Source organism: Halobacillus salinarum (assembly GCF_022919095.1).
Classification (GTDB): Bacteria; Bacillota; Bacilli; order Bacillales; family Halobacillaceae; genus Halobacillus_B; species Halobacillus_B salinarum.
The window spans coordinates 1,092,996-1,208,338 of sequence record NZ_CP095073.1 but is presented as its reverse complement, the minus strand read 5'-3'; the positions used below and the strand labels follow the sequence as shown (position 1 = coordinate 1,208,338).

Sequence of the window (115,343 nt, the reverse complement as noted above, 5' to 3'; positions counted from 1 at the left end):
AAAAAGCATTCGTATCCGCTGAGCATTATGTTGAATAAAGAAGGCAGCCGCTTTGTCGATGAAGGTGCGGATTTTCGTAACTATACGTACGCGAAGTACGGGCGGGAAATCTTAAAGCAGCCTGGACATGCCGCTTATCAAATCTATGACGAACAAGTCCGGCCGATGCTGCGGAAGGAATACAACCTTGAAGAAGCTACCTTTTACAAAGCCGATACGCTGGAGGAGCTCGTCGATCAGCTGCCTGTGAATAAGGAAGCCTTCTTACAAACGATCCACGAATACAACGCTGCCGTTCAAGAAGGTTATTACAATCCTACGGTTAAAGACGGGAAAGGAACGACAGGTCTAACACCTCCGAAATCAAACTGGGCGCTGAAAATTGAACAAGGACCGTTTTACGCGTTCCCTGTTACCTGCGGCATTACTTTTGCCTTTGGCGGTCTGCACGTCAACCGAAAGGGTGAAGTGCTGAACCAGTCCGCAGAACCGATTTCCGGATTGTTTGCAGCCGGCGAAATGATCGGCGGGATCTTTTATGGGAACTACCCGGGAGGCTCAGGCTTAATGTCCGGTGCTGTCTTTGGAAAAACTGCCGGATCATCCGCAACCCGATACGTCAGGAACCAACAATCAAGCAACATATCCTCTTAATCTATTAAAAAGCCACTGCTTCTAAGTGGCTTTTCTCATTGGGAGTCCTGTTTATGAAACTACTCGTCCTTGTGTTGTATTTATTTTTCTTTCTGCCGATCTTTCATTGGGATGTGAAAGTGCAGGCGCTCGGTGCCCTGTTGATCATTCAGATTCTCTGGATCGGCCGCGTCTTTCCGCTCGCCTACAGCTCACTTTTGTTCATCCTGATGTTGTCGTTTCACTTTTTTTCTTATGAAGAAACGCTCCAGTATTTGAGCTCGGAAATCGTCTGGCTGCTGTTTTCTACCTTTATTATTTCCCACGCGTTTATCGAAACCGGCCTTGCCAGCCGCCTTTCCTTGCAGCTGTTAAAAATCTCGCGCGGATCCGGTCGAGCGCTCGTTTTGATTTCCTTTATCCTCATGCTCATACTTGCCATTCTCATTCCGTCTAATATCGGCAAGGGAAATCTCGTTTCCTCCGTGCTTGACCGGCTGCTGAAAAGCCTGAAGCAGATCGATCCGGTAAAAAATCTCGGAGCTGCCCTGTTCATCGGCATCAGCTATTCTGCCGGCATCTCAGGTGCCTTCGTTGCGACCGGTGCCAGCTCTACAATCTACACGTTTGGACTTTTTACTGACATTACTGACGGACTCAGCTACTTGAGCTGGCTGTATTATTTTGTACCGCCTATCCTTCTGTACATTGTGCTCGTTTGGATCGTATTTTTATATACGTTCCCTCCAGAGAACATTAACCGCCAGCACCTGCTTGAATTCATCAACGAGCGGCTTGGCGAACTCGGCCGTTTAAGCAGAAAAGAGAAAAAAGTCATGATCATCATGGGACTCACGCTCGTCCTCTGGGCGACACAAGTTCTCCATGGCTATTCGATTCCGCTCGTTGGACTCCTAGGTGCCGCCTTAACGGTCCTCCCAGGTATTGGGGTCTGGAACTGGGACGAGGCAAAAAAATCGATCAACTGGGACATGATGCTGTTTTTCGCAAGCACGTTAATGGTCTCCGGGATGCTGATCAAGACCGGCACCATCAACTGGCTCGCCGATATGCTTATTCATTCCCTTGCCTCTCAGTCAGGCATCGTCGTGCTGCTCGCTCTCGTTTTGTGTACGGCTCTCATCCGGCTTATCTTTGTCAATATTCTCGGCTTCCTGACGATCATGATTCCACTAGCAATTAATATTGGTGAAAACTTAGCCGGCTTCTCGCCGCTCGTCGTTGCAATGGCCGTTTTCCTTGCCGGTATACCAGGATTTTTCTTAATTACGCAGTCTCCTGTCCATTTGATCAGCTACTCTTACGGTTATTTCACCGACCGCGAGCTGATGCGCGCCGGGCTGCCTTCTTCACTGCTCTGGCTGATAGTGATCGCGATATCGGCGTTGTTTTACTGGCCGCTTTTGTAACTAAGAAAAGGATAGATACAATCCAGTCTGCTGAAATACTACTTATTGTTTTTAGACGCCGGGTTGAGGCGGTTTTTCAAAATCGAAGCCCCGCACCTCTCCCGGCGTCTGATTCATTCTTTACACATAAAAAAGATCGGGCGCACTATGGCCCGATCCTATCAGTTCAGCGTTCTACGCGAGTGGTCAATTTTCCTATTCCTTCTATCTCCACTTCCACCACATCCCCAGGGCTGAGCGGACCGACCCCGGAAGGCGTACCGGTATAAATGACATCCCCTGGATACAGCGTCATGACCTCGGTCACTTTTACGAGAAGCTGCTTAATATCGTGAATTAAGTCGTTGGTGTTCGACTCCTGCTTCACCACACCATTTAAGCTCAGCTTAATCGGAGCCTCATCGGCATTTAGTTCCGTTTCTATCACAGGACCGAGCGGTTTAAAGCCGGCAAACGATTTGGCTCTCGTAAACTGGCCATCTTTTTTCTGCAGGTGGCGGTCGGACACATCGTTTCCGCACGTGTAGCCAAACACGTATTCCAGAGCATTTTCCCGGGTGAGATTTTTGGCTTCTTTTCCAATGACAAGAACAAGCTCTGCTTCGTAGTCGATCCGGTGGTCAAGCGACGGCAGCGTGATTCGTTCGCTTGCTCCAATGACTGCACTAGGTGAGGCCATAAACATCATCGGTTCTTCGGGAATCTCTTTGCCCGTTTCTTTCGCGTGTGCTTCGTAGTTCAAACCAATCGCAATCACCTGCTTCGGCTCTGTAGGAGGAAGAATATCGACTTCGTCAATGCCGCAGGTGATCGGCAGCTTTTCCACCTCATACTCTATGTAATCATTATCCACCTCAGTAATCGTATCGCCTTCCAATATGCCATAACAAATTTTCTCATCCTTATAAAAACGAATATATTTCATCGTATCGCTCCTTTCATTTTACTAGATAATGTTTTCCAAATAGGGATCCCATAAAGAACCTGTAAAATGCACGTACACAACGGCTTCTTCCCAGGAACCAACTTTGTACTGCTCCGGCAGTTCTTCAGGCAGCTGATCTTCCCCCTTCAAAAGCGGGATGATGTAAGGGTTCATCCGGTCTGCTTTGTTAATCGCGATCGTAATCTCTTCTTCCCTTCCCGCTTCTTTAATGAGGAATAAAGCCGCATTAAAGGACCACCACGCCCCATCTTCCGGGTAATTGTCTAATAAGACTACTGCACCTGACAGGTCCTCTTCTTGAATATACAAAGGAAACAATACTCGGCGCACGCCTTGGTCGTCATTCTCGTTGTACTCCAAAATTTCTTCATACGTAGAAATAGCCTTATCCGCACGACCCGTGTTCACGTAATACTCAGCGAGAGCTTCCTCGGCTCTTAAAAACGGCCGGGCGTCCATGTTCCGCCACGCTTCTCCCTCCAAGGAACCAGGTTCTAATGATTTCAGACCTGCGTTCACTGCTTTTAGTAAATAATGCTCCTCCATATCCCCAGCCCACCGAGCTTTCAGCGTCAAAGCGTCTACATTGGTTCCATCTAGCTCTAGAGCTTCTTCAACAAGCTTTTGCTGTTTGGATTCCGTTTCCGCCTGAAATGCGTCATAAACCTTGATTTGAGCTTTTTCTTCATTACTTGAAGGGATAAACGCTTCATGCTGCTGCTTGCTGATAAATTGATTGAGTTCTTCAATCGTTGCAAAATCCTTACTGGAGGCTTTTCGATGCATCTCGTAAGTGGCTCTCTCTAACTCCACGTGCTGACTCGGTTTTACCCAAAAATAGGCCTGGGGTACCCTCATCTCATTCTCATTTTCCTCCCCGGCGAGCTCAAAGAGATAATCCTCCAGCTGCTCAAGACGTTTAGAAATGCTGTTTGAATTCACCCCGTATTTTTCCGCCAGCTGCTTTTGGGTAATGTCTGACTCCATCCCAAAAAAAGAAGTGCCGAGCAGCATGTACTCAAGTGCTCCCGCGAAGACTTCCGGTTTTCTAATAACCGGCGCCTGCCCCTCACAAAATTTAATCCACAGCCTTTTTAATTCATTAAAACCTTCACGCTGTTGAATCGTCGAATGGACGTTTCTATTCAACAACTTCACAACTTCCAGTTCATTGGGACGGCCGTGCCAGCTTGCTTCAGGAGGCAGGTCGTTGTTGCCGTACATCCATTGCTCCATATAGGTTACAAAATGTTCCGTAAAGAACTGCTGCAAAGACGAGGACGGGTTCGATTTCTCATAATCCCTTTCCACCCTGGTCTTAAGCTGCTCATAAGCAGGTTGATCGTTCGGAAGCGCCATCGGCATAAAATGATAAACATTGCCCCATTTTAATACGATCCCCACAAAATATGGCGCGTCTTCCAAAGTATCAAGCGGAATAAAATCCCGATCGACGAAAAAAGTGTCACCGGTAAAGGTATCCTTGACTGTCACTTCCTGTTCAGAATCGACGCTTTCTAAAGTAAACAAGCCTGCCCTCGCTTCTTTCCAGGCTTCCAGCGATTCAAGCGTGGCAGGACGGAGGACTGATTTTTTTGCCTTGCCGATAAACTCCTCCATAGGAGTTACTCCGTCTCTGTTCTTTGTAAAGAGACCTTGATAAACGAGCTTTACAGCCACTTCCAATTCCTCATCCTGTGAATTTGGAATTTCAACAGGCAGGAACTGCGGGTATTTCTCAGTCAAGTAATCTTGAAATTTATGAAACTGCTGATCGAGCTCTTCTTCTACTCGTGCCGTAGGAAATGCCACGACTTTATTATTGCCGCAGCACTGCTTGTACTTTTTGCCGCTCCCGCAGGGACATGGATCATTTCTTCCGATCTTTGCCACAAACAAGCTCCTCTCCAATGGATAGTTTCATTATATTAGAGGTACGCCAGGGTTCAAACCTTTAGGAAACTTTCCCTCCATTATACATGAAACTCCGCTGAAGTATTAAAAGAAGTAAACGGATACATTCTATGTTAGGATAATGGTAACCATCTGGAAGACCACTTCCATTAAGGAGAATGACCCTATGTCCAATCAAGCGTTATCGACATTGAAAGGCGGCTGGCTTCTTCTCCGCGCCATTGCCGTCATCTCATCAAGTGTGGCCACCATCGTCTCCACCCTGCTTCCACTGTTTCTGTATTTCCCTATCTCACACCTTCCGCTGACCGCACTATTTTTTCTATTAATTGCAGGCGCGTTTTTAATTCATGGTGTCCTCACGCATATTTTAAATGACTACGTCGACGACAAATCTGGAACGGACGCCAACAGTCCGGCCATCCTATCAGGAGGAAGCCGGGTGATCCAATCAGGTTTTATTACTTCAGAAGGCCTGTGGAAAATTGGCAAAGTGCTGATGATCATCTTAAGCCTGGTGGTTGTTTTGCTGGTTATTCTAAACTCCTATCGCCTGGCGATTTTACTTGCCATTGGTTTATGGGGGGCCATTTCCTACTCGCTGCCGCCATTTCAATTCAGCTACAAGCCTTTTATCGGTGAATGGCTGTGCACATTTCCATCCGTCTTATTTCTCGGCCTTGCCGGGGCATGGCTATCACTTGGTCATATGCCGGAATGGGTGCTGCAAAATGCCGTCATCAACGCCCTCTTCTGTATCGCCTGGGTCATGGTGCATCACATTCCCGATTTAAGAGCCGATCAGAACGCCACTCCGAAAAAAAAGACCAGTGTTGTCTGGTCAGTGGAAAAGTTCGGACTCGCCGCAAGCAGACTCCCTGCTTTACTGTACTTTGGATTAACCGCTCTATGTATCTTTTGGCTCGGCTTTGACCGGATTTGGGCAGGATTGGGAGTGATCCTCATGGCCGCTGCTTCAATCGTCCTTATCTTACAAATGGATATAGAAAATCATGAGCAGGTTTCTTCCTATGAAAAGGTCATTCTCATTTTTGCGATGATTAATGCGGTATGGCTGGGGCTGTTTATATAAGTTTTCTAAAAGTTTATTGTTGAAAATGTATTTGGAGAACGAATGGAATGGAATAGATTTAGAAGTTATAGAGGAGTAAGCTATGAATAAATTTTTGTCTAGGAATATACACGGGGTGTTAATTGTCTTTGTAGTCATAAATATGAGTTTGCTCTTTGTTAAAACTACGTACACCATCCAAGACTTTATTGCTATAGGCTTTGGAATTATAGGGTTGTCAGGCACTGCCTATCTAGCCGTTTCTATAGAAGTACAGAAGAGAAGGAAAAATGGGACAAAGGAACAAAGAAAATAAAGCTTATATTAAAGCTAAGTATCGAAAAAGAAAATGCTATAGGATTGAAAATCGGTAGTATGTCTTATATGATTACTTCCTTTCTTATAATTACCATAATTATTCCACCAATTATTAAAAGTTTCATAGGAAAATAGGTCCTCCAATGTTAAACTTATGAAGGTGTTTAATAAAGAACAGGAGGAATTGGATGAAGAAAGTTATTATTTCAGCAATGGCCCTGCTGCTCATCTTATCTTTAGTACCATTACATAACGTAAGTGCTTCACCAAAATTTGAGCGCATTGCCGGTACCAACCGACTTGAAACCGCGATTGAAGTCTCAAAACGAGGCTGGCCCGACGGTCTCGATAATGAAGACCAATCTGTCATTTTAGCAAGAGCCGACAACCCGGCGGATGCGTTATCCGCCGCAAGCCTCGCCGGTGTGAAAGACGCACCGATCTTATTGACAGAAACAGAGGAGATTGATTCCATCGTATTAAAGGAAATCAACCGCCTCGGCGCCAAGAAAGTCTATGTGCTCGGCGGGACAGGTGCGATTTCTGCTCAGGTCACGGCCACTCTTGAGACAGAAGATTTAGAGGTCCAACGAATTAACGGCTCCAGCCGTTTTGAAACCGCTGCTGCGATCAACGATTTTGCCGGGACCTCAAAAAATACAACAGCGATTGTCGCAAACGGTTATACGACAGCCGATGCCCTGACGGCTTCTGGTCTTGCAGCAGTCAAAGGCGTGCCGATTTACTTAAGCCGCAAAGACTCTCTGCCCGAGTCCCTGCCTGATACGATAGAGAAAGTATATATCTATGGCGGGACTGGCGTCGTCAGTAAGGATGTAGAAGAATCTCTGAAAGAAAAAGGCATCCACGTTCACCGTACAGCAGGCAAGAACCGTTATGAAACAAACTTCACAGCCCTTCGATCTCAGGATTTTCAGCCGGACCACTTAATTGTTGTACGAGGAACCTCAACCAGTAAAACAAAAGAAGACTATCCAGATGCTGTCGTCGCTTCAGGATTAGCTCACCGCTTCAATGCCAAGGTTGTGTTAGTCCACCCTACTATTGTCGAAGAGGAACCGCAATCTTATCTTGAAGATTTTGACTTAGATGTGTTTGTCCTCGGTGGCATCGGTGCGGTTTCCAACGGTGTTGTCTCTGAATATCAGCAGTTCGCAGGCACAAATCCTGGACAGGGTCTGGCTTCTGAACCTTACAGCAGCAACCAGGTGAATATGACTGACTACCCAATGAACGACTCCGCTTCAAAAGTTGAAGGATTATACGGTCAAACATTAGGGCTGCAAGTGATTCCTACTCCTGATAACAATTTCATGGTCTTTGAAGGAGACTTCCTCCAAGCTTATGATGATGAGTATCAAACATTTATCATGAACAATGATTTCACTTATGACGACATTGCCATTCAAGCAATGAAAAAGCTCGGACTGGAATTGAGCGAAACAGAGATACAAAAAGGAATGAATAAAGTAAGAGGTCCGTTGAACGAATATTCAATTGACAATACAACCTTTTATAATCAACCAGATTATTATAGCCAGAGTACACAGATTTTTGTCGAATTTGACTCGACCGTCTCTCCTTATGGAAAAACGCTTTCTGAACTGAAAAATACCGTGGATTTTAGTAGGTAAAACAACTTCCAGCTTGATGTCCTCAAGCTGGAAGTCTTTTTTATGAATTGCCGATTATACATAGAAGTGGTAAGGTGAAAGTATACGTTAGGAGGCTGAATGATGCCAACTTCAACCATTACTTTAAAAGAAAAGAATGACACCCGTTCTGTAAAAGTACGACGAATGACGGTATACCAGCAAAGCCGGATAGTTGAAACAATAGATGACACGAACGAAATCTTTTACGTATTTTTTCATCAGGACAAGTACTTAAACTACGTTCCTGCCAAAAAAGTTACGAAACACTCCCATGCAGCAAAAGCATTCAAACAAGGAGTCGTTCTTTACCCGCCTCATCCTCTGATCGAAACAGTCATTTCCGAACAGCCTCACTACAAAAAGCAAAGTTTTAACGACTTGTTTAAGAAACTTCAGAAGCAGCATTCTCTCCAAGAAACCGCACTGATTGCAAGCTATTTCGAATCCTTTATAAAAAAAGCAAACTTGATTCAATTCATAAAAAACCTCTACTACGAGGAGCGCCGTGACGGCAAACTGCTGTCCTGCTACCGCATCCTGCATGTATTGAAAGATATGGCTCCGGAAAACAGCCTGGTAGATACTTTTTCAAGCGACTTGCAGTTCACCCGTTATGATGAGCTTTATAAAAACGAAGATCAAGCCACGCTTGCCAAAGATCCGATCTATGTTGAAAAGCATTTGTACTTGGAGAAAGACCACGATGAATCATTCCAGAAACTTTCCGCATTTTATAACGACCGTTCCCGGTGGATCGATTTAGTTGTCCTTTACACTGCACGCATTGCGCATGCCAAAAAACCTGAGGACTTCGCTTCTTTCCACATCCTCATCGGCGAACATTTTGATGAACCGGGCAAACTAGCTATATTAGAAGATTTATACAAGCGGCTTCCTGATTTTGCCCCTCTGCAGCAGCAGCTGTTGACCAGCTATTTAAATGATGGAAAAGTAGAAGCCGTCCTCACCTTGATTACACAACATTCCATTAAACTTGCACCACCTCAGTCACAGCAGCTGTTTACACTCGTAAAACAAAATAAAATCAGCACAGAGATGACCCCCGAAGCACTGCAAAATCTAGTGCTCACGATTTTTGAAGCCAAAGACGACCAAGCCGAAGACATTCTGCACCAAAGTCTTAACTCCCTGCTCAGTGAGCATGACATTACCTACATTCAGGAATGGGCCGCACCGTTTAAAGAAATTCCGAAAGCTAAACCGCTCCTTAAGAAAATTGATGAAATGCACCGGATCACTGAAGACCCGAACGAACAGCGCCGGCTCGGTGAACTCTATCACTTTTTCCACCAGCCCAAGCAGGCAATTGAATGCATGAGCTGGGATATGGAGCTTCGTACCGATGACCCTGAGCCCGTGCAATGGCTCGCCAAACTCTACCACGAGCTCGGAATGGATGATGAACATAAGGCCTACCAGCAGCTTTATATCGATATGGTCAAACGTGCATAAGAAGAAAGATTTCAGTCCTGTTCGGCTGGAATCTTTTTGGTTTAGTAGAAATGCTGGCTTTGGTATTACTTTCATTTACTTGTGTGATTGAAATCTTACGTTCAGCGCTAAAATTCTTAGATAGAGTGTAAGAATGTAAATAAATCGATGCATTCACCGTTATGCATAACTATTAAAGGAGGAAATCAGTATGAAAATCATTGTAAACAGCATCTTCGTGGAAGATCAGGATAAGGCATTGGAATTTTACTCAGAAACGCTTGGCTTTAAAGTGAAGCAAGACGTCCCTGTCGGTGAATTCAGATGGCTGACGCTTGTTTCTCCCCATGATCAAGAAGGGCCGGAGCTATTGCTTGAGCCCAATAACCACCCGGCCGCAAAAGATTACCAAAAGAAAATATTTGATGATGGGATTCCAGCCACGATGTTTGGCGTGGAAGATGTCCATAAAGAGTACAAGCAATTAAAAGAACGCGGCGTAAAGTTTATGATGGAGCCGACAGAAATGGGCGAAGTGACCGTTGCTGTTTTTGATGATACGTGCGGCAATTTTATTCAGATTATCCAAAAGTAACTCCGACAGGAAAAGAGATTATTCTATATCTGATGGTGAGTGAAGATCATCTTTGAAAGGATCGACGAAGAGGGATCCGTTACTATTCACAACTGCATAATAAATATCGCCTACCACCAAGTCTCTTTTCCTGCACTCCCCTTCGATCCATTCTTTCGTATAGGGCGGTTGTACGTTTTTATGGACGAGCTTCCCGTTCATAATTAATTCAACAGGCAGGGAAAACGATGAGAAAGGAAGGTTTATGTCTTGATTAGTCGGGTTTTGATACGGACTTTTTTTCCTTATGGCCAGTTCTCCACTCACTTCAAGAATCGCATAATCCACCTCTTCGATGTTAAACAGTCCAAGCTCCCGCAAATGCTGATTGAGGTCATCGAGCGAAAACTTGATTTTTTTCATATTTTGATCAAGAAGATTTCCTTTTTCAATTAACACGGTGGGACGTCCGGAAAATATTGATCTGATTTTTCTGCTTTTGGCTGATATGGATAAAAACGCATAGTAGAGCACTACTAAAGCAAGGAAAGACAAAAGCATTTCACTAAACTTAAAATGGGTATTAAACCCCATATTAGCAACGAAAGAGCCGATCGTAATCGCAAAAGCGAAGCTGTAATAATTTTTGTGTGCATTGATATGCTTCCCAATGACGGCGGTGACAAGAATTAACAGTATAAAACTGACCATAGAACGCATGATCGAGAGGATGATCTCATTCATTTAACTTCCTCCCTCTTTCAAACGAGTTTATCGTATAGGATGGCCCAAAGAACAGCCGTTTAGTCATGAAGAAGACAAGCCCGGTCAGGCACGAGGAACGATGCTTCTGCTTTTCTTTACATCAAAAAAAAGAGCCCAGCATCTCTGCTAGACTCTTACTTTTTCCGGATAAAACAGGACTTTCACATAGGCGTCCCTCTGATTGATTAAGTGATCAAACGTCTCAGGTCCCTCATCCAGTGACAAGCGGTGGGAGATCATCGGCTTCACATTAATCTGGCCTGTGCCCATGTAGTGAAGTGTCGAATCCCATTCGGTGCCGGGAAAGGGGGCGGATATCGCGTTCCACGAACCAAGGATGCGAAGCTCATTACGCACGATACGCTCGAAGTAGTAACGCTCAATGTTGATATCGGCATAAGGAATGCCCATAAACACCACTTCCCCGCCTTTTTTCGGCAGCGCAAGAATCTGCGCAGACGTGACCGGCGAACCGGCAGATTCAACAGCAAGGTCCACACCAAGACCGTTCGTGTACTCGTGGATCTGCTCGTGGGCGGGAGTATTCAGTGAATTGATTAACACATCTGCGCCGACTTCGCGGGCAACTTCAAGCTTGGAATCGTCGATATCGATCGCATACACTTTTTTCGCCCCAAAGATTTTCGCCCATTGTACGGCCAGCAGACCGATGCTTCCGCAGCCCATGACGGCCACTTCAGCACCTGGCTGGATGCTCGTCCGGTAAAAACCGTGCGCCACGACAGACGAAGGCTCCACGAGCGCGGCTGTATCGTAATCGACATTGACCGGCAGCGGCAGGACGTGCGCCGCCGGAAGCTTGACGTATTCGGCGTACGCACCAGGATGGCGCGCACCGATAACGGTTAAGTTTTCACAGCGGGCAAGCTCCCCTTTTTGACAGGGGTCACACTCGCCGCAGTAAAAGGTCGGACAGCCCGTCACGCGGTCGCCGAGGGTAACGTTGTCCACTTCTGGCCCTACTTCGATCACCTCACCGGCAAATTCGTGGCCGAACGTCATCCCTTCGACATAGGGGCCAAGCTTTTTATAACGGGAGATGTCCGAGCCGCAGATTCCTACGGCTTTCACTTGAATGATGACATCATCCGCTTTTTCGATGACAGGTTCCGGGGATTCCTCAAACCGGATATCCTGTTCATCGTAGAGATTTAAGGATTTCATCGTTCTCCTTCCTTTCTAGGCCTCTGCTTCGTGCTTCTTTTTTCGGCTGAAAAACATCTTCCCTGCTGCGATTGCTATAACAATCGGGTTGAAGATCATTTGGTGTTCAAAATAGAAGTCACCGATTCCCCGCATCGGCCCTAACATAAAATCCAGCAATGCATCGACCATTTTTATCCCTCATTTCTTTCATGAAATATTATTCAACAGGCGTGAGCAGCACCTTAATCGCTTCCCCGCTTTTAATCGCGTTGTAGGCTTCTTCCCACTGGGTAATATCAAATTGATGAGTAACCATGGCTTTGGCGTTCACACTGCCGTTATTCATTAATTCAAGTGAAGGCTCCCAGTCCGCCGGCTTCTGGCTGCGGCTGCCGACGACACGGATTTCCTTCTGAATGATTTTTTCAAGATCGAAGTTCACTTCCGGATTGGCAAAAATGCCGACCTGGCCGTACTGGCCTTTTTTCCGTAGTAGATCGAGCCCCTGCTTGGCAGCCGGAGCAGCCCCGGAGCATTCAAACACAACATCTGCTCCGTAACCGTCTGTCAGGCTGTTGACGAGCTCCTTCAAATCCTGTTTCTGCACGTCAACGGCATGATCGATACCGAGTTCCGCGGCTTTATCAAGGCGGACTTGGTCGTTCGTAAGTCCAGTGATCACAACGGTTGCTCCGCGGCTTTTCGCGACCTGTGCTGTGAACAAGCCGATCGGTCCCGGGCCAATCACGACGACAACATCACCTTCATTGATTTCCGTTTTGGCTACGGCATGATGTGTGCAGGCAAGCGGCTCGGTCATCGCGGCTGACTGAAAATCCACGTTGTCCGGAAGATGATGGACGCTGTCTTTTCTTGCGATTAAATATTTAGCAAAGCCTCCGTCCTGCTGGGTACCGAGTCCTTTTCTATAATTACAAAGGTTGTAGTCGCCGTTTTGACAGTATTCGCATTTCCCGCAAATGTAGAACGTCGTTTCAGATGTGACCCGATCGCCGGGTTGAAATTCAGTAACACCTTCCCCTACTTCAACGATTTCGCCGGAAAATTCATGCCCGAGTGTCACTGGGGCTGCCACTTTGTAATGGCCTTCATACGTGTGAATGTCTGAGCCGCAGATGCCGGCGTATTTCACTTCTATTTTCACCTCGCCCCTGCCAGGAGCAGGGACTTGTTTTTCTTGAATTTCCAAGTTTCCAAAGCCGAGTTCTGTTTTAACGAGTGCTTTCATGGATAACTCCTCCTACATTCAATTAAACAAACTGAAGACGCGATAGATGATCCAGTTAATAATGTTTCCGCCTTGGTCAATACTGGAGATTTGCGCGGATCCTTCCGGCATATCGAAAGCAGCATTTTTCGCCATATCCGTGAAAATAGGGGCAACATCAGTAGCTGCATATAAGGAAATGGCAATCATAATTGTTCCGACTATTACGGAATGGACGATGTTCCCTCGTGCTGCGCCGACGATAAAGGCGACGACAAATGGAATCGTAGCTAAGTCACCAAATGGCAGCAGGGAATTCCCAGGCAGAATAACCGCTAGCACAACCGTGATCGGTACAAGGATCAATGCCGTAGAAATGACGGATGGATGGCCGAGCAATACAGCGGCATCAAGTCCGATATGGATTTCGCGATCACCGAAGCGCTTGGACAACCACTCACGCGCAGATTCAGATACCGGCATTAACCCTTCCATCAGGATTTTGACCATCCGCGGCATCAATACCATAACGGCTGCCATTGACATCCCGATATCAATGACATCACCAACACCGTAACCGGCTAAAATACCAATGGCGGCACCGAGAAACAAGCCAATGAAAATCGATTCACCGAATACGCCGAAGCGCCTTTGGATCGCATCTGGATCGGCATGCCAGTTTTTCACGCCAGGGATTTTTTGCAGCCAGCGGACGAGAAAGATCCCTGGTGCATACGAAATCGTACTACCTGTAGCAATGGAAACGCCTGGCAATTCGTAAAACTCGCTGACCATAGGTGCTGTCCAGTCGGCTACTTTCAAGCAGATAATTTGGAAAATGACAGCGCCGATCAGTCCTTCAACGATGCTGCCGGAGATGGCATAAATCATCGCTGCGATAAACGTGTAGTGCCAGAAATTCCAAATATCCACGTTCATCGTTTTCGTTGTTTTCGTCACAAGCATGATAACGTTTACAACCAGTCCGAGTGGAATAATAAATGCGGCAACAACCGAGGCCCATGCGATCGAGGAAGAAGCTGGCCAGCCAACATCAATGACGTTCAGTTCAACGCCTAACCGGTCCACCATGCCTTGCGCCGCTGGTCCTAAGTTATTTACGAGCAAATCTACGACTAAGAAAATACCGACAAACGCAACACCGATCGTTAAACCGGAGCGGAACGCTTTGCCTGGTTTTTGACCAAATAATAAACCTAATAAGAAAATGGCTACGGGCAGAATGACAGTTGCCCCTAAGTCTAAAAAGCCTTGAATGGCATCAACAAAACCTTGCATGAAAATCTTCCTCCCTCATATTTGCTAACCAGCCCCGGTTTCTCTAGTAAAGAGAAACCGAGATTGCTAGATTACTTCTGAAGCTCTGCGAGAATTTCTTTCTTTGTATCCTCTGTACCGATTCCTGTTAGGAACGAACGAGCGTTGATCACTGGAAACGGGTATTCTTTTTTCGTCATCGCCGTTGTCACAAGCAAATCAGCTGTGTCCACGTAGCTGCCGACTTCGGCAATTTTGATTTGTACTAAATCAAGCTTTAAATTGTTGTCCTTTGCCATATCTTCAATCGCTCCATTAACGACCGTTGACGTTGCAATTCCTGCTCCGCATGCCACTAATACTTGTTTCTTTTTCATAAAAATTCCCCCTTATTTTTTAAGCTCTTCCAAGATTTCCTGCTTCGTATCTTCCGTGCCGATACCGGTTAAGAATGAACGGGCATTCACAACAGGGAACGGGTATTCTTTCTTCGTCATCGCCGTTGTCACAAGCAGGTCTGCTGTGTCTACGTAGCTGTTTACTTCGGCAATCTTGATCTGTTTTAAGTCAACATCGAGCTTGTGTTCCTTCGCCATCTCTTCAATCGCATTGTTCACAACCGTAGACGTTGCAATTCCTGCTCCACATGCTACCAATACTTGTTTCTTTTTCATTAGTAAAACCTCCTTAGATTTCTGAGAAATTCAATTGATCCTCAAGCAGCTGTTTAATGTTTGCTTCGTCGGTCTGCCTGGCCAGGTACTGAAGCGTATCTTCATTTTGAAATACCTGCATCAGCTTTTGCAGCAGCGTCAGCTGGGAGTGCGGCTCATCCATCGCCAGCATAAACACGAGCTTGACAGGCGTTGTTTCTTCGTCATCTCCCATCACCCCAAATTCCACTTCCTTTTTCAGAACGGCCACGCTGATGTTTTTTTGGTTTACGTGTTCTACATCCGTATGGGGGATGGCAACAGATAGCCCTGCAGTCGGTAGACCCGTGGCAAATTCTTTTTCCCTGTCGATGATGGCCTGAACAAAGCTGTCTTTCACCAGGTTTTTGTCTGCCAGGTTCTGGCCCATCGCGGTGAGAACTTCTTCTTTTGTTGAGCCCTCTAAATTCAATAAAATAATAGATTCGTCCAGATAGATATCACTCATGTGCTAAACCTCACGATCTCCTAGTTATTGTCCACGTCTTTATCAGTGGAGTAGTCTTGTATGATCTGGTAGATTTCGTCTACCGTATCCGCATGGATGATCCGGTTGCGGTCGGCTTCTGAGCCGGCAAGCTTCATTAACTGCATCAGAGCGTGAATGTGCTGCTGCTTATCCACCGCAGCGATGACCACGATCAAATGGATGCGGTAATCCTCTGTAAAATCAACACCCTTTTTCAACCGTAACAGGCTCATGCTGACTTCATTCACTCCTTCATCAGGAGCGGCATGCGGAATGGCCATGTTCGGCCCGATCACGATGTACGGATCCTCTTCGGAACGATGGATCATCGCTTCCACATATTCCTGCTCGATCTTCCCGGCTTCGATCAAAGGTCTGGCACACAGCCGAATGGCATCCGCCCAGGAGGCGGCTGAATCCCTAAGCTTAATATGATCCGGGGGTATGAGCTCGTTTAAATGAATGTCTCTCGCTTTCACATTATGAGTGACCGATGCTTCCTCATCACGGTCGATGTAACGCTGCAGCTCTTCGGTTAACGCCTGCTCGTTTTTCACATCCGCATGCGTTTTCACGATATCGAGTAAATGCTGCACGTTGATGTCGTTCGGAATGTAACCGTGAAGCTCCAGCATGACCTGCTTCCTAAGCCGGTATTTCTCCTCTTCGCTTAAAAACGGCTTGGAGATGAACAGCTTTTTGTCCGTTTCCAAATACGTCGGCGAAAAGACGAGGTCGTATTCCAGCTCGTAATCGAGAAACTCCCGTACGGAAAGCGAATCGAGGAACACGAAGCCCGGGAACAGTTCCCGCAGTTCGCTGAACATCAGCCGCGATACCGATACACCTTGAGGGCAGACAACGATGGCTTTTGTTTTCTTATCGATGCTGTCGCCCTGCCTTCGCATCCAACCGCCAATCAACATCGTAATAAACGTCGTTTCGCTTTCCGGAATCCTTTTACCGATGAAGTCCTCAAGCGGCCCGATCGACCGTTTCACGAGATGATGGAGTTCTTTAATTTCCTTATTTAAGGAATCCTGAATATCAATCGTTTCTGTAAGCTGGTACTTAATCCGGTAAAAGGCCGGCTTAATATGCTGCAGCAGCTTATTCACGAGCTGGTCACGGTCCTGTAAGTAAATGCAGGCACTTTTTTCAAACAGTCTCAGCATGTTGTCAATGACCGGCACGAGCTTCTGGGTGGCGTCATCATCGGTTAAGTACTCGGACCAGTAGACATTAGTCGTGAGCAGGTGAAGTGTGAAAAACAGCCGCTCCTGCATCGGAATCTCACCAGTGTCGCGAAAAAGCTCTTCGGTTGCCAAGTATTCCTTCGTATTTGAAAGCTCTTCATATTTGATCGAAAAGAATTGCAGCTCCTTGCCTTGACCAATCCTTCTTAGAATCAAAATGATGATGTACGGCATGGTCGCGAGCTTCTCATCGGTAAACTTCAAATTGAGCTTGTTCTCCACCCGCTCAATCCGGCGGTGAAACTCCTCAATTTCTTCGAGAGAAATGTTCGCAAGCTTCCTAATCCGATTTTCACTTAAATTCATGTGCAGCAGCTGGTACGTCACCGTAATCAACAGCTTGCGGATTTGAAACTCTTTTCCTTCTAATAAATAACCATCGCGGCGTGAATAGCGAATCGTCAATTCATAATCATTCAAAAACGCCTGCGCCTGCTTTAAATCATTCAGTACCGTGTTCTTACTCACATCGAGTTCCACGGTAAAATGGTGCAGCGACAATTCCTCTTTACTGCTCAACAGCAGCATGAGCAGCAGATACACTCTCTGCTCTTCACTGAGTACAGTCACCTCCACAGGCGTGCTTTCATCTTCTCCATTCAGATTCGTAAACACCGACTGGTCAATCAAAAAATGACCTTTCCGCGTCCGCTCAATCACGGGAAGATTTTTTGCCATCAGCCAGTCATTAATCTTAGTGAAGCTGTACCCTAGCTGCCTGCGCGTAATTTCGTATTTATTTTCCAATGTAGTACTCGTAATACTCGGATTGCTCACGAGCTCATCCAGAATATTTTTACTTCTTTCATCAAGAGACACCGTTGCTGCCCCCCTTCACAAATGATTGTAGCACCCATCATAAATGCATTGGTTGCGCTTTCATCCCAAATGTACGAACAGTTATTGTACATCATTATGATTTACATAAATTTAACACAATATGAAAAGCCAGGCATTTGGCCTGGCTTGAGGGGTTTGTTTAATTTACGAAAACCTCCACTCTCTCATATCTGACAGTTTTTTCCCTTCTAAACTCTATAAACAAGCAGGATTTTACACCAAAAATCTCGAAACCTATTAGTAAGTGGATAATTTTGGGATTAATTCTAATCAAAGGAGGAATAGCATGACTCGTTATTTCAAGTTTGTAGCTACCAGGAAGGGTAAGGAAGACTGGATGGTAGACGAATTATTCCAAGGCCGTGCCCGTTACGGCTGGAGCTCACCAGGAAGAGACTTAAGGAAGATTCAGGATACCCCGAAAGATAAGCGGATTCCAGAAGAAAAAGTGACCTGGAAATATTCACAGTTTCTCATTAACCGCCTTCAGGAAGGCGACCGCCTCGTCATTCAGTTAAAGCGGCCGCTGCGGCAGTTTTTGATCGCGGAAGTAACAGGACCTTATACCTCCACCGACACAGAAGAAGACTTCAACCACGTTGTTCCTTGTCAGCTCCTGACCCCGGAATTTGTGGAAGTAGAAGCTGAAGCTGTATCTCAATCCTTGCGCCACCACCTCTCTAAACGCGGCAATTACTACGAAATCTATCCAGAAGAAGCTAAGCAAGAACTGGATTCGATCGTAGACCAGGCTAAAGAACCTTCCTTTATGAAGGCGAACCAGCAGAAGCGCTCCTCACAATTCGAACGAAAAGAATTGGAAGATTCTATTATTACAAGCACGTACGAGACGATCGCGAGGCAGTGGCCGAGCAAATACTTCGAGCAATTCGTTGCTGACCTCATTGGGTCAATCCCTGGTCTCGAAGTGAAAAAGCAAGGCGATTCCCACTTGGGCTGGGATTTAACGATGCGGATCCTGGACCCGCTTACAGAAGAGCCTTTATATGAAGAAATTCCGGTTCAATGTAAAAACTTCAACGGCAAAGTAACAACCACTCTCCCTATTGATGACTTAGAACGCTCGATTGAAAACACCCAATCCCCGATCGCCTATCTATTTATTCTCGGCGAGCTTACCGATGAATTTCATATGAAAATTGAAGAACGCTTAGAAGAGTTAAAAGCTCGGTACAACCGGGATATTAAATGGAATATCATCGAGCAGGACCAGATAGCCAGACTGTATTTGGACTCGTTAAACCGGGAGAGCGTGCCAAGTTTAAATGAATAAACGACCGGCACCCAAATATCTGTGGCAAGAGCATGAACGAGTGGAAGCTGTTTTTGATCCAACGAAAACGTATCGCTATCTTCTCAGCTGTATGTGGGAAAAAGAAGCTGATCCTGTCACTTTTGTTATGTTGAATCCGAGTGTTGCGGACGAAAACTACTGTGACCCTACACTCAAACGCTGCTTAAATTTTGCAAAGTCATGGGGTTACGGATCGATGAAGATTGTGAACCTCTTTGCCTTAGTTTCAACCGAACCAGAAGCACTCTCGTCTCATCAAGACCCCACCGGACCGGAAAATGATGCATATATTATAGAAGCATCACGAAAATCCCCTCTCATTATTTACGCGTGGGGCACAAAATACGGTTCGCTCAACGGGCGTTCTGACCGAGTACAGCACTTGCTGTCGAGCTATCCACATTACTGTATTAAAAAAAGCAGCAATGGCAGGCATCCCTGTCATCCGCTTTTTCTGCCAAAAAAATTACGTCCGGTTCCTTTTTAACCAAGACCAGGAGCGTCCTTTCACGGATGTTCCTGGTCTTTCACCTCCATATCCTAAATTTCTCCACATTTTTTAGTAACAATGCCCAAACCTCCTACATATTTTGATTTAGAAAGTGTTTTTTTACATTGGTCCATACGAAAAGTGTTATATTCCTGACCATTGAAAAACCAAATGACGATGGAGGTAACAAGAAAATGAGTGAATTTCAAAACGATCTTCAGAACTTGGAAGTCGGAGAATTTCAAGCGCAGAATTTAGTCCCAAGTCAGCCTTTTTATGGAAATGATTCTCGGTTAGCGTTTGTCTGTTTTGTATGCTATGGCTGTGTTGGTTGTGCCGGCTGCGCGGGCTGTGCACGCTGTGCCGGATGTGCTGGCTGCGGTGGCTGCGCAGGTCGTTGCGGCGGCTGTGCCGGACGCTGTGGCGGCTGCGGTGGCTGCGCGGGTCGCTGTGGTGGCCCTGGACGCTGCGGCGGTCCAAGATAAGAAGTTAATTTTTCAACAACACATGATGTACCCCCTTTATTCATGGGCTCCTGGAGACTTCTCTTCAGGGGTTCTTCTTTTTTTGACAAAACCTTCGTGGCAGTTACATACAATCGTAGTGGGAGCATGAGCAGATAAGGAGGAATGAAATGACGAATGTACATCCTTCTATGCGCTTGAAGGTAAAAAAAGGTACGTTTTATATGCCTGATTCAAATGGTAGTGTCTATTTCAGGAATAACGCCGGGGCATTTCGGATGGAAGGCAGAACGGTACACCAGTGGGTGGAAAAACTTCTCCCTATGCTCAGTGGAGAGCATTCCGTAGAAGCCTTAACCGACGGACTGTCCCCGCCTTACCGCACTCGGGTCTACGAGATGACGAACGCACTCTACACGAATGGGTTTCTTAGAGATCTCACTCAGGATCAGCCACACGAATTATCCGAAGAGCTTCTCCACACGTATGCGTCTCAAATCGAGTATTTGGAAAGCTTCGGGGATTCCGCGGCTTACCGCTTCCAGGAATACCGGAAGCAGAAAGTGCTTGCTGTTGGCAAAGGGTCGATGGTGACCAATCTCGTTTCAGCTTTGCTGCAATCGGGCCTTCCCCGTTTTCACGTATATGTGACCCACACCGAAGTCACCAATCTCAAACGTCTCAAGGATATTGAGCTTGCCGCACGCACAAAAGACGATAACGTTTCCGTGGAATACTTACAAAAAGAAGAGGTGAACTTCGATCAGCTGGATGGTTTTGATGCCGTTTTTTACGTTACACAGGAAGGCAATGTAGAAGAGCTGCGTCAGCTTCTTCAAACCTGCCGTGCGAAAAAGAAATGGTTTGTTCCGGCTGTGTTTACAGATCATCAGGGCATTGCCGGTCCTATCATTAGTCCAGAGTCAACTAATTGCTGGGAGTCAGCCATGCGAAGTCTGCACGAGGCGGAAGACGGGAAATCTCTTTCCAATTCCCCGACGGCATCGGCTTTACTTACGAATGTAATCGTATTTGAATGGTTTAAACAAAGCACCGGTATCAAAGAAAACCACCAAACGAACCATCTGTATTTGCTTAATCCGGAAACGCTCGAGGGCAAATGGCATCCATATAAAGCTCACCCTCTCAGCTCTGGAAAAATCACTGCAGAACTGATCGACAACGAATGGGAAGAAAAGCCGGATAAAAGCAGCGAAAACTGGTTTTATTATTTCAGCGGACTCACCTCACAGGAGTCAGGCGTTTTCCATCACTGGGAAGAAAGTGCGCTTAGCCAGCTGCCTTTATCCCAATGCGAAGTACAGACGAAGGATATCTCAGCAAATGGGACGCTGCATCCACGGATCATTAAGGCCGGGATGACTCATGAACAAGCAAGACGTGCGGCCGGCTTAGCTGGTATTGAACAATACATGGATCCGTTAAAAAAGGAAATGTTGTCTTCCCTAGAAGCTGGCTCACCTGCCCGTCTCCACCTTGGAGCCGGGGAGACTTATCAGGAAGGCATCAGCCGGGCCATTGATCAGTTACTTGAAGAACATTCTGCACAAGAGCCCGTCACTAAGCTCGAACTGAAAAACGTGGAGGACAGAGAGTGCCGCTATTATCTGAGAGCACTTACGACGATGACAGGGCAGCCTCCTGAACTTGGCCTAAGTGAAAATGCCTATGGATTTCCGGTGATGTGGGTGAAAACGCAAGACGTTTGTGCACACAGTGCCGGATTCAACTGGACCCTTGCCCTTAGAAAAGCGCTCGTTGAATCCTTAATGATCATCCAAAACGGTACAGCTAAAGAAATGAAATCCGTTCAGTTCCATAATAAAATGGCCATTGACATTCCTGCTTGTTTTGAAGATCACAATCTTATCCATTCGGTCCTCAGCCGTCTGGAAGAGTGTTCGGTTCCTATCGACCTTGTCAAAGTGACGGTCGAACCTTTTTCCAGCGATGGGATCATCGCCATTTACGGCGTGCTCGTTCGAGAGGAGGCAGAGGCATGACTTCCATATCCGTTGCAGGAAAAGGACAGTTAGCTGAACACGTCATTCAGCAGCTGTCCCCAAACTATCAGCTGAGAAGACTGGGCCCCTTCGATCAACCTTTGGAAAAAGACACCCTCCTTCTTGTGCTCGAGGATCACTGGAATCCAGCCGCTCATTTAAAAGCAGAAGAAGCGGCCCGTGCTTACGGCGTTCCCTGGCTCCGGGGGTTTGTAAGTTTTGGCGAAGGCGTCATCGGTCCATGGGTGGATCCTAATACTCCGGGCTGCTCCCAATGTGCCGACGCCAGAAAGTTGACCGCAGCGAAGGATCGGAACGACCTTTGGCACATTTATCACGAGCTTCAGCACAGCGGGCAGATGGTTCATGATGAGTGGATCTCTGAAGCAGGCCTTACCCATATGGCTCAGCTCATCACCGCTGAAGTCGAACGTATTCTTAGCGAAAACGCTGATGAAACGATGACGTTGATCAATGTAAAGACGCTGGAAACGACCCGTCACGTTATTCTGCCATATCCCGAGTGCCCTGTCTGCTGTACTGTCCCTGACGATGCCCCAGAAAAAATTGAACTTCAACCCAGCATGAAAATCAGTCCCAACAGCTACCGCTCCAAATCACTTCGTGAACTAAGCAAGAATCTTGAGCACGATTACCTTGATTCCCGCACAGGATTAATGAACAGCAAATTGATCGACTTTGAGACCCCGTTTGCCGATGTCATCGTCAACCTGCCGTTAATGAACGGCGACGAAGGGACAGCCGGCCGGACCACAACTTATGCTGTCAGTGAAATGACCGCCATTTTAGAAGGACTGGAACGATCATGCGGCATCGCACCGAAAGGGAAAGCAACAGTCGTTTATGACTGTTACAACAACTTAAAGTCAGCCCTTCATCCGTTAAAAGTCGGCGTTCATTCAGAAAATCAGTATGCGAAGGAGGATTTTCCTTTTACACCTTTTAGTCCTGACCAAAAAATGCACTGGGTGTGGGGATATTCACTAATCGCCAAAAAAACAATCCTCGTTCCCGAACGGCTCGCATACTACAGCATGGGATGCGGCGATGGGTTTGTATTTGAAACATCCAACGGCTGCGCACTTGGCGGGAGCCTTGAGGAAGCGATTTTTCATGGGATCATGGAAGTACTCGAACGCGATTCCTTTCTCATGACCTGGTATGCTAAGCTTGCCCTGCCGCGGATCGATCCTTATTCGAGCGAAGACAAAGAGCTCACCTTAATGCTCGACCGCATGAAGGAAGAAGGCTACGAGCTCTATTTATACAACGCCTCCATGGACCACAGCGTTCCGTGCCTATTTACGATTGTTAAGAAAACGGATCCGAACGCCGAAGGCATGAATCTCATGTGTGCCGCCGGCGCCTCCTTCGATCCGGTTAGCGCTGTTAAGAGTGCAATTTTTGAAAGCATCGGCATGATTAAGCCGTTGAATAAACAGTTTGAAAAAAATAAAGCCGAATATGCAAGCATGCTGCAGAACGATTGGCTCGTTGAAAAAATGGAGGACCACGGCATGCTTTATGCTCTTCCAGAAGCAGAAGAACGGCTCGACTTTTTATTAGACCAACCCATTCAGCAATCTTTTGCAGAAGCGTTCGAAAAGAAACAAAGCCACGCTGATTTGACGGAGGACTTGAAAAACCTTCTTCAGGAATTCGACCAGTTAAACCTCGACGTCATTGTCGTCGACCAGACGTCAAGTGAAATCAGCCGCAACGGCCTCCACTGTGTGAAGGTGCTTATTCCGGGAATGCTGCCGATGACATTCGGTCATCACCTGCGCCGTTTTACAGGCTTATCACGCGTGCTCACCGTCCCGAAAACACTGGGCTACTTTGAAAAAGATTTGACACCGGAAGAGCTGAATCCCTATCCGCACCCGTTTCCTTAAGGAGGAACGTCATGGATCTTGATTTGTTTTTACACGATTTGCATTTTCACAGCGAGCGGGTCATCCCACCGGACTGGGAAGTCGACTGGGAAGATGCGCCACTGTCTTATAAAATCTATCGCGATTTACCCGAGATCCCTTTAGCTGACGACATTCCATTAACTTTGTCTGAACAAAACTTCGGCCACATGCCGGAACGAAAGCAGCTCAGCTATTTTCTCTGGTATGTCTATGGACTAACTCAATACAGTGAGACGGTGACCTCATCAGACGGCAAGCCTGGAGAAACGTACACGTCCTTCCGCCGGTTCGCTCCCTCCGGAGGCGGGTTGTATCCAAACGAACTGTACCTGTATTTGCAAACCGATGAGCTGCCAAACGGCATTTACCATTATGACAACGCCCATCACCGCCTGCTCCTCCTCCGTGAAGGTACGTTTAATGACTATATAGAAAAAGCGCTCGGAACCCGTGTCGAGCATTCAAGCAGCTTCGCAACAATCATCCTTACAGCGCGTTTTTGGAAAAACTTTTTTAAATACCACAATTTCGCTTACCGGCTGCAAGGGTTGGATGCCGGAGCATTGATAGGGCAGCTGTACGAAATAAGCAAACCGTTTCGTTATGAACCTACCGTCCATTTTCATTTTCTCGACGATGCGTTGAATCATTTACTCGGGCTTAACAGCGATGAAGAAAGCACGTATGCCGTACTCCCTTTACGTGGAGGCAGAGCACCAACACTACCTTCCGATCTCTCTGCTTCCTCCTTAAGTCAAACGATTCCCGCAATCAAAGCGGTAGCCTGCGAACGTTCAAAAAACGTGCTCGATTTCTCTGATCTGGTCGAGATCAACGAGGCAGCCATGCTCCAATCAACGGACGATTTCCGTTCGTTAAATAGGAAGCCTTCAATTGAAGCTGAAAAAAAATGGCTGCTGCCACAAACAAAGAAGCTTGATTACGACTTGGCCAAAGCCTGCCGGAACCGTTATTCACCGGACATGGACTTTGTTTTGAAAAAAGTTGATTCAGCCACGGTTTCCTCATTATTAAAAGAAGCATCCCAAGATTCTGCGCCTCGCCTTTCCATTTACGGCTGCTTTTATCAAGTGGAAGGCTTGCCAGACGGTGCTTATAAATATGACGCCCCCTCCCATGCATTCGTGAAAGTGAAGGAAGGTGATTTTCGGCTGCCGCTCCAGCAAGGCATGACGCTCGATAACGTCAACCTGCACGAAGTCCCCCTCTGCCTTCATATTGCGGGCGACCGCGATCACTACAAAGACGATCTCGGCTACCGCGGTTACCGCATTCAGCACATGGAAGCCGGCATGCTTCTGCAGCGCCTGCTTCTCACAGCAAGCGCCCTTGGCATGAACGGTCACCCGCTGCTCGGGTTTGACGTCCAAACATGCGACCAGATTTATGGTTTGGAATCGAGAGGCGAAACGACACTGATTCAAATTCCGATTGGGTATTACCGTCCGAAAAGCTGGTTAAAAGGAGGTCTGCTTGGGTGAGGTCGATAGGGAGCGGTTTGTTCGATTCATTATGCGTGGTATGCAAATTTGTGCGAAGCGTTTGAAACACTAAGAGTAGTATTGCATTACTATTGCTGGGAGTATAACTTTTTGAGGTGTTTGAATGAAGGATGGATGAAGAGTTTAGCAGACGCTAAACTCTTCTATAGTTGTATCTCTACCTACCTCTCATCTATAATTTCATAGAATCACCCTGAAAAATAGAGTGATACTGGAAGAATGGTACAATAATAAAAAATGCTAGGTGGAGATTCTAATTACATATTTATTATGGAAAGATCAAGCCCCCTTCAACACAGGAAAACCAGATGAATTAGAACCTGTTATCACACCCTACCTATTGGACCGCCGAGACAAACACGGCGCCGTCATCGTCTGTCCAGGAGGAGGATATGCCAGACGTGCTGATCATGAAGGAGCTCCTGTGGCCAAATGGTTAAACAGCATCGGGCTCTCCGCCTTTGTTCTCGATTACAGAGTCTTTCCTTATAACCATCCTATTCCATTACTTGATCTCCAACGTGCCATTAGATATGTACGGTATCATGCTGAGAAATGGAATTTAGATAAACATCAGATTGGTGCCCTTGGATTTTCAGCTGGCGGCCACCTTGTTTCAACAGCCGCTACACAATTTGATCGAGGAGATCCGAACTCCAGCGATGTCATCGAACAGGAAAGCAGCAGACCGGATATGGCCATCTTATGCTATCCTGTCATTTCCTTTGTGGAGCATTATCATGAGGGATCTATGGTGAATTTATTAGGAGAAAATGCAACCGATCAAGATCGGCTCTTACTATCCAACGAAAAGAACGCTTCAACAGCTAACCCGCCAACCTTTCTATGGCATACCGCTGATGACGGCTCGGTTCCGGTGGAAAACAGCCTTTTATTCGCTCAAGCATTAAGTAAACACAGCGTACCCTTTGAAATGCATATTTTCCCTAACGGTCGTCATGGTTTAGGACTTGCCGAAGATCATGACGTGGTCAGTGGATGGACGGATTTATGTGAAAAGTGGTTAATAAACCAAGAATTTATTTCTTCTTAAATTGGCTGAAATCTATTACTATATATCGGCATCTTTGAACAATTTATTTCTTCCTAGAACAATAAAAGAAGAGTCCAGCTAAAATTGGACTCTTCTTTTAGAATATTAGTTAATCAAATGGCCTGCATACCGCCACTAGAATCTTTCCCACAGCTCTTAAACCACCAAATAAATGACCACCGGGATCGTCACAAGACTCAGAACCGTTGTTGCAAGCGTGGCACTCGTAACCGTCTGTGGTTCCGTTTGGAATTGGATCGCGTACATCGTTGTATTGGCAGCAGTCGGGGTGGCAGCCATAATGATCATGATTTGCTTGATTAATGGATCAACGGGCATCCAAATAACTAGCATGGTCGCAATTAGCGGGGCTGCCAAAAGCTTAATGATAAGGATGGTTGAGACTTTCTGTATCTCTAGTTTTTTTACGTGGATATTGGCGAGCTGCATGCCCATCGTAAGCATAATCAATGGAATCGCAGCATCAGCAACCAAATCGATGGCCTCCTTCAGTTCTCCCAGCGGAATGTGCAGGCTATGAAAGAGTACACCTGTTATCGCTCCATAGACCATCGGCATACGGCGGACAGCGCGCATAGCGGCTTTAATTCCGTCGGCGTCGTCACTTCCTTTGGCTGCATAGTAGACGCCTAATGTACTCATCAACAATTGCTGGAGCACCATCAAGACAATGGCTGTCTCCATTCCGGCCGTTCCGAATAAAAACAAAATGAGCGGGGTTCCATAATTGCCGTTGTTCGTAAACGCACAGGAAAGCACAAGCCCGCAACGTTCCTTTTCGCTATACTTGCGGACTTTTGCGATCATGCTGACCATAAGAATAATGATGATACACAGACCGAGCATATAAATCGTTATATATACGTAGGAAAAAGTGATCGATTGCTCATAAAACGTACGAAAAACGAGAAAAGGTACGAGGACGTACAGGGCGAGCTTGGAAAACGTCCCGGTGTCAAAATGGAAGATTTTCTGCACGGTATATCCAGTACCAAGCACAGCAAAGATGGGAATTAATATCGTTATAAATGCCATAATTGTATTCTCCTGCCATTAAAGCGTTAGAAAGAAGGGAACCAGCTAGGTCCCCTTCCTGACATGCTATCGATTAAACACGATGATTTTTTCTTCGGTCATTTCTTCGATGACGTAACGCGGTCCTTCTTTCCCCGTTCCGCTCTTCTTCACGCCGCCATATGGCATGTGGTCCACACGATATCCTGAAGTATCATTAATCATCAATCCGCCGACGTGGATTTCGTCCATGGCCTTCATTGCAAAGGACAAGCTGTTTGTAAATAGTCCTGCCTGCAGTCCGTACTCCGAGTCATTGACGCGGTTGATGACTTCCTCTTCTTTTGTATAGGCATCAACGGCTACAACTGGACCGAACACTTCCTGCCGGCACACTTTCATATCTTGATCAACGTTTGTCAAAATGGTCGGGTGAAAGAACACACCGTCACGTACTCCACCCGTTTCGACGACGGCTCCCTGATCAACGGCTTCCTTAACCCATTGTTCGACGCGTACTGCTTCTTCCTCCGCAATCATCGGTCCCATTTGAGTTGCTTCTTCCTTCGGGTCGCCAAGTTTGATTTGTTCAGCAGCAGCTTTCACTTTTTGTAAAAATTCTGCGTAGATGTCCTTGTGTACGTATACTCTCTGGACAGAAATACATACCTGCCCGGCGTTGTTAAAGCTTTTCTGTGCAACAAGTTCTGCAGCTTTCTCTAAATTGGCATCTCTATGAACAACGGTAGCGGAATTATTTCCAAGCTCTAAAGCGACGTTACGCAGACCTGCTTGTTCACGAATCAACTGCCCGACTTTTGGGCTGCCGGTAAAGGTAAACATTGTGATATCAGGTTGAGCTGTCAGCATTGGCCCGATCACATGTCCTTCTCCTGTTAGAACATTTAGGCGGCCTTTTGGCAGACCGGCTTTTTCAAACAATCGTGCCAGTAATAGAGCTGAGACAGGGGTCTGTTCGGCAGGCTTTAAGATCACACTGTTACCGGCGGCAATAGCCGGACCAATTTTATGACAGACGAGGTTTAACGGTACGTTAAATGGCGTGATTGCAGCAACGATGCCGACTGGATAACGGCGGGTAAAGGAGGTGCGGTTTTCTGAACCGGGGGCTGCTTCCACTGGAATACCTTCTCCGTGAATCCGCTTCGCCTCTTCTGCGGAATTTTCCAACGTTAAAGCGGAGCGTGCTACTTCTCCTTTGGCCTCATTGATCGGCTTGCCGACTTCCTCAGCGATGACATTTGCGAATTCGTCTGTATGTTCTCGTAACAGACGGGCGACGTTAAGCAGGATCTGGTAGCGATCATACATGGAAAATGGAGTTTGAAAGGCAGATTTTGCTGCTTCCACGGCTTGCTTGACGTCCTCTTTCTCGGTGACTGCTGTTTCTGCCATCACCGCTTGCGTATATTTATTAACGACTGGGGCTGTTTCCTGCTTGTCGACCCATTCACCTCCGATAAACAATCCGTATGAATGGGCTGCTGTCATTACATTCATTGTGATGACCTCCTTTAAAGATTATAACGTTACGACCTTTTTATTTACGTAGAAATCAGCGGCACGCCCGGTACTTCCAAATACGTCAATCTTTTCTTTCACTTTTTCCTTCATCACTTGCCCCGCTTCCCCTAATGAATTGGCGAGTACAAAGTCATCCGGATTCTCGTTCATGTAGGCCTGCAGACCTTTCGTATAGGCCTGGCGCAGTTCAGTATCTACATTGATTTTGGCGATGCCAAGCGTAATGGCCTGCCTCACCTGCTCGTCAGGTACGTCTGAGCCGCCATGAAGAACAATCGGACGATTTACTGCTTTTGCAATTTCCTCTAAACGCTCGAAACGGAGCTTCGGTGTTTCCTTATAGATACCATGGGCGGTGCCGATCGATACCGCTAAGTAATCGACATCCGTCGCGTTGACAAAATCAAGCGCTTCATCTGTCGTCGTAATGAGAGCATCCTTTTCATCCACTGTAATGTCATCCTCAGTTCCGCCGATTTTGCCAATTTCGCCTTCGCTGCCGATACCAAGCGCCTTCGCTGCTGCTGCCACGCGTTGTGAAATCGTTGTATTTTCTTCAAACGATAGGGCTGAACCATCAAACATGACCGATTGGAAGCCGAGCTGAATGGCGCGCATCGTTTGAGCAAACTCCCTGCTGTGATCCAAGTGGATGGCCACTGGGATCGAATAATGTTCGGCAAAGCTGTCAACCATTGCTTTCATCGGTTCAAGCCCAAGGGTTTGAATGACTTTCTGTCCAATTTGAATCATAACCGGCGCTTGCTTTTCTTCTGCCGCCTCTAGAATGGCGACAATTGTTTCAGCGTTATGGGCACTGAAGGCACCGACTCCATAGCCATGCTTTCGGGCTTGTTCAAGCATCGTTTTTCCATTTACAAAAGGCATTACAAAATCCTCCTTCTTATCGTTTCAGGTCAATATTATAATGGTACTGATCATTTCGATATTTCGTTTTCGTATATTCAATGGGACGATCATTCACTCCAAAGCTTAAGCGCGTCATCTCAAGCAGCGCTTCGCCAGCCCGGATGCCAAGCGCATCCGCTTCATCAATGGTTGCATTGATAGCAGAGATCTTTTCATTAGCCCGGTTTAAGTACACTTTGTAGTTTTCCAATAGTTCATAATAGCGGGCTTCATCGAGGTCATATTTGATTAGAATGTCACCGATATCTTTTGGCCAGCATGTCCGCTCTAAGGCGACCGGCGTTTCATCGGCTAGACGGATACGTTCTACAAGCAGAATCGGCTCGTCGTCCTTCACTTCAAGCATCGCCTTTTCATGAAACAAGTTGGATTTGAATTCGGCGCGAATCAGTTTACTTCGGGGTGTCTGACCTCTTTCTAATACCTCTTCGGCAAAGCCTTTCAGCTGTGTAAGGTTGCCACTGAGCTTTCTCGGCTTAACAATTGTGCCGCGGCCTTGTTTTTTTTCGACCAATCCTTCCTGAACAAGAATGGACACAGCTTGGCGGATCGTCGTCCGGCTGACATCGAATTCTTTCATTAGTTCTTGCTCTGTCGGGATCAATTGATCTGGTGCCCAGTCACCGTTGTGAATGCGTTCGATAAACAATTCCTTCAGCTGTAAGTAAAGGGCTAAATCTTTATTCGGGTCGATCTTAGTACTCACTATATTCTACTCTCCTTTGCTTAAGCGGAGGGTAGGAAGGATCATCACCTCCTAAAAGCGGGCGCAGCCACTTGAAATAGGACTCCCGTTCTTTAATAAAAGAAGGCGGCAGGCGTCGCTCTCCCTCAGCTATAACCTCGTATAGATTTACAGGTCTTAATTCTATTGTATAATAATCTGCCTGTTTTCGACGAATCGAAACCATACAGCCATTTCTGCCTTCCTCGACCCATCTGCCGCCTTCAACGCCTGCCTGATAGGCTTCTAATGCATCCACCTTGGATACATAAGCAGAAGAAGAGCGCTGATTCATCCCCAGCAGCTCAGCTCTTGCGGTTCCTTTGCATTCCTGACTTAAAAAGTCACGTATCTCTTTAGAAATTCCACCCAGCACCGTCCGTCCGTCTACGCGATTCAGTTCCATTTGCCTGCCCTCTTGCCACTGAACACCTTCACTGACAACTACGAGAGCGTATCCGTACGATTTAATCGCCTTCCTTACCGTCTGAAGGAGTGCTTCTTTATTCAGCTGTTCTTCAGGGACGGCAATAAAGTGCGGCCCTTCTTCGTTAAAGGTGCGATAAGCACCTGCGGCCAGCGCCAGCCATCCGGCATTTCTGCCCATCGTTTCCAGCACGCGGATCTGTTCGAAGTTATTCATCGCATATAAGTCGCGGCTCATATCTTTTGTCGTCCTTGCTACGTAATTAGCGGCACTCGCAAAACCAGGGGCATGATCCGTTGCTCCGATGTCATTATCCACTGTTTTCGGAAGACCGATCACCTGGAGCGGATAGCCGTTTCTTTCCGCCTCTTGCTGAATATGGTAGAGGGCTTCCATTGTCCCGTTGCCTCCGATAAATACAAGAGTATCAATCTGGTGTTTTTTTAAGTTGGCGACCGCTTTTGCAATCGCCGCCTTCTCAAGCGGATATCTGCCGGACTTCAAACAGGCCCCCGGAACGTGCCGGTGGTTCACCACCCAGGTAAGGGAATCGGAGGTCCCTGGAAGAAACCTTTCCTCCACCAGTCCTTGATAGCCGTTTTCTACAAGTACGAGCTTATGATTTTTTCTCGTCTGTTCGATAAACCCTGCAAGTGTGGCATTGATCACCGCTGATGGGCCACCCGCCTGGCCGACTGCCACTTTTCTCATCGGGCGTCCCCCTTTCATTCATTGGTGTACACGACCGTTTCAAGACCGAGCTTTCGCCCGAGTTCGATAAGTTCTTCTGTCACGTCTTCATAAACTAGTGCATAGTGAGGCTCAAAGCCTTCCTCCATTAAACTGTAAAGCGTTTCGTTAATCTCTGTTTCCAGTTCCACTTCAACAGAAGTGCCGTTGAATCGCTGCGGCGTGTCTAATGCGTCACCGCGCATGACCAGCAGCCGGTACCCGTTCGGTGTGTAGCCAACTCGGAAAATGGTAACCTGTCCTGGTTTTAATCCGAATTCCATCGTAAAACCGAGCTTCCTGTTCGGGTGCACGCCTGGTTTAGCTCCTTGCTCTGGATGTGCGAGCGAATAGGCTCCCGCTCCACAGTGCCAGAAAACGACCGAATTACTTGCTTCATTCACATGCACCATATCCCCAAGATAAGGCGCACTTCCACCGCTCAGCTGCTGAAGAATGAACATCGATACCGAGCCATGTATATCCGACTCACAAGCAGATACAATTCCGTCTTCCGTAAACTGCGAAAGGGTAGAGCAGGCTGCCGCTCCCAGTTCGTTGAAAAAATCAGGCCAGCAGCGAATGGCAAGTCCAGAGAAGTTTTCTTCTGCAATCAGGGATTCAACATAAGTTGTAAACTGGGCAAAGCGTTCGACAGTTTCATCGTTCCGATTCAAGCCAATGACCTGTTTTTCGGCACGGTCAATGGCGTGCACCCACTTTTCTTTAGGCAGTTGTTTTGATTCCTTAAAGGCTTTCATCAAATCAACTTCCTTTACCTTGACTCCGAGCTGCTTATGTAACAGCTCTTCATCGGTACCGGAAAAGAAAAATCCAGGTGGATGTTCACCGATGACACCGATTTTCAATTCCTGAAGGTCTTTGATGACCTGCTGAACTTTTAAGTATTTCTTTAAACGACTTCGAATCTGCGCTTCCTCGGGATTCCCGAATAAAAAGGAGTACGGGTGTTTGGCACATGTTAAGACATGGGATGTGCTGTTTCCTCCCGTTAACGAATTCAGCCGAAGCCGCCCATTTATGCTTGGCTCACGGATCGACCAGACAATCACAGGCGCCTGTACCTGTTGAATTAATGTCTCCACGAATTCTCCATCAGCAAAAGTTACGCTCTGGTAAATCGACATCAGCACTTCTTCTGCCTGAACCGTTTTCAAAAAATCCTGTAATTCATCGGGTGAAGTTAAAATGCCTTCAGGCTCAATCACATTTAGTCCTAACTGCCGCAGCATGTCGGAGCTATTCTGCCTTACTTCTTCCCCCGCTTCCAAATCAAACGTTTTTCTCCCTATAGGTACGTACAATACATTCATTTGCTGCCCCTCCCACTATTCATCTTTAAAAGATACCTACCTTTAAACTAAAGGTTATTACATTTACTTTTTATCCGTCAAGAGGTAATCGGTTCGAATCTGGTTAAATAAATCACTATATTTTGACTCCTTCCGGTAAAAGACAGGCGGCTCACCAATCGGGGCATCTACTTCTACCGTTCCTCCGGTAAAAGATGTTCCGCTCCATAAATGGATCCAGTCATCCTCAGGAAGATACACCTTCCATAGGGAAGCTCCCTCTTCGTAAACAGGAGCTGCAAGCATGTCAGAGCCAAGCATATACTGATACTGGATGTCATACGTCTGATCATCCTGTTCATATTCCATAAATAGCGGACGCTGGACGGGAATGCCCTCTGCCGCATTCACTCGGACTAGTTCTTTCAAGTATGGAGCAAGCGCTGCATGCACGTGTGACATCCGGGCAAAACCAGCAAGCGTTTCTTCATCGCCGTCGTATTGAAAACTGTCCTGCGGCCGATTGCCTTCATGGCTTCTCATGACAGGTGTAAACGCGGCAAGCTCAAGCCAGCGTAACAAAAGCTCTTTCGTCCGCTTGTTGCCATGCAAACTTGTATACCCGCCAATGTCGCTGTGATGGAGGCCATTTCCCGACAGTCCAGCAGACAGCGCTGCAGGAATGACAGAGGCAATGCCGTCATCAAGCTCCCAATTAACACTTTGATCCCCGGCCCACAAAAGTCGGCAGTATTTTTGGCTGCCTGTATAGCCGGCGCGCATGAAATAAACGATCTCCTTCTGTTTTCCCGCTTCTTCGACCGCTTCAAAATTCGCTTTTGCCCACAGCATCGGCCAGGCATTGTGCATGAGTTTGGCTGGCTGCTGGTTATAAAGCACCGCATCTGTCGGTAAATATTCGCCGAAGTCCGCCATCCAGCCATCCAATCCAAAGTCGATCGCATTTGTTTTAATCACGTTTTTATACCACGCAAATGCGTCAGGATTTGTGAAATCAACAATCCCGCAGTCAAATTCTCCGAAATCCACATTGTACACCTCATCTGCTTGTTTACGGACAAGATAGTTCTGCTTAAGTGCCTCTTGATAGAGACTGCCATCGACAATGATGTAAGGATTTAAATAACCGAGAAAGTGAATGCCCTGCTGCCTCCATTCCTTCAGCTTCTGGTCAAGATTCGGGTATTCCAGCTCATCCCACTGCCAGTTCCAGTTCAACCTGCGTCCAAATGAAGTGACCCGTTTCCCCTGCCAATCCTGTACCCAGACGGCTCCAAGCTTGATTCCAGCTTCCAGCGCGAGGTCAATCTTTTCCTGGACCTTTTCCGTACCTCCCTGCATTCCAAGCCACATGCCGTCATAAACCCACTCCGGCAGTTCCAGCTGCCGGCCGAGATAAGCGGTCAATTGGGTAACGAGCCCTTTATAGGAATCACTCGTTTCAAAAATAATCGCTTCCGGGATTTCCCAGATATGAAGCTCATGGAATTCGCTATTGCGGAAATCAAAGTCAGCATAAGCCGTCGTCTCAACGTGGCAGAAATACTTCTTAGTCGATAAGTAAGTGGGCTGTGGATAGTTCGTATGGTAATAATCTCCACCTGCCTTATCATGGACATCAGCCTGCCACGTCGTATACGTTGCTTTATTTCTGCCGACACCTGGCTCTGAAGTCCACAGCGGAAAGTGCTTGCCGCGCAAGTTTAAATGGGACATCTGCTGCCCGCAGCCGTACACTCTCTCCTCTTCTTCTGCAGGAATCCTGAGCCAGAAACGATTGTAAATCGACTCTGTTTGAGAAAACTTCATCGTCAAACGCTCTTTCTCATGGGTTAACGTCACACTTACCGACGGCCGATCTTCAGAAGAGCGTCTGAACTCCACTACATAACCGTTGTCCGTTTCTTTGACCATCGCCTCCCTCAGACCGATCCGCTCCACAATATAATCCTCAATGTCAAAGTTGCCCCGGTACATTTCCATTTTATCGATACCGCTGCCTACATAGAGACAGGGAGATTTGGAAGTATGAGCAAGAATTTTTCTTCCTTCTAAATAGATTTCAAAACCTTCGTTTCTTTTTTTCAGCTGCAACCCCTGCGGCTCAGTCATCTGCATGTTTACATTCCTCCCTTGTTACTTATAAACTTTCCGCTTTTTCTAATGATTCCTGCTCTTCTGTTTCATATTTTTTCTTCCAGCGCTTTACAGTAAGCCTCAGCACAAAGCCGGTTACAACCATGAGACCAATAGCAGAAGGCCAGAAATAGCCGGATACAACCGCTTCAGGATAAGCTAAACCGACTGGCGAAAAGACAAGGTAAGCAAATACGATCAGGCTTAAGATCACGACTGCGGTCGACATTCCGTATTTCCATGGGGTCATATCCACCTTCGGATTATATTTAACTGCATAAGGTTCAGGGAGTGGACGGATATAGCCAACCGCAAGCATAATGCCAACCTCAATGACAAATAAGATCGCAGAAATATGAATGAAGTTCATCGTAATGGTCACACCAAAGAGCTGGTCCAATCCCCAGACGAGCATATAATACGTAATGACGTGAAAGATGACGGCAATTTTTGCCCCCAATGGCGGAACATACTTGGAAGTAATCCCGACGAGTACAATTGCGATAATTGGAATGTTAAAGAAGCCGGTAAACTGACGGATAATGTCCCACAATCCGTCCGGTGCTTTTAACAGCATTGGCGAAATAAAGAATGATACGAGCGCCAGAATTGTTCCGAAAAACTTACTCACGCGGATCAATTGTTCATCGCTTGCATCAGGATTAAAACCAGGCTTGTAAATGTCTAACGCAAACATCGTGGCCGCACTGTTCAGTAAAGAGTTAAAACTTGAGAATACGGCACCAAGCAGCACTGCCAGGAAAAGTCCGGAGAAAATGGACGGCATTAAGTTCGTAACGATGGTCGGGTAAGCCAAATCCACCGTTTTTAAATTGGATCCGTATAAATGAAAGGCGATGACTCCCGGTATCATCATTAATAGCGGAACAATCAGCTTGTAAAATCCAGAGAACAGAACCCCTTTCTGCCCTTCTGCCAGGTTCTTTGCCCCTAGTGCGCGCTGGATTACATACTGGTTAGTACCCCAGTAGAACATATTCATGAAGATCATTCCGGTAAAGATGGCAGAAAAAGGGACAGAATCTTCACTGGAGCCGATTGCATTCAGCTTCTCAGCATTATCTGTAGCAAGTGTTTTGAAGCCGTGGAAGAGGTTGCCGTCTCCTAGCGCGATGAGCCCTAGAATCGGAATAAGTAATCCGATTACAAGCAGGCCGACTCCATTTAACGTATCCGATACCGCGACCGCTTTCAGACCGCCAAAAATCGCATAGATGGCGCCAATAATCCCGATCACCCAAATCGTCAGCCAAATGGACGATTGTAAGGAAATGCCGAGCAAACCAGGAACATCGAACAGTTTCAACACCGCCAGCGCCCCGGAATAAAGTACCGAAGGAATCGTGACAAACGCATATCCAAGCATGAATAACACAACGATGTATCTTCTCACCCCGTCATCAAACCGGCTGCTTAAAAATTCCGGCAGGGTAGAAAAGGCACCTCCTAAATACTTCGGCAGTAAAATCAAAGCCATAATGATAATCGCAATTGGCGCCGTTACTTCCCACGCCATATTTGACAAGTTCTCACGATAAGCCTGTCCATTTAAACCAATTAATTGTTCAGCAGAAAGGTTGGTTAATAACAGGCTCCCGGCAATAAATCCCCCTGTCAGTCCGCGGCCGGCAAGAAAATAACCGTCTGAATCATTTACTTGGCCTTTTGACTTCACATACGAGATCCAGCCCACAAGCCCCATAAAGAATACGCAAGTCACTATGGTAAAAATGATGCTATTCATATTTTTCCTCCTCATTAATAAAATGGTGAACCTCGACATTCGGACCTTCTATCCCGATACAGGCTCCATTTGCTACAAACCGATCGTGCTCCTCATGCGCGATAAGCCACTTGTTCCTCATAAATAAAAGCGGATCCTCTCCCTTCTCTTCTTCACTCAGTTCCATATTCGTCCCTTCAGGCAAAATAACCACACACTTGAACCCGGCTGGATGAACTTTACAAGGAGCTAAATGAAGTGTCGTCTGATACATTTCGATAGCAATTCCTTTAGGAATATAAAACGCTTTCAAATCTTGTGTATGAAAACGGTGACCTTTCACTTCGTTAAGATGGCCGACAAGCATCACGAGTTCTGTGATAGCAACATTGATTTCACTTCCCTTATGGTACTCAAGACCCCCGAGCTTAGAATTCTTTCCATTGCAGTAACCTAATTGGACACTCATCCCCCCATAATACTTCCGTTCAACGAAAGATTGTATTGCTCGAGTCTCAAGAATCGGTTCCGAGGGAACGTACACATTCCCTCTTTCAGGAATCTCAAGCTCCTTCATCCCCGCCCGTAATTCATCCAATGGAAAATCATCAAGAACCTTTCCATAGCGAAGAAAAGCTTCCGCTCGCACATCCTCCAGCCTCAAATGCGGATTCATTTCTTTCAATCGTTCAATCATATGTACCTCCTCCCAACAAAAAGGTATCAACCTTTAATAAAACATCACTACCAATTTGTTTTCTATTCTATGTAACCGCCTTCAAAATTGCAAGAGTATTTTTAAAATTTTTAGAATTTTCCACCTGGTGAATTCTAATGAAAATAAACAAAACCCGGCTGTCAGCCAGGCTTTAAGAGGGTTCTATAATTTAAATAATTTATTAACAGCTATCCATAATCTTCTCTGCTTCTCAATAACAATATCAAACATAAAATGTTTATTTGTGTTGACTTATGCTCGAATTCACCTTTATAATTTAACACAAACAAACATTAAGGGTGAAGCCCATGCTGCAAGCAGAACGACGCCATAACATTTTAAAACAACTTCAAACATCAGGAACCGTTTATATCGAGCAATTAGCCACTCAATATAACGTATCCACCATGACCGTCCGCCGGGATCTCGCTGCTCTGGAAGAAGAAGGCAAGCTGATACGGTCCCACGGGGGAGCGGTCCTTCCAGAATCACTGACGCAGGAAGTCCCCTACCAAACGAAGCTTTCCAGCTATACGGCTGAAAAAGAACAAATTGCTAAAAAAGCGGTAGAGCTCATTCCTGATCAAGCAAGAATCTTACTCGATTCAGGTACGACAAACCTTGAAATTGCAAAACTTTTAAAGTCAAGAGATGACCTATTGATCGTCACAAATGATGCGAAAATATCGATTGAGCTTCTTCATTCAGACTGTAAGGTGATTTCAACAGGGGGAGAGCTGCAAAAAGATGTCGGGGCGTTTATCGGCACCCACGTACAGGAATTGTTGCGGCAGATTAAAGTGGACATCGTTTTTATAGGAGCGAATGCTGTCCATTTAACAGAAGGCATCTCTACCCCTACATTAGAAAAATCGTATATTAAAAAACTGATGCTGAAAAATGCCAGTTCCAAATGGATTGTGGCCGACCACAGCAAGTTTAATAAACGATCCTTTGCCCATGTATGTGATTTTGACGAAGTTAATGGCATCATTACCGATGATCAAATCGATGCGCACACAAAAGAACAACTTCACCAAGTAACTAATGTTTACTGATTGAAAGGAGGAATGATACATGGATATTGTGGTTCTTTGTGATGATCTGACAGGAGCGAATGCGACAGGCGTAAAATTGTCCAAACAAGGGTTTAAAACGGCTACCGTGATTCATGGACTTCCATTACCTCAATCCGGATACGATGCACTTTGTTTAGATATAGACAGCCGCTATGCACCAGAGAACCAGGCACGAAACCGTGTGACGGCTGCTCTTAAAGAAAGCACAAAAAACGGACGGGCCGCTATTTACAGCAAAAGAATCGATAGTACTTTAAGAGGAAATATCGGCAGTGAAATGGAAGCGATGCTGGAATTTTTAGGGAAGGAGACTGTAGCGGTTGTCGTCTCTTCTTTTCCCGACTCAGGACGCACAACGATCGGCGGCTTTCTTCTCGTTGACAACATTCCCCTTCAGCAAACCGATGTCGCCCAGGACCCTGTACGTCCGCTTACGACGTCAAAAGTAGAGGAAATCATCCAGTTTCAAACGGAGCTGCCGACTACAACACTGGGCTTGGATGTGGTGCTTGGAGGACGGGAAAAACTAGAACAGCAAATCAATCAAGCGAAACAGCATTCTAAAATTATTTGTATCGATGCCGTCACCGAGGAGCATATCGATTTGATCGCTGAAGTAGTGAAGAATATAGAGACCCCGGTCCTCTCTGTCGATCCGGGACCGTTTACAGCCGCTTATGCCAGCAAAAAATTGAACCAGGCGAAAAGAAGCCACAAATACTTAATCACGATCGGGAGCGTGACCACTCAAACCGGGATGCAGATAGATTATTTCACTCACAAAATGAATGTGAAACCGATTTATGTCACCCCTGCAAACCTCGCAACCTTTACGGACGACTGGGGTAAAGAAGTCAACCGTGTTGTTGAAGAAGCGGAGGATAAACTTCAAGACACCGATATACTTATGATCACCACTTACTCTCCCGGCCAAAAAATGTTAGACCTTTCCTCATTGGCTGCAAAGGAAAATACGACCGAAGACAGCCTTGCGAAGAGAATCACAGATGGTCTAGGTATGATCAGCCGGAGAATTTTAGAAAACAACCGGGAGCTTTTCAAAGGTTGTTACCTGAGCGGAGGCGATGTGACGGCCTCGGTCGGTTCAATTACGCGAGCCCACGGCATTGAATTAAACGACGAAATCATCCCTTTAGCTGCGTTTGGAAGCTTTATCGGCGGTTATTTAGACGGCATGCCTGTCGTCACGAAAGGGGGCATGATTGGTGACAAAAAAGCCCTGCACACGTGTATGAGCTATTTGATTTCATCAACAATAAATACGTAAAAAAGGATGGTTACTATGAAAAAAAACAACAAGCCTGTCATTGCGATACCCACCGGAGACCCTGCCGGAATCGGACCTGAAATTGTCATTAAATCACTGAAGCAGAAAGAAATTTATGAAATCTGTGATCCAGTAGTTATTGGTGATAGAGACGTCTTAGAAACGATTATGGAAGCGATTGACACCCGCCTGGACATCCACGTTATCAAAAAACCAGACGAAGCCCACTACCAACCGGGCACCCTTCATTTAATCGACCTGGATAATGTAGACATCGCGAGCTATGAAATGGGCCAGGTTTCCGGCATGTGCGGGAAGGCTTCCTATGAATATATTAAAAAAGCACACGACTTAATAGAAAACGACGAAGCGGATGCGATCTGCACCCCGCCCATTAACAAGGAGTCCCTTCAAGCGAGTGAAGATGTTCCTTATATCGACCACACCGCGATGTTATCGGCATTCACGAACTCCCATGACCCGATGACGATGTTTGAAGTGAACGATTTACGCATTTTCTTTTTAACGCGGCACGTTTCTTTAAAAGATTCCATCCCGCTCATGACAAAAGAACGCGTGGAGGATTACCTTGTGCGCTGTAAAGAAGCACTGCAGCTGCTAGGCATTGAAAAGCCTAAGCTTGCGCTTGCAGGATTAAACCCTCATTCCGGTGAAGGCGGGCTGTTCGGAAGAGAAGAAATTGATGAATTAACGCCAGGAATAGAGGCAGCCAAAAAGCAAGGTGTAGACGTCAACGGACCGGTTCCCGCTGATTCCGTTTTTCACCAGGCTGCGAACGGAAAATATGATGCGGTTTTATCCCTCTATCACGACCAGGGACATATTGCAGCGAAAATGTATGATTTCGAACGAACCGTATCAGTGACGAACGGACTTCCATACCTCCGCACTTCCGTCGATCACGGCACGGCTTTTGACATTGCCGGAAAAGGACTGGCTAGCCCTGTCAGCATGGTGGAAGCAATTAAAGCAGCGGCGAAGTACACCCCGTTCTTTGAAAAGCAAAAGGCATAAGAAAACGAGCCCCCTTGGTGTTGAAAAGAGTTTAAACCCTGCCACAGATTCCAAACTCGCGACCCAAGGGAGGACTCTGCCTAGTAGTATAAATGAATTTCTCACGTTTATAAAATAGATCATGACTGTAAAGGAGAGGAAGAAGCATGGAAGCACCAGGCGGACAAATTATTTTAGGTTTGGTCATAGGAATTGCCCTGCTGATTTTTTTAGTTATGAAAACAAAGGTACATGCCTTTATCGCATTAATTGCATCTGCTTCTGTTATCGGTCTTATTGCGGGCATGACTCCTCCAAAAGTCGCTGAAGCAATTACCAACGGATTCGGAGGTACACTTGGATCGATTGGGATTGTCATTGGTTTCGGGGTGATGCTCGGCCGCGTTATGGAAGTCGCCGGAGCCTCTGAACGCCTCGCCTACTCCTTTGTAAGGATGTTAGGAAAACGAAGAGAAGACTGGGCGATGGCTTTAACCGGTTATGTCGTTTCCATTCCGATCTTCGTTGATTCGGCCTTCGTTATTTTAACGCCATTAGTGAAAGCGGTTTCAAAGAAAACAAAGCGATCGGTTATCACGCTCGGCGTAGCCTTAGCCATCGGTCTCGTCGTCACCCACTCCTTAGTTCCTCCTACACCAGGGCCGCTCGGAGTCGCTGGTATTTTTGGTGTCAGTGTAGGGGTTATGATTTTGTGGGGACTCCTCATCTCCGTCCCATTGATTATCGTCGGAGTCCTCTATGCCAAATGGATCGGTAAGAAAATTCACCAGCTCCCAGCTGAAGACGGGGAAGGCTGGGTTCGTCCGGAAAAACCCACAGAAACGTATGAAGAATTCGTCGAGCAGCAGGAAAACAAACACCTTCCTTCTTTGGCTCTATCCATCGCACCTATTCTAATCCCTATTTTATTGATTTTTGCTAATACCGTCGTGACGGCTCAGGATTTAACCAGTGGCATATTCGGGTACATCCAGTTCTTTGGTAACCCGGTTATTGCGGTCGGCATCGGTCTTGTCTTTGCTATTTACACGTTAACGAAGCGGCTAAGCCGCACCGATTCTCTTGATCGGATGGAAGAAGGCATTAAATCTGCCGGCATCATCCTGCTCGTTACTGGGGCAGGCGGGGCGCTTGGGAACGTCCTTCGCGAAAGCGGCTCTGGTGATTACGTAGCCCAATCGATCGTGGACATGTCGATTCCACTCGTGCTGCTGCCTTTCTTTGTATCAAGCTTTGTACGACTCGTGCAAGGGAGTGGAACCGTTGCGATGATAACGGCCGCATCAATCACGGCCCCCATTCTTTCTGGAGTTGATGGGGTCTACATGCCGCTCGCAGCCATTGGAGCGACCACCGGATCTCTGCTGTTCTCTTATTTTAACGACAGCTTTTACTGGGTCGTCAACCGTATGCTTGGCATCCGTAACGCCAAGGAACAAATGATGGTATGGTCGATCCCGACAACCTTAGCATGGCTGACTGCGTTTATTTTGTTAGTGATCTTGTCCATTTTCTTTTAAGAAACAAATAACCCTATTCTATGTAGGCGGCATTCTCCTAAATAGGATAGGGTTTTTCTTACGCTTTCGAAGCATTCGATCACGTTGCTAAGATCATTCCTATTTTGACCCCGAGCGGAATGGAAGCCCATGTCATGACAATAGAGATAAATAAGAACCAGGACACACCTTTTTTAGTATAGATGAACAATCCTATTAAAAATCCGACGGCCCATATACCCATAATTACAAAAAACTCAGGCGCGACAAACGTCTTGTCCGTATAGTTCTCTGCAATGGTGCCCTGGGCAAAAAATAACGAAATAAAGCCTGCTATACATCCACTTATAACGGTATTAACGACAAAAGCTACGGACACCTTCCCCAAGATAAAACACCCTTTCTGTACAACCGCATCCTATATTCCTATGCTTTCCTACAGATTGCTTTTCATTCCATCCCTTAAGAAAAAAACGATTTGTTATCAATAGAGTAGCTAACATAAGGAGCTGTACTATCCTCATTCGTATTTTCCAGCCTGAACCCAAGTTTCTCAGCCACTCTTATCGACCCCTGATTTAAGTAATGGATGTCCGCGATTACTTTTGCCAGCCCGACGGTATCAAAAGCGTGGTCTACAATAGTCTTGGCAGCCTCCGTAGCATACCCTTTTCCCCAATAGATTCTTTTCAGTCTCCAGCCAATTTCAACTTCCGGACCAATCCCATCAGCGGGAATCAGCAGGATCCAGCCCATAAACCGTCTACCATGCTCCTTTGATTCAATGGTCCAGTACCCTAATCCATCTGGATAATCCGCTTCCAATCTCTTGATAACAAATCCTTTATGCTTTTCAAGGTTAGGCTTGGGGCCGTGCAGGACCTCCATGATTTCAGGAATATACTTCACTACTTCTGGATCCTGGTCCATCTCCATGCATTGTTCAATGTCTTCCAACGTTCGTTCCCGCAATATTAACCGGTCTGTTTCAAAAGTCTGCAGCATTTCATTCGCTCCTAAGTAAAAATTGGTTCTTAAATTATATGTACCGGCGGTATCTTAAGGAAAGATAATCTTCCCCTTCAACGTTCCCATACGCATCTTTTTCATGCATAAACTGAAATCCTTTTGCCTCATAAAATGGAATGCCTTTATCATTTCCTTTGAGCACAGACACCCACTGTTCCTTAGACCCCTTTTGAAGCTGTATTTCTGTCAGGTAATTTAAGAGTTGAGTGCCTATGCCTTCTCTACGGCGTTTGGGATCTAAATAGAGTACGTAAATTTCACTTTTTTCAGCGTCAACCATGCCGCCGCCAATCGCTCCTGCTACGTTTCCATCATCTAGTGCTGCGAAATAACCATCCCAGCCCTCTGCTTCACTTAATTCCCGGGTGATCCGGTCATGATTATAAAAGATTTGGTTATTTCTTTTTATATTTTCTAAACTCTTAAGACCAGCGATTGCATCCTGTCTCCCCTCTATGCAAACCCTGGCGATGCCTGCCACATGCTCCGGCCTTCCTCTTTTCACTTCAATCATACTTCTCCCTCCATTCTAAATTATGAATTTTATAGGAAGCTCATCAAATCTGAACGCATTAGTTCTAAGCAGATTTACTGATTTCGATTCATACATCCTGATACGATACGTGTATGGTTAATAAAAAGAAAGGGTGTGTAAAGTGGCGAACGAAAAGCTTTTCTCAAAAACGGAAATCAATAACAATACATTCAAGAATCGATATGTCGTGGCACCCATGACCCGGATCAGCGCTGAACAAGACGGCCGGGCTAATGAACGGATGCGGAACTATTATGAGCGGTACGCGAAAGGCGGCTTTAGTGCCATTATATCTGAAGGAATCTATATAGACGACCGCTACAGCCAGGGCTATGCAGATCAGCCTGGTCTTTCCAGCGCTGAACACGTGAACTCCTGGAAACCTGTCGTTGATGCTGTCCATAAACACAGCGTTTTATTCCTGGCGCAGCTTATGCATGCAGGCGGGCAGAGTCAGGCAAATCGATATACAGATGAAACGATCGCGCCCGCTCCTGTGGCACCAAAGGGAGAACAGTTAGGTTTCTATGGCGGCTCCGGACCTTACCAAACTCCTAAAGCGATGACTGATGAGGATATTCAACAAGTAAAAGAAGCCTTCGTTCAAAGCGCCCTCCGTGCAAAAGAAGCTGGATTTGACGGTGTTGAAATTCATGGAGCCAATGGATATTTGCTGGATGAGTTCTTAACCGACTATTTCAACCAAAGACAGGACTCCTATGGCCCTTCACTAACCAATCGTCTGCGTTTCATTAGAGAAACCATCACGGATATCCGAAACGCCGTCGGTCCTGATTTTGTTGTAGGCATCCGCATTTCCCAAATAAAAGTCTCAGATGCTGAACACAAATGGGCGGAAGGAGAGCAAGACGCAGAGACGATCTTTTCCGAGTTAGGAAAAACTGCACTCGACTACATCCATGTAACCGACAAGGATGCAGCAGCTCCCGCTTTTGGAAATCAAAGCAGAACGCTTGCTCAAGCCGCTAAAGATTTCAGCGGCCTCCCGGTTATCGCCAATGGAAAGCTTGGTGATCCTGAAAAAGCAGAGACCCTTTTAAAAGACAATCACGCCGATTTTGTCTCCTTAGGAACAAGCGCCCTGGCTAATCCAGACTTACCAAACAAAGTGTATAACCACCACGAAATCAAACCCTTTGACTTTGAAAACACGTTGCTTCCTAAGGCATACGTCAAAGATCATGAACTTCAGATGGAAATCATTCATGAAGAAAAATTTAATGGATGCTGTAAGTAATAAGAATATGAAGCTCCCGTCTTTACGAGAAGGGAGCTTTATATTTTTATTGTTATGAATTACCTTTGCCTTCCAGCAAAGTGGTATTCATTTCTAAGGTTGATAAGGATTGATTAAAAAAATTCCATAGATGATGACGAATCCGAGCAGGATGAGTGAAAGACACAAACCAAGGACAGCCAGCAAATGTTTCTCCCTTCTTTTAAATAACGCAATGACGCTCACAATAAATGCAATGGGGGAGCCAATGGGTGTAGAAATGAATAAAATGGTACTTTTAGGTATTATGTACATAAGCACGATGACTACAGCTGGAAGTCCAATAGATAAGTAACTCAGCCATGAATAACGTTTATTCGTTTCCCCGCGCCCCCGGTACCAGGCAAGAGCGACAATCAGGACACCGCATATGAAAAGACCTAAAAAAATCAGATTCAAGACTTCCCCTCCACCCATACATCCATTCCATTTCTATCCATTTTCATTTCTTTCATCATAACAAAAAACGAACTATATGAGCACCTCACTAATGATAGGACCAGTCCCCACTAGTTTATTTATTAAATTTTCCAGACATTTGCCATTGTTGACAGCATCAACCTTTTACACTAAAATGACTTATGAGTCATTTTTGACTAAAAAGTCAAAAAGGAGCGGTATGATGTCTGATCGAATGTCTAAAAAATTCAATCAAAGAAATACGCTCATTTTAAACACAGCTGAAGAGTTAATAAAAACTCACGGTTATCATGAAGTAAAAATGAGTGATATCTCCGAAAAACTTGATATAGCGAAAGGCACGCTGTATTCGCACTACCAATCCAAAGAGCAGTTAGTTTTTTCCATTGTTAAACCGAAAATAGACAGCTTTTTAAGTAGTGTAGAAGAAATCACTGAAAGCACACTTTCAGAAAACAAAAAGGTGATCTCGTTTATTAACGAGGGTTTTCTCAGTGATTTTTTCCATTTTGTTTTATCAAGTTTCCCTGATATGGCTGCCATATTCAATGAAGATCATAACTCTGAACTTGCTTTATCTCAGAGAAGAATTATTTCCAACTTTGAACAAGTTATAGAAGCTGGCAAGAGAAATGCAACTTTTCAAACGAAGGCACCCGCGGATTTTTTGTCGCTGCAGCTGATGCAGCTATTTGATCCTCTGATTTATCAAACCTTAGTATCTTCAGGTACGATGAGTGCTCAAAACTTTGTCAACCAGTCCACTGCTTTTTTTATGAGAGCGATTCATAGTAAAGGAGATTTCTAATCATGAATTATTCCGAATTGAGAACGAAAGCATTTGGGGAAGTATTTTCTGAAAGTGAGTACTCTAGTTTACGGGAGCTGTTGATTCAATCGTACTTGTTTCTCGACGAATCAAACCAATCGGAAGCAAAAAGGCTGTTAGAGAACACATTTGGACTAACAGAACGTGAACTAAATGATAGAACCACAGCATTTAGACGACATCGTTCTAATCAAGCTCCCCTTTATTCTACAGTAGAGATTGCAGAAGAATGGGTGGAAAAATCAAATCAACAAGATATCCCCGGCGTGATCGAATTATCTCATTCAGACATGGAAATTCTGGGGCCAAAAGGTTCGATTCGAGGTAGTCATCATTTAGCGGACTGGTTCAAACGGGCAAATCTTCACCTTTATACCATCCAGCGCTTTGCCAAAGGGCAACATATTGTTTTAGAGCAGCAAGGTACTTGGTATGAAGACAGCGGTCAAATTAAAGGAGAGTCCATCGTATTTACGTACATGAAAGTGAGTGATGAGAAGGTCGCTTTCTTAGCTAGATATGACAACAGGAGTGATGCACTTCAGGCCGGTGGTTTAAGTGAGGAAAATCTGATGAAATAAGGAAATGGCTCTTCTATAGAGCCATTTCCTTCTGTGTTAAAAATTATTTGGTTCAATAAAAGTCGGCAGCTTATTAACCAATCTTATCTCACTAGAAGATCTTCGAGTCCTTTAGTCATTTCAAAAGGGCCAGATTCATTATTAGAGGGAATAACAATTTTCAAATGAGAGTCTGGATAAAATGAGGCTCTAAAGCTGACACCTGGATCATATCCCATCACATGATATTTGTATATGTCCTCATTCCTTTGGTTCATCCAAATACCATAGCCATAATAAATTTCTCCCTTTACGTGAACGTGGGGCATGAGCAGCTGGTGCGTAGTCTTTTCATTTAATAGTTTACAAGCAAATAATGACTCCCATAACTTAACCATATCAGGCGCCGTAACAAAAGCACCTCCATCGGAGCCTCCTAGGATGGGAATCGAATAAATATTCGTTCGCCACGTCTTCTTTTCCTGGTTGTCTATGTATCCGATTGCGGTATTTTTCGGGAGCTGATCCAGTCTAAAATACCCTGAATCTGTCATGGTGCATTTATGGAAAACTTCGGACTCTATATATTCTGTAAAACGTCTGCCAGTTTGTGCTTCAATGATAAGGCCCAGGAGGATATAGCCGGCATTGTTATAATGGAACCTCTCACCAGGGTTAAACTTCATTTGGCCGGATTGAAATAACGGCAGAAAATCTTGAAGCGATTGGATTCGGTAAACCGGGTAGTCCTTCCACAAGTCCTCAAAATCACTCATTACTTCTTCATCAAAATAATCAGGTATACCAGATGTATGAGTTAATAGATGGTGGATGGTGATTTCTTTGTCAAAGGCAGGAAATTCTATCGGTAAGCAATCTGCTAATCGCGTATCGAAATGGATGAACCCTCCCTCAACTAACTGGCAGATTCCAATGGCAGTAAACAGTTTACAACCGGAAGCTGTTCCAAAACGAGTGTCCGGAGTATTCGGACGTTCTTCTACTCTATCTGCAAAACCAAAGGCAGAACTAGCTCTTATCTCCTCATCATCCTTCACATACACCACGCCTGAAAAGTCAATCTTATCGCTCATCTTAGTAATAGTTTCGATCAATTCATTATTTTCTCTCACTCTGCTTCCCCCTCTTAAATTTCAGAACGAACTTTCTCTTACCTTTGTCTTCTTTTTCTTCATCACAATACGAAAATAAATGATTGTGATAGCAAAATAGATCACCATTAGAATAGAGATAAATGTAATGGCTTCGATGATCTCTTCCGTAGAATATTCAGCTTTATAGATTAAAAAATACAGCGGCCATGACAGGTAAGCGATAGTGCCCAGCTGATAAAAAAATCTTTCTTCATTCATCAGAACCCTCCCAATCTCATGACATCTCCTTTTTATTACGATTTAGAACTGGGTCCGTTTCAAAACAGCTCCATGTTTTTAACATAGGAAGCGGACTTTTTCTCAAAGAAACTACTCATCAAGCATAAGAGACTCGTAACGATAAGCATGAATAGTGAGCCAACCATAACAGCGAACTTAATAGACAGTACTTGAGCAGCTAATCCAATAGTATTCAGGATTAGACAGGACGGCAGGTAAAGTATAAATGGGGATAGACCATTTACTTACCCATTTTTCAACATCCCCGCAAGCTCTCGAAGCCGGGCCTGATCTATAATATGATAGTGATGCCCCTCTTTTTGCAAATATCCCTTCTCACAAAACTGGGACAACACGTGTAATAGATGACGATAGGACACACCGAGAAAGTCACAGACCGTGACGTGTTTTTCCTTATAAACGTCTTGGTCCGCAGTCTGCATAATGAAATCAGCGAGCCGGTTTTCCAGTGGGAACGAGAGGCTTTGTGAGTACTTCTCTGCCATTTTACTCGCTTTCACGCTTAAAAACTTCGTCAGCTCACGCAAAAATTTTGTATCCTCGAGCAGTTGTTTTTGAAAACGGGTAAGAGGAATGGCGTAGCAGATCGTTTTTGTTAAGGTTTGGATCCCTTTTGTGTAATGCACGTCATTGACGAGCTCCATTTCCCCGATGTATGCATCGGCATTGATAAAATTAATCAGGGAGCTTTTCCCATTTTGATACGTCACATAGATCTTCGCTTTTCCTTCGACCACATAAAACAGGTAGTCGGGGCGCATGCCCTCTTTAATAATCCATTCATCCCGCGCATATTCATGGATTTCCAAAAATTCTTCTACTGGAAACGAAAACAAATGGGAAATCGAGTGCTTCTGTAAATACTGGCGTCTTTTTTCATTTTTCATTTTTTTCATTTTATCCACCCAAACTATGAGATTTCTCATATTATTGTAGGGTTCTTCCTGATATGATGCAATCATTGGAGGAATCGAACATGAATGTACACCGCTGGATGAGCAGACAATTTATCAGTTTTTACTTAACGTGGGGAATTTTTCTCCCTTATTTTACAGGATGGATGATCCATACGAAGGGAATATCCGTGTCAGAGGCAAGCTTAATTATGAGCTTAGGTCTTATCATCCGCGGACTGTCCACCTTATTTGCTTTTCCACAGCTATCGGAGAAATTCAGCAGTAAATTTTTAATCAATGCGATGGCCATCGGTACTTTCATCGCCCTGCTGTTATCCATCCTGGCAAACTCATTTATGAGTCTGCTGATCGTCGTTTTATTTTTACACTTTTTCTACCCAACTTTGATGCCTGCGTTAGATACTGCAGCAGGTGTACTCGTGCAGCATCGACTGCTGCGTGATTATGGAAAAAGCCGTTCGTGGGGGTCAATGGGGTTTGTCGTAGGCGGATTGATGCTGACCTTGTTTACCGGACAATTTGGTGATGAAGCAATCCTTTGGGCTCTGCTTGTCAGCTTATTTATCTTTATCTGCCTCAGCCTCATGCGAGCACCGGGTGTGTTATCCGAGAAGCCTCAGGTCGAAGAAACAAAAAGAGGCGGGATGCTGAAGGTATTTAAGGTGAAGCACTTTGGCATCGTCCTGGTCATCGTCATTTTGCTGCAGGCCGCTCACGCGTCGTATTACAACTATGGCTATATTTATCTGCAGGAAATCGGAGCGCCGACCTATTTGATCGGAGTCATTATTAATATCGCCGTGATCGCAGAAATCATCTTTTTCATGAAGGCAGACACGACGTTTCGCAACTTCTCTCCGGGCTCCCTGCTCATTTTGGCAGCGCTCGGCTCGACGATCCGCTGGATTCTCGTCTTTGCTTTTCCGAACGTCGTCGTATTCTCAATCGCCCAGGTACTGCATGCCTGTTCATTTGCCATGGGGCATTACGCCTTTATGCAGTACTTAATTAAAAATATTGCCCCGGAAGCAATCCCTAAAGCGCAAGGCATTTACGCTGCCCTCGCCTTAAGCTGGAGCACGGCCGTATTTACTATTTTTGGCGGTTTTCTCTATGAGATCGAGCCTGGTTATGCGTTTCTCGGCATGATCGTCTCTACCATTCCATCTATGCTGGTAGCGATCATTTACAGGAAACTGGAGAAGAAAAGTGAAATAGAAGCTGAGATGGCAGGATAAACGAAAAGGATAAAAAAAGAGCCGGCATCAGGTTCTTTTTTTATTGCATTGTTAAGTAAGAGATTCATACTAAGAGGAAATGCTATTCATTAAAACACTCCTCTATATTCAGCATAATATAAGTACCTCTTCTTCACCACTCTAAAATTTCTCAATTGGCTTTGGGTGGCTCTTTCATTTGGGGGATCCGTTAGTTTATAATCTTTATACCTTTTCCCCATTTCTTCTTCATTATTATGAGCTTTTTCATGAACAATCTGTGATGTAATGGCCGCTATGGGATGACCTTCAAAAAACAGGTGCGTCCTAAGAGCGATTCGTGGTGTTAGATGGAGCAGAATATATAATGAACTTACAAACACGATCAAGGAAACTACAGCAGCTAACAGAGTCCGCCTCCTCAAAAAAACACCTCACTTACTAGTAGAAAGCTAACAAAACAAACCAGGAGATATCTATTCATTGAATAATAGCTTCAAGCAGAGAAACCAAATGAAAGCTCTCGATATGTAGGACGGAACGGTTTCCTTAGCACGTTAATGTTAATTTAGTTCTTTTTATCAAACTGGACTCCATTTAATTTTTCCGGAGAATTCACATACCACTCTGCTATGTAGCCACAGTTCGCACAAAATTGCGTTCGGACCGTGGAAAACTGATTTCCTTGATCCCCGGCCACTCCAATGGAATCCTTAATGTTTCCGTATTTCCAATCGCTGTTCTTACATTTAGGACATTTTTGATTAGATGGGCTTGGTTTATAGAGTTTGTATATGCCTTTTATACCTATGTACATCAACAGAAATGCCCCTGATAAAATAGCCAATACAATAAGGACGCCTGCTATATTTTCTAAAACAATCAATTTATTCCCTCCATTGGATGTCTCTTATTTCTCATGTAGTCCCACTTCCAAGGTTCAAGACCTGCAAATACAAATAAAATTAAATAACTGTTACTCCAATGATGATAAATGAAATACCCATAAGGATAACAACACTTTTAATCAGACCGTAGGGGAAACTATTAAACACTTTACATAAAAGCTCCCACTCCATATCTCCCCTGGCTCCAAACGGAATGTCATCCTTGTAGTCATCTTTTTTCTTCAATCTAAATAAAGCAGCGTACACGATCATTGCTCCCCATACAATAAACAGCCCGCCAATAAGAAGTTCCATCATCGAATCCCTCTCCAATTATGTTTCATTGGTTGTACTTATTCTACGTTCCACGTAGAAATAAGTTTCAAATATATCCCAATTTGTTTTTATGAGCTTAGAACCTGCACATAAATGGGTAATAAAAAAAGAAGGCCGCATCATGCGGCCTTCCCAGGCTGTCGAGAAAGGTCTCAGCAGCTTGATTTTTTGTTTCAATCAAGAAAAGCACGACAAAATGAAATGGAAATCGTAACGATTGAAGAACTTGTGTTAGAAAAAAAACTGTATGCGCTGCTTTATTGCTGTTTGCGTGGAAAAGAAAAAGTAAAGGAACAGGCGCTGATGACAGCTGCCTGTCAGAACATGAAAAAGATTGTCCTCCATCTAACTAGGGTGAGATAGGTGAAGGAAGTCTTTTTCTGTCTTTAAAGAATAGCAAGGAGCGAGGTCCCTTCCACTCCTGCGGAAGAACGAGTGAGCCGAGATCGCCGAGCGTGGGTTTCGCGAGGAAGCTCGGGCGCTCGTCCGCGGAAAGGGAAGGGACAATTGCTCCTCGCGGTAAGAAAACTTGTAGAAAACACGAGGTTTTTCTACAAGCTGAGAAGGCCGCATCATGCGGCCTTCCATTCCATCTTAGTGATGAATAACATCCACAAACTTTTCAGCATCTTCTTTCGAGAAATCACCTGCGATTTGTATTGAACCGCTATTGATGACCGTGTGAATGACCGGAGAAGCGATCTCCGTGTCTCCTAAATAAACATGAATCTTTTCATGCAAATGATCCTTAGTCATTTCTTTAGATGTTTTACCCTGTTTAAAATCTGCCGTGATCACGACTTGCTCTTCTTGCTGCTGGACACTGGCTTTTTCAAAGTCCGAAGCCGTAACGAGAACATCTCCGGCCTCGTCTTTAATGGAAACATGACTGTATTCGTTGTCAATCCTTTGCTGACAGCCTATAAGCAGAAACAGCGTACTCATTAAAACAACGATTACCCGCATTCTTTACCTCCCTTCTTTTTGTGGTGGGTGTGCTAGTAATGTTCCCATTTATATCAGTTTTTTAGAAATCAGAAACGAATTTTTATGTGAATTGCAAAGGATAGTATAGTAAAAAGAGACGGTTAGTCTCTTATATGAAAAGCCCTTGTATCCCAGATAGGAGGTAAACATATGTCCAAAAGGGTCAGCCCTCTGTTAATTCTGACATTATCATTAACTCTTACCTCTTGCTCTAGTCATGAAAAAGAAAGTTCCTCCACCTATGAATCTATGAATGAAGCCATAGATGCTTTTATTCATCATTATGGTTATGAAGACGATTCCGTGCTTCATGTAACCGTAAAAAATGATCATTCCTTCTTGTTAACTAAAGAAGGGAAAGCAATCATCAGCCTCGGTAAGATCGAAGAAACTCAGGGTGATTATTACTTTAGAAAGCTCATTCCAAATCTCGCAATTGATTCCCATGCCGTAAAGGAAAAGGCAGGAGAGCTTTCTTCTTCTAAATTCAAAGACAGCAATGATCGAGAGTATGAATTAATGATTGGAGATCAGAATGAATTCCCTTATCATCTGACAAAGGAAATAACCTTTCAAATTCTGAACTCAAAAAAGCAAAGCCAGGTGAAAAATGTGAGCAGGGTCACTCATGAGAGCTGAAAGAAATCAAGTGACTCATGAACTGCCTCCTATAGCAGGCTTGTTCAACCAGTACCCTCGAAAGGCATAAATAAACATAGATTGGAATTTTTTGAAAAGATTATTGGTTTGTAAGGCTGCTATGCTGTCATAGAATAGAATTCCTCAGCATCAGCTGGGCTGAGGAAGACGGGGGAGCGTACTCTTTTTTCTTCTATTCCATTCATCCATGAAGAAGAATAGGACGGCACAAATCGTGGAAAAAATGAAAACTCTAAAGTCCAGACCATCGAACAAACCAAAAATCGCTGTACAAAGTCCAAAGCCAACATAGATCATAGCAGACACCCCTTTACGTGAAGCAGGAAATCTGCTGGAGACGAGCTCTGCAATAATAGAAACCGGTAATCCGTAACAAAAAACGCCGAGGCAAGTCACGAAAAATACGAGAAGAAATTCTACAACATAGGTAAGATCAAACGAATGGATATCTTGCAAAACCGCCACTCCACTAAATCCAATGGAGAAAATAAGGGCCGTATAAAAAGCAGCTTTGGTTTTTCCATGATCGAACATGATTTTTCTTGCTGTAGGGATCAATAATGTAAGGACAAAAACAGAAAGTAACCCTTTACTAAATGGAAGTATAGGGGAAACAACTATCAGGAACACAACCAATGCCACGGTGAACGCAGGAATGATTGAGTTTTTTGTTAGTACCATTTATCTTCAGCTCTTCTCTTAAAAAAATGACAGTATGTTAACTGCGATATATGAACTCATCTGTTTTCAAATGGATGGTCTCCATCAGCATAAATAAAGCAGGTACACTTTATCATGTGAATAAATGGCACCTGCTTCAGACTAAAAAATGAACAGTCTTTTAACCTATGTAAATCTCGGTTGAATCAACATTCAAGGATGCTATGCAGATCAAAGCCTTTACCTTAAATTCCAAATAAATTTTCCCACCAGGACTTGTCATCTCCGACGCAAATCTTATCCTCGTGATTGGCGTTCCATAGGTTACAGCTCAAATCATAACCTGCTTTCCCTGTTTTAAAATCATTTGCAGAGACAGTGGAGGCTGCACTTACACAAAGAAGTCCTGTAAACACTAATGCGGCAATTTTTTTCTTCATCTGTTCTCTCCTTCCTTACCTTGAAACTTCAGTTCTTTATTTTAATCGTATTCCAACGATTAAACAAGGTAAGGTATCCTAATTACACTCAGCACTTTCTTTTAACTTGCCCTATAAATAAGCAGGTCAGGCGATCAAATGGATTACCGACCTGCTTTCAGCTTTTTTTATAGATGAATGGCTGAAGACATTTGCATTGTTTACTATTTTTATGACAAAAAAGAAGCCCCGAATCGTCTCTCCTTGATCTCCTTACTTGCGAACAACAGGAATCCACATTTCTCCATAAACGACGCCGTCCCGCTGCCCCATTTCAACCGTTGTATTAGGGCCGCCAACGTAAGCTACATCCGTTGCTTCTGGTAAGGCTTCGCCAAAAGCCATGCCCGTAAGCTTTACATTCAGTTCATCAGCCGTTTTGTCTTCCCCTTTCACAACAAGGTATTGCCCTTTAGGAAATTGAATCACCCGCGCTTCTTCTGGTGCTTGCGCTTCTGTCATCACACCAGCATAATGCATCATCTTGTTATTTACCGCTTCGTTCACGGCAAAAATGTAGTCATTGGAGGCCAGGGATTGTAAAGTGTCCAATCTGCCATCTTCACTGACTTCCCGCCAGAACTCTTCCTTTTCTTTGTTTATGCCGGCAAAGTCTCTGTAATCGCTCTTAAGCTCAGTGCCTAAACCGACTACAGTAAAGCTGTCTTTTTCTTCAAGCGTATAATTGGCCATTTCTAAAACCTTCCTTCTACTTTTTTCAAATGATTGTCTTTATCATTTGTTAGGTATATCATATCCTTAAACCATGTCAAAAAATGATACTGTTTAGGAGTCGTCATGAAAAAAGTTGAACGAATCAATATCATTATGCGTTATATCAACAACCGGGCGCACTTTACCATTTCTGAAATCATGCAGGAATTTAACATCTCGCGATCGACCGCGATTAGAGATATTAAAGAGATTGAATCCATGGGAATGCCCCTTGTCGCTGAAGTTGGAAGGGACGGCGGTTATTTCGTTATGCCCAACTCTCTCCTCCCTGACGTCCAGTTTACAGACAGCGAGGTTAAAGCTCTTTTTATAGCCTTTATGGCGACAAGAAACCAGCAGCTTCCTTATTTAAAAAGTCGTCAGTCTTTAGCGGAAAAATTACTTGGCCTGATCTCAGAAAACCAGCAGGATGACCTCGTGCTTTTAAATCAAATTTTGCTTTTTACCGGGACCAATCCCCACAACCCTGATCTTCTCGATCTAGCCGATCTCCCCCATCCGATGTTGGAGAAACTCATCCAAATGCTTCTTTCAGACAGCTATTTATGGATAACTATTAAAGAAGAACAGATCATAAAGTCTTATCCCATTTATCTCCTGCACCTTTATAATGAAAAAAGTTTCTGGCTGATTGAAGGGTTTGACTTAAAGGAGGAAAAGAAGCAGGTGATCCCTGTCAACCATCTTGTCGATGTTGAGCCATACCTGGAAAAAAAGCGATTAAATAAAAGCCAAATAACAGCAAAACTAAACAAGCAGGAAGAAGGGAGCAACCTCGTCCTTGAACTTGGGCCAAAAGCGATTACCCAGTTCAAGAAGTACCACCCCATCAAAGCTTCAATATCCTATACGAACCCTTATCAAACAACAGCTGTGCTAAAGGCCTATATGAATGTGCATCATCCAGAAGAATTGGCCGAAATGACAAATTGGCTGCTTTTTCTTGGAGAGGATATTAAGGTCAGGGAAGTGCCGGAAGAAGTGGCGGCAGGTTTACAACAAAGAATGGATGTATATCTTCAATAAGCAGAAGCAACCGTTTCCCGTAAGCTGCTTACACATTCTGCAGCAGTAGATGCAGCTATGAAACTGACTGCAACTCTTCCTACATTCCAGTTTAACAGACCATTTTATTTGTGCGGAGCTCCATTTTCCTAGGAGATTAAATCGAAAGCTCGTACTCCCACCAATCTATTTTTTCAAACGAAACGAAAACCACGCAGGAATGGAAATCCCTCGTGGTTTTCGTTTCAGCTATAGTGTAGTTGGCACGTCCATTTTTCAGTTTAATAATCCTCCAAATATCAGCGGGACAAAGAAGTAAACAATAATGACTGAAAAGACGATACTGCAAAGATTTAACCAAATGCCTGTCTTCGCCATTTGACTCATTTTTATATAGCCTGTTGCAAATACAATGGCATTAGGCGGGGCAGCCACCGGGAACATAAATGCAAATGTTGCCCCCATGCATGCAGCTACCATAAGTATAATGGGGTCAGTCCCTAATGCAGCAGCTCCTGCAGCAACAATGGGATAAACCATTGTTGAGGTAGCAGTATTCGAAGTAAACTCTGTCAACAGGGTTATGACCGCTATAATTAATCCCACCATGATAAAAAAAGGAATCTCACTAAAATTCACAAGTTGATGACCAATCCATTTATCCAAACCGGAACTTACAATCCCAGCCGCGAGCGCAAGCCCTCCTCCAAACAGCCACAATATCCCCCATGGCAGTTTTAACACGGTGTTCCAGTCTAAGATACTGTCCTTTCTGTTTTTAGATGGGATTAGAAACAAGGCGAACGCTCCAAACAAAGCGATGATGGTGTCATTAATTCCTGGAATGAAATTTTCAAGTACCAGGCTTCTCGTAATCCAAGCTAATGCCGTAATTGAAAATATCGTTAACACAACTTTTTCTTCATAACTCATCTTCCCGAGTTCCTTCAGCTCTTTTTTAATTATTTTTCTTCCTCCGGGAAGATGCTTTATTTCCATCGGGTAAGCGACTTTTACGAGATAAATCCACATGACAGGAATGAGCACGACAACCATAGGAATTCCAAATAACATCCACCGTGCAAAAGAAATGTCTATACCATACAAACGATCAACGGTAGCAGCTAAAATCGTGTTCGCCGGGGCACCAATCAGTGTTCCGAATCCCCCTATTGTTGCTGAATAGGCTGTTCCAAGCATGATGGCGGTACCGAAAGGAAAGTCTCCCGGAGAAAAATCAGCATTTGTAGTGTCCTTTAACAAATCTGCGACATGCTTCGTCACCGCTAAGCTGATCGGTACCATCATCATTGTTGTAGCGGTATTGGAAATCCACATCGACAAAAACCCGGTAGCTACCATGAATCCTAAAATGATCATATTCGGACTGCTTCCGATAAAGGCGATAATCGCGAGTGCAATACGTTTATGAAGGTTCCATTTCTCCATTGTCAGAGCAATCATAAAGCTGCCGGCAAAAAGAAAGATGAGCGGATCTCCGTAGGATGAAGAAACTTCCCCCATCTCCATCACTCCAGTGATAGGGAATAAAAGCAGTGGAAGTAAGGATGTGACTGGAATAGGTAAAGCTTCGGTTACCCACCAAGTAGCAATCCAGCAGATAAGCCCGAGCATCTGGACCGCTTCATTACTCATTCCCTCTGGATGAACAAGTAAAATAATAGAAAGATAGAGCAATGGACCGAGAAGCAAACCGATCCTTTGCACGATGGAGTAATTCCCTGGCTGCGGAGGCTTATCTTCAAATTTTTGTTCGGAGACATCGACTACTTTGCTGGCGGTCGCACTAGATGAGGCTTTCGCGAATAAAAAAGAGGCAGTCTTCTTAATGTCCTGTTTCCACTTATGATCCCAACGCCATAACTGCTCCCAAAATGAATAAAAGTACATTCTTTTTATCCCTTCCTTCCTCCATTTATTGATAACGCTTTCATATTTGAATCATACTTTGCGTATACATTAAAGTCAATATATTTTCGAAAATATCTGTAAAATGCAATAAAAACAAATAAATGTTGACAATAACGTATACATTAATTAATATTTTGAATAGAGGAACAATTTTACCATTTAGGAGGAATCAACGATGAAACATTTTCGCTTAGCAGTCATTCCTGGCGATGGGATTGGGAAAGAAGTCATTAACGAAGGACTTCGAGTTCTGGAACACCTTTCCCAAACATCAAACACGTTCACTTTTGAAAGCGATTACTTTCCGTGGGGCTGTGAATACTACCTGGAACATGGAAAAATGATGCATGAAGATGGTTTAAATAAAATAAAAAATCACGATGCGATTTACTTTGGGGCTGTCGGATACCCAACTGTCCCCGACCATATCAGTCTCTGGGGACTTCGCCTTGCGATTTGCCAAGGTTTTGACCAATGGGCTAATATCCGACCGGTTGAATTTCTGCCCGGAATTGAAGGAAAACTGAACCATCCTGATAAAGAAAAGCTGAATTGGGTACTGGTAAGAGAAAATACCGAAGGCGAGTACTCAGGGATAGGCGGCCGCAACTTCACTGGCAGAGGTCCAGGAAAAGAAGTCGCCGTCCAATCATCCATATTCACAGAAGAAGGCTGTGAGCGAGTCATTAGACATGCCTTTGAGTTAGCGTTGACAAGAGATAGAAAGAAAGTAACGAGCGTAACGAAAAGCAATGCCCAGCAATACGGAATGGTCTTATGGGATGAAGTGTTCCAAAGAGTAAGCAAAGAATACCCGGAAGTCGAAACAGATCAATGTCTTGTCGATGCAATGGCTGCAAACTTTGTGCTGCATCCTGAAGATTTGGAAGTCGTCGTTGCTTCAAATCTCCATGCAGATATCTTATCTGATCTTGGAAGTGCGCTGTCAGGAAGTCTCGGGCTTGCTCCAAGCGCAAACCTGCACCTTGATGGCCGCTTCCCTAGTATGTTTGAATCCGTACATGGCTCTGCCCCTGATATCGCCGGCCAGGGAATTGCTAATCCTATCGGAACGATCGGAAGTGCCGCTTTAATGCTCGAACACTTAGGATTACCTGAGGAAGCAAAGCTGATCAATGATTCAATTAGGGCTGCGACAAAAGATGGAATCTTAACCGCTGATATCGGCGGCAATAATTCAACGAAGGAAGTAACCGATTCAATTATTGCCCACATTTCAAAAATGTACGCCAGCGTGTAATACTCAGCACACTAAAAAGAGGGCGAGCCCTCTTTTTAGTTTCCCTACTTGTTATAATGGTTAGAAAGACAAAAGATGAAGTGGTGAATTATGAAAGATCAAACTACGAAAAATACAGCATCGTCGATTAACATCCAAAAAGTTCAGGAAGACTTGGAACCGATTATCATGAATGTCACTGAGAGAAAACTTCCTCTTCGCGCGTATCAAATACTCCGATTAGCCATTAGAAACTTAAAATTATTGCCGGGTAAAACCATTTTGGAAAGGGAAATAGCAGAGGTTCTCGGAATGAGCCGCACGCCTGTTCGAGAAGCTTTAATTCGTCTGCAGACCGAAGGCGTTGTGAACCTTATCCCGAGAAAAGGCTTTAAAATAGAACCGATCGAAGAGAGAGATTTGCGTGAAATTTATGAAGTGGTAGAAATGCTCGAAGGATTAGCTGCCAAGCTTGCAACAAATACCACGAGTGAAGAAGAGATCTTGAATTTAGAATGGCTGATCGAACAACAAGAAAAAGCAATCAATGAAAAAGACTTAGAAGAATGGGCAAGGCTGGATAATTTATTCCATTTTAAAATTATTGAGTTTGCTGAAAATAAAAGACTTTCTAACGTAATAGAAGTCCATGCTGATCAATTGTACAGAGCCCGCTTGCTGACTATCAACAAACGTCCTTTACCTTTTCAATCTATAGTCGAACATCGCGCTATTGTAGCCTGCATGAGAGCGAGGAATGGTGACGCGGCCCAAGCCTCTATGCAGTCACATAGAAAACGGGCAAGGACCGAAATTCTTACCGCTTTACAAGACCAATATGAATAATAGCAAAAGGTCTTTCTTACGCTAGTTGGAAGGACCTTTCTTATTTTTACCCTCTCACCCTATTACGTGAATTCCAGGCTGGCCAATAAGCAACGCATGAGTTTTGATCAACCCCCCCTCTCCGTTCATTTCTTTACCCCATTGATTCTCTCATTTACACCTATTACGAACGTTTTTCTCGATCATTTTACTCATCCTAATTACCCTTTCAATAACGACATCACAAATGTAGAAGGAAAAGAACTAATTTCTAAAGAAAAAGATTAGGTAAAAACTGTAACTTCCACTGCAGATGAAACGAGTTATCTATGAGAAAGTTAAAGAGGGGGAATGAAATGGAAAAGAAAAACAGTCACATTGAGGAAGTTGAAAAGTACTTCGATCTATACCACGTAGATGTTTTTCAATTCTTAATTACATTCACAGGCAATAAAAGCGATGCAGAAGACTTAACTCAGGAAACATTCATGCAGCTGATAAAAGCTGAGCGTACACTTCAGAACATAGAAAACCCAAAGACCTGGATATTGTCCATCGCGAAACACAAGGCCATTGATCAGTACCGGAAGAGAAAGTTTCTTATTTTCTTTCAGGAAAAATTGTTACATCAGATTCCGAGTCCCTTACCTTCTCCTGAAGAATTGAGCGGGAGAGAAGAAACCAAAGCAGAGCTCTTGAATAAAATCAATGCTTTGAAAGCTAATTACCGCTTAGTAGTTATTCTAAGAAGCATTAATGAACTTACCGTTGCTGAAACGGCTGCTGTTCTGAATTGGAGTGAAAGTAAAGTGAAAACAACCTACCACCGTGCGATTAAGCAATTAAAAGAAAGCCTGAAGAATTACTCGATTGAAAGGGGGATCTACCATGAAAATGCATGACGACCTTCAACAAAACTTGCAGGAATTAAAAGCATCAGACCCTTTAAAGCCAGATCCAGCTTTCATACAAGAAACGAAAACTATGTTAGCAAGCAAAAACTATTCAGGCAGAAGCAACAAAAGAATTCCTTTGGTGAGCTTTGCGTTATTCATTCCTATTTGTACTTTATTCCTTCTTTCCATTGATTTTTCAACGATTACGAATAACTCTTCATCATCTTCATGGTTCCAATCGTCCCTTGCTGATAAGAAAAATACTCACTTTTATATTTATCATACTCATTCTTCAGAATCTTTTTTACCAGAGTTAGATGAAACCGACCCTGCTAAGGCGTTTGATGAGAACTCAAATATAATAAAGGTTGGAGACTACTTAGCTTCATATTTAGAAAAGGAAAATTTTGAAGTGTTTCATGACGAGACTAACTTCATGGATATTGCGATCAAGAAAGATAAAAGTTTCCAGGAACTTTACGGACTATCCAGAAAAAACTTAACGAATTTCTTGGACAACACAGAGCTTAACAAGGAAAACATCATTTTTTTAGATATCCACAGGAATTCATTAGATAAAGAAACCACCACGTCTACCATGAATGGGAAAACTTCAGCTAAGATCACGTTTGTTGTCTCAAAACTAAGTTATTATTATGAAGACAATCACAGGTTAGCCAAGAATCTAAATGATAAAATAAATGATCAGTATCCTGGTTTATCAAGGATCATCACGAAGGAAAAGGCAATCACGGAAGCCGGTGCTTATAATCAGGATCTATCCCCTAACACATTGTTGATTAATATTGGGGGAGCAGAGAATACACTGAAAGAAGAAAAAAGAACAGTTAACATCCTGGCGAATGCACTAGACAGCTTAGTTGAATAAATACTCTTTAAAAACGCTCGGATTGTACTGGGCGTTTTTTTATGCATAAGAAATGGACCTTGTTTTTTAATTTTTACTCTAAGCCAGAATGGCGGATAGAGAGCAGACTTGTCACGCAACCTTTGACTAAAAGAATTACTTGTGATTAGCGGCAATCCACCGCTTGATTGCCCTGATTTGCCCGCGGTGATTGATTTCATCCTCTAAAACATGGAACCACAGATAGTAGTTATTGTATGGTGTGCCGTTATCCCAAACTCTTTCTTCAAATAACCACTCTTCTGTAAAGTGCTCGAATGTACGCAATGTTTGTTCTCTAACTTGGGCTAACTCATAAAGATAATACTCTACACCATTTTTTCTTATCTGTGTTCTAGCTTTTGAGCCAAGTTCTAAAGCCGTCTGCCATTTTTTTAGTTCCTCCTTATGTAGATCCCGATTTTCAAATGAAATGATCTGATGAACAAATTCGATAGAAGCTATATGCAGCAGCAGACTGCCGATTGTATTTGAACCCTCATCCACTAAATAATCCAACTCATAATCATTTAAATCTTTAACTTCTTCCAGCGTCACTGCCCTGGTGTGATCCAACATAGACGCAAGTTCCCCTATTCTCCCTGCAAACCTCTCGACGCTCTTTATTCTATAATCAATCATCCAATACCCTCCTGACTAGTTTATAATCAGGCTATCAGTATATGGATAATAAACCAGTCTGATAATGTACAAGAATACATGCTATAATGAAATCAGACATAGGAAAGAGGCAAACCAAGTACTTGGTTTGCCTCTTTTATGAGTTCTCCCGCTCATCGGTCGATATAAAATTCTACGTCTCCGAATGAATGACCGACTGGTTTGTCCATATCATAGACTTCAGATGACAAACTGCTGTAATACCCTAACAAACTTCCACCCCTTTTTTTGTGCAGTGTTTATTATTATTTTATTAAAAAATTGGCAGCAAGATTCACCTGCTCTTCTTGTGTGAAAAGAAAATATTGATTGAAGATACATGGAGTTTTCAGATCATCTGTTACGTGCCAGACAAATAAAAAAAGACGAAAGCTAAAGGTAGCTTCCGTCTTTCCTTGTCCTTTTAAAGATTCTTTGAGTTTTTAGGATCCGCCGCTTTGCTGCCAGCACCTTCAGATTTATACTTCTCTTTAATTGCGTTTTCGTCTTCAACAGAAGTTTTCTTCTTACGCTTCCGCTCGTAATAAACATTCAGGGCAACCAATCCACCGGCAATGATTAGTAACAATAACACCCACCACATCATAATAAAAACCTCCTGAAGGTTATTAGCCTATTATCCCTAAAATGCCCGAATTCGCGAATATTATTAACTTTATGGTAAATCAAATTCTTACCTAAATATTATCACAATTTTCTTTATTTTCATACAACTAATCACTTGTCATTAACTATTTTGCATTCATAGAATATACAAGGTTATCCGTCCACTCGTTGTACTCGTAAATAAATCCTTTCCGCGTACATTCATAAATCATGCCTGCCGCCTCTGCCAACCGAATGGAAGGCTTATTATCGACGTTGATGTGAGCCTCAATCCGGTGGTAATCAAGGTCGTCAAAGGCTATTTTCAGACCCGCTTGGACTGCCTCTTTACCATAACCCTGTCTCCAGAATTGGTTATGAATCCTGTAACCTAACAAACCCCACTGAAATTCTTCCCTTATAATCGTTGAAAGCTCAACTTTACCAATATGCTTCTCGTCCTCTTTTCGAAAGACCCCAAATACATAGACTTCATCCTGTGCAGCTAATGCTTGAAATTTAGTAACAACATCATCAAACTTTTTCTGCGTCCATTCGTTCACATCCAGACTGTCGCCGTCATATTTGTACTGCGATGAAAATCGGTCGCGAAACCCTTCTAGCCACCGCTCATAGTCGTCGTTCTGTAACGGTCTTAAAATCAATCGTTCAGTCTCTGATTGAAGGTGCATTTCTTTCGTTTTCAATGGGTTAGCTCCTCTGCGTGGAAAATTTTTTAATCCTCGTTTTTACTTGATTAGACTCATTGAGAATATATGCCATAAGCCTTCACACCTTCCAATATGTACTAAATGTATACTAACACAACGAGAACAGCTTTCAGTCAAGCTGCGAGCCTTTCTTAAGAAGTCGATCGGCCTGGAAAAAAAGAGAAGTTTCCCATATTTGGAAACTTCTCTTCACTAATAAACGCATCAGCATTTTTAGTAAGCTTTCGCCCAGTACACCATATCTTCCGCCTGTTTCCCGCAGCAGACACATGTCTCAGCGATCGATTCCTGCTCAAACGGGATGCACCGTGATGTAGCCCCGGTTTTTTCTTTGATCTCGTTTTCACAGTCTTTATTTCCGCACCACATCGCTTGGATCAAATAGTTATCTTCCCGCAGGAAGTTTTCCATGTCTGCTAATGTAAAGGCTATTAACGTCTTCTCTTTGAGATAGAGGCTTGCTTTTTTGTAAAGCTCGTCGTGGATGTCGGCCAGCAGCTTTTCAACTTCCGATTTTAAATCGTGAACAGATACTTGTCGTTTCTCACCCGTATCACGCCGCACGAACATGACCTGTTCCTTTTCGATATCTCTTGGTCCCACCTCTAACCTGAGTGGCACCCCTTGCATTTCGTACTCATTAAATTTCCAGCCAGGCTTTTTATCACTTGCATCAATCTCTACTCTCACTGAATCTTTCAAGCTGTTTTTAATTTCATAAGCATGATCCAACACGCCTTCCTTATGACTTGCGATCGGCACAATCATCACTTGGGTTGGAGCTGCTTTTGGTGGTAATACCAGCCCTCTGTTGTCGCTGTGGACCATGATCATCGCTCCGATGATCCTTGTGGTGAATCCCCACGACGTCTGCTGTACGGTTTGTAAATTGCCATCCCTGTTTAAAAATTCAATGCCAAAAGCTTTCGCAAACCCGTCTCCCAGGAAGTGTGAGGTAGCGGTTTGCAAGGCTTTGCCATCATGCATTAAGCTCTCAACCGTGTAGGTGAACGTAGCTCCTGCGAATTTTTCCTTCTCTGTTTTCTTCCCTTTAATCACTGGAATAGCCAGTAAGTCTTCGCAAAGAGACGCATAGACATTGAGCATTTTTTCCGTCTCTTCCACCGCTTCTTCTTCCGTTTCATGACAGGTGTGGCCCTCCTGCCATAAAAACTCGAGTGTTCTTAAAAATGGACGAGTCGTCTTTTCCCATCTGACTACGTTGGACCATTGGTTATACAACTTAGGCAGATCCCTGTAAGAGTGGATGACATTTTTATAATATTCTCCAAACAGAACTTCAGAGGTTGGTCTGATACAGAGCCTCTCCTGCAGCTCCTCTTCGCCTCCATGAGTCACCCACGCAACTTCAGGAGCAAACCCTGCGATGTGATCTTTTTCCTTTTGCAGCAGACTCTCTGGAATAAGCAGCGGCATGTAAACATTCTCATGACCGGTTTGTTTAATTTTCCTATCCAGCTCATCCCTGATGTTCTCCCATATTTTGTATCCATACGGATGAATGATCATACTCCCCCGCACACTGGAATAATCAGCAAGCTTGGCTTTTGTTACGATATCTGTGTACCACTGGGCAAAATCATCATCCATGCTCGTTATTTTTTCCACAAATTCTTTAGCCATCGTAGATCCCCTCCTTGAAAAATTACAAAAGCTGTCCTTTAAGTTAGGGACCATTCCTGGTGGTACCACCCTAATTTAAAGCACAGCTTTACACTTCCTATGATAACGGTATCGACCGCTGTATATTGAATACAGAACTCCCAGGCAGGTTCACTTGTTCATTCAATGGGAACTTTTCAGCAAATATTCCCTCTCTGTAAAAGTGGAATCCAAGTTACTATTCCTGATCAAGGCAGATGCGATTGTTAAGTTGAACTTATTTTATACATAATCTATTTCAGAAGCAAGGTGTATGTGCATTTTTTCCTGACTCAAAATCCTTTTCTCCTGTACTCTAAAATCAAGTCTTCCACCCTTAGTCAGCTGGAAGACTTAACTTCTGTATGTTTCCTCATTATGGCCAACATTTCCTATTTCTAAAATTACGTCAGCCGCTGCTCATTAATGGACAGTTTCACTCGCTGTGACTTCTTATAAAAACAGCAAGCCAAGCGAGATGATGACACCGCTTACAAAAAGAACAATTAAACAGAAGCCCATAATGTCTTTGGCCTTTAATCCTGCGATCGCAAGTGCAGGAAGGGCCCAAAAAGGCTGGATTAAGTTCGTCCACGCATCTCCCCAGGCGACAGCCATGGCGGTTTTCGGTATCGAGACGCCTAACTGCTGCGCCGCCTCAATCATGACCGGTGCCTGGACCGCCCACTGTCCCCCGCCGGAGGGTACAAAAAAGTTTACGATTCCAGCGCTGAGAAAAGCAAAGAATGGAAAAGTGAAATCGGTGGAAATCGACGCAAACCCTTCTGACATCATCGCAGCGAGACCGGAAGAAACCATCATTCCCATAATCCCTGCATAGAAAGGAAATTGAATAATAATCCCGCTCGCCCCTTTGACCGCGTCCGTCACAGAATTCAGGAAATTCCTTGGGGTTCCGTGAAAAAGAATGCCGAGAAATAGAAAAGCGAAATTGACGATATTCAAGTTCAATTTAAATCCCGTGGTCATGAAATAATAGATGAGAAACGAAATCCCTAATAAGGCTGTAATTCCTGATAAAATTCGGCTGTTTTCCATACGTACAGCCGGAGTCACAGCTTCTTCTTCAAGCGCGGCTGCTCCCGTCGACGACTCATCTTCCAGTAAAGCGGGATCAATGGTGACTCGATCTTTTTTTCCAGGTAGCATCTGCCGGGTTAAGATAGGCAGCACGATAAAAATCGCTGCCACAATGCCGAGGTTAAAGCCTGAAAAAATGGTTTGCGAAGTCGGAATGAGGCCGATCGAATCCTCAGAAAAGTGACCAGGTGTGGCGATTGTCAGCGGTATCGAGCCGGCTAACCCGCCGTGCCAAACAATAAATCCTGCGTAAGCGCTTGCAATTAAGAGCCTGTAATCGACGTTTTTTACTTGCTTAGCAAGCTCCCGGGCAAAGAGAGCCCCGATGACAAGACCGAATCCCCAGTTAATCCAGCTTGCCAGTAAAGAAATGAACGTCACATAAACGACAGCCTGCCCTGGGTTACGGGCAAAAGAAGCTAAACGGCCCAGCCCTTTTTTAAAGATCGGGCTGCTGGCCAGGACAAAGCCGGTGACGAGCACAAGAACCATCTGCATAGAGAAAGTCAACAGATTCCAAAAGCCTTCCCCCCAATATTGAACCATATGTACCGGGGAACTGCTTGTGAAAATCAACCCGAGACCGAATACAACAAAGGTCAAAAGAATAACGAATAAGAATGGATCGGGTAAGTAACGCTGCATGATTTTGTTTGATAAATGAATGGTGCGTTTTAACATAGCTGCCTCCTTACTTGTATTAAAAAACTGCTCCCCCTTCCTTATTCGTTACTCGTCAATAGATCCCTGTTCCCTTTCAGGAAATCGTTGATCTGGATTATATCAATCGCTTTATAAATGAGCCAAAATATTTACGAGTTTTCCAAATGGATCTCTTACGAAAAACCGCCGCACACCCCACGGCTCCTCTGCCGGTCCATACTCAATAGCAATGCCTGCCTCTTTAATCCTCGCGAGTACCTCCTCAAGATCATCCACTTCAATGGACAAATCAGGGACCGGTGTGCCGGAACCTCCCTCTGAAAGAAAACTGATTTGGGTAGTCATCTTCTCCTCCGTGCCGTACGTGGCAATAAATCCAAGATCCATTAACGTCTCAAGTCCTAATATGTCCTGATAAAAAGCACGGGCTTTAGAAATGTCTTGCGTTTCAATATTGGCAACAATCCGCTTTACTTTCATTCCTATACCTCCACGTTTCATTTTTAATGCTCCATGAGCTCCGGTTATCTACAGGGTTTGACAAATAGACGTTAACATACTTTTATCCATTCCTTTCGTTCTCCATACGATCAAGCAATTCCCCCACTGCCTCGATCACTTCGTCTGGAGCATCGGTATGAATCGTTGTATGTCCGGCATTCTTAAGCTTTCGATGCTCTCCCCTCGGTACTGAACCTGCTAATTTCGTGTAGACGTTATCCTTAATTTGATTGAAGGGCTCCATAGTTTCACGAAGAAAAGATTTACTGGTAAGCGGAGGCATGAATGGATCGATTCCCATCGTTGAAAACACGATCAAAGGAACATCTGGAATGCTCCCTCCTCTGCTTACTTCTTCATAGAGGCGGTCATTCAAATTTTTTCTTTCCGTCATGGTTTTTGGTAATGAACGAAGATGATAGTCAATCAATGGCTCACGGATCGAAGCTGGCCACTCTGTAAACATGTGATTAAATAACCGACGGAAGACTCGTTTGTAGGAGAGAAGCGTCCGGAGCAATGTAAAACCTTGCTCAGGAAGGTAGCGTTTTTTTAACTTAGGAGTTTGATTGACAAAATCTTCATGAGGCGGCTCGAGGAGAAGCATGCCTGCTGTCTCCTCAGGAAAGCGCTGGGCGTAATGGCACGCGTATAATCCACCCAGCGAGTGGCCGACGAACAAATAAGGGGGTGGGATCTCTGCCGTCTGAAGAAGGCTGCGCAATTCTTCAGTGATTTCGTATGCACTTCGTGGCAGTTGTGTATCATCACTCCATCCCGTGCCAGCTCGATCATAGATCACTGAAGTCGTCCGCTGGCTGATCTTTGTGTGGATATTTAGATAATCGAGCCCGACCATGCCCGCAGCAGGTAAAAAGACTACGGAAATACCCGCTGTGCCAGAACGATGAAGGAACATACGTCGTCCTTCCACCTTATAGAAACTTCCAAGCGGGAGATGACTTTCTAAGGATTTACTCTGCCGTTTCTTTATTGTTTCTTCTTTCATCAAATGGATCGTCCTCTCCATAGTATTGTTCGAAGGGGTTCAGCACCGAGGAAAAATAACGAGCCATCCCAGCAGCTTCTTCATGTTTCTGGCTCCATGTTAATCATCGTCGCTACTTATAGAAACTTTTTCTGAGTTCATTCAGGAACCCATCAAGTTCCTCCTGAACCTTGTCATAATCTAAATCCGAAGCTTCCGTATTTCTCATCTCATTCAGTAACTGGTTAGTAAAACCAATATTCGCCCAGTAAATGATTTGCTTGCACCTTTCAATGTTCATCCCGTCTCTGAATTTCGTTTCATCTACGACCTCAAACATAGTCTCCTGGCATAAAGTCTGGATCTTTGCGGCCTTTTGTTCCATTGCTTCATTGATTTCCTCTGCTTCGGCGGCGGCCGTCATCTGGATAAATTCAAAAATCCAAGGGTGCTTTTTCAATAATTCAATCTGAAGAGCATAGGATTGCTGCAGCCTCTCAAAAATATCTTTCTCGTTAAAATTCATATAAGCCAAATACTCTTCATGAATCATGTTCGTGCAATGTTCATAGAGAAATAAAAACAGCTCCTTTTTACTACTGACATAGTGGAACATTAACGCTTTTGAAATTCCCGACTCTTTGGCGATCACATTTGTCGAGGCTTTATCAAAGCCCTTTTCGGCAAATTCCTTTAGTGCCGCATTCATTAGTACGTCTCTTCGTTTGTTTTCCATATCCATTAGTTTTACAGCCAAGGGAAATCACCTTCAATCTTTCATTTACCTATCAGGTCAAAACCATTGTAACTTCATTTACCTGTAAGGTCAATATGAATTTTCTGAAATTTTTACTGCTTAGAGAATCCATCGTTACTCCCTTACATCTGCTCCTTAAAGATAACTGCACCTGCTGACAACTATGGAATTAAACATGACCGCAGACGTTCATGAATACAATAGGTACAAGTACTGCAGTTTTTTTGGAAAGGAGAAACCGTATGATTCAAGTATCAGGGAGGCCTTTTCAACCAAGTGACTCATGGAAAACGAATAAAGTGGACAGTGATATCATTGAAGCTTTGCAGAAGTCTCCGAACGTCTACGCCTATTATTCAGAGCAGGGTCTTTTGTTTGAAATAAAAGCGAGAAGAAACATTGTCGAGAGCGCAAAAGCGATGGATGCAGGGGAGTCGGTCTTTGCCACCTTCAAGAATGCCCGGTGCAACTCAGAGTATTGGAATTTAACTGAAGCTGGCGGGTTTCTATTAAAGCGTGATGCCCAACCCGGAAATGCAGTTCAGGATATTTTCACGAACAGCGATCTCTACCGGTTCGAATGCGCGACCGCTTGCGTCATCCTTTTATACGACGGCCTTTTACAGACGATAGGAAGCCCATCCTTTAACTACCTCTTCCCAAGCATTTATTTATACAGCTGGTACAGCGATGATGATCTAGGACTGCATACGTTTTATTCCGATCATTCTATCCCTGGGGATGTCGTCTATTTTATGAATCCGGACGTGGATGCCTCGACCCCATGGTTTAGAGGAGTCAATGCAATAGCCATGGGAAATGATCATTATTTTGGCCATGGATTCGGTATTCGAACAGATGACGAAATCATTGAAGTGCTCAATGAAAAAAGAAAAGCGGGCAGCCAGCAATCTGCCTATTTAACCAGTCTGATCACAAGACCATCCTTCCAGCAATTAGGTGCGTACACCGCACAAGGAAGAAGCGCTCAAAAAACGGCTCCACCGCTCGTTCACCATAACAGGAACTCCATCTCGTTCATGCATTATTTGTATGTGCTCCGTATTCAGTTCAAAATTTGAAAATGTTGATATTCGTTTTGTGACACTTACCCATTTTTAAGGTTGACGGGCTCAACTTTGGACGTAGGCGAGTACGATATAGAGACGAACACACAAAACGAAAGGAAGTTTTCAAATGGAAAATATGTATTCTCCGTATTCCATGGGTGCTAATGCGAATTCGCCATACATGGGTGCCAGCGAGAACGCGCCATATATGGGTGCCAATATGCCTTACATGCCTTATTACGCCCCTGCAAGACGCTGTTGTCCTCGCAGAAATAACTTTGTATTGATTGTTGTGTTGTTTATCTTACTAATCATTGTCGGCTGCAGCTTCCCTTGCTAATTTAATTGATTTAAGGCGAACACCTTCCTAGTTTGATTGATTTCATACAGTCCTGCCTGTCGGGCAGCAGATCGTTTTTGTGAAAGACCTATAGAAAAAAATGATGCCAGCTCCCTTTAAGGAAGCTGGCTTTTACTAATAAGTGGCTCTATAAAATGCTGCCATGTCAGCCAAAATGTTTTATCTTTTCCTTGCTTTTATAATCATTGTGGAAGGAAACTGCTGCGCTTTGTATAACGAATAATAACGATCAGAGAATTCCACTTCCTTATTTTTTTCACTGGATGGGACGTCACTCTCTATAACGGACTCAATGGTAAATCCTGCTTTGATTAATTCATTGATGTAAGTAGCCATTTTACGGCGATGGACTACCATTCTGGCTTCTTCTCCCTTGAAACGATCAAATACTGTACGTCCTTCATTCTGGTACGACCCCTCAAGAAAGATCTTACCGTTTTCACTATGTAAATGGGCATACAACGGATGGTCCCAGCTGAAAATAAATGTTCCTCCCTGCTTCAAATAAGCGTAAATTAAGTGAAAGGTTGCCGGCAGATCAGTCGTCCACCCGATGGCATAGATGGAATACACGTAATCAAAATACTGTTTCGGTAAATCGATATCCACTTCCATCGCTGCACAATAGAGGTGAGGATTGAACTCTTTAAGTAATTCTTCAGCAGTGTTCCGTTGGGAATCGGAAAGATCCACCCCCCATAATTCAGATGCGCCTTTGGACGCCATGTATTGCAGGGAATGTCCACTTCCATACCCAATATCAAGGACTTTTTTATTTTGTAAGTTACCAAACAACTGCAGCTCCTCTTCGGTTTGTGTAAAAGGGCCATAGCTGGGTAAAGCGTCAATCCCATTAAAATGATGGGCTACAGTGTTCCAGCTTTTCCTGTTTTGGTCTAAAATCTCATTTGAGTTCGTCATCGTCATTCCTTCTTTCGCTAAAGAGTTGCCGAAGTTTATTCATGAATCCGTTATTACCCGAGAAACAATTTGAACCCCACGATGAGAAAAAATTCCAATGGTTAATTATTGAATAGAATTTCTATTCTCACTTACTAACTTTTCCTTATTTGGTTTAGTATCATCCAATAGAAATTCAGCCCACGGAAGTCCAAGTTTATCGGTATGCTCCTGCCAGTAAAGAAGACGTTGATAGTAGTCCTCGATCCTTTCGTTTACTGGAGCTTGAAAGTTATCCTTTCCGTACCGGCGGACGAGCGCTGTCAGTTCATATATAGGTAGTCCAAACGCGTGCGTTTCTACATGGACCGTAGCTCCGGCATGACCAACAGCCTGACAGAAAAGGCCGTACACCTCGTCGTCAATTTCTTTGGCGACAGCATGGGAAGCTAAGATGGCCTTCCTTGCTTCAGGCATTTTGATTTTTCCACGCGCCCAATCTTCACAAAGCTCAAGACAAGTGCCGGGCCGTTGTTCTTCAGGATATTTTGCTTCAAATAATGTTAAGGGTTGTTTCGCACAATCTAATGCCCACATGACGAGTGTTCGATGATTCTGCTGTTGAATAAGTTCTCTTAATTCTTGTAAACTCTCACTGTCACGGGAAAACAGTAACTTATTTCTTTTTTTCAATTTGATCTCTACGTCTGCATACATAGAAATTATTCACTCCTCACTACTTTAAAGTTTACTACATGGACACACTTTTTATCAGCAGAACGAACTCCATCATTACCGGGGTCGACAAAACCGCAGCTCTATTAAATTATGGATATTACAAAGGGGGGCTATGATAAAATAGTAGAGTCAAAGAACAACCAGCTTAGGAGTGAACAATCATTGGATAAAAAAGATATAGCGGGCATCCGCAGACAGTTAAAAGTAGACAACGATTTACTAAAGATCTCTGATATCTTTAACGTGTATATTATGAAGGATACAACGGACATTTATCATTATCAGAGTCAGCCGTTCGAAATGCTGGATCAAGACCAGCAGGAGCTGTTTATGAACAATTTTAAAAAGGTATTAAGCGGGCAGCTGGATGAGAAATTATTCGAATTGAAATTTAAGCGGGACGCTGAGAACCACAGCCAGCTCCTATTACATAAAGGCCTGTTAAGCAGTGAGGTTGAGGACTGGAACGAGCAGATGCTTGCCATGACAGAAAAAATGATCAAAGACCATCCTTATGAAAAGGACATGGTTATCACCTTCATTCGTGCCGAATATTTAATCCCAACGAAGCGGAGGAATGAAGAGGCAGAAGAAAGTGAGCGGGACGCCGTTTATTCAAACCCGTTTATTTTCTGCAGTCTGAATAAAACGGAGGAACCTAAGAAAGAAATCCAGTTTGATTATATTGAAAAGGAATTTAAGTATAAAATCGAAGTCTCTCCCGTGATCGACCTGAAAAATCCGATGGGCGGGTTTCTTTTCCCAAGCATCACAGATGGTGCCTCAGATGTGAACCGTGTGCTCTACTCTGCAGGAAAAGCCAATGAACCAGACTACCGATTTATCGAAGAGGTATTAAACAGCGAAGAATTCATGACAGCGAAAGAAGATAAAGCCGTCTTTGAAGAAGTGATGAAAGAAGTTGTAGGAAACCAGCTCAATCCTTCCACCCTTGCGAATGTATATGGAGAAATCAACCGGGTGATCGAGGAAAATGAAGAAGATGAAGCGCCTAAGCTCGACTACCGGGACGTCGAACGGGTGCTCACTCAAAGCGGAGAACAGGTCGATTCAGAAAAAGTGAAAACCGCCTTCCACCGCATTACCGATAATGAAGGCTACGAACTGAAAGCAAGCAGCGTCGTCCCTAAATACAAATCAAAATCGATCAAAATTAATACGAAGATTGCAAATATCTCCATCAGCCCGCAGGATCTGGAGTTTGTCCGGCAAGTGAACTATAAAGGAAAACGCTGCATTATGATCGAGGTCGAAGAAGACGCGGAAATCGAAGGCTTCAAAATGCTCCCGGAAGCGTTTGGGGAGTAAGCCACTTCCCGCAAGCACAGCTCTACTTTCCTAGTTGGGGAGTGACTTTTTATGAACAGTCACTCCCCTTTTATTCTTCCCATTCAAATACTCAAAGATGAGATTTCCTTAGAATGCAGCCTCTACCTTTTATTCTCTAGTAAAAAATTTTCAACGATCCTATTAAACATCTCCGGTTGATCCATATTTGCTGTATGACCTGCACCTGGAATCAATCCAATCAGGGCATCATTTTTTACGTTTTTCACATAAGCCACCGCCTCTACTTCGTGCTGATCTACACTTCCATTGAGTAATAGCACTGGGACATTCAGCTGTTTAATCTTCTCTTCTGTGAGGGTGGGGTAATGAAAGGTTATGTTGTGAAGGACGTGTTGAAGCGTTTTCTTCCATTTATCACCGTGCAGTTGTTCAAAAGTCCGGGCAATAGTGATGTCGTTCTCTTCAATAGTTAAGAAATAATCATATTGCTTTTCCATAGCCTCTTTTAATCCCTCAGGTATGTATGGGGTGTATCCGGTTAGGATAATTCCATCAACGAGCTCGGGTTTTCTTAAAGCCATATGACCAGCGAGTGAAGCACCTAGCGATAGACCTAGTAAATAGCCAGCTCCGCTTTCTTCAATCTGAGCTTCCACGTAGTCCAGTGTACGATCAAAATAGTTTTCAGCAGCATCAACGGAGCTATCCCCATGCCCTGGTAAATCTATTGGTATAATTTCGTATTGCTCATTAAAATAAGAGATTTGGTTTGAGAAGTGCGCGTCAGCAGTCCCCATAAAACCGTGCAGCATATAGATTTTCTTCATTCTTTTCTCCCCTTTTCCTAGTCTTACAGTAACGTACCTTCCTTTATCTTTGCCAATTTAAAGTAAGGGCAATGATCTTGATAGAAACAACCCCTCTGTTTAACAGGATTATGCCTTTCCTAGAGAAAATCCTTCAAATAACCGTCCCCATAAGGCTCTAAAACCTTATCTACTAAGTGCACCACTTTTTCCTTGTCTCCAAATAAATAAAATCGGTCAAAAGCTTCGACAAATTCGCTCGTAAACGCTTCATCATATTGCTTCAGAGCACGGATAATCCATTTTGAAGAACCTATCCAATGCTGGTTGGTTCGTAAAACAAATTCATGAACAAGCTCTGCCAAGGTGTTAGCAATAAATAGATCTTCAGCGCGGTTATTCCTTCCCAAAAAATCTTCAAGAGCATCAGAAATAAAGTACCGCTTCGTATTAATCACTTCTTCTGACCATTTTTCAGGTCCTTTTTTTAATAGATCAGCGGCTTCTTTTTTTATAGATTCTAACATTCCCTCATCTTTTAAAATGATCCCCTCAGCGACCATTCTTGGCATAGAGGGCTTAGCAGCTTTGCAATCCATTTCGAAAAATTTTCTATAGGATGTTAAATGATGTACAAACACCTCTATCGGCCATCCATAATCAAACAGGGATTCTCGATAGGATGCAAGAATTTTTTTGTCAAAAATCACTAGATCAAGGTCAGACGTTTCTGTTGCCTCACCTCTTACCACACTTCCAGATAATAAAGCCCCCTGGCAGTTTGGAAAGTGTGTATCAATAAATTGTTTAGCTGCCTCAACCGGATCAAGTCTTATCATTCATTTCACCTCGACATGCACAGAATCACGTCTGCACTCTCTCTATTTACTCTCTATCCGCTTATTAAATAATGGAGTATAACTGCTTAAAGTCATGGATGATGTAATCACAATGCTCATTTCCCTCTGATTCATTAGTAAAATAGCAAGCACTTATTCCTGCATTTTTACCAGATATCAAATCTAAGTCTCTGTCACCAATCATGATTGCTTCTGTTTTTTCAATTTGATGCTCACTCATTAAGTGATGGATGGCTGCAGGGCTTGGCTTTCTTGCAAAACCTTCTTTAGAGGTAATACATTGGGAGAAATAACGTTCCAAATCATATTTCCGTAGTAACTCAATGGAAGACTCTCCTCTATGAGTGAGTAAATAATTTTTTCTACCGGTGGAAGCGATGTATTTACATAGGGCTTCGATTTCCGCAAATGGTTTTGACTGCTCCATTTCTGCTGCGAGTTTTTTCCTTTTATAATCTGCTATGAAGGCATCGTCGATCTTATATTTATCTTGATAATAACTTAAGGCATGAGAAGCAGAGATTCTCCATTGTTTCTCGATCGTTTCTACAGATTCTATCATTCCCTCGCTCTCTAGTAACTCTTTAAAGACTCCTGCCATAACGGGGTATGTGTCAAAAAGAGTGCCGTCAAAATCCCAAATGATGTGTCTATACATATGATTCCTCCTGCAAAATACCATTCTTTCATTCAAACTTTAGTTTACCATATGATTATGGTGATTTTAGCTGACGGTCCTCTTGATAAACGGAAGGATTCACATAAAAAAAGAGAGGGTTGATCCAAGCCCTCTCTCTTTCTTATTCACTGATCTATGCTGTTTTTTTCACGCGCACCATGCCAAAATAAAACACTGTTCCGAGCAGCGCACAAAGGGTGATTAAAATGCCCATCGGTACGGCCGTATCACTTCCGGCAATACCGACAAACGGAGCAACAATCCCTGCGCAGGCAAACCGGATGACACCAAGCAGTGCAGAAGCGCTCCCTGCATGCTGGGACTGGTCCTGCATCGCCAGCGAGAAGCCGGTCGTATTGACGACTCCCATACTGGAAACCACGAAGAACAGAAATACCAATACAGGCATCAGCCCGGTGCCAGCCAGAATGACTCCTAATAAACACAGACTGCTGACGACAGCGAGTCCGAGTCCGGCGACTAACAGCCGCGTATCACTCACACGCCCGGAAAGAAACCCAGTCACCTGGGTGGCGAGCACAATGCCGACCCCGTTGACGGCAAAAATAATACTGAACATTTGCGGTGATGCGCCAAACACGCCTTCGATTACAAAAGAACCGCCGGAGATATAGGAAAACATCATCGCAAAGATGAAGGACTGGGAAAGAACATAGCCCATGAAACTGCGATTGGCAAAAAGGCTGCCAAAGGTACGAACCGTTTCCCGAATTCCAAGGGTATTGCGCTTTTCCACGGCCAGTGTTTCGGGAAAGACAGTGGTAATCACAAAAAACAGGACAAGACCGACCGCTCCCAGCACAAAGAAAATGCCGTTCCAGCCGGTCACTCGTAAAATCTGGCCGCCAATAATCGGTGCAAACACCGGGGCTGCCCCGTTGACCAGCATCAGCATTGAGAAGAACTTGGTCATCTCAGAGCCATCAAACAAATCCCGGACGACTGCCCGCGAAATCACCACTCCTGCTGCTCCCATCATCCCCTGCAGGAAACGCATGACAATTAATATCCAGATGGAAGGCGAAAATCCGCTCAAAGCCGAGACTGCCGCATAACAGAAAAGCGTGTATACCAAAGGCATGCGTCGTCCTTTAGCATCACTGAGCGAACCGAAGATTACCTGACCGATGGCGAGTCCGAAAAGACACGCCGTCAAACTCGCCTGACCGAGAGAAGTGACCGTATGTAAATCGTTTGTCAATTTCGGCAGAGCAGGCAGATACATATCAATGGATAACGGACCGAGAGCGGTCAATGCTCCCAATAATAAAGCCATTCCGATACGTGCTGACTTTTTATCTAAATTTAAAGTTGTTGTTTGTTCCATACTCTTCGCTTGCATACCCGCACACCTTCATTTGTTCCCGATTGCCGTAAAAGCAAGGGAAATAGAATATGGAATTCAGTTTAAGCCAGCCGGCTTGATATTTCCAGAAATCTGCTTTTTTGTATTGCAGGGTTTAGATGAATGTCATCGCAAAAATTGGATCATGATCGTTTCTCTATCTGAAAAAAACCCTGTGGGAGCAACTCTCCACAGGGTTTTCCAGATCCCCTTATTCAATTTCTATATTACGGGAATTGTCGGGATTGTCTTCTTTAGCGACGGTGATTTTTAATAATCCATCTTCCAGTTTCGCAGATACATCGTCTGACTTAGCATCTTCCAGATAGAGGGAACGCTGCATGGAATCATAACGTCTCTCTTTATGAATATACGTATCATGATCCTTCTCTTCCACATTTTCTTCTTTGTGAACAGAAATGGTAAGCCGCCCATCATTTAGACGAAGATGAATATCCTCTTTTTTTACACCTGGAAGTTCTGCTTCAACGAAGTACTGATGCTCCGTTTCTTTGACATCCACCTTGAAGGTATCCAACATAGGATTTCTCGTTGGGAACCAAGAATCATTAAAGAAGTCGTCAATCATGTTGAAGAGATTGCCAGGTACATCCTTTCTAAGACTCCGATTTCTGTTGTTAAAAGGAATCAATCCAGCCATTCTTAACCACTCCTTATACTATTTTTTGTTTTAGCACTCTAACTGGCAGAGTGCTAATTTCTACTGAACTTATACCACGGTCTTTCGAAATTAAACCCCTTTTTTTATAATTTTTTTCACTTTATTTTTTACCGTTTTTTTATGATAGAATGGCTTGAAATAAGGGGTCTTTCATCATTCAGCATCCGCTTTCAACGCTTGAAGAATGACGATTTTTAGATAAGGGGTCATTTCTCTTAATTGCTCCACACTATAAACCCCGACATAGTACTGGATCACCAGACCGTCGACGAAAGCAACGAGTAAAGAAGCTCCATGCTTCGAGTGAAGCGCTGGATAATCATTGTTTTGATCCAGCTGCTCTAATTTCACTTGAAGATGATCCACCATTTCATTAAAGGCTCCGATAAACGTCCTCGGATAAATATCTCCACTGGTGTAACGCTCCAACACCCTCTTTAAATATTCTAAATTCTGATCATTGTAAGTCCAAGAATCATACAAAAACTGTTCGATGAAGTCTTCTACGGTTGTGCTTTCATTACTTTTCACCGCTTGAACATAATCATCTTCCAGCTGCTTTAAGGCTCCATCCATTTCCTTATGCGAAATCCGATGTTCCATCCTCCATGTCCTCCTTTACTGATTTCTCCTCTTCCCTATGGAAGACAGCATTAGAACTGTGAGTAATGTTTATCAATCTCTTTAACATGCCTATGGAGAGAAGACGGCCCCCTATTCGCTAATGTCGCAAGCTCCTCAATTCGGAGAGACTTATGGTAATTTTTCATGATAAATTCGATCACGTCACTGATTTGAGACGTAGAACTTCCCTCTACCGCCATTTGGGAAAGCGTGCTGCCATGCTCCCCTTGCAGGATCCGGTAAATGAACAAGCTTTAGTTTGTCACTTACATAATCGAAACAATGAAGAGGGAAATGAAAAGTTTAACTCTCCTCCTCGTCTTTTTTCTTTTGAATAAACTTCTCATATAAATCGGCCGCCTTGTTTTTCTCTAGATTGCTTTGATAAAAATCGATCTTCGTATTTAACAGCTCCAGATTTTTTTTGTAGGTTTCCAGCTTCTCCATCACGTTGACCCTGTGGTTAATAAGAATTTCCAGCATTCCGTTGATGCCTTCCTCGCCGGATTCCCATAATTGTGTATATTTCTTCAAGTCCTCTAAAGACATGCCCGTATTTTTCATATGCAAAATGAATTCTGCCCACAGCTTATTATCTTCAGTATAGGAGCGGATATTATTGCTGCCTCGTTCTGGTACCACTAAGCCTTCTTTTTCATAATATCTCAACGTATGTTCGCTTACACCAATCAATCTAGCTAATTCACCTATCCGATACGCCACATGATTTCACTCCCTTTGGTTTTTATTTCTTCTTCCATAATTCCCATCTATGTAAAATTGTAATACTTAAAGTTAACTCCAGGTCAAGCAGCTTTGCAAACCGATGAAATAATCTTTATAACTATAAAACTATCAGTGTACTCCTGGGTAACGCTTCCCTTCTTTTCTATTTTATCCGCTTGACTTCGAGTTACATCTAAGTGATAGACTTATTAAAATACAAAAGAGGGAATGGGAACAAAACAAGAGTCGCATCCCTTTCAGAAAGAAGGAATCCTATGAAGTTCACAAATTCTGCTTCTCCATCTTCAAATATAAAAAGTCGCATATGGCTCACCCTCCTTCTTGGTTCCCTTGCAGCCTATGGATCCCTTACGTTGGATATGTACCTGCCAGGGTTCCCTTCTATCGCTGAAGAGTTTCATACAAGCGCCTCTCTCGTGCAGTTGAGCTTAACAGCGGCTTTGTTTGGACTGGCCATTGGTCAAATCGTTATCGGCCCGTTAAGTGATGCCAAAGGAAGAAAACGTCCGTTACTCTTTTTTCTTTTGTTATATATAACAGCGTCTCTCTTATGTGTGCTGTCTCCTTCGATTTGGGTATTCATTGGCGCAAGGCTGCTCCAAGGATTTTCTGCTGCGGGTGGAGTCGTGATCTCGAGGGCCATCGTCCGTGATCTTTTCTCAGGGAAAGAATTGACGAAGTTTTTTGCGATGTTAATGTTAGTGCTTGGGGTTTCCCCTATCCTAGCTCCTATCTTAGGCGGGGCCGTGTTAAAGGTCACCACCTGGCACGGGGTGTTCGGCGTTCTTGCAGTAATTGCTCTTTTGATGGTGGCCGCTGTATCGATGACGCTTCCAGAAACGCTGCCTGAGGAGAGGCAGACAAAAAGTAATGTCCGTGAAACCTTTGGAATCTTCGGGACACTCATTAAAGATAAAACGTTTGCCGGCTATGTATTGATCCAAGGTCTGTTTATGGCCGGCACATTCGCCTACGTTTCCGGCACCCCATTTATTTATCAGGGGATTTATGGGATCAGCCCGCAAACGTTCAGCGTGCTCTTTTCCATGAATGGGATTGGCATTATAGCTGGCAGCCAATTAACAGGTCGGCTCTCTGGGAGATTTTCTGAAAGCAAAATTCTCTTAACGGGACTAATGATCTCAACATCAGCAAGCCTCTTTTTGATGATAATGATTCTGATTCAAGCTCCGCTTGTTTTGATCGTTCTTCCCATCTTTTTCATAGTTTCCTGTGTAGGAATTGTTACAACAGCAAGCTTTGCCTTAGCGATGCAGTCGAAAGGTGACACGGCAGGAAGTGCTGCGGCCCTTTTAGGTCTAATGCCTTACCTGCTTGGGGCATTTCCGTTCCGCTTGTCGGGATCGCTGGAGAAGACACAGCTGTACCGATGGGGCTTACAATTATGATGGCGGATCTGGGGGCATTAGCCAGTTACGTATTCCTCATCCACAGACCGTCTCAACTAAAAAAACCATTACCAAGCAAACAAAAGTTCAGTTAACGGTGTTTTCTAACCGTACTTAGAGACATTAATTAAATTAAAAAATAGGTGCTGGCATAAAAGATTTTCAGCCCATAGTAAATCCGAATGTTGCCATCTACATGGCTACTTTTCGAGTCTCTGTAGAAAAATGGCTGGAAAATGATAAAACCAGTGATTTAGTTTCATTGTTAACTGATCATTTAGACTGCATCTTAACCATGTCTCCGGGAAGCCACCGCTTATAACCTAAACTTTAAGGAAGAGGTTCCGTAGTACGAGCTACAGTTCTTTATTAATCATGCAGTAAGATATTTTAGTAAGGCTCTAGATAAAAAATCCCTTCCTGCTTCGAGGAAGGGATTTTTCAACAGAGATTAAGCGACATCTGGATTCTGCTCTTTCTCCTTCGCTTTTGACCTTGAACCAAGGAAAAACAAGAGAGCCAGCAGAATTAACAGCGCTGCAAAAACAATACCATTCGATTCAATGATTCGAATCAGGTTGCCAAGGATAATACCTACGACTCCAAAGTCGGCATCGCCAAACGTTGTCCCCTGGAATCCAAGTGATCCAAGAACAGGCAGCAATAACGCGGGCAGGAAGCTGATGATTAGCCCATTCGCCATGGAGCCGAAGATCGCCCCTTTTCTTCCACCGGTTGCATTCCCGAACACACCTGCGGCTGCGCCAGTGAAAAAATGAGGAACGAGTCCCGGCACAATGACTTTTAACCCTAGAAGCGGCAGGAACATCATACTCACAAGACCGGCAATAAAACTGAAAAAGAATCCGATAATTACGGCGTTTCCTGCAAATGGAAAAATAGCTGGACAGTCCAGTGCTGGTTTCGCATGAGGAACAATCTTATCCGCAATCCCTTTGAAGGCCGGTACAATTTCACCAAGCAGCATACGGACGCCGGCTAAAATGATGTAGACACCTGCTGCAAACGTAAGCCCTTGCATAAAAGCGAAGACGAGAAAATTCTGTCCGTCACTTAGCTGCCCCTCAACGAAGGCAGGTCCAGCCGCTCCTGCTACGACAAAGAAGAGGATCGTCATCGTTAAAGACACGGAAACGGACGTGTCTCGAAGAAAGCTGAGGGATTTAGGCACTTTAATTTCTTCGGTGGACTTGGAGTTTTTGCCGACGGCTTTTCCTACTAGGGCGGAAACAAAATAGCCGAAGGAACCGAAGTGCCCGATGGCAAAGTCGTCTGAACCCGTTACTTTACGAGTAAACGGCTGAAGCATGGCTGGGGATAGCACCATTAAGGAACCTAGGATAATGGAACCTAAAATAACCAGGGCTGCCCCGGAAAATCCGCCTGTCGTTAATATGACGGCGATTAAACAGGCCATGAACATCGTATGGTGCCCCGTAAGAAAGATATATTTAAAAGGGCTGAAGCGGGCAAGGAGAATATTGACGACCATACCGAACAGCATAATCATAGCCGTCTCTGTACCGAAGCTTTCCTGCGCCAGGGCTACGATGGCTTCATTGTTAGGAATGACGCCATCGACAGAAAAGGCTTCGCTGAACATGCTGCTGAACTGACCCAGGGACTGAACGAGTACATTCGCCCCTGCCCCGAGAATGACGAAGCCCATTACTGTTTTAAGGGTTCCTGAAACAATATCCCCCGAATTTTTTCGTTGCACAAGGAGCCCGATGAGTGCGAATAAACCGACTAGTATGGCTGGGGTTCCTAAAATATCCTTCATTATTAAGTCAATCATGTATAACGCTCCTTTGTTTTAATGTTGAATTACATGTGCTTTTCTAACGCTTCACGGAGCTCATTTTTATCCATTAAGTTTTTCAGTTTCACCACATTCTTATTTCCATCTTCCAGACTGCCCACGATGTCCTCGGATCCTAAGTAGATGTCCGCTTGTTCTGTCTTGGCAGTCGTCAAATCCGTGTGGGAAACTTCGCCTTCTTTTCCCATTTCGTTCAAGGCAGCTTTCACGTTCATTTCGACAATCATGCTGCTTCCTAACCCATTTCCACATACGACTAAGATTTTTTTCATTTCTAATTCCTCCTCGGTTTTTTATACTTCAACTGATTTATGAATCAATTCAATCACGCTTTCAGCTTCATTGGCTGAAATTAAATGCTCCACATTATTTTCATTGGATAACATTTCAGTGAGCTGGGCTAATGCGGTCAAGTGCGTTTGGTTATCGATCGCTGCTAGCACGATGACTAACTGAGCCCGATGTTTTTCCTGTTCTGAGAAATAAACAGGTTCTGTTACCCGTAAAAAACTCATTCCCAGTTTTTCGACTCCCGCTTCGGGCCGTGCATGGGGGATCGCAATGCGTGGCGCAATGACAATATAGGGCCCTAATTCATTCACATTATCGATCATCGCCTGAATATACTGCGGTCGGATCGATTGCTGCTTGACCAGCGGTTCGGCGGCGATTTCGATCGCCTCCTGCCAGCTGGAGACATGATCTTTGAATTGGATCGTTTGTTCGGTTAATAATTCATTGAGCATAGGCTTACGCAGCTCCTTTGTCAGCGGAGTATTTTCTTCTAAAAGATGAACCATTTCTCTTTTCAGTTCATCCTTCTGATGGATGGTCGCATATTTTTCGATGACATCGATCAACAGGTCCGTCGAATCCTTCTCCTGCTGCTTTGCATGAAAAAGATCATTCATCCGGCGTATGACCTGTTCCTTGTCCAGATTGGTCAGGATCGCTGGGACATGGATCACAGGAATATCCTTGGCCTTAATATAATTGGTAGAAAAGATCACGTCCGCGTTCGGTTCGATGGATTGATATTCCCTGATGGACATCGTTTGGATCACATTTAGACCGGCAATCATATTTTCGAGCTGAGTCCGTAACATGTTCGATGTTCCGATCCCATTTTCACAGACGATGAGGGCTCTGAACTTTGTTTCGACCCGCTTTTTCTCTTTCGTAAGCCACCCTCCAAAATGCAGGGTGATATAAGCTGCTTCCTTATCAGGGATCGGCTCACCAACATACAGCTCAAGGTGCTTCATCACACGTTTCGTTAAGTGAAAGAGATCCTGATAATTCTCCTGAATGCTTTCCGCTAGATCATTAGCGATTTTCACGCCGTACTTCAGACGGTAATACGTAGGCTTAATGTGAGAAATCAGGTTTTCCTCAAGCCCTGTCTTATCATCAAACACGACACAAGAATACAATTGAAAATCAGAAATCATCCGTTGAACAACTTCACGCAGTCCGGAAAGCTCACGCTCTGTATAACGACTGAAATCATCATGCTGGACTTTGGAGCCTAGCAGATTCATAGTAATGAAGCAGATCTCATCGTCTGGAAAGGAAACCTTCCATAAATCCTTGAGTTTATTCGTAATCAGCAAGGCCGCCTGGTAGGCCTCGGTTTGCTGCAGCACCTGCTTTTCTTCGGATTCAAGCACGATATATTTCTGTAATTGAATTCGCTTCATAACCATTAAAATCTGTAACGAAAGAATTTCCACCATTTCATCCGTTAACGTGAGCCCCAATTTTTGTTCAGCTTCAAAAAGAAGGTTTCTAACGAATAACCGTTGATCCGCGTCGCTGGACGAAGATCCGTCTCCCGGCTGGATCATGCGGTGAACCTTCTCCCGGACGTTGTGCCAATCCTGGTGGGAAAAGATCATCGCCAGGATATCAGAAAGCATCTTTCTTTTCGCTTCCTCCGGCCCGCTTAACCGGTAGCCCGAGCCTTTTTGATAGTACAGCTTCAGGCCTGCCTGCTTAAACTCGCCTTTAATGACTTTAAGAACCTTTGCGACTGTACCTCGACTCATACTCGTAAGATCCATGAAGCTCTGCATCGAAGCAGCCTGTTCATCTAACACGATTTTCACTTTAATGAGCACTTCTCGTTCCTGCTTGGACAATTGATACTGCCAATCGTCAAAGCCTTCATCCTTGTGGAAAGTTAATCTGGACCTGGAAGCGTCGGGAAGATAAAGTCCTTCTCCATGCTTGCTTTCTATAGGCTCTAAGTTCTGATCTGTTAACCAACTGTTGATTTGATCAAGGTCGTAATAGATCGTGCGCTGGGATACATTCATTTTTGCAACCAAATCTTTCGTTGGGACGGGACCAGTGGATTGTTGAATGATGGATAATAAGTGTGCACGTCTTTTATCCAATACCATGGGGATCCCCTTATTCAAGTTTGCAAACTAGTGAATTTTGCAGAATTATACGGTTGTGATTCATATGATCATCTTATGGATTAAGTATAGCGGCTGTTTATCAGTTTTGTAAGGGATTTCAGTGTACAGAGTTTGTAAGTCATAAATTTGCAAAAATAAACACATGGATCAATTGATTAAATCCTTCCATTATTAAGGGGGTAATGAAAAATAGGGATGGGACATGATTAAAAGCAATCCTGCTAAAGATAAACAATGAGAAACCGAATTCCGAAGCCATCGACGGGACTAAATAACCGCTTCGGAAATCCACTCCCCTTCCCTCCTATAGAACAAGAAATGACTTTTTTGACAATAAAAAACCGCTAACTAAAAAGTTAGCGGCTTATCGTTTACTTTTGTAATTGGTCCACAGCTTGATCGCTTACGGCATTCCGTCCTCCTAGAATATACAAATATTTAATCGGTAATCGGTTATAGGCCTGCTGCACCTCTTTAGGAACCGTGTCCTCTTTGACGAGAGTCATCGCTGCGTTTTGTTTTGCTGCAAGGACTGCACCAGTCAAGGCATCTGCGAATTCTTCGCCGGTACTGACAAAAGCGGTCTGACTTGTATCGTCTTCTAATTCATTCATCACGACCGCTGCCGTTTTATAACGAGTCGTTCCACTGTAGCGGGTCGGATTCGGAAGCTGCTTGTATACATCTCCCCCAACAACACCTTCCCCGCCAACAACGATTGACTCATTTATGCCTTCAAGCGCCCACTTCGTGCTTTGCGGCAGACTTCCTTGCTTGGCAAGCAAAATCGGGTAGCCTTGCTTCGCTGCAAACGGGGCGGCAGCTAAGGCATCCGGAAACTTCGAACCATTAACGACGATGGCTTTTTCCGGATTTCCATCTAATCGGGCTGCAATATTCGTTGCTGTTTTATAACGCGTCTTTCCATACACCCGTTCCACGTGAAGACCAAGTCCTTGTAATTGATACTTCACGAATTCGTCCAAAGCATTCGGCCCGCCGAGCATAATGGCGTTCTTAGCACCGAGCCGCGAGATTTCCTTTCGAACCTTTTGATTTAAATAATCGGTATGGCTTAACAAAATCGGCGCATTTTCTTTATAGGCAAGCGGTGCGCCGGCCAGTGCATCGGCAAACTCATCGCCGCGGGCAATGACGACGGTATCCGCCTTCTTAAATCCTTGTTTGGACACTTCGATCGCTGTTTCATAGCGGTCTTTTCCAGCCAGCCGGACAGGAGCAAACTGGACCTTAAGGAAATCGCCGGTCAGGATCTCTCCTTGCTCCTCTCGTTCAAACGGAAGGTTCGGATCCAAGCTCACAAAATCATTTTCCGTAAGCGTCCGTCCTGACTTGTTCCGGCTTACTTGGCCGTTAAAGAAAAAGTTCTCATTTGAGGCTAATTCATCAGGATAAATATCTTTAGCATCGTAGTCTTTTTGATAGGATACAAATCCATCAATCTTAAAGTCTTCTTCAATGTTGGAATACGTAGAGAAATCAAGATTTCCTCCCGCGTTGTTGTAGGATTTGTTATTTTCCGCGATAATCCCAGGGTTGCTGTTGCTCGTTATTCCCACGGCTCCATTATTGAAAGCGATGCTGTTACGGATGACGTGATGAACATTAATGCCTTCTCCACCTAATTTAAATCCGTTTTTGTCACCATCGCCAACGGTACCATCGGTCAGTTTCCCATTTTCATAGGCAATACTGTCTTCAATCAAGACGGGACCAATCGCACCACTTCCCGCCTTCGTGTATAGATCCCAGCCATCGTCAATGTTATTGTGGGAAATACAGCCGCGGAACACATTCCCGGTGCCTGCGGTTAATTTGGCTGCAAAGCCGTCCCCGTTATTATCGGAAGGATCACGGTTATCAAACGACTCCGAATTAAGAATGAAGTTATCGGACGGCCAGTCCTCGATCGATTCACTATTGTCCGTACGGCTGATCTGCAGTCCGGTATCCCCGTTTTCATAAAAGCGGCTCTGCTCCACAATATTGTGGCTGCCCCCTACTACAAATCCTTTCGTGTTCCCTGCGGTTCTGGCAAAATCTATGCCTTTCACATGCCAGTAATCTCCGCTTAAGATGACTCCTTCGGTCTGCTTGTCAAAATCAATGACTGGCCGTGCACCTTTTTCAGCGACTAAAGATTTCATGGCGTCTTTTTTACCGTCATTGTATTTGGCAATTTCCAGCTTGCCGTTTCTTACGTACGTCCCGTCTTTCACGATGATTTTCTGGCCAGGCTGAACGAATTCGACCGCTGTATCCAGATCAAGCGGGGAAGACTCCGTTCCATCTCCGGAATCCTGCCCGGATGGGGACACGTGAATCGCTTCTCCGTTGGCAAACGTTTTCATCGCTACGGTCACGTTTTTAACCTGCTTTGTGTAAGAGGTCAAGTTCTGGGTATCGTCGGGTAGGAAAGTGACGCTGAAATTAGTATCCTTGTTTTCGTCTAACTGAGCGGGTACGGATTTTATTTCTCCTTTTTTAACCGGCTCATCCCGCGCTATAATTTCCTGGCCTTTTTTTACTTTGACGACACCATCGGCGTTCGCTTTTAGTAAAAGCTCATAATCAGAATCCGAGGTTTTTGTCCGGGAAACCACATCGAATTCAGGTTCAACCGGCGATTCTGGTGGTGTAACTTTTGGCGGGTCCGTTGCTTCAGCTGTCACGTTAAAATCCATGTTGCTGACTTCAATGTCCGCTAGCCGTGCCGTATAAAAGCCGACATAAACTTTATCATCCTGGACTTGAAGAAGCTCCGGGGTAAAGAACATGGGCTGATCTCCGTCATTGAACTGCCCGGAAAAGCCGCTGTTTGTTTTGCTTAAAGTCAGGTGATAGTTTTTCGCAGGATACGTATTGGAAGTCGTCGGCTTTTCGTCATTCAGCATGACTTTTTCAATGCCATTGCTTCCTGCTCCGTCCGGTGAGCTGACGCCGGAGCGGATAAAGAACTGCGTGCCATTAGGATCCTGCGTGCCGCCGCTAAAACCACCAACAGCTGCAATGTTGGAAGCGAACACATTTGAATTTCCTTCTGTCCCTATGGCGTCTCGTGCCATCATTCCAAAAGACTCCTGCCCGTCATGATGAGGGCTTTTGGCATACTCATTCACTTGAATATCTGCAGAGAGTGTGAAGTTATCTTGGTCCGCATCGATTTCCGTATAGTAAAAAGTGATCCCATCATGGTCGCCGGTAATTTTTCCGGCCCCCGGTTCGGCAACGATATGGACGCTTCCATCCTCCAATTTTTCCACGTAGTTCGTTTCCGGGTCAGTGGATTGGCCAAATTCAATCGTTTTCCATTGATAATTCTGCTTCTCTCTTACGGTTACATCAAAGGAAATGGAGGAAAGTGTACTGCTTGAAGGATTGATCTGAATCGGGTAAACACCCATTGTAGACGCATCATAATCAGCAGTAGACACCTCGTACTCCGACTCATTTAACATCTCTTTATCTCCGTTATCATAAACCTTTGAAACGACTAAACCATCTTGGTTAAAGGATTCCCCTTTTTGATAAGTGGTTTGTGGATATTCACTGACCTCCAGTCCTTGTAATTCCTTTTTCTTCACATGAACGGTAAAGCTTGCCTGCTTGTCTTTATAAGTCATTTCCACCTTCTTATCTCCCGTAGTACTGGAATCAAAAGATGAGGTTTTCAATTGATCTTTAGGAACGCGTTCGCTCACCCCATCCGTGTAATGGGCTTCGACGATCAGACCATCCAGATCTAATGGATCCCCTAAGAAATACAGCTGCTTCGTCGGGGCATGCTTGATTTCCAGCGAGTCCAGCTGCTCATTTTTCACTTGGACTGAGAACGTCGTTTTCACATCAGGGTTCTGTTTCGATTGCAGGGTTACCGTTTGCTTTCCAGGCTGCTCGAATATGTACCCTGAATCACTGATTTCTTCACCATTAATAAAAATGGAGTACTGTTCCTTTGTCAGCTCATTCGTCTGGTAGCCATCCTCGTAGTTTCCCGTGACCACAAGGCCGAGCGGGTCAAAGGTGTCTTGTAAATAGTAGTTCGTTTTCGCGGGGTAGTATTTCACTTCCATCCCTGTTAATTGCAGTTCTTTGATTGATAAGTCAACGGTTTCCTCAGCACCGTTGTAATGGATGGTTATCGTATTGGTACCAGGCTTACTGCTGTCAAAACCGGTCACAATGTAATCGTCGTCTGTGAGCTTCTCCTCGCTGTTATCCTCATAAACAGCGGTCACTTCAAGCCCGCTTATATCGAGCGGTTCATCCACTAAGTATTCCTTTTTCATTTGACTGGCATCTACCTGAAGAGATTTGACCTGTTTGTCAGCGACATTTAAAGACACATCACTAAACGTCACCGTTCCATTACGAGCGACGAACAGTCCGGCATAAATGTCGTCAGAAAACGGTTGATCGAGCTCAATGGTCTCACTCTCTCCGTTTGACGTCATGACAAACGTATCGCCCGATTTGCGAAGCGTAAGCTCATACGTTCCATCCGTCGCAGGTGCAGGGCTGTCCTCGAAAGGAGCAAGTTTATTTAAATCACCCGTGCTTGTAAAGCCTCTCATCGCATCATCAAGCGCACCGACGGCAGCATAGTTGGAGGAATGCTTACTCGAATCGCCGTTCTCACCGACTTGATCACGAATCATCAATCCGAAGGCACGCTGACTGTCGGGACTGTAATGGTCGGCATGAACAGTGGCATGCAGTTCAAAGTTATCCCCTGCAGACAACTTCGTAAAATAATAAGACAGACCTTCCTCACTGCTCGCAATTTTTCCACCCGAAGCATCGATCGTGACAGAGCCATCCTGATTCACGACCGCCGGCGGATTTTTATCCGTACCTGTGTTAGACCCGAAGGCACTGAAGCTCCAATCTGATACATCCGCTGCTGCTTTTGGGCTTGTCATAGCAAAAACGGAATTAGAAAAGCTTGAAAAAATTAAGAGCAGCACTAAACTAACGACCGCTATCCTCGTTCCACTTTTTTTCATTCAGTCATCTCCTTCTTCTTCTCTAAGCGAACAGCGACAATCCTGACTCCAACCCTCCTGTCAAATAATTTTATTGTCATCGGAATGACTATGCTGGCCATCCGGAACAAGCGGGAATCTCAAATGATGTAAGCGGATTCATTTTAAAATAACAACGTTGTTATTTAGGATAGTTGGTTTTTGGTGATCTGTCAATTTCCTTTCATTCTCTTGTGTTCAATTGAACTAGCATGATAAATCCAGGAAAAATTGCTGTTATGAGGGCTGAGTCTCCTAAAGCTCCTTATCCCCAAATTTCAAAATCATTTCGTTTTTCAGCAGGAGCGGGATGAAGTTTTTCTTTACATCGCAAATAATCTAAATGAATCATTATTGAATAAAACCTTTCACTAAGGGTAAAGGAAATACTAGGCACGATTAATAAGTGGAGGGAAATCAAATGCAGAACATGAACAGAGGAATAATTACTGCCCTATCAGCGATCGGGCTTGCTCAAGCACTCAAAATCGTAACCCATAAACGGTTAACCGGAAAATGGGACGTCAAGCAGGTAGCAACGACCGGCGGCATGCCAAGCTCTCATTCGGCGGGAGTATCAGCGCTCGCTGCTTACATTGGTGCGAATAGAGGCTCAAGACACACAGAAACGGCGCTGGCAGCAGTCTTCGGTGTTATTGTTATGTACGACGCGCAGGGCATCAGGCGTCACACAGGAGAAATCGCCAGGCTTGTAAACGATTTGGAAGATAATTTCGTTACGATTGCACAGGACTTTCCCGCCTTGCAATTTCAAGAAAGGGAAAAAGAATTAAAGGAGCTTTTAGGCCACCAGCCACTGGAAGTTCTCGGAGGCGCCATATTCGGAACCATTTTAGGTTTGATTTCCGCCAAGTTTGAAAATAAATGAAGCGTGAACCGTTCATGTGTGAGAATAACGTTAAGATTTATTATAATGAAGGTAACTAAAAATCATAGGCGAGCTATGATTTTTTGCTTTTTGCAGCAAACTAAGCTTGGAGAATGATCATGTCACAATTAGTAAAGGAGATAAAATGGCTACAGAAAAAGAAGGAATTCTTACAGGCTGGAACTTAGAAAACAGTTATGCCCGTCTTCCAGAAAGATTCTATTCAAAAACAGCTCCAACTCCTGTACGGGCACCGGAACTGTTCATTTTTAATAGAGCCTTGGCAGCAGAACTCGGCCTGGATGCTGATGGCCTGGAAAGTGAAGAAGGAGCAGCGATATTGGCCGGGAATCAGGTTCCAGAAGGCGCCTTGCCGATCGCTCAGGCTTATGCAGGGCATCAGTTCGGTAATTTTACGATGTTAGGAGATGGCCGGGCAGTTTTGCTTGGCGAGCAGATGACTCCTTCAGAAAATCGGTTGGATATCCAGTTGAAAGGTTCAGGACGAACGCCCTTTTCCCGTGGTGGTGATGGCCGGGCGACACTTGGACCGATGCTGCGGGAATATATCATCAGCGAGGCGATGCACGGACTAGGAATTCCCACCAGCCGCAGTTTAGCGGTCACCACGACAGGAGAACAAGTGATGCGGGAAACGGCACTTCCTGGTGCTGTGCTGACACGTGTCGCATCCAGTCATCTACGCTTCGGTACGTTTGAATATACGGCTAGATGGGGAAAGGAAGGCGATCTGAAGGTTCTGACAGATTATGCGATCGACCGTCATTATCCTGAAATCAAAGACGATGAAAATCCTTATCTTTCCCTGTTTAAAGAAGTCATGAAACGCCATGCCGAACTCGTCGCCAAATGGCAATTGGTCGGCTTTATTCACGGAGTGATGAACACGGATAATATGACCATCAGCGGAGAAACGATCGACTATGGTCCATGTGCTTTTATGGATCAGTATGATCCGAAAACTGTATTCAGCTCCATTGATGTGCAAGGGAGATACGCTTATCGAAACCAGCCGGCCATTACTGGCTGGAACCTGACCCGATTTGCAGAAACCCTGCTGCCCTTAATCAATGACGACCAGGACAAAGCCGTAGAACAAGCTGAGGAAGCTCTTTCTGAATTCGAGGCCCAGTATAAAGCCCATTATCTTGCTGGTATGCGGGCAAAGCTTGGGCTGTTTAACGAAGAAGAGCAGGATGAAGCGCTCATTGATGAACTTCTTCGTGTGATGCAGGAGCATCAAGCGGATTATACGAATACTTTCCGGGCTTTATCTTTAGAGAAACCTGAAGACACACCGATGTATGACAACCATGTGTTTACAGAGTGGTATGAAAAATGGAAGCAAAGATTGAGCAGACAAGATGAATCCACAGATGCCGCATGCGAGTTGATGCGCAAATCCAATCCTGCTGTCATTCCGCGGAATCACCGGGTGGAAGAAGCCCTTGAAGCAGCTGTTGAACAAGGCGATTGCAAGGTAATGGAGCGGTTTATGAATGCATTAGCAGATCCTTATGCGTATTCTAAAGACCAGGAAGAATATGCTGAACTGCCGGAACCCTCCCATCTTCCTTACCGGACGTACTGCGGGACGTAATGAAAACAAAAAGCAAGCGGTCACTTATATAGGACCGCTTGCTTTTTTATGCTCTTCTAAACTCCAGGTGCTTCATTCCAGCGAAGATCGATTATTCTATTGTTTTCAGCAAGTCATAAGCTTCCCTTTTCGTTTTTGCTTCCAGCAATTTTTCTCTAAAGGTCTCGTCCATCAATTTTCTTGAAAGCATTTGCAGAATCTTTAGATGGTCGTCTCCTTTTCTTTCTTTCGGAACAGCAATCATAAATATGAGTTTCGCATCAGAACCGTCCATACTGCTCCAATCGACGCCGTCACGTTTAATGCCGAAGACTACAGCCGGCTTCGTCACCGCTTCTGATTTTCCGTGCGGAATCGCAATTCCCATCCCTAAACCAGTTGTGCTTTCTTTTTCCCGGTTAAGAATCGCCTGTTTATATTCGTCTGGAGAAGACAAGATGTCATGTTCATCTAATTTTTGAATCAATTCATCAATCACAGTATCGCGAGTGTCACCGGCTAAATCGATATCAATCAATTCCGGTGTCGTAATATCCGTCAATTTTGTAATCGTCTGCTCAGCTTTCGTTGGTTCTTCCTTGGAGTGATGCGGCTCTTGAGCAGGGAGTGATTCTTCCTGTTCCTTAATTGAATCTTCCGTTGATAAAGGAACCGATCCCCCTTCTGGAACAGCCACTTGTACATCCTTCTTCAAAGCGTTGACCATGAAAGCAGTGACTACGATGCCAACCGCAGCCGCGATGAAGAACATCAGTACGTTATCTACAGCGCCAAGCACAGCTACAATCGGACCTCCATGTGCAACACGATCGCCGACACTGCTCAGCATTGCGATTACCGAACCTGTCATCGATCCAACGACTATACTAGGAATAACCCGGAGCGGATCCTGGGCAGCAAAAGGAATGGCTCCTTCTGTAATCCCAAAGAGTCCCATCGTGAAGGAGGCTTTTCCTGTTTCCCGTTCAGCCTGCTGGTATTTCTTCTTATTGATAAACGTTGCTAAGCCCATTCCAAGCGGAGGGATACAAATCGCAACAGCGATCGGACCCATAATTTCATAGTTTCCTTCAGCGATCATCGCCGCGCCGAATAGAAAGGCTACTTTGTTGAAAGGTCCTCCCATATCGACAGCAATCATCGCGCCTAAAATAATGGCCAGCAGAATAGAGCTTGCTCCTTGCATCCCTTCCAGCCACGTAGTCAAACCTTCAAAAATTCCAGCGACCGGCGCACCGATAATGAAAATAAACAAAAGACCAACAATGAGAGAAGCGATCACTGGAATAAAGATGATCGGCATCACCGGCTGAATCGCTTGAGGGACTTTGATTTTTTTGATTCCTAAAACGACGTATCCTGCTAAAAAGCCGGCAATAATGCCTCCGATAAAACCAGCCCCTGCTTCACTTCCATAAAAGCTGCCATTCGCCGCAATATAGCCTCCGATCATTCCCGGCGCAAGACCCGGACGGTCGGCAATACTCACGGCAATGAAGCCTGCTAAAATAGGGACCATAAAGCTGAACGAAGCGGCTCCTAAGTTTTCGATCTGTTTCCAAAAGGACGTGTCAGGGATTTTGAGTCCACCAGGAGTCTGTTCTCCTCCAACAGCTAAAGCGATCGCAATCAACAGCCCGCCGATGACGATGAAGGGAATCATGTACGAGACCCCGTTCATTAAGTGGCGGTATATCGGATTTTCCTTCTCTTTCTTTTGTTTCTTGACTGTTTCTGCGGATGGCATCGCGCCCTTGTAAACGGATACATTCCCATCCACAATTTTTTGAATCAATTCTTTAGGATGACGGATCCCTTCCTGAACACCGACCACGATGAGCGGCTTCCCGCCAAAACGCTCTTTTGACACGTCTTTATCGCTGGCAATAATGATGCCATCCGCTTCTGCTATGTCCTCGTCGGTCAAGGGATTTTCTACACCGATGGAGCCTTGGGTTTCTACTTTCATCTCGACATCCATCTCGTCCGCTGCTTTTTGCAGGTTTTCAGCGGCCATGTACGTATGCGCAATGCCTACAGGACAGGCCGTTACGGCTAAGATTTTCATGATTTTTCCTCCCTCGCACATTTTCTACCTCTATCATAAAAGGAAACCGCTGCAAAAAAATCATTCATTTTTACCGCAGCTCCGGTAAAAATGAATGATTATCTTAATACTTGCTCCAACTCTTGCACACTTCTTGCCTCTATAATTTTCTGTACTGCCTCAGGCTGAGTACTTAATCGAGAAATGGTATGCATCAGCGGGCGGATCTTGGCTTGATCTTGTTTGGAAATAGCTAATAGGAATACGACAGAGACAAGCTCACTTCCCCATTCAACCGGTTCGTTCAATACCGCCAGGGCGACTGCCGATTCGTTTACATCCTCTGGAGGTGCGTGCGGAATCGCGACTCCGCCGCCGATGGCTGTTCCTGACGTTCTTTCCCTTACAACGGCGTGCTTTGGAAAGGATGCATTCACCAGTCCTTTTTCGGCCAGTTCATTGCCAAGCATTTCAATGACCTCATACCGGTGCAATGGCTTCACATCAAAACGGGCGGTCCCTCTTTTCAGCCATTGGACTAAATGATCGGAAAAGACAGCTTTTTCACTCGACTGCTGCAAAAATTGATCCAGTTTCGTGCGATCCTCAGACTTTAGTAACGGAGAAATTACAAGGGAGGGCGGATCTTTAACCTCCAGTTCTCTCGTCGACAGGATGAAATCCACACGCTCCTTGTTAAGCGTCTCCTCTAAATCTCGTACTCCAATGCAGCCTGTAATATCCATTCCTTTATAGGACTTCTCGAGCTTTGCTTGCAATAAATGAGACATCCCTACCCCAAGTTCACAGACGATTAGCACTTTTTTCTTCGTCTCTCTTTTCTTTTGCAGCCGTTCAATAGAGGCTTGAAAGTGAAGGACTAAATAGGCCGCCTCGTCTTCAGGAATATGGATGGAGTAGTTCTGATTCACTTCTTCCAAGGCCATTACGACCATACTGAACATATAAGGGTACATCTTTTTTATTTCATGGAGCATCGGGTTGCGAATGGACAATCCATGCCTGCACCGATGGAGCGTCGATGGAAGGTGAACGCTCAACCCTTCCATTAAAATCAGATCATTTCTAAAATTCGTCATCGTCATGATCTGCAGTTGGGTCGTCAGCTGCTCCAGCACCTTATCCATCAACTGATGTGCGGGATCATTGTCCTGTTGAGGCAGTTTTGATGGATTACAGCTCATTAAATGCCAGGTGAAGTAAACCTTTTCAGATTCAGGGAGGGTTACACGCAGCACCTGTTGAGCGTGGTCAAATACCGCTTCTGTCATCCGGTATTCTTCAGATTGCTGAGCGGGGATGACCTCTTCCTTCTTAACGATAATCGGCGAGTTCTGCCGGGTCCGTTTCAGCATGACTAAAGCATGAATCACTAAGCTGTCGATTTTTTCTTCCGATAACTGCCATTTGTATTTGTTCAATACCTTTACGAGCGACTGTCTGACAAGGTCAATCTCATAGTCCGGGAACAATTGCAGGACGTACGAATTCGAGTGTGCTTCTTTGGCGGTAAGTTCTGATAAATGAGCAAGCGCATTCCGTTTATCGATTTCTTCCCCATGATCGTACTGCCCAGCCGCTGTTTAGATACGACAGCTAAGTCAAACGACTGCACCCACTTGTTAATAGCCACCAGGTCATTTCTAATTTCCGATAGGGTCGCATAATATTGCCCGGCCATTGCTTGTAAAGTCATGGGCTTGTTTTCTACCAGCAGTTGATAGGCGATTTCGAGAATCCGGTCCTGCTCTGTACCCGCTTCCGAACGATTCAATAAGTTAAATAACTGTTTCTTTTCTTCCTCTTCAATGACAAGCTGCAGCCCAACGCCAGGCCTACGGTTAATGGACGCATGGGAATTCAAGTCCAGGAACTCTTGAATGATTTTCAAGTCATTACGGACCGTTTTCTCGGAACAGTGAAGGTCATCTGCCAGTTGTTGGACACGATGAGCCTCGTTGGAATTCAGCAGTAACGTCCGGATTATTTTTGTTTGTCTCTCATTCACGACATACACCCTCTAGCTTCGTTAACGAACAGCGGAATCATTTCACGTATTGTTCTCCTTCATCATTGTAAGCGTTGTACCCATGCTGCGCAAATGGCAGGATATTTTCTCTTCTCTCCTACCTCTCTCTATGAACGAGCTTATGAGGATTCATGATCCCTTTCGAATCCAGGGCGGATTTGATCGCTTTCATCACAGGCAGTGCATTTCCGTGTTCCTGCTCCTGGTACTTCATTTTTCCACGTCCGACGCCATGTTCACCTGTACACGTTCCTCCGCAGGCTAATGCATAATGAACGATTTCTTCATTAAATTGTTCCGCTCTTTTCACTTCATCCGGATCGTTTGGATTGATCATCAGCAAGGCATGGTAGTTGCCGTCGCCGACGTGGCCGAGAATGCCTGAGACTAGATTCAACGCTTCGATCTTTTCCCGCGCATGCTTAATCGCACCGGCTAGTTCTGTAATCGGCACACAGACATCCGTAACCATAAGCTTCCGGCCCGGGTTATCGTGGATAAAGGCGTAAGCCAGGTTATGACGCGCATCCCACAGCTTCACTCGTGCGGCATTATCCTTTTCAAACTGGATGTCCTGACAGAAATAGTCCGCTACAATTTCCTTCGTAAAGGCAACATCTGCCTTCAGACCCGGTTCATTTCCGTGAAACTCGAGAAATAACGTGACGTTCTCCTGGTAATTCGTTTCGCTGAACCGGTTGACCTGTCTGATGGATTCCTCGTCCACTAATTCCACTCGCGCAATCGGCACGCCTGCCTGCAAAATCGAAACGACTGCATTTACAGCATGATCAAGGGTTGGAAAAGAAGCTCGTCCCGCCATGATGTGTTCCGGAATTCCGTAGACGCGGAGCGTCAGTTCCGTTATACAGCCTAAAGTGCCTTCAGAACCTACCATCAAGCTCGTTAAATCGTATCCAGACACCGATTTCTTTGCCAGATTGCCTGTGCGAATCACTTCTCCATCGGCCATTACGACTTCCAAGCCCTGCACTTGATCGCTCATTACCCCGTACTTCACCGAGGTCGTCCCACTGGCGTTTGTTGCGGCCATACCTCCGAGTGTCGCATCCGCGCCGGGATCAACAGAGAAAAAGAGGCCGTGCTTTTTCAATTCTTTTTCCAGCTGCGACCGTGTAACTCCAGGCTGTACTTTTACGAGAAAGTCATTTTCCCGCACTTCGATCACTTTATTCATGGAAGAAAAGTCGATCGTAATGCCTTTTTCGTACGGAATCGCATGCCCTTCCAAGCTGGTTCCCAGTCCAAAAGGAGTAATCGGAGTGTCAGTGGCATGCGCTGTTTGAACGATGTGACTGACATCTTCCGTAGTTTCCGGAAAAACGACAATGTCCGGCTCGCTCCACTCGTGATAGGATTCATCTTTGCTGTGGTGTTCGAGAATCGTTTCGTTCATTGAGACTTGGTAGTCTTTCAAGTGAGTCTTTAATTGGTCTGCTAAACTTTGTACGGTGTGACTCATATTTATCGCCCCTCTCCTTTTTCTTCCATTATAAATAATTGTCTAATGAGAATAAAACTTGCGAAGTTATGTATTCCAACACGATGGCTCTGTTTACCTGCACGTAAAGGCACAAATCCCTGTAACATGTTGGATACTTTAATTAGGGACTGGGACATGATTCAAAGCTTTCCCTCTAAAGACGTACAATAATGAATCGGGTAATTCCGAAGCCATCAATGGTTCTGAGCGACCGCTTCGGACATACACTTCGCTTTTCACGGGCGGCTGGCGAGCCTCCTCGTGCTGCGCCCTGCGGGGTCTCCCCGCTGCCTTCCTCCCGCAGAAGTCTGCGTGTATGTCCTATGCTGGCATAGTCCCATGCTTCGTTTTCATCAGTGTAAATTGCTCACCAGCAGGAACAGCACATCTTGACTCAAGCAAGCTTTGCTTACCAAGGATTTAATAGTTTGGTAATACCGGCAAGGCCTCTGCCAACATAGAACGGATTTGGGTCTTGTAGAATTCCTTAAAAAGAAACCTTCTATCGGAGCGATTATGCTCCCATTATTTAAGACGAATTTCATATGTAATGACGAGACGTAGATTTGAAGTTCATCTACCTAAAAAATCCGAATGATGGTGAATCCTTTACGAAAAAAATTCACCTTCATTCGGATTTTATAATGGCTAAAACACTTTTATCCCGGCCCCTTTAAAAACAATGCATAAAAGAAAACACTTGGTTCTTCCTATGCTAAAACAATCACGTCAAAGGGTTTTAAGGTATGTTTATTCGTAACAGGACGGCCCGTGATTAAATCAGTAAATTCTTTTTTAAACGTAACCTCCTGGGGAACCTCGGAATAATTAAGCAGGAAAACATAGTCCGTTCCTTCTTTATGGCGAATGGATAACTCCACTTGTTCAGGCAGATCAAATAGATCCTGATAATCATTCAGCTCAAACTCATCAATTAATAAACTAGCTAAATCCAGATTGAATACGCCTCCAAAATAGTAGCTGCTCCCCTGCCCATAATTCCGCTTGACTAGTGCAGGCTTCCCTTCAAAGTGAGCATTTGTAAATGTTCCCAGCACTTCTACATCTTCTTTTAGTTGCAAAACTTCATTAAAATCATTTGCTTCCACTTCTTGAAGGTTTTTAAATTTCACGCCTGGTGTTTCTTCAAATGGTGCTTCTCTAGTAAACTCTTCAACATTCACCCCTACTAAATCTGCAAGGTATCCAGGAAAGGCTTTCATATAGGGTTGACCTGTTTCATCCTTGTAACCCGACCGGCAGCCGAAGATCATTTTCCCGCCTTGTTTGACGTACGAATTAAATAGTTCTGCTTGTTCTTTCGTGATGATTGCCGCATGAGGATAGACTAAGACTTTATACGACTTCAAATCTTCTAAAGAAGTTTCAGCATTTAAATGAAACGCATCAACGGGGACGTGGTTATATTGTAAAGCCTTAAACCAGGCATCTTTACTCTTCGCTTCATACGGTCCCACCCATTTATCAAATTCTGCATCCCATTCATTATCATAATTTGTAACATAAGCAATTTCTGCCTGATAGGAAGAGCCGGCAATTTGCCCAAGCTTATGAAGCTCTTGACTAACTGCTTCCACTTCTTTCACACGTCGGTTGGGCTGATTGTGATAATCATTGATTCCGTGCCAATAAATTTCGGTACCTTTTGTAGCCGTTCTCCATCGAAAATACATAATCATATCTGCCCCGTGAGCGATCGATTGATACGTCCATAAGCGAAGTTGACCTGGTTTTGGCGAAGGCTGCTCGATTCTGGTCACCCATCCACCTGGACCTGACTGCTGTTCAAAGATTGCAAAATTAGGAGAAATGCTCCTCACCACACTCAAATTCCAACTCCACTTTCGGTCACGCAAAGGTTTTACAGAATGATCCTCTATGATTCTGCCGAAGTTTGGATAAGAATCATAGGCATAGAAATCCAGCAAATCATCGGTCAGCTTATGATTATCTAAATGGCCGAACATCCCATTAGTCGTCACCCACTGCTTTGGTGCATATTCTCGTAAAATGTCTGCCTGCAGCTTTGCATACGAAATGGCACTGTCAGAGAAAAACCTCTTTTCATCTAAAGCGTGGTGCGGATTCGGCGAATTAGGAACGGTTTTACGAGTTAAATAGACTTGATCCCAGCTCGTATAGGTTTGATTCCAAAATACTGCTCCCCATGCTGCGTTCAAATTCTCAAGCGTGTGGTATTTTTTCTTCGCCCATTCCCTAAACGCATCATGGTCTGCCTCGGAATAAAAGACATCTGTTTCACAATTCAGTTCATTATCAATCTGCCATCCTACCACATCAGGGTGATCGTGATAATGTTCAGCCATTTTCTTCACAATAATCGATGACAATCTGCGGTAGTTCTCCGAGTTGTAGTTATAATGACGCCGTGCCCCGTGCTGATAAGGGATTCCATCCTGGGTCACATTTAATGAATCAGGATATTTCTTGGTTAACCATGTAGGAGGCGTTGCTGTTGGTGTGCCCATAATGACTTTCAGACCAAACTCACCCGCCTTCGCTACTGCCCGGTCAAACAAGTCAAAAGAGAATTTTCCTTCTTCCGGTTCAAATATCGACCACGCAAATTCCCCCATCCGAACGTACGTAATCCCTAACTCTTTCATTCTCCTATAATCATCTTCCCACATGTCCTCCGGCCAGTGCTCCGGATAATAGCAGATGCCTAGGGTTAGTTTCTCTTCGTTTAATTTTTTTACCATTCTGAACGACTCCTCATCCATTTTCATAGTATTTAAACCTTTATTATTCTTTTACAGCTCCGCCCAAAATACCAGAGACGAAGTGTTTCTGCAGGATTAAGAACACCGCCATTACCGGGATAACGGAAATGGATGTCCCCAGCATCAACTGTCCATAATCGATAGAATTCAGACCTGCCAGTGTAGATAACGCGACCGGTAACGTATAATTATCCTGGGTAGTCATGACAATCAACGGCCACATAAAATTGTTCCATTGGAATGTAAATAGAAAAATCCCGACTGCTGCCAGTGCAGGTTTCATCGTTGGTAAGGCGATCTTAAAGAAAATAAATAATTCCCCAGCTCCGTCGATTCTCGCTGCTTCCAGCAAAGAATCCGGCAGCCCTCTCATATTTTGCCTGATTAAAAATATGGCAAAAGGATAGCAAAGCTGCGGCAGTAAGACTGCCCGGTAGGTGTTGATCCAGTCCAAGCTCCCAAATAACTGGAACAAAGGAATAATCGTTGCTTGGTAAGGAACCATCATCGCCAAAAGGAATGAAGCAAAGATGAGGTTGTTCCCTTTAAATTTGTATTTCGCAAAAGCAAACCCAGCAGCTGAACAAATGAGCAGGCTTATGACCACAAACAAGATCGCAATGATTGCCGAATTAAATAAAGCTTTTATAATATCGATGGATTCATTCAGTCCTTTGAAGTTCTCCATCAAATAAGTACCCGGAATTAATTTAGGCGGAAATGATAAGATATCACCAGATGGATTAGTAGCTCCTACAACCATCCAATAAAAGGGGGCCAGGGAAATAACAACCCCGATGAGTAAGAACGTATGCAGCAATATTTTTTGCAACTTTTTTTTATGTCTCATGAATCATCCCTCACCACTCTGAATTGAAGCCATGATAGTACGGCAATAAAGAATACAATCACATAAGCAATGGCAGATGCATAACCAAAGTCGAAGTATTCAAATCCTTGATTGTACAAGTAATACGTAATAGTCAAGGTTGCATTATTCGGTCCGCCGCCTGTTAAGTTATAAGGCTCATCAAACAACTGAAAAGACCCAATTGTTGAAAGGATAAATGTAAACAGTAACACCGGTTTAAGCTGTGGAATGGTAATGGAAAAAAACTTTCGAACGGAGCTTGCTCCATCAATACTAGCCGCCTCATAGAGGCTATGCGGAATACTCTGTAAACCAGCCAGGATGATGACCATATTGTAGCCCGTCCATCTCCAGGTGGTTACAGCGATTAAAGATACCCTTGCCCACGTCGAATTCGTTAACCAGCCGACTTTATCAAATCCCAACAAGCTCAACAGATAATTAATCAACCCATAATCTTTATTAAGCAAAAGCACAAAAATGACGGAGGCAGCTACTAAAGAGGTAACCGCCGGTGTAAAGAACGCGACCCGGTAAAATCCCCTCATCGATAATAAGGTTGAATTTAGGAAAACGGCTAATACAACAGCCAAAAAAAGCATAATAGGAACCTGTACTAACAGGATAATAAACGTATTCCCTAAAGATTTGTAAAAGAGTGGATCACTGAACAGCCTCGTATAATTATCCAAGCCTGAAAAGGTGTATACCCCGCCGACTTTTGTCTGGAAGCTTAATAACAATGAGGCCAGGATCGGATATACCATAAACCCCAAAAATAAGAGAACGGCCGGGGCAACAAATATATAAGGAGCCGTTTTTGGTGTGATGAACTGTCTTCTCTCTTTCTTTTTCACAGCACTGGACTTAGTCCCAGTTCTAAGGCTCTGATTTGTAAGCACAATAATACCTCCTTTAAAGAAAAGGACTGGACCTGCGACTCTATCCAGTCCTGTGCCTTCGACCTGCTTATTCTGAGACTTCCAATCCAGTTTGTTGTTGTGCTTGGTCCTGCCCATCCTTTAACACTTTTTCAGCTGATTTATTTTCTAATAAGAATGATTCAAACTCGCTTTGCATAATCGACCTGACCTCAAGCTCTGCAGGGGCATGATTGACAGGTTGTATGTCAGGAACTGTATCAGCAAACTTTTGGAAGAATGGTTCATTATTGAAATACTTTTGATCCTCAGTGAAAGCCGGCTCCTCGTAAGCTTTTAACAGAGAAGGAAAAAGACCTCGGTTCGTGAGCGCTTTGATTTGGGAATCAAGATCAGTGGTGGCAAATTCAACAAATGCGTAAGCAGCCACTTTTTTATCAGAAGAACTTGGAATAGCTAAAGCAGATCCGCCATCATTAGCCGCTCGTACTCCTCCCTTTTCAAAAGCAGGAAGCCTGAACATGTCCCACTTGCCTGCCAATTCAGGCATTTGTTCAATCATCGTTCCACTCCACCAAACAGCACCTGGGTGTGTAGCAACTTCCCCGTTTTTCATCGCAGCTACCTGGCCATCCCAATTATTTGTGTACGTAATTAATCCGGCATCTCTCATTTTCTCAATTACTCCTGCCGCCTTTTCCGCCTCTTTAGAGGTCAGGTCTAACTTCCCATCTTCCGTAAAGAAGTAAGCCCCCTGCTGTTGAAGCATAATACGAAAGAGCCCTTCATTATCCATCCCGAGAAACGCTTTCCCGGTTTGTTCCGTTACTTTCTTTCCTGCTGCAATATAGTCATCCCATGTTTCAATACTCTCAGGATCAACCCCTGCCTCTTTAAAGATATCTGTTCGATAGATTACCCCTACCGGCCCTAAATCTCTAGGTGCAGCCATCAGATTTCCCTTACTATCCTGTAATCCTTCCACTTTGGAAGCAGAAAATTCATCGACATGGTCGTCATAACCCATCTCACTAAGGTTCACTAATCCATCCGGAAATTCACTTGTAAAAGAATGAATGCGGTTATTTTCAACTTGAAATACATCCGGCAGCCCACTTCCACCACTTGAAAGACCAGCACTTACTTTTTGATACACTTGATCGACCCCAATGTGTTCAACGGTAACGTTTATATTGGGATACTTCTTGTTAAATGCCGGGAGTACATCTTTCTCTAAATAATTAGCTTCCAATGCCCATGCCCAAACCGTAATATCTGCCTTGATATCTTCGGGGTTATCCGGCATCGTCAAGTCTTCTGCACCACTGGACGAATTACTACAAGCGCTTAGAACAATCAATAACAGGACTGCAAAACTAACAATCGATAAATTTCTCACTAATCGTACACCCCTTTTTAGTAACTATTTGAAAGCGATTTCAGGAATAATTATAATATTTAGAAGAATTGTTTTATGGTATAATTTCTATAAAAATAGCACCCTGTCATCTTTTTCAAAAAACTTGGAGGTTAGTCGATGCAAACCCATGATCGTGAGGAAGACTTGGAGTATGGCTGTAAATTAGTGAATGAAACCACCAATATTCCGATTTACGTCGTAGACATTTATGGAAAGGTAAACGTGGATTATACCTCTGATCTCCCACTTAATCCCATGTTTTCTACGAGAAAAGAACAATTAAAAACCTTAAACATTTCTACAACAAACACTACGTTTCCTCAGCTTTATACGAGTCCATTCCAGGAACATTTTGTCATTATCTCTATGGTCAATCATGGAGCATGCTGTGGCTCTATCATTTTAGGACCTACAGTGTCTCCGAAACCTTCGACTAATTTTATCGAAAACATCCTTACTTCCCATGAAGGAGAAGAAATAGCCCTCGAGATTAAAGATTATTTCACTACCTTGCCTGTTATTAGCAGCTGGAAGTTATTACAAGCGAGCATTCTTCTGTTTTATCTAATCTATAGAGAGAAACTTGATATGCAAGAGATCATTAACAAAAATTCGCTCAGTGTGGCTAAATCCCGGGACGATGTAGTATCAGATAGGAACATCTCCGAATTAAGGCAAAATGCAGCCTTTCACCAGGACCCTGTAGCTGAAAAGAAACTCTATCAATTTGTTCAGGATGGAAATAAAGAGGATTTGTTACTGTACAATAAGGCCTTTCATCATAATAAGGGCATCGTTTTCGGGAAGTTGTCCAGAAAGAGTGAACTTAGAAATCAAAAAAATTTAAAAATAGCAACGATTACCCTCGCCACTCGAGCAGCGATCGAGGGGGGACTTCATCCGGAAATCGCTTATACGTTAGGGGATACCTTTATTCAGGAAATGGAGGAACTTCGTACGGTCAATGATGTTGAAATCTTTATTGAGAATGCCCTTTGCGAATTTGCTGACAGAGTTCAGAAGAGTAATAAACAGCAGTATTCAAAACCCATAGGAAATTGCATGAATTATATTTTCACTCATATTTATGAAAGCATTCCACTTCCTGTCCTTGCTGAATATGTAGAGATGAATCCAAAATATCTCTCCAATTTATTTAAAAAAGAGGTAGGGGTGTCGATTACAGAGTACACCCAGCAGACCAAAATTGAGGAAGCATTAAAGTTAATGACATTTTCCAATTATTCTTTGGCGGAAATCTATACCTTGCTTAATTTCAGCGATCAAAGTTATTTTATTAAAGTGTTTAAGAAATATATGGGGATGACTCCGAAGCAATACATGCGGCAGCAAATTAGATAAAACAAAAAACCCGTTTGGTTTTCTTCTCTCGAAAACCAAACGGGTCTTTGCTGACTACTCTCCAAAAAACGTCTCCACCACTTCAGCCGTCTGCTTCAGCAAAAGCTCATAGTGATGCTTGTGAGGAGGAATTTCCGGTGCAACATATCCTCTGTAGCCTGCCTTCTTAAGGCTGGCTGCTGTTTTCTGCCAGTCCACATCCCCTGCTAGGAGAGGGACAAAACCTGCACTATCCCCGACTGCTTCTTTAAAATCTTTCAAATGCACTTGAACCAGCTGATCGCCGAGAGATTCGATCCAATGCTCCGGGTAGCCGTCGCGGACGACGTTGCCGATATCCAAGTACATCCCTACGTGCGAAGAATCGACATCCTCAAGAAAACGCCGGAACTCCAGCGGACTGTACAAAAATTTATTCCAGACGTTTTCGACACCGATTTTAATACCAAGCTGTTCCGCTTTAGCGGCTGCTTCCCTAACGGCTGCGACAGCCCGCTCATAAGCAGCAGCATAACTGACGTCTTCTGTAACAAGACCCGGGACAACGAGGACCGATTGTGCGCCACACAGCCTGGCGAACTCAAGCATTGTGTTTACGATAGCTTTTCCTTGTAAGCGCGTGTGTTCATCATTTGCTGTAAGTGGATATTTCCATAAGAGATCAGTAGAAATGCTGTAAATGCTCATTCCATGCCTATCCGCAATACTTTTGACGTTGAGAATCTCTTCTTCGCTCGTTTCCATCGTGAAAATCCCGGGAGCTTTATCCTCCAGGTTCAATTCGACTCCGTCGTACTTAAGCTTTTCAGCCAGTGAAAAAATTCCTTCTGCATCAAGCTCAGGCGGAAAGCACCAGGCATTGATTCCTTTTTTCATTTTACACGCCCCTCATTTGCTTTTTTCTCGTGCTTCAATGGCGGCTTTAAAGCAGCGGTTCCACCTCTCTGTGGTGATGATCACACCTCCTCGTTAGTAACGGACCGTCGCTTTATCCGCTGCGGATTGGTATGCGGCCAGCGCCACTTCAAGCGCCTTCAATCCGTCGCGGCCCGTGATAAACGGCTCCCGCTCGTCTTGAACGGCTTCCAAGAAATCAGCGACCAGGCTCTCGTCCATATCATCACCCCAGAATTCCCAGTTCACACCGTCTCGATTGCTGTAGACGTCAATCTTCTGGTCAAACGCATGGACAGATAAGGTGCCTTTGGTGCCAACGATTTCAAGCGTGACATCGCCCCACGTCGGATACGCATCATTACGAGACCAGCTGCAGTCAAGCGTTGCTGAGACTCCGTTCGTAAATGACATGGATAGAATCCCGCTGTCATCAATGGCTTCTGTCGTAAAATGGGTACCGATTTCAGCATAAACTTCATTCACTTCCTCACCCATAAACCAGCGAAGAAGATCGACAACGTGAACGGTGTGATCAAGCACCGCACCGCCTCCAGAGAGTTCAGGCTGAATAAACCAGCCGCCAGGATTCGTTCCTCGGTTCGTTGCTTTTACCGCTAAAAGATCTCCGAGTTCGCCAGCGGCAATCAACTCTTTTGCCCGCAGCACTGGTGTGCTGAACCGTACCGGGAAGGCAATTTGTAAAATCACTTCATTTTCCCTGCATACTTCAATCATCTTCTCAGCATCTTCCACGCTAGTGGCCATTGGTTTTTCACATAAAATATGTTTTTTCGCCTTCGCTGCTTCGCTTACGTGCTCAAGGTGCTTCGCGTTTTCAGATGTTACGATAACCGCTGTTACGTCCGTTTCAAGCAGCGCATCCAAACGGTCGTAATAGATCGCGCCAAACTGTTCCGCAGCATTCTTTCCTCTTGAAGCATCTTCATCAAACACGCCCGCAAGCTCTACATTCGGACGATTGTTTAGCGCTTCAGCATAGCTGTAGGCATGTCCGTGGGCAAAACTAATGATTCCGATCTTCATTCTTCCTCACCCTTTCGCTATCCGTTGTTTGTTTAATTCCACAGGCTCCCCTGTATCACAGGACGTCTGGGCAGCTGTGGCGATTTCGATGGCACGATAGGCATCTTCAGCTGTGACGAGCGGTTCCTCCCCAGTCTTAATGCAATGGATAAAATGCGCGAGTTCATTTTGGTAAGGGGAGGCCTTGAGCGGACTTTCCGGTACTTCCACGCCGGCGCCGCTGGTTTCCGCGTCTTTTTTAACAAGATGGAGAGGGCTGCTCTTCGCGCTGTTGTAATCGATGATGCCTTCGTCTCCTGCTACTTCAATCGCAGATGAAAAGCCCTGGTGCGCCCACGTTCCTTCGAGATGGGCAATGACGCCGTTTTGGAATCGTAACGTAACGAGCGCATACTCCCGCTGCTCAGCTAACGGAATCTTTTTCGCAAAAACCCGTTTCACTTCGCCGAAACAGCCCCTCAGGTAATCAAAATCATGGAGAAGCAAATCAAGAACCAGTCCGCCGCTTTTTTCAAAATCGGCATACCAATTTTCCGAGCCTACCGGGAACACGCCGCCGCGGGAGGTACGGACGACACCTGGCTTGCCGACTTTTCCTGCAGCAACAAGTTCCTTAATCCGCGTATATTCTTGAAAAAACCGGACAACATGGCCGACAAACAGTCGTTTCCCTTTTGTTTTACAAGCATCGATGATCTCCCGTGCTTCTTCCAAGCTTCTTGCGAGCGGCTTTTCACAAATGATGGAGTCCGCGTGCTCGGCTGCTTTAATCACAAATTCCTTATGCAGGTACGTCGGCAGACAGATATCAATCACATCCACTTCCCCTGCTAGTTCCATTGCTTCTTCAAATGAGCTGAATGCTTGGGCTCCGGTTTCCTCTGCCAGCGCCTTTGCTTTTTCCGTACTGAAATCGGCAATCCCGACAAGCTCTGCGTCTTTAATAGTTGAATAGGATGCCGCATGGACGGCCCCCATCGTTCCAGCGCCAATTAATAAAACTTTCATTCGTATGAACTCCTCTCTATTCCTTAATCGCTCCTGACATAAAGCCTTTAATAAAGTACTTCTGAACAAAACTGAACATGACAGCAATAGGAAAAGTGGAAATGACACTGGCGGCCATCATCTGATGCCAGTACACGATGTTTTGCCCGGCGAAATCCGTCAGTGCCAGGCTGATCGGGCGTAAATTCGAGTCCGAAATAAAGATTAACGGAATCAATAGATCGTTCCAGGCCATGATGAACGCATAAATCCCTGCCATGGCAATGCCGGAAGCGGACAGTGGAACGACAATTTTTATGATGCCTTTTATTCGCGAGCAGCCATCCATGGCCGCCGCCTGCTCCAATGTTTCGGGCACACTTTTTAAATACCCGTGCAGGAGCCACACCGCCATGGGAAGCGTTAAGGCACAGTTCGTAATGATGACGCCGACGAGCGAGTTTAATAGATTGTAGCTTTGTGCCAGCTGGTACAATCCAACAATCAGTACGATCGGTGAAAACATCTGCGTGACTAATACGATAAACAGCATGCTGTTTCGTCCAAAAAAGGAAAACCGGGAGATTCCATACGCAGCCGGAAAAGCGAGTAGAATCGTAATAATCGCTGTAGATGAAGCAATGATTAAGCTGTTAAAGAAAGGCGCCTTAAACTGATAATCCCCGCCCCAAACGTCTGCATAGTTTTGCCACTGAGGAATCGATGGAAACCAATCCGGCGGCCAATTGAAAATCCCATCATACGTCTGCAGCGACGTCGCCACCATAATCCAGATCGGGAACAGCATAATGATAAAGATGACCCAAAGCGCGATGTGCGTAGGCAGATTTCGCAGTTTGCCAGTCAATTCCGTTCACCTCTTTACTTAAAGTTCTTCCTGTCTCATTAATAACCGCTTATACAAAATGGTCGTAATCGTTAAAATAATGAAAATTACAACGGCAATCGCAGCTCCCATCCCGAGATTAAATGAACCGAAGGACTGTTTATATGCTTGAACGATCAACGTCTGCGTTGCATCTACAGGACCGCCGCTCGTCATCGGCCAAATGACTCCAAACGAGTTGAATGTCCAAATGCCGGACATTGTCGTTGCGACGAGAATAATCGGCTTCATGACAGGCAGGGTAACGTGAAAAAGCTTTTGGAAACGGTTGGCCCCGTCCATGTTTGCCGATTCGTGCAGTTCAACGGGAATCGACTGCAGTCCTGCTAAGAACATCATGGCCAGAAACGGAATCCCGAGCCACATGTCGGTAATGGCCGTCGCCACAAACGCCGACCACTTTTCACCGAGAAACACATATGGCTCCTGTAAAATATGAACCTGCGTTAATATATAATTCAGCATGCCGAACTGTCCGTCATAAATCCAGCGCCACGTTACCGCCGCAACAACCATCGGCGTCACCCATGGCAGCATCAGCAAGATAAGGTAGAACCGTTTAAAAGCAATATCCTTCGCAAGGAGCAGCGCAATGCCAAAGGCAATCAGCGTTTTGCCGCCAACGGACAATGCGGTCCATAACCCCGTGCGTCCGACCGTCTCCCAAAAGGCCTGCGAGGAAAACAGCTTCCAGTAGTTTTCGAGTCCGATGAACTGGATGCCAAGATCCGGCCGCGTTAGTATATTTGAGGTCAGCGACAGGTAAAGAATTCTTCCAATCGGATACGCGACCATGATGAGCATGAACACAACCATCGGCAGCAAATAGATAAAGGCCGATTTTTCAGGAGAGAAAAACCTGCGCATGCTCCTCTTCTTCTTTTTCATGACCAAGGTGTTATCGATGTGAACCAGTCCTTTCTCATAGTGACAAGAGGAGGCAAAGTGCACCTCCTCTCCCTTCACTATTTATTTAGGCTCGAGCTGCTGATCCTTGATTTGCTTGGCAGCCTCATCTAATACCGCTTGCGGATCTTCCCCGTCAAGCGCACGTTGTACCGACTGGGTAATGATCTCCTGGAACGGTTCCCATACGGCCGGAGCCGGCTGTGGTTCGCCGTACTCAATCATATCGACAAACGTGGAAAAGTAAGGATCTTCTTTAAAGAAAGGATCTTTCGCTTCTTCTTTCAGCATAGGAAGTGATCCATTCGCTTTATCAAATTTTGTCTGCTCTTCAAGCGAAGCCATGAATTCAAGGAACTTATACGCCTCTTTTGGGTGCTCTGTTTTCGCAGAAATGTAGTTCGAATCGGAAACGAGTACGTTCGCCATCTTTTTGCCCTTCGGAAGCGGAGCCGTTTTATAAGGAGTTTCTTTGTTGTCGGGATCCACACCCATCAGGGATTTGCCCCAAGGGCCGATCACGTACATCGCGATCTTGCCTTCTTTAAATAGGACAGGCAGCAATTCGCGGTTGTATTCCACTGGATTAGGCACCACTTTTTCTTTTGTATAAAAATCGCGGTAATACTCAAGTGCTTCGACAGCTTCAGGGGAATTGATCGCAACATTCCCGTCTTCATCAAATACCTGTCCGCCATTTTGCAGCAGATAATTAAAGTACTGCGTTGTCGTCGAGACGTGCGCCGCACCGGAAATCGCGAATCCGTACATGCCTGAATTCTCTTCCTGTACCTTTTTCGCAGTCGCAACCAGCTCGTCCCATGTCTTTGGCGGCTCTTTAATTAAATCGGAGCGATAGATTAAGGCACGCGCTGAAAAGGCCTGCGGCAATGCATAAATCTCACCCTTATATTGAGAAGACTTTTGTAACGCTTCCGGGTACTCCTTCAGTTTGTCTGACGCCATATCCGTGATGGGAAGAATACCATCCATATCAGCAAATGCCGTCAACCAGCGCGTCCCGCCGGAAAACACATCCGGAGATGAGCCGCCGTTAAAGCCGGTCACAAGCTTCTGGTACGCGTTATCCCAGCCAACAGCTTCAAGCTTCACCTTAATAGTTGGATTCTCTTTCTCAAAACGGTCAATAATTCCCTGGACACGCTCTCTCGTATCCGGAGTATCCGCCCCCGGCTTCAAGTACGTAATTTCGACCGGGCCATCGCTTTCTCCTTCACCAGATGAGCCAGAATTTGAATCGCCCGAACAGGCAGCCAGCATGAAAACGAGTAACCCAACCATGATCCATAGAAGTTTTTTCACTTTACTCCACCCCTCTATAAGTTTAGAAAATAGGAATAAGACCAGTAATTAGACAGGGACTTCAAAGTATTCCTTCAGCGCCACAGACGCTGCGCCTTTCAGCTGAAAATCACCTCCTAAAGTCGTTGCCTGGATCTCAAGGTTTTCTGTGAAAATCGCAAACGACAGGTCGTTGACTCTTTCTCTCAATCGTTTAATGAAATACGAATCACTCGTAATCGAACCCCATCCGACGAGTACGACTTCGGGATTAAACAGATTCACGAGCGTAACGATCCCATTTCCCATATATTGAATGGGATCTTCAATGACAGCCTGGGCCAGCTCATCTTCTTGTTGAAGCGCTTTCAAAAAATCTTCTTGAGTTAGCTCGTCCACTGCCTTCCCTTTAGCAAGCATCGATGTCGATTCACCCTGTTCCAGCCTTTCTTTTATGCGTTCGAGCAATGCCGGCCAGTTGACATAGTTTTCGAGACAGCCGCGGTTGCCGCACTCACATTGAATCCCTTCCTTATCAATAGAGATATGGCCGAACTCGCCCGCTCCTCCCTGCGCCCCTCGAAAGATGACGTCTTCAATAACGATGCCTGAACCAATTCCGTCCCCCATCTGAATATAAACGAGGTTCTTTTTATCTTCATAGCTGCCAAAATTAGTTTCCGCGAGCGCAATCGCATTGGCATCATTATCAATCCATGTCTCCAAGCCAAACTCTTTTTCAATCATTTCCTTAAGCGCAATGTCCTTTAAATTAAGCTTCGCATTGTTGCGGATGATCCCGCGCTTGGAATCGACAATCCCGGGTACGATGAGTGAAATGCCGATGCAGTTCGATAAATCATCGATCCCGCTTAAATAACGGCGAATTAACCGAAGCGTCTCTTCGATCACTTGATTATTTACTTGAAAGTCGTCTTCGTACGTCAGCTTGTCCTGCACTTCTGCTTCTAAATTTAACGTGCCGATTTCAATATGGGAGTTGGTAATCGATACGCCAATCAGAAACTTACTGTCCGGCGCAAACTGTAAGTAGGTCGGTTTCCTGCCTCCGCTGGACTCTCCCGTTCCTCCTGTCACGACGATCCCTTCCTGCAGCAGTTCACTCACCGCTGAAGTTACTGTCGTCGGACTCAGCTTCGTCTTCTTTGCGATTTCGCTTCTTGAAATCGGTCCCTCCTCTCGAATGGTCCGCAGCACGATGTACTGGTTGATCTCCTGCATTAACTTCAAACCGCCTGTCTTCAGCATCGTGTCCTCCTAACTTCAACCCATATTCTATGATCGAAAAACTTACTTTTTCCAATGACTTTATTAAGTTCTTATGTTTACTATAGCACCGCCTCCATTAAAAAGGAACACAATATTCAGAAAAATAAAAATAACAGGAAAATAATCCTCTGTTATTGTCTTTATTTGTAAAAGGATATAAATCATGGTTAGTTGCTTTATCCTTCTATTAACAAATTTAACTGCCACAGCTCTGTTCATGAGCTGTGGCAGTTCTGGTCATTGATTGGAAATGATAGATTTCTGGTACCACTGTCTAAAGGCTAAAGTTCACGATCATGCGTTTCACGTTTGATTGACTTCCTTTTTCATGGGAGTCAATCATCCAGCCGCTTTCTTAGAAAACTGGCTGTTGTACAGTTCAAAATAAAAACCTTCTTGGGCTAACAGCTCTTCATGAGTTCCCTGCTCGATCACAGAACCCTCATCCATGACGAGAATTAAATCCGCATCACGAATGGTCGATAAACGGTGGGCGATGACGAAGCTGGTACGTCCGGCCATTAAGTGGTTCATGGCCTGCTGGATCAGTACTTCTGTCCGGGTATCTACGCTTGAGGTCGCCTCATCCAGGATCATAACTGGAGGGTCGGCTAAAATGGCCCGGGCAATGGTGATCAGCTGTTTTTGTCCTTGAGATATGTTGGATGCTTCTTCATTTAAGATCGTCTCATATCCTTCCGGCAAAGTGCGGATGAAGTGGTCAGCATGAGCCATCTCTGCTGCCCTGATGATGGCCTCCTCTGAAGCCTCATTTTTTCCGTACGCTATGTTTTCTTTAATCGTTCCATTAAAGAGCCACGTATCCTGCAGGACCATTCCAAAGTTTTGCCGCAGTTCGCTCCTTGATAGGTCTCTCGTGTCGATCCCATCAATTTTTATGCTGCCGCCATTCAGCTCATAGAACCGCATTAATAGATTGATAAGCGTCGTTTTCCCTGCTCCTGTAGGTCCTACAATTGCCACGGTCTGGCCCTGTTTCACAGAGATGTTCATATCCTGGATGAGTAAATCGTTGTCGTAACCAAAGTCTACGTGCTCGAAAGTGACCGCTCCGGCTTTTTTTCCTAAATGCAGCGAAGGTTTTTCTTTTTCTTCTTCTTTTTCATCCAGCAGTTCAAATACTCTTTCAGCTGCGGCCACCGTAGATTGAATAATATTGGCGATGTTGGCCGTTTGGGTAATGGGCTGAGTGAACTGGCGGGTATAAGTAATGAATGCTTGAATATCTCCAATGGAGATGGCGCGCTGGGTTACAAGAATGCCGCCGATGACACTGATGAGGACATAACTGATATTCCCTATAAAGGACATCATCGGCATGATGATGCCTGAAATAAATTGAGCCTTGCTGCCTGCTTGATATAAGTCTTCATTCACTTCATCGAAGTCTTCGCCGGCGGTCTTTTCATAACCGAAGGCTTTAACGACTTGATGACCCGTGAACATTTCTTCGATGTGTCCATTTAATTGACCCAGCGTACGCTGCTGATCGGCAAAATACGTTTGCGACTTTT

Annotated in this window: 107 protein-coding genes, 3 pseudogenes and 1 other annotated feature (2 of these 111 cut by a window edge); of the genes and pseudogenes, 37 read left to right on the top strand and 73 right to left on the bottom strand. The window is 44.5% G+C overall.

The genetic code is table 11. The annotated features are described in order from the left end of the window. Window positions 1–654: the 3' portion of an FAD-dependent tricarballylate dehydrogenase TcuA gene (gene tcuA / locus MUN89_RS06230; protein WP_244712314.1), read on the top strand. The gene continues 846 nt to the left of window position 1, outside the view; the window shows 654 of its 1,500 coding nt (coding positions 847–1,500); the start codon falls outside the window, past its left edge; it ends in the stop codon at window positions 652–654. Between the two features lie 53 nt (window positions 655–707). Then, entirely contained in the window at window positions 708–2,063 is a 1,356-nt protein-coding gene (locus tag MUN89_RS06225) for an SLC13 family permease (protein ID WP_244712313.1), read from the top strand. A 166-nt stretch (window positions 2,064–2,229) separates the two neighbouring features. Here MUN89_RS06225 and MUN89_RS06220 read toward each other — a convergent pair whose 3' ends face one another. Both MUN89_RS06220 and MUN89_RS06215 read right to left on the bottom strand, forming a co-directional pair. Next, on the bottom strand, window positions 2,230–2,988 hold the full coding sequence (locus tag MUN89_RS06220; RefSeq protein WP_244712312.1) for a fumarylacetoacetate hydrolase family protein: 759 nt from the start codon (window positions 2,986–2,988) through the stop codon (window positions 2,230–2,232). A 21-nt stretch (window positions 2,989–3,009) separates the two neighbouring features. Then, window positions 3,010–4,902, bottom strand: coding sequence for an SEC-C metal-binding domain-containing protein (locus tag MUN89_RS06215; protein WP_244712311.1), 1,893 nt, complete (start codon window positions 4,900–4,902; stop codon window positions 3,010–3,012). Window positions 4,903–5,089: 187 nt separating this feature from the next. Here MUN89_RS06215 and MUN89_RS06210 point away from each other — a divergent pair, with 187 nt between their 5' ends. The 5 genes from MUN89_RS06210 (at window position 5,090) to MUN89_RS06190 (ending at window position 10,036) form a co-directional block, all read left to right on the top strand. Next, the gene (locus MUN89_RS06210) at window positions 5,090–6,016 is read left to right on the top strand and encodes a prenyltransferase (protein WP_244712310.1); all 927 of its coding nucleotides are present in this window, start codon (window positions 5,090–5,092) and stop codon (window positions 6,014–6,016) included. A 94-nt stretch (window positions 6,017–6,110) separates the two neighbouring features. Continuing rightward, window positions 6,111–6,311, top strand: coding sequence for a hypothetical protein (locus MUN89_RS06205; RefSeq protein ID WP_244712309.1), 201 nt, complete (start codon window positions 6,111–6,113; stop codon window positions 6,309–6,311). Window positions 6,312–6,501: 190 nt separating this feature from the next. Further along, entirely contained in the window at window positions 6,502–7,968 is a 1,467-nt protein-coding gene (locus tag MUN89_RS06200; protein ID WP_244712307.1) for a cell wall-binding repeat-containing protein, read from the top strand. A gap of 99 nt (window positions 7,969–8,067) precedes the next feature. After that, window positions 8,068–9,462 carry a hypothetical protein gene (locus MUN89_RS06195; RefSeq protein ID WP_244712305.1) on the top strand — a complete coding sequence of 465 codons (1,395 nt, stop codon included), beginning with the start codon at window positions 8,068–8,070 and terminating at the stop codon, window positions 9,460–9,462. 190 nt (window positions 9,463–9,652) lie between these two features. Then, window positions 9,653–10,036, top strand: coding sequence for a VOC family protein (locus tag MUN89_RS06190; RefSeq protein ID WP_244712303.1), 384 nt, complete (start codon window positions 9,653–9,655; stop codon window positions 10,034–10,036). An 18-nt stretch (window positions 10,037–10,054) separates the two neighbouring features. On the opposite strand, the gene MUN89_RS06185 is transcribed toward MUN89_RS06190, so the two are convergent. The 9 genes from MUN89_RS06185 to MUN89_RS06145 all read right to left on the bottom strand — a co-directional run bounded on the left by MUN89_RS06185 (window position 10,055) and on the right by MUN89_RS06145 (window position 17,710). After that, window positions 10,055–10,759, bottom strand: a complete 705-nt coding sequence (locus MUN89_RS06185) for a DUF421 domain-containing protein (protein ID WP_244712302.1) — start codon at window positions 10,757–10,759, stop codon at window positions 10,055–10,057. A gap of 147 nt (window positions 10,760–10,906) precedes the next feature. Continuing rightward, entirely contained in the window at window positions 10,907–11,965 is a 1,059-nt protein-coding gene (locus MUN89_RS06180; protein ID WP_244712301.1) for a galactitol-1-phosphate 5-dehydrogenase, read from the bottom strand. 15 nt (window positions 11,966–11,980) lie between these two features. Continuing rightward, window positions 11,981–12,136, bottom strand: coding sequence for a hypothetical protein (locus tag MUN89_RS06175; protein ID WP_244712300.1), 156 nt, complete (start codon window positions 12,134–12,136; stop codon window positions 11,981–11,983). Between the two features lie 28 nt (window positions 12,137–12,164). After that, a complete protein-coding gene (locus MUN89_RS06170) occupies window positions 12,165–13,196 on the bottom strand; it encodes a zinc-binding dehydrogenase (protein ID WP_244712299.1) in 1,032 nt (343 codons plus the stop codon). Between the two features lie 18 nt (window positions 13,197–13,214). Continuing rightward, the gene (locus tag MUN89_RS06165) at window positions 13,215–14,474 is read right to left on the bottom strand and encodes a galactitol-specific PTS transporter subunit IIC (RefSeq protein WP_244712298.1); all 1,260 of its coding nucleotides are present in this window, start codon (window positions 14,472–14,474) and stop codon (window positions 13,215–13,217) included. 71 nt (window positions 14,475–14,545) lie between these two features. Then, window positions 14,546–14,830 (bottom strand): PTS sugar transporter subunit IIB, encoded by a 285-nt coding sequence (locus MUN89_RS06160; RefSeq protein ID WP_244712297.1) that lies wholly within the window; start codon window positions 14,828–14,830, stop codon window positions 14,546–14,548. Window positions 14,831–14,842: 12 nt separating this feature from the next. Further along, window positions 14,843–15,127 (bottom strand): PTS sugar transporter subunit IIB, encoded by a 285-nt coding sequence (locus tag MUN89_RS06155; protein WP_244712296.1) that lies wholly within the window; start codon window positions 15,125–15,127, stop codon window positions 14,843–14,845. A gap of 13 nt (window positions 15,128–15,140) precedes the next feature. Continuing rightward, window positions 15,141–15,614: a PTS sugar transporter subunit IIA gene (locus tag MUN89_RS06150; protein WP_244712295.1), complete on the bottom strand. Its 474-nt coding sequence runs from the start codon at window positions 15,612–15,614 to the stop codon at window positions 15,141–15,143. A 20-nt stretch (window positions 15,615–15,634) separates the two neighbouring features. Then, complete coding sequence (locus MUN89_RS06145) at window positions 15,635–17,710, bottom strand: BglG family transcription antiterminator (RefSeq protein WP_244712294.1); 2,076 nt, start codon at window positions 17,708–17,710, stop codon at window positions 15,635–15,637. 307 nt (window positions 17,711–18,017) lie between these two features. Between MUN89_RS06145 and MUN89_RS06140 the strand changes: the two genes are divergently transcribed. The 7 genes from MUN89_RS06140 (at window position 18,018) to MUN89_RS06110 (ending at window position 26,538) form a co-directional block, all read left to right on the top strand. Continuing rightward, window positions 18,018–19,025, top strand: coding sequence for a hypothetical protein (locus MUN89_RS06140; protein ID WP_244712293.1), 1,008 nt, complete (start codon window positions 18,018–18,020; stop codon window positions 19,023–19,025). Beyond that, entirely contained in the window at window positions 19,018–19,533 is a 516-nt protein-coding gene (locus tag MUN89_RS06135; RefSeq protein ID WP_244712292.1) for a DUF1643 domain-containing protein, read from the top strand. The genes MUN89_RS06140 and MUN89_RS06135 overlap by 8 nt, the downstream gene beginning before the upstream one ends. A 321-nt stretch (window positions 19,534–19,854) precedes the next feature. Beyond that, window positions 19,855–20,151 (top strand): hypothetical protein, encoded by a 297-nt coding sequence (locus tag MUN89_RS06130; protein ID WP_244712291.1) that lies wholly within the window; start codon window positions 19,855–19,857, stop codon window positions 20,149–20,151. A 19-nt stretch (window positions 20,152–20,170) separates the two neighbouring features. Next, window positions 20,171–22,024: a putative thiazole-containing bacteriocin maturation protein gene (locus MUN89_RS06125; protein ID WP_244712290.1), complete on the top strand. Its 1,854-nt coding sequence runs from the start codon at window positions 20,171–20,173 to the stop codon at window positions 22,022–22,024. After that, the gene (locus MUN89_RS06120) at window positions 22,021–23,940 is read left to right on the top strand and encodes a TOMM precursor leader peptide-binding protein (protein ID WP_244712289.1); all 1,920 of its coding nucleotides are present in this window, start codon (window positions 22,021–22,023) and stop codon (window positions 23,938–23,940) included. Before MUN89_RS06125 ends, MUN89_RS06120 begins: the two co-directional genes overlap by 4 nt. A gap of 11 nt (window positions 23,941–23,951) precedes the next feature. After that, window positions 23,952–25,463 (top strand): SagB family peptide dehydrogenase, encoded by a 1,512-nt coding sequence (locus tag MUN89_RS06115; RefSeq protein ID WP_244712288.1) that lies wholly within the window; start codon window positions 23,952–23,954, stop codon window positions 25,461–25,463. Between the two features lie 265 nt (window positions 25,464–25,728). Next, the gene (locus MUN89_RS06110) at window positions 25,729–26,538 is read left to right on the top strand and encodes an alpha/beta hydrolase (protein WP_244712287.1); all 810 of its coding nucleotides are present in this window, start codon (window positions 25,729–25,731) and stop codon (window positions 26,536–26,538) included. Window positions 26,539–26,694: 156 nt separating this feature from the next. On the opposite strand, the gene MUN89_RS06105 is transcribed toward MUN89_RS06110, so the two are convergent. The 9 genes from MUN89_RS06105 to MUN89_RS06060 all read right to left on the bottom strand — a co-directional run bounded on the left by MUN89_RS06105 (window position 26,695) and on the right by MUN89_RS06060 (window position 37,839). After that, a complete protein-coding gene (locus MUN89_RS06105) occupies window positions 26,695–27,594 on the bottom strand; it encodes an AEC family transporter (protein ID WP_244712286.1) in 900 nt (299 codons plus the stop codon). A 66-nt stretch (window positions 27,595–27,660) separates the two neighbouring features. Further along, a complete protein-coding gene (locus MUN89_RS06100) occupies window positions 27,661–29,094 on the bottom strand; it encodes an aldehyde dehydrogenase family protein (RefSeq protein ID WP_244712285.1) in 1,434 nt (477 codons plus the stop codon). A 21-nt stretch (window positions 29,095–29,115) separates the two neighbouring features. Next, window positions 29,116–30,006, bottom strand: a complete 891-nt coding sequence (locus MUN89_RS06095; protein ID WP_244712284.1) for a class II fructose-bisphosphate aldolase — start codon at window positions 30,004–30,006, stop codon at window positions 29,116–29,118. 16 nt (window positions 30,007–30,022) lie between these two features. Continuing rightward, the gene (locus tag MUN89_RS21905) at window positions 30,023–30,754 is read right to left on the bottom strand and encodes a GntR family transcriptional regulator (RefSeq protein ID WP_305852440.1); all 732 of its coding nucleotides are present in this window, start codon (window positions 30,752–30,754) and stop codon (window positions 30,023–30,025) included. Beyond that, window positions 30,744–31,910 carry a diphosphate--fructose-6-phosphate 1-phosphotransferase gene (locus tag MUN89_RS06080; RefSeq protein ID WP_244712283.1) on the bottom strand — a complete coding sequence of 389 codons (1,167 nt, stop codon included), beginning with the start codon at window positions 31,908–31,910 and terminating at the stop codon, window positions 30,744–30,746. Before MUN89_RS06080 ends, MUN89_RS21905 begins: the two co-directional genes overlap by 11 nt. 14 nt (window positions 31,911–31,924) lie before the next feature. Then, window positions 31,925–33,262, bottom strand: coding sequence for a sulfoquinovose isomerase (sftI, locus tag MUN89_RS06075; RefSeq protein WP_244712282.1), 1,338 nt, complete (start codon window positions 33,260–33,262; stop codon window positions 31,925–31,927). Between the two features lie 63 nt (window positions 33,263–33,325). Then, window positions 33,326–35,380, bottom strand: coding sequence for an alpha-glucosidase (locus tag MUN89_RS06070; protein ID WP_244712281.1), 2,055 nt, complete (start codon window positions 35,378–35,380; stop codon window positions 33,326–33,328). A gap of 22 nt (window positions 35,381–35,402) precedes the next feature. Next, window positions 35,403–37,163: a solute:sodium symporter family transporter gene (locus MUN89_RS06065; protein WP_244712280.1), complete on the bottom strand. Its 1,761-nt coding sequence runs from the start codon at window positions 37,161–37,163 to the stop codon at window positions 35,403–35,405. Beyond that, window positions 37,156–37,839, bottom strand: coding sequence for a DUF4867 family protein (locus MUN89_RS06060; protein WP_244712279.1), 684 nt, complete (start codon window positions 37,837–37,839; stop codon window positions 37,156–37,158). Before MUN89_RS06060 ends, MUN89_RS06065 begins: the two co-directional genes overlap by 8 nt. A gap of 329 nt (window positions 37,840–38,168) precedes the next feature. Between MUN89_RS06060 and MUN89_RS06055 the strand changes: the two genes are divergently transcribed. The 4 genes from MUN89_RS06055 to MUN89_RS06040 all read left to right on the top strand — a co-directional run bounded on the left by MUN89_RS06055 (window position 38,169) and on the right by MUN89_RS06040 (window position 42,782). Next, on the top strand, window positions 38,169–38,918 hold the full coding sequence (locus MUN89_RS06055; protein ID WP_244712278.1) for a DeoR/GlpR family DNA-binding transcription regulator: 750 nt from the start codon (window positions 38,169–38,171) through the stop codon (window positions 38,916–38,918). 19 nt (window positions 38,919–38,937) lie between these two features. Beyond that, entirely contained in the window at window positions 38,938–40,227 is a 1,290-nt protein-coding gene (locus MUN89_RS06050; protein ID WP_244712277.1) for a four-carbon acid sugar kinase family protein, read from the top strand. Window positions 40,228–40,242: 15 nt separating this feature from the next. Then, window positions 40,243–41,262, top strand: coding sequence for a 4-hydroxythreonine-4-phosphate dehydrogenase PdxA (gene pdxA, locus MUN89_RS06045; protein WP_244712276.1), 1,020 nt, complete (start codon window positions 40,243–40,245; stop codon window positions 41,260–41,262). 146 nt (window positions 41,263–41,408) lie between these two features. Beyond that, entirely contained in the window at window positions 41,409–42,782 is a 1,374-nt protein-coding gene (locus tag MUN89_RS06040; RefSeq protein ID WP_244712275.1) for a GntP family permease, read from the top strand. Between the two features lie 79 nt (window positions 42,783–42,861). On the opposite strand, the gene MUN89_RS06035 is transcribed toward MUN89_RS06040, so the two are convergent. From MUN89_RS06035 to MUN89_RS06025, 3 genes are all read right to left on the bottom strand, one after another. Further along, window positions 42,862–43,149: a hypothetical protein gene (locus MUN89_RS06035; RefSeq protein ID WP_244712274.1), complete on the bottom strand. Its 288-nt coding sequence runs from the start codon at window positions 43,147–43,149 to the stop codon at window positions 42,862–42,864. Between the two features lie 74 nt (window positions 43,150–43,223). Further along, entirely contained in the window at window positions 43,224–43,766 is a 543-nt protein-coding gene (locus MUN89_RS06030; RefSeq protein ID WP_244712273.1) for a GNAT family N-acetyltransferase, read from the bottom strand. Window positions 43,767–43,800: 34 nt separating this feature from the next. Continuing rightward, a complete protein-coding gene (locus tag MUN89_RS06025; protein WP_244712272.1) occupies window positions 43,801–44,304 on the bottom strand; it encodes a GNAT family N-acetyltransferase in 504 nt (167 codons plus the stop codon). A gap of 142 nt (window positions 44,305–44,446) precedes the next feature. Here MUN89_RS06025 and MUN89_RS06020 point away from each other — a divergent pair, with 142 nt between their 5' ends. After that, entirely contained in the window at window positions 44,447–45,583 is a 1,137-nt protein-coding gene (locus MUN89_RS06020; protein ID WP_244712271.1) for an oxidoreductase, read from the top strand. Between the two features lie 93 nt (window positions 45,584–45,676). On the opposite strand, the gene MUN89_RS06015 is transcribed toward MUN89_RS06020, so the two are convergent. Further along, window positions 45,677–46,021, bottom strand: coding sequence for a hypothetical protein (locus MUN89_RS06015; protein ID WP_244712270.1), 345 nt, complete (start codon window positions 46,019–46,021; stop codon window positions 45,677–45,679). A gap of 235 nt (window positions 46,022–46,256) precedes the next feature. Between MUN89_RS06015 and MUN89_RS06010 the strand changes: the two genes are divergently transcribed. Together MUN89_RS06010 and MUN89_RS06005 are read left to right on the top strand one after the other, a co-directional pair. Continuing rightward, entirely contained in the window at window positions 46,257–46,850 is a 594-nt protein-coding gene (locus MUN89_RS06010; RefSeq protein ID WP_244712268.1) for a TetR/AcrR family transcriptional regulator, read from the top strand. A 2-nt stretch (window positions 46,851–46,852) separates the two neighbouring features. Further along, on the top strand, window positions 46,853–47,452 hold the full coding sequence (locus MUN89_RS06005; protein ID WP_244712266.1) for a hypothetical protein: 600 nt from the start codon (window positions 46,853–46,855) through the stop codon (window positions 47,450–47,452). Window positions 47,453–47,535: 83 nt separating this feature from the next. Here MUN89_RS06005 and MUN89_RS06000 read toward each other — a convergent pair whose 3' ends face one another. The 3 genes from MUN89_RS06000 to yeiL form a co-directional block, all read right to left on the bottom strand. After that, window positions 47,536–48,525 (bottom strand): serine hydrolase domain-containing protein, encoded by a 990-nt coding sequence (locus MUN89_RS06000; protein WP_244713594.1) that lies wholly within the window; start codon window positions 48,523–48,525, stop codon window positions 47,536–47,538. 60 nt (window positions 48,526–48,585) lie between these two features. Beyond that, entirely contained in the window at window positions 48,586–48,804 is a 219-nt protein-coding gene (locus MUN89_RS05995) for a hypothetical protein (protein ID WP_244712264.1), read from the bottom strand. A 266-nt stretch (window positions 48,805–49,070) separates the two neighbouring features. Continuing rightward, a complete protein-coding gene (yeiL, locus tag MUN89_RS05990; RefSeq protein WP_244713591.1) occupies window positions 49,071–49,742 on the bottom strand; it encodes a transcriptional regulator YeiL in 672 nt (223 codons plus the stop codon). Between the two features lie 80 nt (window positions 49,743–49,822). Between yeiL and MUN89_RS05985 the strand changes: the two genes are divergently transcribed. Beyond that, on the top strand, window positions 49,823–51,001 hold the full coding sequence (locus MUN89_RS05985; protein WP_244712263.1) for an MFS transporter: 1,179 nt from the start codon (window positions 49,823–49,825) through the stop codon (window positions 50,999–51,001). Window positions 51,002–51,090: 89 nt separating this feature from the next. Here the strand turns inward: MUN89_RS05985 and MUN89_RS05980 are convergent, their stop codons facing one another. From MUN89_RS05980 to MUN89_RS05970, 3 genes are all read right to left on the bottom strand, one after another. Beyond that, the gene (locus MUN89_RS05980; protein WP_244712261.1) at window positions 51,091–51,363 is read right to left on the bottom strand and encodes a hypothetical protein; all 273 of its coding nucleotides are present in this window, start codon (window positions 51,361–51,363) and stop codon (window positions 51,091–51,093) included. 185 nt (window positions 51,364–51,548) lie between these two features. Next, on the bottom strand, window positions 51,549–51,866 hold the full coding sequence (locus tag MUN89_RS05975) for a hypothetical protein (RefSeq protein WP_244712260.1): 318 nt from the start codon (window positions 51,864–51,866) through the stop codon (window positions 51,549–51,551). 79 nt (window positions 51,867–51,945) lie between these two features. After that, entirely contained in the window at window positions 51,946–52,185 is a 240-nt protein-coding gene (locus tag MUN89_RS05970; protein ID WP_244712258.1) for a hypothetical protein, read from the bottom strand. A 111-nt stretch (window positions 52,186–52,296) separates the two neighbouring features. On the opposite strand from MUN89_RS05970, the gene MUN89_RS05965 reads away from it, so the two are divergent. Beyond that, window positions 52,297–52,566 carry a hypothetical protein gene (locus MUN89_RS05965; RefSeq protein ID WP_244712256.1) on the top strand — a complete coding sequence of 90 codons (270 nt, stop codon included), beginning with the start codon at window positions 52,297–52,299 and terminating at the stop codon, window positions 52,564–52,566. A gap of 231 nt (window positions 52,567–52,797) precedes the next feature. Here the strand turns inward: MUN89_RS05965 and MUN89_RS05960 are convergent, their stop codons facing one another. After that, a complete protein-coding gene (locus MUN89_RS05960; RefSeq protein WP_244712254.1) occupies window positions 52,798–53,169 on the bottom strand; it encodes a SecDF P1 head subdomain-containing protein in 372 nt (123 codons plus the stop codon). A 270-nt stretch (window positions 53,170–53,439) separates the two neighbouring features. Between MUN89_RS05960 and MUN89_RS05955 the strand changes: the two genes are divergently transcribed. Further along, a complete protein-coding gene (locus MUN89_RS05955; protein ID WP_244712252.1) occupies window positions 53,440–53,829 on the top strand; it encodes a hypothetical protein in 390 nt (129 codons plus the stop codon). 150 nt (window positions 53,830–53,979) lie between these two features. Here the strand turns inward: MUN89_RS05955 and MUN89_RS05950 are convergent, their stop codons facing one another. The 3 genes from MUN89_RS05950 to MUN89_RS05940 all read right to left on the bottom strand — a co-directional run bounded on the left by MUN89_RS05950 (window position 53,980) and on the right by MUN89_RS05940 (window position 55,682). Continuing rightward, window positions 53,980–54,531: a hypothetical protein gene (locus MUN89_RS05950; RefSeq protein ID WP_244712251.1), complete on the bottom strand. Its 552-nt coding sequence runs from the start codon at window positions 54,529–54,531 to the stop codon at window positions 53,980–53,982. A gap of 224 nt (window positions 54,532–54,755) precedes the next feature. Next, window positions 54,756–54,950, bottom strand: coding sequence for a hypothetical protein (locus MUN89_RS05945; RefSeq protein WP_244712249.1), 195 nt, complete (start codon window positions 54,948–54,950; stop codon window positions 54,756–54,758). Window positions 54,951–55,202: 252 nt separating this feature from the next. Beyond that, on the bottom strand, window positions 55,203–55,682 hold the full coding sequence (locus tag MUN89_RS05940) for a GyrI-like domain-containing protein (protein WP_244712247.1): 480 nt from the start codon (window positions 55,680–55,682) through the stop codon (window positions 55,203–55,205). Between the two features lie 105 nt (window positions 55,683–55,787). Here MUN89_RS05940 and MUN89_RS05935 point away from each other — a divergent pair, with 105 nt between their 5' ends. Beyond that, on the top strand, window positions 55,788–56,750 hold the full coding sequence (locus MUN89_RS05935) for a helix-turn-helix transcriptional regulator (RefSeq protein ID WP_244712245.1): 963 nt from the start codon (window positions 55,788–55,790) through the stop codon (window positions 56,748–56,750). A 255-nt stretch (window positions 56,751–57,005) separates the two neighbouring features. Here MUN89_RS05935 and MUN89_RS05930 read toward each other — a convergent pair whose 3' ends face one another. Further along, on the bottom strand, window positions 57,006–58,640 hold the full coding sequence (locus tag MUN89_RS05930) for an SLC13 family permease (RefSeq protein WP_244712244.1): 1,635 nt from the start codon (window positions 58,638–58,640) through the stop codon (window positions 57,006–57,008). Between the two features lie 196 nt (window positions 58,641–58,836). Between MUN89_RS05930 and MUN89_RS05925 the strand changes: the two genes are divergently transcribed. The 4 genes from MUN89_RS05925 (at window position 58,837) to spoIIP (ending at window position 62,511) form a co-directional block, all read left to right on the top strand. Further along, complete coding sequence (locus tag MUN89_RS05925; RefSeq protein WP_244712242.1) at window positions 58,837–59,922, top strand: tartrate dehydrogenase; 1,086 nt, start codon at window positions 58,837–58,839, stop codon at window positions 59,920–59,922. 90 nt (window positions 59,923–60,012) lie between these two features. Beyond that, entirely contained in the window at window positions 60,013–60,747 is a 735-nt protein-coding gene (locus MUN89_RS05920) for a GntR family transcriptional regulator (RefSeq protein WP_244712240.1), read from the top strand. A gap of 335 nt (window positions 60,748–61,082) precedes the next feature. Continuing rightward, window positions 61,083–61,628 (top strand): RNA polymerase sigma factor, encoded by a 546-nt coding sequence (locus tag MUN89_RS05915; protein ID WP_244712238.1) that lies wholly within the window; start codon window positions 61,083–61,085, stop codon window positions 61,626–61,628. Continuing rightward, window positions 61,615–62,511, top strand: coding sequence for a stage II sporulation protein P (gene spoIIP / locus MUN89_RS05910; protein WP_244712236.1), 897 nt, complete (start codon window positions 61,615–61,617; stop codon window positions 62,509–62,511). The genes MUN89_RS05915 and spoIIP overlap by 14 nt, the downstream gene beginning before the upstream one ends. Before the next feature lie 135 nt (window positions 62,512–62,646). On the opposite strand, the gene MUN89_RS05905 is transcribed toward spoIIP, so the two are convergent. From MUN89_RS05905 to MUN89_RS05865, 9 genes and pseudogenes are all read right to left on the bottom strand, one after another. Continuing rightward, window positions 62,647–63,171 carry a DinB family protein gene (locus tag MUN89_RS05905; protein WP_244712235.1) on the bottom strand — a complete coding sequence of 175 codons (525 nt, stop codon included), beginning with the start codon at window positions 63,169–63,171 and terminating at the stop codon, window positions 62,647–62,649. Window positions 63,172–63,326: 155 nt separating this feature from the next. Then, a pseudogene (locus tag MUN89_RS05900) lies at window positions 63,327–63,422 on the bottom strand (class I SAM-dependent methyltransferase); the annotation flags it as partial. Between the two features lie 191 nt (window positions 63,423–63,613). Continuing rightward, window positions 63,614–63,796 (bottom strand): hypothetical protein, encoded by a 183-nt coding sequence (locus MUN89_RS05895; RefSeq protein WP_244712233.1) that lies wholly within the window; start codon window positions 63,794–63,796, stop codon window positions 63,614–63,616. A gap of 145 nt (window positions 63,797–63,941) precedes the next feature. Beyond that, on the bottom strand, window positions 63,942–64,487 hold the full coding sequence (locus tag MUN89_RS05890; RefSeq protein ID WP_396266097.1) for a GNAT family N-acetyltransferase: 546 nt from the start codon (window positions 64,485–64,487) through the stop codon (window positions 63,942–63,944). A 252-nt stretch (window positions 64,488–64,739) separates the two neighbouring features. Continuing rightward, window positions 64,740–66,170 carry a proline--tRNA ligase gene (gene proS, locus MUN89_RS05885; protein WP_244712230.1) on the bottom strand — a complete coding sequence of 477 codons (1,431 nt, stop codon included), beginning with the start codon at window positions 66,168–66,170 and terminating at the stop codon, window positions 64,740–64,742. Between the two features lie 42 nt (window positions 66,171–66,212). Then, window positions 66,213–66,410: a binding site (T-box leader), on the bottom strand. 231 nt (window positions 66,411–66,641) lie between these two features. Beyond that, window positions 66,642–67,970, bottom strand: coding sequence for a short-chain fatty acid transporter (locus MUN89_RS05880; protein ID WP_244712228.1), 1,329 nt, complete (start codon window positions 67,968–67,970; stop codon window positions 66,642–66,644). A 111-nt stretch (window positions 67,971–68,081) separates the two neighbouring features. Beyond that, window positions 68,082–68,432, bottom strand: coding sequence for a VOC family protein (locus tag MUN89_RS05875; RefSeq protein ID WP_244712225.1), 351 nt, complete (start codon window positions 68,430–68,432; stop codon window positions 68,082–68,084). Window positions 68,433–68,514: 82 nt separating this feature from the next. After that, window positions 68,515–69,462, bottom strand: coding sequence for an alpha/beta fold hydrolase (locus tag MUN89_RS05870; protein ID WP_244712223.1), 948 nt, complete (start codon window positions 69,460–69,462; stop codon window positions 68,515–68,517). 112 nt (window positions 69,463–69,574) lie between these two features. After that, the gene (locus tag MUN89_RS05865) at window positions 69,575–70,198 is read right to left on the bottom strand and encodes a TetR/AcrR family transcriptional regulator (protein ID WP_244712221.1); all 624 of its coding nucleotides are present in this window, start codon (window positions 70,196–70,198) and stop codon (window positions 69,575–69,577) included. A gap of 242 nt (window positions 70,199–70,440) precedes the next feature. On the opposite strand from MUN89_RS05865, the gene MUN89_RS05860 reads away from it, so the two are divergent. Then, window positions 70,441–71,280, top strand: a complete 840-nt coding sequence (locus MUN89_RS05860) for a protein-glutamine gamma-glutamyltransferase (RefSeq protein WP_244712219.1) — start codon at window positions 70,441–70,443, stop codon at window positions 71,278–71,280. Between the two features lie 115 nt (window positions 71,281–71,395). Then, a complete protein-coding gene (locus MUN89_RS21970) occupies window positions 71,396–71,608 on the top strand; it encodes a YjcZ family sporulation protein (RefSeq protein WP_318036120.1) in 213 nt (70 codons plus the stop codon). Window positions 71,609–71,788: 180 nt separating this feature from the next. On the opposite strand, the gene MUN89_RS05850 is transcribed toward MUN89_RS21970, so the two are convergent. Further along, window positions 71,789–72,550, bottom strand: a complete 762-nt coding sequence (locus tag MUN89_RS05850; protein ID WP_396266081.1) for a class I SAM-dependent methyltransferase — start codon at window positions 72,548–72,550, stop codon at window positions 71,789–71,791. A 105-nt stretch (window positions 72,551–72,655) separates the two neighbouring features. Then, a complete protein-coding gene (locus tag MUN89_RS05845) occupies window positions 72,656–73,246 on the bottom strand; it encodes a putative immunity protein (RefSeq protein ID WP_244712215.1) in 591 nt (196 codons plus the stop codon). Window positions 73,247–73,429: 183 nt separating this feature from the next. Here MUN89_RS05845 and MUN89_RS05840 point away from each other — a divergent pair, with 183 nt between their 5' ends. After that, window positions 73,430–74,596: a DUF4317 domain-containing protein gene (locus MUN89_RS05840; protein WP_244713587.1), complete on the top strand. Its 1,167-nt coding sequence runs from the start codon at window positions 73,430–73,432 to the stop codon at window positions 74,594–74,596. A gap of 122 nt (window positions 74,597–74,718) precedes the next feature. Here MUN89_RS05840 and MUN89_RS05835 read toward each other — a convergent pair whose 3' ends face one another. The 7 genes and pseudogenes from MUN89_RS05835 to MUN89_RS05805 all read right to left on the bottom strand — a co-directional run bounded on the left by MUN89_RS05835 (window position 74,719) and on the right by MUN89_RS05805 (window position 80,318). Next, window positions 74,719–75,405, bottom strand: coding sequence for an alpha/beta fold hydrolase (locus MUN89_RS05835; RefSeq protein WP_244712213.1), 687 nt, complete (start codon window positions 75,403–75,405; stop codon window positions 74,719–74,721). Between the two features lie 108 nt (window positions 75,406–75,513). Then, window positions 75,514–76,223 (bottom strand): annotated as a pseudogene (locus tag MUN89_RS05830) (nucleotidyltransferase domain-containing protein). Between the two features lie 64 nt (window positions 76,224–76,287). After that, window positions 76,288–76,902, bottom strand: a complete 615-nt coding sequence (locus MUN89_RS05825; RefSeq protein WP_244712210.1) for an HAD-IA family hydrolase — start codon at window positions 76,900–76,902, stop codon at window positions 76,288–76,290. A 154-nt stretch (window positions 76,903–77,056) separates the two neighbouring features. After that, window positions 77,057–78,271 carry a multidrug effflux MFS transporter gene (locus MUN89_RS05820; protein WP_244712208.1) on the bottom strand — a complete coding sequence of 405 codons (1,215 nt, stop codon included), beginning with the start codon at window positions 78,269–78,271 and terminating at the stop codon, window positions 77,057–77,059. A gap of 229 nt (window positions 78,272–78,500) precedes the next feature. Beyond that, complete coding sequence (locus MUN89_RS05815) at window positions 78,501–78,950, bottom strand: Hsp20/alpha crystallin family protein (protein ID WP_244712206.1); 450 nt, start codon at window positions 78,948–78,950, stop codon at window positions 78,501–78,503. A gap of 174 nt (window positions 78,951–79,124) precedes the next feature. After that, window positions 79,125–79,574: a hypothetical protein gene (locus MUN89_RS05810; protein ID WP_244712205.1), complete on the bottom strand. Its 450-nt coding sequence runs from the start codon at window positions 79,572–79,574 to the stop codon at window positions 79,125–79,127. 324 nt (window positions 79,575–79,898) lie between these two features. Next, window positions 79,899–80,318, bottom strand: a complete 420-nt coding sequence (locus MUN89_RS05805) for a MerR family transcriptional regulator (protein WP_244712203.1) — start codon at window positions 80,316–80,318, stop codon at window positions 79,899–79,901. Window positions 80,319–80,596: 278 nt separating this feature from the next. On the opposite strand from MUN89_RS05805, the pseudogene MUN89_RS05800 reads away from it, so the two are divergent. Next, a pseudogene (locus tag MUN89_RS05800) lies at window positions 80,597–81,846 on the top strand (multidrug effflux MFS transporter). 356 nt (window positions 81,847–82,202) lie between these two features. Here the strand turns inward: MUN89_RS05800 and MUN89_RS05795 are convergent. From MUN89_RS05795 to MUN89_RS05780, 4 genes are all read right to left on the bottom strand, one after another. Continuing rightward, window positions 82,203–83,570 carry a PTS ascorbate transporter subunit IIC gene (locus tag MUN89_RS05795; RefSeq protein ID WP_244712201.1) on the bottom strand — a complete coding sequence of 456 codons (1,368 nt, stop codon included), beginning with the start codon at window positions 83,568–83,570 and terminating at the stop codon, window positions 82,203–82,205. A 29-nt stretch (window positions 83,571–83,599) separates the two neighbouring features. Continuing rightward, window positions 83,600–83,866 (bottom strand): PTS sugar transporter subunit IIB, encoded by a 267-nt coding sequence (locus MUN89_RS05790; RefSeq protein ID WP_244712199.1) that lies wholly within the window; start codon window positions 83,864–83,866, stop codon window positions 83,600–83,602. 21 nt (window positions 83,867–83,887) lie between these two features. Beyond that, window positions 83,888–85,993, bottom strand: coding sequence for a BglG family transcription antiterminator (locus tag MUN89_RS05785; protein ID WP_244712198.1), 2,106 nt, complete (start codon window positions 85,991–85,993; stop codon window positions 83,888–83,890). A gap of 398 nt (window positions 85,994–86,391) precedes the next feature. Beyond that, a complete protein-coding gene (locus MUN89_RS05780) occupies window positions 86,392–91,047 on the bottom strand; it encodes a right-handed parallel beta-helix repeat-containing protein (protein ID WP_244712196.1) in 4,656 nt (1,551 codons plus the stop codon). Window positions 91,048–91,486: 439 nt separating this feature from the next. Between MUN89_RS05780 and MUN89_RS05775 the strand changes: the two genes are divergently transcribed. Both MUN89_RS05775 and MUN89_RS05770 read left to right on the top strand, forming a co-directional pair. Then, complete coding sequence (locus MUN89_RS05775) at window positions 91,487–91,954, top strand: divergent PAP2 family protein (RefSeq protein WP_244712195.1); 468 nt, start codon at window positions 91,487–91,489, stop codon at window positions 91,952–91,954. 145 nt (window positions 91,955–92,099) lie between these two features. After that, a complete protein-coding gene (locus MUN89_RS05770; RefSeq protein ID WP_244712193.1) occupies window positions 92,100–93,575 on the top strand; it encodes a protein adenylyltransferase SelO in 1,476 nt (491 codons plus the stop codon). 91 nt (window positions 93,576–93,666) lie between these two features. On the opposite strand, the gene MUN89_RS05765 is transcribed toward MUN89_RS05770, so the two are convergent. The 4 genes from MUN89_RS05765 to MUN89_RS05750 all read right to left on the bottom strand — a co-directional run bounded on the left by MUN89_RS05765 (window position 93,667) and on the right by MUN89_RS05750 (window position 99,155). Continuing rightward, a complete protein-coding gene (locus MUN89_RS05765) occupies window positions 93,667–95,643 on the bottom strand; it encodes a PTS fructose transporter subunit IIABC (RefSeq protein ID WP_244712192.1) in 1,977 nt (658 codons plus the stop codon). A 98-nt stretch (window positions 95,644–95,741) separates the two neighbouring features. Further along, entirely contained in the window at window positions 95,742–97,115 is a 1,374-nt protein-coding gene (locus MUN89_RS05760; protein WP_244712190.1) for a BglG family transcription antiterminator, read from the bottom strand. After that, the gene (locus tag MUN89_RS05755) at window positions 97,070–97,651 is read right to left on the bottom strand and encodes an HTH domain-containing protein (protein WP_244712188.1); all 582 of its coding nucleotides are present in this window, start codon (window positions 97,649–97,651) and stop codon (window positions 97,070–97,072) included. The genes MUN89_RS05760 and MUN89_RS05755 overlap by 46 nt, the downstream gene beginning before the upstream one ends. 118 nt (window positions 97,652–97,769) lie before the next feature. Next, window positions 97,770–99,155 (bottom strand): FAD-binding oxidoreductase, encoded by a 1,386-nt coding sequence (locus MUN89_RS05750; protein ID WP_244712186.1) that lies wholly within the window; start codon window positions 99,153–99,155, stop codon window positions 97,770–97,772. Window positions 99,156–99,346: 191 nt separating this feature from the next. Here MUN89_RS05750 and MUN89_RS05745 point away from each other — a divergent pair, with 191 nt between their 5' ends. Continuing rightward, window positions 99,347–99,511: a hypothetical protein gene (locus MUN89_RS05745; protein WP_244712184.1), complete on the top strand. Its 165-nt coding sequence runs from the start codon at window positions 99,347–99,349 to the stop codon at window positions 99,509–99,511. 375 nt (window positions 99,512–99,886) lie between these two features. On the opposite strand, the gene MUN89_RS05740 is transcribed toward MUN89_RS05745, so the two are convergent. The 4 genes from MUN89_RS05740 to MUN89_RS05725 form a co-directional block, all read right to left on the bottom strand. Continuing rightward, window positions 99,887–101,920: a beta-galactosidase gene (locus tag MUN89_RS05740; protein ID WP_244712183.1), complete on the bottom strand. Its 2,034-nt coding sequence runs from the start codon at window positions 101,918–101,920 to the stop codon at window positions 99,887–99,889. A gap of 43 nt (window positions 101,921–101,963) precedes the next feature. Beyond that, window positions 101,964–102,791, bottom strand: a complete 828-nt coding sequence (locus MUN89_RS05735) for a carbohydrate ABC transporter permease (RefSeq protein ID WP_244712181.1) — start codon at window positions 102,789–102,791, stop codon at window positions 101,964–101,966. Beyond that, complete coding sequence (locus MUN89_RS05730; protein WP_244712179.1) at window positions 102,788–103,714, bottom strand: carbohydrate ABC transporter permease; 927 nt, start codon at window positions 103,712–103,714, stop codon at window positions 102,788–102,790. Before MUN89_RS05730 ends, MUN89_RS05735 begins: the two co-directional genes overlap by 4 nt. A gap of 67 nt (window positions 103,715–103,781) precedes the next feature. After that, window positions 103,782–105,092 (bottom strand): ABC transporter substrate-binding protein, encoded by a 1,311-nt coding sequence (locus MUN89_RS05725; protein WP_244712177.1) that lies wholly within the window; start codon window positions 105,090–105,092, stop codon window positions 103,782–103,784. 138 nt (window positions 105,093–105,230) lie between these two features. On the opposite strand from MUN89_RS05725, the gene MUN89_RS05720 reads away from it, so the two are divergent. Next, the gene (locus MUN89_RS05720) at window positions 105,231–106,475 is read left to right on the top strand and encodes a helix-turn-helix domain-containing protein (protein WP_244712176.1); all 1,245 of its coding nucleotides are present in this window, start codon (window positions 105,231–105,233) and stop codon (window positions 106,473–106,475) included. 54 nt (window positions 106,476–106,529) lie between these two features. Here the strand turns inward: MUN89_RS05720 and MUN89_RS05715 are convergent, their stop codons facing one another. The 8 genes from MUN89_RS05715 to MUN89_RS05680 all read right to left on the bottom strand — a co-directional run. Then, the gene (locus MUN89_RS05715; RefSeq protein WP_244712175.1) at window positions 106,530–107,351 is read right to left on the bottom strand and encodes a sugar phosphate isomerase/epimerase family protein; all 822 of its coding nucleotides are present in this window, start codon (window positions 107,349–107,351) and stop codon (window positions 106,530–106,532) included. A 93-nt stretch (window positions 107,352–107,444) separates the two neighbouring features. Continuing rightward, entirely contained in the window at window positions 107,445–108,416 is a 972-nt protein-coding gene (locus tag MUN89_RS05710; RefSeq protein ID WP_244712174.1) for a Gfo/Idh/MocA family protein, read from the bottom strand. 6 nt (window positions 108,417–108,422) lie between these two features. Next, entirely contained in the window at window positions 108,423–109,424 is a 1,002-nt protein-coding gene (locus MUN89_RS05705; protein WP_244712172.1) for a Gfo/Idh/MocA family protein, read from the bottom strand. Window positions 109,425–109,440: 16 nt separating this feature from the next. Then, window positions 109,441–110,271, bottom strand: a complete 831-nt coding sequence (locus MUN89_RS05700) for a carbohydrate ABC transporter permease (RefSeq protein WP_244712170.1) — start codon at window positions 110,269–110,271, stop codon at window positions 109,441–109,443. 18 nt (window positions 110,272–110,289) lie between these two features. After that, a complete protein-coding gene (locus MUN89_RS05695; RefSeq protein ID WP_244712168.1) occupies window positions 110,290–111,198 on the bottom strand; it encodes a carbohydrate ABC transporter permease in 909 nt (302 codons plus the stop codon). Window positions 111,199–111,279: 81 nt separating this feature from the next. Beyond that, window positions 111,280–112,539, bottom strand: coding sequence for an ABC transporter substrate-binding protein (locus MUN89_RS05690; RefSeq protein ID WP_244712167.1), 1,260 nt, complete (start codon window positions 112,537–112,539; stop codon window positions 111,280–111,282). 48 nt (window positions 112,540–112,587) lie between these two features. Next, the gene (locus MUN89_RS05685; protein WP_244712165.1) at window positions 112,588–113,787 is read right to left on the bottom strand and encodes an ROK family transcriptional regulator; all 1,200 of its coding nucleotides are present in this window, start codon (window positions 113,785–113,787) and stop codon (window positions 112,588–112,590) included. A gap of 360 nt (window positions 113,788–114,147) precedes the next feature. Next, window positions 114,148–115,343: the 3' portion of an ABC transporter ATP-binding protein gene (locus tag MUN89_RS05680; RefSeq protein WP_244712163.1), read on the bottom strand. The gene runs 664 nt beyond the window's last position; 1,196 of the gene's 1,860 nt are visible here — the last part of the coding sequence; its start codon lies beyond the right edge, outside the window; its stop codon occupies window positions 114,148–114,150.

What these genes read in the sequence shown, in the direction of transcription:
- MUN89_RS06225 (WP_244712313.1), top strand. Translation starts at nt 708, where the DNA reads ATGAAACTACTCGTCCTTGTGTTGTATTTATTTTTCTTTCTGCCGATC.
- MUN89_RS06220 (WP_244712312.1), bottom strand. Translation starts at nt 2,988, where the DNA reads ATGAAATATATTCGTTTTTATAAGGATGAGAAAATTTGTTATGGCATA.
- MUN89_RS06210 (WP_244712310.1), top strand. Translation starts at nt 5,090, where the DNA reads ATGTCCAATCAAGCGTTATCGACATTGAAAGGCGGCTGGCTTCTTCTC.
- MUN89_RS06200 (WP_244712307.1), top strand. Translation starts at nt 6,502, where the DNA reads ATGAAGAAAGTTATTATTTCAGCAATGGCCCTGCTGCTCATCTTATCT.
- MUN89_RS06195 (WP_244712305.1), top strand. Translation starts at nt 8,068, where the DNA reads ATGATGCCAACTTCAACCATTACTTTAAAAGAAAAGAATGACACCCGT.
- MUN89_RS06190 (WP_244712303.1), top strand. Translation starts at nt 9,653, where the DNA reads ATGAAAATCATTGTAAACAGCATCTTCGTGGAAGATCAGGATAAGGCA.
- MUN89_RS06185 (WP_244712302.1), bottom strand. Translation starts at nt 10,759, where the DNA reads ATGAATGAGATCATCCTCTCGATCATGCGTTCTATGGTCAGTTTTATA.
- MUN89_RS06180 (WP_244712301.1), bottom strand. Translation starts at nt 11,965, where the DNA reads ATGAAATCCTTAAATCTCTACGATGAACAGGATATCCGGTTTGAGGAA.
- MUN89_RS06175 (WP_244712300.1), bottom strand. Translation starts at nt 12,136, where the DNA reads ATGGTCGATGCATTGCTGGATTTTATGTTAGGGCCGATGCGGGGAATC.
- MUN89_RS06170 (WP_244712299.1), bottom strand. Translation starts at nt 13,196, where the DNA reads ATGAAAGCACTCGTTAAAACAGAACTCGGCTTTGGAAACTTGGAAATT.
- MUN89_RS06165 (WP_244712298.1), bottom strand. Translation starts at nt 14,474, where the DNA reads ATGCAAGGTTTTGTTGATGCCATTCAAGGCTTTTTAGACTTAGGGGCA.
- MUN89_RS06160 (WP_244712297.1), bottom strand. Translation starts at nt 14,830, where the DNA reads ATGAAAAAGAAACAAGTATTAGTGGCATGCGGAGCAGGAATTGCAACG.
- MUN89_RS06155 (WP_244712296.1), bottom strand. Translation starts at nt 15,127, where the DNA reads ATGAAAAAGAAACAAGTATTGGTAGCATGTGGAGCAGGAATTGCAACG.
- MUN89_RS06150 (WP_244712295.1), bottom strand. Translation starts at nt 15,614, where the DNA reads ATGAGTGATATCTATCTGGACGAATCTATTATTTTATTGAATTTAGAG.
- MUN89_RS06140 (WP_244712293.1), top strand. Translation starts at nt 18,018, where the DNA reads ATGACTCGTTATTTCAAGTTTGTAGCTACCAGGAAGGGTAAGGAAGAC.
- MUN89_RS06135 (WP_244712292.1), top strand. Translation starts at nt 19,018, where the DNA reads ATGAATAAACGACCGGCACCCAAATATCTGTGGCAAGAGCATGAACGA.
- MUN89_RS06130 (WP_244712291.1), top strand. Translation starts at nt 19,855, where the DNA reads ATGGCTGTGTTGGTTGTGCCGGCTGCGCGGGCTGTGCACGCTGTGCCG.
- MUN89_RS06125 (WP_244712290.1), top strand. Translation starts at nt 20,171, where the DNA reads ATGACGAATGTACATCCTTCTATGCGCTTGAAGGTAAAAAAAGGTACG.
- MUN89_RS06120 (WP_244712289.1), top strand. Translation starts at nt 22,021, where the DNA reads ATGACTTCCATATCCGTTGCAGGAAAAGGACAGTTAGCTGAACACGTC.
- MUN89_RS06115 (WP_244712288.1), top strand. Translation starts at nt 23,952, where the DNA reads ATGGATCTTGATTTGTTTTTACACGATTTGCATTTTCACAGCGAGCGG.
- MUN89_RS06105 (WP_244712286.1), bottom strand. Translation starts at nt 27,594, where the DNA reads ATGGCATTTATAACGATATTAATTCCCATCTTTGCTGTGCTTGGTACT.
- MUN89_RS06100 (WP_244712285.1), bottom strand. Translation starts at nt 29,094, where the DNA reads ATGAATGTAATGACAGCAGCCCATTCATACGGATTGTTTATCGGAGGT.
- MUN89_RS06095 (WP_244712284.1), bottom strand. Translation starts at nt 30,006, where the DNA reads ATGCCTTTTGTAAATGGAAAAACGATGCTTGAACAAGCCCGAAAGCAT.
- MUN89_RS06080 (WP_244712283.1), bottom strand. Translation starts at nt 31,910, where the DNA reads ATGAGAAAAGTGGCAGTCGGCCAGGCGGGTGGCCCATCAGCGGTGATC.
- sftI (WP_244712282.1), bottom strand. Translation starts at nt 33,262, where the DNA reads ATGAATGTATTGTACGTACCTATAGGGAGAAAAACGTTTGATTTGGAA.
- MUN89_RS06070 (WP_244712281.1), bottom strand. Translation starts at nt 35,380, where the DNA reads ATGCAGATGACTGAGCCGCAGGGGTTGCAGCTGAAAAAAAGAAACGAA.
- MUN89_RS06065 (WP_244712280.1), bottom strand. Translation starts at nt 37,163, where the DNA reads ATGAATAGCATCATTTTTACCATAGTGACTTGCGTATTCTTTATGGGG.
- MUN89_RS06060 (WP_244712279.1), bottom strand. Translation starts at nt 37,839, where the DNA reads ATGATTGAACGATTGAAAGAAATGAATCCGCATTTGAGGCTGGAGGAT.
- MUN89_RS06055 (WP_244712278.1), top strand. Translation starts at nt 38,169, where the DNA reads ATGCTGCAAGCAGAACGACGCCATAACATTTTAAAACAACTTCAAACA.
- MUN89_RS06050 (WP_244712277.1), top strand. Translation starts at nt 38,938, where the DNA reads ATGGATATTGTGGTTCTTTGTGATGATCTGACAGGAGCGAATGCGACA.
- pdxA (WP_244712276.1), top strand. Translation starts at nt 40,243, where the DNA reads ATGAAAAAAAACAACAAGCCTGTCATTGCGATACCCACCGGAGACCCT.
- MUN89_RS06040 (WP_244712275.1), top strand. Translation starts at nt 41,409, where the DNA reads ATGGAAGCACCAGGCGGACAAATTATTTTAGGTTTGGTCATAGGAATT.
- MUN89_RS06030 (WP_244712273.1), bottom strand. Translation starts at nt 43,766, where the DNA reads ATGCTGCAGACTTTTGAAACAGACCGGTTAATATTGCGGGAACGAACG.
- MUN89_RS06025 (WP_244712272.1), bottom strand. Translation starts at nt 44,304, where the DNA reads ATGATTGAAGTGAAAAGAGGAAGGCCGGAGCATGTGGCAGGCATCGCC.
- MUN89_RS06010 (WP_244712268.1), top strand. Translation starts at nt 46,257, where the DNA reads ATGTCTAAAAAATTCAATCAAAGAAATACGCTCATTTTAAACACAGCT.
- MUN89_RS06005 (WP_244712266.1), top strand. Translation starts at nt 46,853, where the DNA reads ATGAATTATTCCGAATTGAGAACGAAAGCATTTGGGGAAGTATTTTCT.
- MUN89_RS06000 (WP_244713594.1), bottom strand. Translation starts at nt 48,525, where the DNA reads ATGAGCGATAAGATTGACTTTTCAGGCGTGGTGTATGTGAAGGATGAT.
- MUN89_RS05995 (WP_244712264.1), bottom strand. Translation starts at nt 48,804, where the DNA reads ATGAATGAAGAAAGATTTTTTTATCAGCTGGGCACTATCGCTTACCTG.
- yeiL (WP_244713591.1), bottom strand. Translation starts at nt 49,742, where the DNA reads ATGAAAAAAATGAAAAATGAAAAAAGACGCCAGTATTTACAGAAGCAC.
- MUN89_RS05985 (WP_244712263.1), top strand. Translation starts at nt 49,823, where the DNA reads ATGAATGTACACCGCTGGATGAGCAGACAATTTATCAGTTTTTACTTA.
- MUN89_RS05970 (WP_244712258.1), bottom strand. Translation starts at nt 52,185, where the DNA reads ATGATGGAACTTCTTATTGGCGGGCTGTTTATTGTATGGGGAGCAATG.
- MUN89_RS05965 (WP_244712256.1), top strand. Translation starts at nt 52,297, where the DNA reads ATGGGTAATAAAAAAAGAAGGCCGCATCATGCGGCCTTCCCAGGCTGT.
- MUN89_RS05960 (WP_244712254.1), bottom strand. Translation starts at nt 53,169, where the DNA reads ATGCGGGTAATCGTTGTTTTAATGAGTACGCTGTTTCTGCTTATAGGC.
- MUN89_RS05955 (WP_244712252.1), top strand. Translation starts at nt 53,440, where the DNA reads ATGAATGAAGCCATAGATGCTTTTATTCATCATTATGGTTATGAAGAC.
- MUN89_RS05950 (WP_244712251.1), bottom strand. Translation starts at nt 54,531, where the DNA reads ATGGTACTAACAAAAAACTCAATCATTCCTGCGTTCACCGTGGCATTG.
- MUN89_RS05945 (WP_244712249.1), bottom strand. Translation starts at nt 54,950, where the DNA reads ATGAAGAAAAAAATTGCCGCATTAGTGTTTACAGGACTTCTTTGTGTA.
- MUN89_RS05940 (WP_244712247.1), bottom strand. Translation starts at nt 55,682, where the DNA reads ATGGCCAATTATACGCTTGAAGAAAAAGACAGCTTTACTGTAGTCGGT.
- MUN89_RS05935 (WP_244712245.1), top strand. Translation starts at nt 55,788, where the DNA reads ATGAAAAAAGTTGAACGAATCAATATCATTATGCGTTATATCAACAAC.
- MUN89_RS05930 (WP_244712244.1), bottom strand. Translation starts at nt 58,640, where the DNA reads ATGTACTTTTATTCATTTTGGGAGCAGTTATGGCGTTGGGATCATAAG.
- MUN89_RS05925 (WP_244712242.1), top strand. Translation starts at nt 58,837, where the DNA reads ATGAAACATTTTCGCTTAGCAGTCATTCCTGGCGATGGGATTGGGAAA.
- MUN89_RS05920 (WP_244712240.1), top strand. Translation starts at nt 60,013, where the DNA reads ATGAAAGATCAAACTACGAAAAATACAGCATCGTCGATTAACATCCAA.
- MUN89_RS05915 (WP_244712238.1), top strand. Translation starts at nt 61,083, where the DNA reads ATGGAAAAGAAAAACAGTCACATTGAGGAAGTTGAAAAGTACTTCGAT.
- spoIIP (WP_244712236.1), top strand. Translation starts at nt 61,615, where the DNA reads ATGAAAATGCATGACGACCTTCAACAAAACTTGCAGGAATTAAAAGCA.
- MUN89_RS05905 (WP_244712235.1), bottom strand. Translation starts at nt 63,171, where the DNA reads ATGATTGATTATAGAATAAAGAGCGTCGAGAGGTTTGCAGGGAGAATA.
- MUN89_RS05895 (WP_244712233.1), bottom strand. Translation starts at nt 63,796, where the DNA reads ATGATGTGGTGGGTGTTATTGTTACTAATCATTGCCGGTGGATTGGTT.
- MUN89_RS05890 (WP_396266097.1), bottom strand. Translation starts at nt 64,487, where the DNA reads ATGCACCTTCAATCAGAGACTGAACGATTGATTTTAAGACCGTTACAG.
- proS (WP_244712230.1), bottom strand. Translation starts at nt 66,170, where the DNA reads ATGGCTAAAGAATTTGTGGAAAAAATAACGAGCATGGATGATGATTTT.
- MUN89_RS05880 (WP_244712228.1), bottom strand. Translation starts at nt 67,970, where the DNA reads ATGTTAAAACGCACCATTCATTTATCAAACAAAATCATGCAGCGTTAC.
- MUN89_RS05875 (WP_244712225.1), bottom strand. Translation starts at nt 68,432, where the DNA reads ATGAAAGTAAAGCGGATTGTTGCCAATATTGAAACGCAAGACATTTCT.
- MUN89_RS05870 (WP_244712223.1), bottom strand. Translation starts at nt 69,462, where the DNA reads ATGAAAGAAGAAACAATAAAGAAACGGCAGAGTAAATCCTTAGAAAGT.
- MUN89_RS05860 (WP_244712219.1), top strand. Translation starts at nt 70,441, where the DNA reads ATGATTCAAGTATCAGGGAGGCCTTTTCAACCAAGTGACTCATGGAAA.
- MUN89_RS21970 (WP_318036120.1), top strand. Translation starts at nt 71,396, where the DNA reads ATGGAAAATATGTATTCTCCGTATTCCATGGGTGCTAATGCGAATTCG.
- MUN89_RS05850 (WP_396266081.1), bottom strand. Translation starts at nt 72,550, where the DNA reads ATGACGAACTCAAATGAGATTTTAGACCAAAACAGGAAAAGCTGGAAC.
- MUN89_RS05845 (WP_244712215.1), bottom strand. Translation starts at nt 73,246, where the DNA reads ATGTATGCAGACGTAGAGATCAAATTGAAAAAAAGAAATAAGTTACTG.
- MUN89_RS05835 (WP_244712213.1), bottom strand. Translation starts at nt 75,405, where the DNA reads ATGAAGAAAATCTATATGCTGCACGGTTTTATGGGGACTGCTGACGCG.
- MUN89_RS05825 (WP_244712210.1), bottom strand. Translation starts at nt 76,902, where the DNA reads ATGTATAGACACATCATTTGGGATTTTGACGGCACTCTTTTTGACACA.
- MUN89_RS05820 (WP_244712208.1), bottom strand. Translation starts at nt 78,271, where the DNA reads ATGGAACAAACAACAACTTTAAATTTAGATAAAAAGTCAGCACGTATC.
- MUN89_RS05815 (WP_244712206.1), bottom strand. Translation starts at nt 78,950, where the DNA reads ATGGCTGGATTGATTCCTTTTAACAACAGAAATCGGAGTCTTAGAAAG.
- MUN89_RS05810 (WP_244712205.1), bottom strand. Translation starts at nt 79,574, where the DNA reads ATGGAACATCGGATTTCGCATAAGGAAATGGATGGAGCCTTAAAGCAG.
- MUN89_RS05795 (WP_244712201.1), bottom strand. Translation starts at nt 83,570, where the DNA reads ATGATTGACTTAATAATGAAGGATATTTTAGGAACCCCAGCCATACTA.
- MUN89_RS05790 (WP_244712199.1), bottom strand. Translation starts at nt 83,866, where the DNA reads ATGAAAAAAATCTTAGTCGTATGTGGAAATGGGTTAGGAAGCAGCATG.
- MUN89_RS05780 (WP_244712196.1), bottom strand. Translation starts at nt 91,047, where the DNA reads ATGAAAAAAAGTGGAACGAGGATAGCGGTCGTTAGTTTAGTGCTGCTC.
- MUN89_RS05775 (WP_244712195.1), top strand. Translation starts at nt 91,487, where the DNA reads ATGCAGAACATGAACAGAGGAATAATTACTGCCCTATCAGCGATCGGG.
- MUN89_RS05770 (WP_244712193.1), top strand. Translation starts at nt 92,100, where the DNA reads ATGGCTACAGAAAAAGAAGGAATTCTTACAGGCTGGAACTTAGAAAAC.
- MUN89_RS05765 (WP_244712192.1), bottom strand. Translation starts at nt 95,643, where the DNA reads ATGAAAATCTTAGCCGTAACGGCCTGTCCTGTAGGCATTGCGCATACG.
- MUN89_RS05750 (WP_244712186.1), bottom strand. Translation starts at nt 99,155, where the DNA reads ATGAGTCACACCGTACAAAGTTTAGCAGACCAATTAAAGACTCACTTG.
- MUN89_RS05745 (WP_244712184.1), top strand. Translation starts at nt 99,347, where the DNA reads ATGAATCGGGTAATTCCGAAGCCATCAATGGTTCTGAGCGACCGCTTC.
- MUN89_RS05740 (WP_244712183.1), bottom strand. Translation starts at nt 101,920, where the DNA reads ATGGTAAAAAAATTAAACGAAGAGAAACTAACCCTAGGCATCTGCTAT.
- MUN89_RS05735 (WP_244712181.1), bottom strand. Translation starts at nt 102,791, where the DNA reads ATGAGACATAAAAAAAAGTTGCAAAAAATATTGCTGCATACGTTCTTA.
- MUN89_RS05720 (WP_244712176.1), top strand. Translation starts at nt 105,231, where the DNA reads ATGCAAACCCATGATCGTGAGGAAGACTTGGAGTATGGCTGTAAATTA.
- MUN89_RS05715 (WP_244712175.1), bottom strand. Translation starts at nt 107,351, where the DNA reads ATGAAAAAAGGAATCAATGCCTGGTGCTTTCCGCCTGAGCTTGATGCA.
- MUN89_RS05710 (WP_244712174.1), bottom strand. Translation starts at nt 108,416, where the DNA reads ATGAAGATCGGAATCATTAGTTTTGCCCACGGACATGCCTACAGCTAT.
- MUN89_RS05705 (WP_244712172.1), bottom strand. Translation starts at nt 109,424, where the DNA reads ATGAAAGTTTTATTAATTGGCGCTGGAACGATGGGGGCCGTCCATGCG.
- MUN89_RS05695 (WP_244712168.1), bottom strand. Translation starts at nt 111,198, where the DNA reads ATGAAAAAGAAGAAGAGGAGCATGCGCAGGTTTTTCTCTCCTGAAAAA.
- MUN89_RS05685 (WP_244712165.1), bottom strand. Translation starts at nt 113,787, where the DNA reads ATGCTGAAGACAGGCGGTTTGAAGTTAATGCAGGAGATCAACCAGTAC.